At 51.5% G+C, this 115343-nt stretch carries 91 protein-coding genes and 7 tRNA genes (2 of these 98 cut by a window edge); 34 read left to right on the forward strand and 64 right to left on the reverse strand.

Translation table 11 applies throughout. The annotated features are described in order from the left end of the window. The 3 genes from xseA to GZ59_RS15540 form a co-directional block, all read left to right on the forward strand. Positions 1 to 1357, forward strand: the 3' portion of a protein-coding gene (gene xseA, locus GZ59_RS15530; protein WP_039292999.1) for an exodeoxyribonuclease VII large subunit. It extends 32 nt beyond the left edge of the window; only the last 1357 of its 1389 coding nucleotides appear in the window; its start codon lies beyond the left edge, outside the window; it ends in the stop codon at positions 1355 to 1357. A gap of 239 nt (positions 1358 to 1596) precedes the next feature. Continuing rightward, complete coding sequence (locus GZ59_RS15535) at positions 1597 to 2640, forward strand: M4 family metallopeptidase (RefSeq protein WP_039293002.1); 1044 nt, start codon at positions 1597 to 1599, stop codon at positions 2638 to 2640. Continuing rightward, positions 2637 to 2981 carry a protealysin inhibitor emfourin gene (locus GZ59_RS15540; RefSeq protein WP_039293004.1) on the forward strand — a complete coding sequence of 115 codons (345 nt, stop codon included), beginning with the start codon at positions 2637 to 2639 and terminating at the stop codon, positions 2979 to 2981. The genes GZ59_RS15535 and GZ59_RS15540 overlap by 4 nt, the downstream gene beginning before the upstream one ends. A gap of 164 nt (positions 2982 to 3145) precedes the next feature. On the opposite strand, the gene GZ59_RS15545 is transcribed toward GZ59_RS15540, so the two are convergent. Further along, a complete protein-coding gene (locus GZ59_RS15545) occupies positions 3146 to 4036 on the reverse strand; it encodes an AraC family transcriptional regulator (RefSeq protein ID WP_039293007.1) in 891 nt (296 codons plus the stop codon). A gap of 160 nt (positions 4037 to 4196) precedes the next feature. Here GZ59_RS15545 and GZ59_RS15550 point away from each other — a divergent pair, with 160 nt between their 5' ends. Beyond that, the gene (locus tag GZ59_RS15550) at positions 4197 to 4952 is read left to right on the forward strand and encodes an SDR family NAD(P)-dependent oxidoreductase (protein ID WP_011094735.1); all 756 of its coding nucleotides are present in this window, start codon (positions 4197 to 4199) and stop codon (positions 4950 to 4952) included. Between the two features lie 103 nt (positions 4953 to 5055). Here GZ59_RS15550 and GZ59_RS15555 read toward each other — a convergent pair whose 3' ends face one another. From GZ59_RS15555 to ndk, 10 genes are all read right to left on the reverse strand, one after another. Further along, complete coding sequence (locus tag GZ59_RS15555; protein ID WP_011094736.1) at positions 5056 to 6015, reverse strand: AEC family transporter; 960 nt, start codon at positions 6013 to 6015, stop codon at positions 5056 to 5058. A gap of 92 nt (positions 6016 to 6107) precedes the next feature. Then, positions 6108 to 7595 carry a ribosome biogenesis GTPase Der gene (der, locus tag GZ59_RS15560; protein WP_011094737.1) on the reverse strand — a complete coding sequence of 496 codons (1488 nt, stop codon included), beginning with the start codon at positions 7593 to 7595 and terminating at the stop codon, positions 6108 to 6110. A 144-nt stretch (positions 7596 to 7739) separates the two neighbouring features. After that, the gene (gene bamB, locus GZ59_RS15565; RefSeq protein WP_011094738.1) at positions 7740 to 8921 is read right to left on the reverse strand and encodes an outer membrane protein assembly factor BamB; all 1182 of its coding nucleotides are present in this window, start codon (positions 8919 to 8921) and stop codon (positions 7740 to 7742) included. Between the two features lie 10 nt (positions 8922 to 8931). Continuing rightward, positions 8932 to 9552: a YfgM family protein gene (locus GZ59_RS15570; RefSeq protein WP_039293012.1), complete on the reverse strand. Its 621-nt coding sequence runs from the start codon at positions 9550 to 9552 to the stop codon at positions 8932 to 8934. A 13-nt stretch (positions 9553 to 9565) separates the two neighbouring features. Further along, entirely contained in the window at positions 9566 to 10840 is a 1275-nt protein-coding gene (gene hisS, locus GZ59_RS15575; protein WP_039293015.1) for a histidine--tRNA ligase, read from the reverse strand. 137 nt (positions 10841 to 10977) lie between these two features. Beyond that, on the reverse strand, positions 10978 to 12099 hold the full coding sequence (gene ispG / locus GZ59_RS15580; RefSeq protein WP_011094741.1) for a flavodoxin-dependent (E)-4-hydroxy-3-methylbut-2-enyl-diphosphate synthase: 1122 nt from the start codon (positions 12097 to 12099) through the stop codon (positions 10978 to 10980). Between the two features lie 40 nt (positions 12100 to 12139). Further along, positions 12140 to 13138, reverse strand: coding sequence for a cytoskeleton protein RodZ (rodZ, locus tag GZ59_RS15585; RefSeq protein ID WP_039293020.1), 999 nt, complete (start codon positions 13136 to 13138; stop codon positions 12140 to 12142). Continuing rightward, positions 13128 to 13925, reverse strand: a complete 798-nt coding sequence (gene pilW / locus GZ59_RS15590; protein WP_181023438.1) for a type IV pilus biogenesis/stability protein PilW — start codon at positions 13923 to 13925, stop codon at positions 13128 to 13130. Before pilW ends, rodZ begins: the two co-directional genes overlap by 11 nt. Positions 13926 to 14116: 191 nt before the next feature. Further along, entirely contained in the window at positions 14117 to 15343 is a 1227-nt protein-coding gene (gene rlmN, locus GZ59_RS15595) for a dual-specificity RNA methyltransferase RlmN (RefSeq protein ID WP_039293023.1), read from the reverse strand. A gap of 274 nt (positions 15344 to 15617) precedes the next feature. Continuing rightward, entirely contained in the window at positions 15618 to 16046 is a 429-nt protein-coding gene (ndk, locus tag GZ59_RS15600; protein ID WP_039293026.1) for a nucleoside-diphosphate kinase, read from the reverse strand. A 358-nt stretch (positions 16047 to 16404) separates the two neighbouring features. Between ndk and GZ59_RS15605 the strand changes: the two genes are divergently transcribed. The 4 genes from GZ59_RS15605 to GZ59_RS15620 all read left to right on the forward strand — a co-directional run bounded on the left by GZ59_RS15605 (position 16405) and on the right by GZ59_RS15620 (position 21186). Continuing rightward, on the forward strand, positions 16405 to 17985 hold the full coding sequence (locus GZ59_RS15605; protein ID WP_039293028.1) for a PTS transporter subunit EIIC: 1581 nt from the start codon (positions 16405 to 16407) through the stop codon (positions 17983 to 17985). 13 nt (positions 17986 to 17998) lie between these two features. Beyond that, positions 17999 to 19360: a 6-phospho-alpha-glucosidase gene (locus GZ59_RS15610; protein WP_011094747.1), complete on the forward strand. Its 1362-nt coding sequence runs from the start codon at positions 17999 to 18001 to the stop codon at positions 19358 to 19360. 103 nt (positions 19361 to 19463) lie between these two features. Continuing rightward, on the forward strand, positions 19464 to 20333 hold the full coding sequence (gene sseA / locus GZ59_RS15615) for a 3-mercaptopyruvate sulfurtransferase (protein ID WP_039293033.1): 870 nt from the start codon (positions 19464 to 19466) through the stop codon (positions 20331 to 20333). A 67-nt stretch (positions 20334 to 20400) separates the two neighbouring features. After that, entirely contained in the window at positions 20401 to 21186 is a 786-nt protein-coding gene (locus tag GZ59_RS15620) for a MurR/RpiR family transcriptional regulator (RefSeq protein ID WP_039293036.1), read from the forward strand. 37 nt (positions 21187 to 21223) lie between these two features. Here the strand turns inward: GZ59_RS15620 and sseB are convergent, their stop codons facing one another. The 11 genes from sseB to trmJ all read right to left on the reverse strand — a co-directional run bounded on the left by sseB (position 21224) and on the right by trmJ (position 30420). Further along, positions 21224 to 22018 carry an enhanced serine sensitivity protein SseB gene (gene sseB, locus GZ59_RS15625; RefSeq protein ID WP_011094750.1) on the reverse strand — a complete coding sequence of 265 codons (795 nt, stop codon included), beginning with the start codon at positions 22016 to 22018 and terminating at the stop codon, positions 21224 to 21226. 93 nt (positions 22019 to 22111) lie between these two features. Further along, positions 22112 to 23422: an aminopeptidase PepB gene (gene pepB / locus GZ59_RS15630; RefSeq protein WP_011094751.1), complete on the reverse strand. Its 1311-nt coding sequence runs from the start codon at positions 23420 to 23422 to the stop codon at positions 22112 to 22114. Positions 23423 to 23694: 272 nt separating this feature from the next. Then, positions 23695 to 23895 carry a Fe-S cluster assembly protein IscX gene (iscX, locus tag GZ59_RS15635; RefSeq protein WP_011094752.1) on the reverse strand — a complete coding sequence of 67 codons (201 nt, stop codon included), beginning with the start codon at positions 23893 to 23895 and terminating at the stop codon, positions 23695 to 23697. 21 nt (positions 23896 to 23916) lie between these two features. Next, entirely contained in the window at positions 23917 to 24252 is a 336-nt protein-coding gene (fdx, locus tag GZ59_RS15640) for an ISC system 2Fe-2S type ferredoxin (protein WP_039293040.1), read from the reverse strand. Between the two features lies 1 nt (position 24253). Further along, positions 24254 to 26104 (reverse strand): Fe-S protein assembly chaperone HscA, encoded by a 1851-nt coding sequence (gene hscA, locus GZ59_RS15645; protein WP_039293043.1) that lies wholly within the window; start codon positions 26102 to 26104, stop codon positions 24254 to 24256. A gap of 74 nt (positions 26105 to 26178) precedes the next feature. Then, the gene (hscB, locus tag GZ59_RS15650) at positions 26179 to 26697 is read right to left on the reverse strand and encodes a co-chaperone HscB (protein WP_039293046.1); all 519 of its coding nucleotides are present in this window, start codon (positions 26695 to 26697) and stop codon (positions 26179 to 26181) included. A 71-nt stretch (positions 26698 to 26768) separates the two neighbouring features. Next, positions 26769 to 27092, reverse strand: a complete 324-nt coding sequence (gene iscA, locus GZ59_RS15655) for an iron-sulfur cluster assembly protein IscA (protein WP_010307854.1) — start codon at positions 27090 to 27092, stop codon at positions 26769 to 26771. Positions 27093 to 27173: 81 nt separating this feature from the next. Further along, on the reverse strand, positions 27174 to 27560 hold the full coding sequence (iscU, locus tag GZ59_RS15660) for a Fe-S cluster assembly scaffold IscU (RefSeq protein WP_005970177.1): 387 nt from the start codon (positions 27558 to 27560) through the stop codon (positions 27174 to 27176). Positions 27561 to 27584: 24 nt separating this feature from the next. Continuing rightward, complete coding sequence (locus GZ59_RS15665; RefSeq protein WP_039293052.1) at positions 27585 to 28799, reverse strand: IscS subfamily cysteine desulfurase; 1215 nt, start codon at positions 28797 to 28799, stop codon at positions 27585 to 27587. A 281-nt stretch (positions 28800 to 29080) separates the two neighbouring features. Further along, on the reverse strand, positions 29081 to 29575 hold the full coding sequence (gene iscR / locus GZ59_RS15670; RefSeq protein WP_011094757.1) for a Fe-S cluster assembly transcriptional regulator IscR: 495 nt from the start codon (positions 29573 to 29575) through the stop codon (positions 29081 to 29083). Positions 29576 to 29694: 119 nt separating this feature from the next. Next, on the reverse strand, positions 29695 to 30420 hold the full coding sequence (gene trmJ / locus GZ59_RS15675; protein ID WP_011094758.1) for a tRNA (cytosine(32)/uridine(32)-2'-O)-methyltransferase TrmJ: 726 nt from the start codon (positions 30418 to 30420) through the stop codon (positions 29695 to 29697). Between the two features lie 136 nt (positions 30421 to 30556). On the opposite strand from trmJ, the gene suhB reads away from it, so the two are divergent. The 4 genes from suhB (at position 30557) to GZ59_RS15695 (ending at position 34537) form a co-directional block, all read left to right on the forward strand. After that, the gene (suhB, locus tag GZ59_RS15680) at positions 30557 to 31360 is read left to right on the forward strand and encodes an inositol-1-monophosphatase (RefSeq protein WP_011094759.1); all 804 of its coding nucleotides are present in this window, start codon (positions 30557 to 30559) and stop codon (positions 31358 to 31360) included. Between the two features lie 172 nt (positions 31361 to 31532). Then, a complete protein-coding gene (locus tag GZ59_RS15685) occupies positions 31533 to 32651 on the forward strand; it encodes an ABC transporter substrate-binding protein (RefSeq protein ID WP_039293054.1) in 1119 nt (372 codons plus the stop codon). A gap of 6 nt (positions 32652 to 32657) precedes the next feature. Then, positions 32658 to 33740, forward strand: a complete 1083-nt coding sequence (locus GZ59_RS15690; RefSeq protein ID WP_011094761.1) for a FecCD family ABC transporter permease — start codon at positions 32658 to 32660, stop codon at positions 33738 to 33740. Beyond that, positions 33737 to 34537, forward strand: a complete 801-nt coding sequence (locus tag GZ59_RS15695; RefSeq protein ID WP_011094762.1) for an ABC transporter ATP-binding protein — start codon at positions 33737 to 33739, stop codon at positions 34535 to 34537. Before GZ59_RS15690 ends, GZ59_RS15695 begins: the two co-directional genes overlap by 4 nt. A gap of 56 nt (positions 34538 to 34593) precedes the next feature. On the opposite strand, the gene GZ59_RS15700 is transcribed toward GZ59_RS15695, so the two are convergent. The 7 genes from GZ59_RS15700 to glyA all read right to left on the reverse strand — a co-directional run bounded on the left by GZ59_RS15700 (position 34594) and on the right by glyA (position 43026). Continuing rightward, positions 34594 to 34917 (reverse strand): hypothetical protein, encoded by a 324-nt coding sequence (locus tag GZ59_RS15700; RefSeq protein ID WP_011094763.1) that lies wholly within the window; start codon positions 34915 to 34917, stop codon positions 34594 to 34596. A gap of 84 nt (positions 34918 to 35001) precedes the next feature. Next, on the reverse strand, positions 35002 to 36669 hold the full coding sequence (locus GZ59_RS15705) for a methyl-accepting chemotaxis protein (protein ID WP_039293059.1): 1668 nt from the start codon (positions 36667 to 36669) through the stop codon (positions 35002 to 35004). A 455-nt stretch (positions 36670 to 37124) separates the two neighbouring features. Continuing rightward, a complete protein-coding gene (locus GZ59_RS15710) occupies positions 37125 to 38252 on the reverse strand; it encodes an ABC transporter substrate-binding protein (RefSeq protein ID WP_011094765.1) in 1128 nt (375 codons plus the stop codon). Positions 38253 to 38370: 118 nt separating this feature from the next. Continuing rightward, positions 38371 to 39459 carry a nickel/cobalt transporter gene (locus GZ59_RS15715; protein ID WP_039293063.1) on the reverse strand — a complete coding sequence of 363 codons (1089 nt, stop codon included), beginning with the start codon at positions 39457 to 39459 and terminating at the stop codon, positions 38371 to 38373. Beyond that, positions 39450 to 40109: a DUF1007 family protein gene (locus GZ59_RS15720; RefSeq protein ID WP_039293067.1), complete on the reverse strand. Its 660-nt coding sequence runs from the start codon at positions 40107 to 40109 to the stop codon at positions 39450 to 39452. Before GZ59_RS15720 ends, GZ59_RS15715 begins: the two co-directional genes overlap by 10 nt. Positions 40110 to 40153: 44 nt before the next feature. Continuing rightward, positions 40154 to 41314: a 3-phenylpropionate MFS transporter gene (locus GZ59_RS15725; RefSeq protein WP_039293069.1), complete on the reverse strand. Its 1161-nt coding sequence runs from the start codon at positions 41312 to 41314 to the stop codon at positions 40154 to 40156. Positions 41315 to 41772: 458 nt separating this feature from the next. Further along, positions 41773 to 43026, reverse strand: a complete 1254-nt coding sequence (glyA, locus tag GZ59_RS15730) for a serine hydroxymethyltransferase (protein WP_039293073.1) — start codon at positions 43024 to 43026, stop codon at positions 41773 to 41775. Positions 43027 to 43386: 360 nt separating this feature from the next. On the opposite strand from glyA, the gene hmpA reads away from it, so the two are divergent. The 3 genes from hmpA to pemA all read left to right on the forward strand — a co-directional run bounded on the left by hmpA (position 43387) and on the right by pemA (position 48044). Next, a complete protein-coding gene (gene hmpA, locus GZ59_RS15735; protein ID WP_039293075.1) occupies positions 43387 to 44577 on the forward strand; it encodes an NO-inducible flavohemoprotein in 1191 nt (396 codons plus the stop codon). A 599-nt stretch (positions 44578 to 45176) separates the two neighbouring features. Continuing rightward, entirely contained in the window at positions 45177 to 46835 is a 1659-nt protein-coding gene (gene paeY / locus GZ59_RS15740) for a pectin acetylesterase PaeY (protein ID WP_011094771.1), read from the forward strand. Between the two features lie 102 nt (positions 46836 to 46937). Next, positions 46938 to 48044, forward strand: a complete 1107-nt coding sequence (gene pemA, locus GZ59_RS15745) for a pectinesterase PemA (protein WP_011094772.1) — start codon at positions 46938 to 46940, stop codon at positions 48042 to 48044. 89 nt (positions 48045 to 48133) lie between these two features. Here the strand turns inward: pemA and glnB are convergent, their stop codons facing one another. The 5 genes from glnB to purL form a co-directional block, all read right to left on the reverse strand. Then, positions 48134 to 48472, reverse strand: coding sequence for a nitrogen regulatory protein P-II (glnB, locus tag GZ59_RS15750; protein ID WP_005970202.1), 339 nt, complete (start codon positions 48470 to 48472; stop codon positions 48134 to 48136). Between the two features lie 159 nt (positions 48473 to 48631). Further along, positions 48632 to 49969, reverse strand: coding sequence for a two-component system response regulator GlrR (glrR, locus tag GZ59_RS15755; RefSeq protein ID WP_039293079.1), 1338 nt, complete (start codon positions 49967 to 49969; stop codon positions 48632 to 48634). Further along, positions 49966 to 50802 carry a two-component system QseEF-associated lipoprotein QseG gene (qseG, locus tag GZ59_RS15760; protein WP_039293082.1) on the reverse strand — a complete coding sequence of 279 codons (837 nt, stop codon included), beginning with the start codon at positions 50800 to 50802 and terminating at the stop codon, positions 49966 to 49968. The genes glrR and qseG overlap by 4 nt, the downstream gene beginning before the upstream one ends. A 35-nt stretch (positions 50803 to 50837) precedes the next feature. Further along, positions 50838 to 52274, reverse strand: coding sequence for a sensor histidine kinase (locus GZ59_RS15765; RefSeq protein ID WP_039293087.1), 1437 nt, complete (start codon positions 52272 to 52274; stop codon positions 50838 to 50840). An 838-nt stretch (positions 52275 to 53112) separates the two neighbouring features. After that, complete coding sequence (purL, locus tag GZ59_RS15770; protein WP_011094776.1) at positions 53113 to 56997, reverse strand: phosphoribosylformylglycinamidine synthase; 3885 nt, start codon at positions 56995 to 56997, stop codon at positions 53113 to 53115. Between the two features lie 216 nt (positions 56998 to 57213). Between purL and mltF the strand changes: the two genes are divergently transcribed. Then, complete coding sequence (gene mltF, locus GZ59_RS15775) at positions 57214 to 58722, forward strand: membrane-bound lytic murein transglycosylase MltF (protein ID WP_039293091.1); 1509 nt, start codon at positions 57214 to 57216, stop codon at positions 58720 to 58722. Between the two features lie 147 nt (positions 58723 to 58869). On the opposite strand, the gene tadA is transcribed toward mltF, so the two are convergent. The 3 genes from tadA to murQ form a co-directional block, all read right to left on the reverse strand. Next, positions 58870 to 59364 carry a tRNA adenosine(34) deaminase TadA gene (gene tadA, locus GZ59_RS15780; protein WP_039293094.1) on the reverse strand — a complete coding sequence of 165 codons (495 nt, stop codon included), beginning with the start codon at positions 59362 to 59364 and terminating at the stop codon, positions 58870 to 58872. A gap of 149 nt (positions 59365 to 59513) precedes the next feature. Continuing rightward, complete coding sequence (gene yfhb / locus GZ59_RS15785) at positions 59514 to 60152, reverse strand: phosphatidylglycerophosphatase C (protein ID WP_039293097.1); 639 nt, start codon at positions 60150 to 60152, stop codon at positions 59514 to 59516. Positions 60153 to 60199: 47 nt separating this feature from the next. Beyond that, positions 60200 to 61126: an N-acetylmuramic acid 6-phosphate etherase gene (gene murQ / locus GZ59_RS15790; protein WP_039293099.1), complete on the reverse strand. Its 927-nt coding sequence runs from the start codon at positions 61124 to 61126 to the stop codon at positions 60200 to 60202. A gap of 277 nt (positions 61127 to 61403) precedes the next feature. Between murQ and lapG the strand changes: the two genes are divergently transcribed. Further along, entirely contained in the window at positions 61404 to 62093 is a 690-nt protein-coding gene (lapG, locus tag GZ59_RS15795) for a cysteine protease LapG (RefSeq protein WP_011094781.1), read from the forward strand. Positions 62094 to 62102: 9 nt separating this feature from the next. Beyond that, positions 62103 to 64055, forward strand: coding sequence for a cyclic di-GMP receptor LapD (gene lapD, locus GZ59_RS15800; RefSeq protein WP_011094782.1), 1953 nt, complete (start codon positions 62103 to 62105; stop codon positions 64053 to 64055). 121 nt (positions 64056 to 64176) lie between these two features. Here the strand turns inward: lapD and GZ59_RS15805 are convergent, their stop codons facing one another. Together GZ59_RS15805 and GZ59_RS15810 are read right to left on the reverse strand one after the other, a co-directional pair. Continuing rightward, positions 64177 to 64521 carry a hypothetical protein gene (locus GZ59_RS15805; protein WP_011094783.1) on the reverse strand — a complete coding sequence of 115 codons (345 nt, stop codon included), beginning with the start codon at positions 64519 to 64521 and terminating at the stop codon, positions 64177 to 64179. 65 nt (positions 64522 to 64586) lie between these two features. After that, the gene (locus GZ59_RS15810) at positions 64587 to 77639 is read right to left on the reverse strand and encodes an Ig-like domain-containing protein (RefSeq protein ID WP_039293104.1); all 13053 of its coding nucleotides are present in this window, start codon (positions 77637 to 77639) and stop codon (positions 64587 to 64589) included. 376 nt (positions 77640 to 78015) lie between these two features. On the opposite strand from GZ59_RS15810, the gene GZ59_RS15815 reads away from it, so the two are divergent. From GZ59_RS15815 to GZ59_RS15825, 3 genes are all read left to right on the forward strand, one after another. Further along, positions 78016 to 79368 (forward strand): TolC family outer membrane protein, encoded by a 1353-nt coding sequence (locus tag GZ59_RS15815; RefSeq protein ID WP_011094785.1) that lies wholly within the window; start codon positions 78016 to 78018, stop codon positions 79366 to 79368. 79 nt (positions 79369 to 79447) lie between these two features. After that, positions 79448 to 81664: a type I secretion system permease/ATPase gene (locus tag GZ59_RS15820; protein WP_039293109.1), complete on the forward strand. Its 2217-nt coding sequence runs from the start codon at positions 79448 to 79450 to the stop codon at positions 81662 to 81664. Further along, complete coding sequence (locus GZ59_RS15825; RefSeq protein ID WP_011094787.1) at positions 81651 to 83012, forward strand: HlyD family type I secretion periplasmic adaptor subunit; 1362 nt, start codon at positions 81651 to 81653, stop codon at positions 83010 to 83012. Before GZ59_RS15820 ends, GZ59_RS15825 begins: the two co-directional genes overlap by 14 nt. Positions 83013 to 83054: 42 nt before the next feature. Here GZ59_RS15825 and GZ59_RS15830 read toward each other — a convergent pair whose 3' ends face one another. After that, entirely contained in the window at positions 83055 to 84569 is a 1515-nt protein-coding gene (locus GZ59_RS15830; RefSeq protein ID WP_011094788.1) for a sensor domain-containing protein, read from the reverse strand. A gap of 787 nt (positions 84570 to 85356) precedes the next feature. After that, a complete protein-coding gene (gene pdeH, locus GZ59_RS15835; protein WP_011094789.1) occupies positions 85357 to 86148 on the reverse strand; it encodes a cyclic-guanylate-specific phosphodiesterase in 792 nt (263 codons plus the stop codon). 471 nt (positions 86149 to 86619) lie between these two features. Between pdeH and GZ59_RS15840 the strand changes: the two genes are divergently transcribed. Continuing rightward, positions 86620 to 86880 carry a YfhL family 4Fe-4S dicluster ferredoxin gene (locus GZ59_RS15840; protein ID WP_039293116.1) on the forward strand — a complete coding sequence of 87 codons (261 nt, stop codon included), beginning with the start codon at positions 86620 to 86622 and terminating at the stop codon, positions 86878 to 86880. A gap of 18 nt (positions 86881 to 86898) precedes the next feature. Here GZ59_RS15840 and acpS read toward each other — a convergent pair whose 3' ends face one another. The 7 genes from acpS to lepA form a co-directional block, all read right to left on the reverse strand. Then, entirely contained in the window at positions 86899 to 87279 is a 381-nt protein-coding gene (gene acpS / locus GZ59_RS15845) for a holo-ACP synthase (protein WP_011094792.1), read from the reverse strand. Beyond that, on the reverse strand, positions 87279 to 88010 hold the full coding sequence (gene pdxJ, locus GZ59_RS15850; RefSeq protein WP_039293121.1) for a pyridoxine 5'-phosphate synthase: 732 nt from the start codon (positions 88008 to 88010) through the stop codon (positions 87279 to 87281). Before pdxJ ends, acpS begins: the two co-directional genes overlap by 1 nt. 80 nt (positions 88011 to 88090) lie before the next feature. Next, positions 88091 to 88828 carry a DNA repair protein RecO gene (gene recO, locus GZ59_RS15855; RefSeq protein WP_011094794.1) on the reverse strand — a complete coding sequence of 246 codons (738 nt, stop codon included), beginning with the start codon at positions 88826 to 88828 and terminating at the stop codon, positions 88091 to 88093. An 11-nt stretch (positions 88829 to 88839) separates the two neighbouring features. Beyond that, positions 88840 to 89745: a GTPase Era gene (gene era / locus GZ59_RS15860; protein WP_011094795.1), complete on the reverse strand. Its 906-nt coding sequence runs from the start codon at positions 89743 to 89745 to the stop codon at positions 88840 to 88842. Beyond that, positions 89742 to 90422, reverse strand: a complete 681-nt coding sequence (gene rnc / locus GZ59_RS15865) for a ribonuclease III (protein WP_011094796.1) — start codon at positions 90420 to 90422, stop codon at positions 89742 to 89744. Before rnc ends, era begins: the two co-directional genes overlap by 4 nt. Before the next feature lie 292 nt (positions 90423 to 90714). Further along, positions 90715 to 91680, reverse strand: coding sequence for a signal peptidase I (gene lepB, locus GZ59_RS15870; protein WP_039293124.1), 966 nt, complete (start codon positions 91678 to 91680; stop codon positions 90715 to 90717). 16 nt (positions 91681 to 91696) lie between these two features. Beyond that, positions 91697 to 93496, reverse strand: a complete 1800-nt coding sequence (gene lepA, locus GZ59_RS15875) for a translation elongation factor 4 (RefSeq protein ID WP_039293127.1) — start codon at positions 93494 to 93496, stop codon at positions 91697 to 91699. Here lepA and GZ59_RS23590 point away from each other — a divergent pair. Further along, positions 93488 to 93700 (forward strand): hypothetical protein, encoded by a 213-nt coding sequence (locus GZ59_RS23590; protein WP_047710066.1) that lies wholly within the window; start codon positions 93488 to 93490, stop codon positions 93698 to 93700. The genes lepA and GZ59_RS23590 overlap by 9 nt on opposite strands. Before the next feature lie 92 nt (positions 93701 to 93792). On the opposite strand, the gene rseC is transcribed toward GZ59_RS23590, so the two are convergent. From rseC to rpoE, 4 genes are read right to left on the reverse strand one after another with little or no spacing between them, the layout of a single operon-like run. Next, positions 93793 to 94245 carry a SoxR-reducing system protein RseC gene (gene rseC / locus GZ59_RS15880; RefSeq protein WP_039293130.1) on the reverse strand — a complete coding sequence of 151 codons (453 nt, stop codon included), beginning with the start codon at positions 94243 to 94245 and terminating at the stop codon, positions 93793 to 93795. Further along, a complete protein-coding gene (rseB, locus tag GZ59_RS15885; protein ID WP_039293134.1) occupies positions 94242 to 95204 on the reverse strand; it encodes a sigma-E factor regulatory protein RseB in 963 nt (320 codons plus the stop codon). The genes rseC and rseB overlap by 4 nt, the downstream gene beginning before the upstream one ends. Beyond that, entirely contained in the window at positions 95204 to 95851 is a 648-nt protein-coding gene (rseA, locus tag GZ59_RS15890; RefSeq protein WP_011094801.1) for an anti-sigma-E factor RseA, read from the reverse strand. The genes rseB and rseA overlap by 1 nt, the downstream gene beginning before the upstream one ends. Before the next feature lie 59 nt (positions 95852 to 95910). Continuing rightward, a complete protein-coding gene (rpoE, locus tag GZ59_RS15895; protein ID WP_005973561.1) occupies positions 95911 to 96486 on the reverse strand; it encodes an RNA polymerase sigma factor RpoE in 576 nt (191 codons plus the stop codon). A 379-nt stretch (positions 96487 to 96865) separates the two neighbouring features. Between rpoE and nadB the strand changes: the two genes are divergently transcribed. Then, positions 96866 to 98467 (forward strand): L-aspartate oxidase, encoded by a 1602-nt coding sequence (gene nadB / locus GZ59_RS15900; RefSeq protein ID WP_011094802.1) that lies wholly within the window; start codon positions 96866 to 96868, stop codon positions 98465 to 98467. Positions 98468 to 98555: 88 nt separating this feature from the next. On the opposite strand, the gene trmN is transcribed toward nadB, so the two are convergent. Then, the gene (gene trmN, locus GZ59_RS15905; RefSeq protein ID WP_011094803.1) at positions 98556 to 99302 is read right to left on the reverse strand and encodes a tRNA(1)(Val) (adenine(37)-N(6))-methyltransferase TrmN; all 747 of its coding nucleotides are present in this window, start codon (positions 99300 to 99302) and stop codon (positions 98556 to 98558) included. Between the two features lie 134 nt (positions 99303 to 99436). Between trmN and srmB the strand changes: the two genes are divergently transcribed. Beyond that, on the forward strand, positions 99437 to 100762 hold the full coding sequence (srmB, locus tag GZ59_RS15910; protein ID WP_011094804.1) for an ATP-dependent RNA helicase SrmB: 1326 nt from the start codon (positions 99437 to 99439) through the stop codon (positions 100760 to 100762). Positions 100763 to 100831: 69 nt separating this feature from the next. Here the strand turns inward: srmB and grcA are convergent, their stop codons facing one another. Further along, a complete protein-coding gene (gene grcA, locus GZ59_RS15915) occupies positions 100832 to 101215 on the reverse strand; it encodes an autonomous glycyl radical cofactor GrcA (protein ID WP_011094805.1) in 384 nt (127 codons plus the stop codon). 409 nt (positions 101216 to 101624) lie between these two features. Here grcA and ung point away from each other — a divergent pair, with 409 nt between their 5' ends. After that, positions 101625 to 102311 carry a uracil-DNA glycosylase gene (gene ung / locus GZ59_RS15920; protein WP_011094806.1) on the forward strand — a complete coding sequence of 229 codons (687 nt, stop codon included), beginning with the start codon at positions 101625 to 101627 and terminating at the stop codon, positions 102309 to 102311. 148 nt (positions 102312 to 102459) lie between these two features. Here ung and GZ59_RS15925 read toward each other — a convergent pair. The 3 genes from GZ59_RS15925 to GZ59_RS15935 all read right to left on the reverse strand — a co-directional run bounded on the left by GZ59_RS15925 (position 102460) and on the right by GZ59_RS15935 (position 102781). Further along, positions 102460 to 102535 (reverse strand) — tRNA-Ala (locus GZ59_RS15925). Between the two features lie 47 nt (positions 102536 to 102582). Next, positions 102583 to 102658: transfer RNA gene (locus GZ59_RS15930), tRNA-Ala, on the reverse strand. Between the two features lie 47 nt (positions 102659 to 102705). Next, a tRNA-Ala gene (locus tag GZ59_RS15935) sits at positions 102706 to 102781 on the reverse strand. A gap of 265 nt (positions 102782 to 103046) precedes the next feature. Between GZ59_RS15935 and GZ59_RS15940 the strand changes: the two genes are divergently transcribed. Continuing rightward, positions 103047 to 103916: an alpha/beta hydrolase gene (locus GZ59_RS15940; protein WP_226302286.1), complete on the forward strand. Its 870-nt coding sequence runs from the start codon at positions 103047 to 103049 to the stop codon at positions 103914 to 103916. Positions 103917 to 103989: 73 nt separating this feature from the next. Here the strand turns inward: GZ59_RS15940 and gltX are convergent, their stop codons facing one another. After that, on the reverse strand, positions 103990 to 105405 hold the full coding sequence (gene gltX / locus GZ59_RS15945; RefSeq protein ID WP_039293140.1) for a glutamate--tRNA ligase: 1416 nt from the start codon (positions 105403 to 105405) through the stop codon (positions 103990 to 103992). Between the two features lie 291 nt (positions 105406 to 105696). Between gltX and GZ59_RS15950 the strand changes: the two genes are divergently transcribed. The 4 genes from GZ59_RS15950 (at position 105697) to GZ59_RS15965 (ending at position 106123) form a co-directional block, all read left to right on the forward strand. Further along, positions 105697 to 105772, forward strand: a tRNA-Val gene (locus GZ59_RS15950). A gap of 58 nt (positions 105773 to 105830) precedes the next feature. Beyond that, positions 105831 to 105906 (forward strand) — tRNA-Val (locus GZ59_RS15955). A gap of 58 nt (positions 105907 to 105964) precedes the next feature. After that, a tRNA-Val gene (locus GZ59_RS15960) sits at positions 105965 to 106040 on the forward strand. A 7-nt stretch (positions 106041 to 106047) separates the two neighbouring features. Beyond that, positions 106048 to 106123, forward strand: a tRNA-Lys gene (locus GZ59_RS15965). 152 nt (positions 106124 to 106275) lie between these two features. On the opposite strand, the gene GZ59_RS15970 is transcribed toward GZ59_RS15965, so the two are convergent. Continuing rightward, positions 106276 to 107382: an NADH:flavin oxidoreductase gene (locus GZ59_RS15970; protein ID WP_039293142.1), complete on the reverse strand. Its 1107-nt coding sequence runs from the start codon at positions 107380 to 107382 to the stop codon at positions 106276 to 106278. A gap of 175 nt (positions 107383 to 107557) precedes the next feature. On the opposite strand from GZ59_RS15970, the gene GZ59_RS15975 reads away from it, so the two are divergent. The 3 genes from GZ59_RS15975 (at position 107558) to GZ59_RS15985 (ending at position 109998) form a co-directional block, all read left to right on the forward strand. Beyond that, positions 107558 to 108607: an aldo/keto reductase gene (locus tag GZ59_RS15975; protein WP_039293145.1), complete on the forward strand. Its 1050-nt coding sequence runs from the start codon at positions 107558 to 107560 to the stop codon at positions 108605 to 108607. A gap of 84 nt (positions 108608 to 108691) precedes the next feature. Continuing rightward, on the forward strand, positions 108692 to 109273 hold the full coding sequence (locus GZ59_RS15980; protein WP_011094811.1) for a TetR/AcrR family transcriptional regulator: 582 nt from the start codon (positions 108692 to 108694) through the stop codon (positions 109271 to 109273). 290 nt (positions 109274 to 109563) lie between these two features. Continuing rightward, positions 109564 to 109998 carry a DoxX family protein gene (locus tag GZ59_RS15985; RefSeq protein WP_011094812.1) on the forward strand — a complete coding sequence of 145 codons (435 nt, stop codon included), beginning with the start codon at positions 109564 to 109566 and terminating at the stop codon, positions 109996 to 109998. Between the two features lie 80 nt (positions 109999 to 110078). Here the strand turns inward: GZ59_RS15985 and GZ59_RS15990 are convergent, their stop codons facing one another. The 5 genes from GZ59_RS15990 to GZ59_RS16010 form a co-directional block, all read right to left on the reverse strand. After that, positions 110079 to 111071, reverse strand: a complete 993-nt coding sequence (locus GZ59_RS15990; protein ID WP_039293148.1) for a sulfate/molybdate ABC transporter ATP-binding protein — start codon at positions 111069 to 111071, stop codon at positions 110079 to 110081. Beyond that, positions 111061 to 111942, reverse strand: coding sequence for a sulfate ABC transporter permease subunit CysW (gene cysW, locus GZ59_RS15995; protein ID WP_039293151.1), 882 nt, complete (start codon positions 111940 to 111942; stop codon positions 111061 to 111063). The genes GZ59_RS15990 and cysW overlap by 11 nt, the downstream gene beginning before the upstream one ends. A gap of 12 nt (positions 111943 to 111954) precedes the next feature. Then, positions 111955 to 112767 (reverse strand): sulfate ABC transporter permease subunit CysT, encoded by an 813-nt coding sequence (gene cysT, locus GZ59_RS16000; RefSeq protein ID WP_011094815.1) that lies wholly within the window; start codon positions 112765 to 112767, stop codon positions 111955 to 111957. A gap of 156 nt (positions 112768 to 112923) precedes the next feature. Continuing rightward, complete coding sequence (locus GZ59_RS16005; protein WP_373365838.1) at positions 112924 to 113928, reverse strand: sulfate ABC transporter substrate-binding protein; 1005 nt, start codon at positions 113926 to 113928, stop codon at positions 112924 to 112926. A 328-nt stretch (positions 113929 to 114256) separates the two neighbouring features. Next, positions 114257 to 115343, reverse strand: the 3' portion of a protein-coding gene (locus tag GZ59_RS16010; RefSeq protein ID WP_011094817.1) for a CdaR family transcriptional regulator. 71 nt of this gene lie beyond the right edge of the window; only the last 1087 of its 1158 coding nucleotides appear in the window; its start codon lies off the right edge, out of view — the gene reads right to left on this strand; its stop codon occupies positions 114257 to 114259.

Consider the following 115343-nt stretch of genomic DNA (forward strand, 5'->3'; position numbering starts at 1 on the left):
CGTTAGCCGCCTGAATCAGACGGTTAGACAACTGTTGGAAATGGAAATGGGCCAAATTTGGCTCTCCGGCGAAATTTCCAACCTTTCTCAGCCCTCATCCGGCCATTGGTATTTCACGCTGAAAGACGAGCGTGCGCAGGTGCGCTGCGCGATGTTCCGCACCAGTAACCGCAGAGTGACGTTCCGCCCGCAAAACGGCCAGCAGATCATTATTCGCGCAACCATCACACTGTATGAACCCCGTGGCGACTATCAGTTGCTGGCGGAAAGCATGCAGCCCGCTGGCGACGGCCTGTTACAGCAACAGTTTGAACAGCTCAAGCAGCGTCTCGCCGCCGAAGGGCTATTCGACCAGCAGTTTAAGCAAGTGCTCCCCTCTCCCGCCAAACAGGTCGGTGTGATTACGTCAGTCAGCGGTGCTGCCCTGCACGATATCTTGCAGGTGTTACAGCGCCGCGATCCGTCACTGCCGGTTATCGTGTATCCCACATCGGTGCAAGGGGCGGAAGCGCCGCTACAGATTGTTCGCGCCATCGAACTGGCTAACCAGAGAGATGAGTGTGATGTGTTAATTGTCGGGCGCGGTGGCGGTTCGCTGGAAGATCTCTGGAGTTTTAACGATGAACGCGTAGCCCGCGCTATCTTCGCCAGCCGCATTCCTATCGTCAGCGCCGTCGGCCATGAAACCGATGTCACTATCGCTGATTTCGTGGGTGACCTGCGCGCGCCCACGCCGTCGGCCGCTGCCGAGTTAGTAAGTCGTAACCAACTTGAGCTGTTGCGCCAGATCCAGTCCCAGCGCCAGCGTCTGGAAATGGCGATGGACTACTACCTTGCCCAGCGCAATCGAGAATTTACTCGTCTGCACCATCGCTTACAGCAGCAGCATCCGCAACTGCGGCTGGCACGTCAGCAGGCCCAGTTGGTCAAACTGCGCCAGCGGCTGGATGATGCCATGCAGCAGCAGCTTCGGCAGACTTCGCGCCGAAGTGAACGCTTACAACAGCGCTTGATGCAACAGCAGCCGCAGACTCGTATACATCGTGCACAACAGCGTTTACAGCAACTTAGCTATCAGATGCAGAGCGCAGTGGATCGTCAGTTAAATCAAAATAAGCAGAAGCTGGGCGTCGCCTGTTCGCGACTGGAAGGCGTTAGCCCGCTGGCAACGCTGGCACGCGGCTATAACGTCACCACGGCACCGGACGGTAAGGTGCTGAAAAATGTCGCGCAAATCACCCCCGGTGAAACACTGAAAACCCGCTTGCAGGACGGCTGGGTGGAAAGTCAGGTCACAACGCTGGCTCCAAACCCAAGTTCCGTGAAAAAGCGGCGAAAATCCTCATCTCAGTCATAAAAATCGCGCGATCATCACAAAAACTCATGGGATGGGGATTTATCCTAAAACGACGGCGATCCCCCATTCTTGCCCCTGATATCTGAACTATACTCATTTCCAGCTCACTAAAACTTGTATTCATCGTTTTCACCGCACAGGTTCCAGCCTCTGCACGGTGAAGCGGATCGGATAACAATACAGTGAGCTTTATTGATCGTCTGTGTTACCCCTGATGAACGTTTTCAAGGAGATGAGGTATGAAGTCCAGACCGATTTGTAGCGTGATACCCCCTTATATTTTGCATCGTATTATCACAAACGGCACCGACGAGCAGCGCCACTGCGCGCAACAAACACTGATGCACGTTCAGTCATTAATGGTCAGCCACAATCCGCGCCCAGAACCTCATGAGAAATTGCCCGCTGGGCAGGCAAATCGCAGTATCCATGATGCAGAACAGTTGCAACAGTTACCCGGCAAGCTGGTACGCGCTGAAGGCCAATCCAGCAACGGTGATGTCGCCGTAGATGAGGCCTACGACTATCTAGGCGTAACCTATGACTTCTTCTGGAAGGTTTTCCAACGTAATTCGCTGGACGCTGAAGGGCTGACGCTGGCTGGCACAGTGCATTACGGTCAGGATTACCAGAATGCCTTCTGGACCGGGCAGCAGATGGTATTCGGGGATGGCGACGGCAAAATATTCAATCGTTTCACGATTGCACTTGATGTGATTGCACATGAACTCGCTCACGGCATCACCGAACATGAAGCGGGGCTGATTTATTTCCGACAGTCCGGCGCACTCAATGAATCACTGTCCGACGTCTTTGGTTCCATGGTCAAACAGTATCATTTAGGGCAAACCGCTGAGCAGGCCGACTGGTTTATCGGCGCTGAACTTCTGGCAGACGGCATCCATGGTATGGGGCTACGTTCTATGTCCCATCCGGGTACTGCGTATGATGATGAGCTATTGGGTATCGATCCCCAGCCTTCTCACATGAATGAATACGTCAACACGCGTGAAGACAACGGCGGCGTACATTTGAATTCGGGCATTCCCAACCGAGCGTTCTATTTGACGGCCATCGCGCTAGGAGGCCACTCTTGGGAAAGAGCGGGCCGAATCTGGTACGACACGCTGTGTGATAAAACGCTACCGCAAAATGCGGATTTCGAGATTTTCGCGCGCCACACCCTTCAACACGCCGCTAAGCGTTTTAACCATGCCGTTGCCGACATCGTTCAGCAATCGTGGGAAACCGTGGGCGTGGAGGTACGGAAGGAGTTCTTATGAAAACGTTGCCGGATCTCAACGACGACGCCACTATTGAGCTGGCACGTGAAGGAGGATTCGCCTGGATTCCCAAGCTGGCGGGGACGCGACGTTTCGCGCTCGCCAGTGTGCCGTCATCCGAACGGGAGCGCATTTGTAGTGCGATCCGCAATGCCTTCCCTCAGGCTCGCGAGCCCGACAAACCAGATGGTCCGGGCAGTGGCGACCAATTTTATTACCGTATCAGTATTAGCTACAGCCACCCGCAGCAGAATCAGTATGCCGATATCATATTGCTGATCCCGGAAGACAGCGCGCCACCGGAGCTGGCTGAGCTGTGGCGCAACGGCCTACCTCAGTGACAACGGATGAGCAGTACGACGAATTTAATCGGCACGCGTGTAGTTAATCGGTGAGCATATAGTTAATTGGTAAATATGGAGTGTGACGCTCAGTGGAGCGAAAACTCGCGTTAACACCATCAATTTATTGCTCTAACTGATAATTTACAGGGTAATGCTCTCTTTCATTCCTGAGAGGCACTCGATCTGATCAGACGAATATCACGTCCTGGTGGAATATTAAACATTCGGGCATATTCACGGGTGAACTGCGATACACTGGCGTAGCCGACAGCAGAAGCCGCATGAGTAATACCCACTCCATTTGTCAACATCAGATTTCTGGCATTAATCAGACGGAGCTGCTTCTGAAACTGCAAGGGGGTGAGTGTGGTGAGTGACCGGAAATATTGATGAAATACCGACACACTCATACCAGCCGCACTGGCAAGTTCTTGGATTCTAATCGAGCGCATAAAATCTTTACGCAGTATGGCTATTGCGCGGCTGACTCGTCCGGCATGACTGTCAACAGCGCCAAGGGCCCGGATTGCTGATCCATGCTTACTTCTGAGCAGCCAGTAATGTAGCTCGCGTATTAGTCCCTTACCGAGGATATTGAGCGCTTCATGCTGTCCGAACAACTTTACCAGACGGTATGCGGTGTCTGCCAAGTCGTCACAAATCGATTCGATATGAATATTGCCCGAAGCATTACTTATTTTAGTCGGCATAACCACCTGGAGTTCACGGAGGATCTCAATATCCAACTCAAGTACAAGTGAATAATAGGGGGCACCTTTACTGGCCTGAGTTATCTGACTGACTGTCGGGATGTCGGCGGATATAACCATCGCTTCTCCGGGACCATACTCAAAGCTGTCAGGGCCTGTTGTAACGCGTTTTCGGCCCTGTAACAGCATGGCTATCAGCGGCTTTGACACTGCAGCCTGTAACTCTCCAGGATGAAGGGAACGTACGATAGTCAGCCCCGGAACCGGAGTGACAGTAACGCCGTTATGGTCAGCACAGGCATCGGCATAGCGGCGGCAAAGATTCAGCAGAGTGTCATTCATCGAACGTTTTCAGACAAGAATAAGTGTTTATATTATGCTGGCAACCAGCACAAACAACTCAATAAAAATATTATTAGGCAAAAAATAACAAAGATCAGGCAATGCAACCCAGATGAATTGTCATATTGTAGATGCACCAACAGAACAGTAAGGACATATCATGAGCAAAATTACTCTCGTAACGGGGGCTAATAGGGGCCTAGGTCGTAACACCGCACTCTCCATCGCAGAGCGTGGAGGTGATGTCATTGTTACCTACAGAGGAAACACTGAGCAGGCAAAAGAGGTCGTAGATGAAATCCAGTCTCTGGGACGCAAGGCTGTGGCGGTTCAGCTTGACGTGGGTAATAGCGCTAGCTTCCCGACATTTACCAAATCCCTACGTCCTCTACTTTCTGAAATCTGGGACCGTGACACATTCGACCATCTGGTCAATAACGCGGGCCATGGAGAATTCTCCATGATAACAGACACAACTGAAGCGCAGTTTGACGGGCTATTTGATGTTCATGTTAAAGGAATGTTTTTCCTCGTGCAGACACTTCTGCCTTTGCTGGCTGATGGCGGACGTATCATCAACTTTTCGTCTGGCCTGACCCGCGTATCATATCCAGGTTTTTCGGCCTATTCTGCGGCAAAGGCCGCTGTTGAAATGCTCAGTGTCTACATGGCCCGTGAACTGGGCCCACGTGGTATCACCGTAAATACCGTTGCACCCGGTGCGATCGAAACCGATTTCGGTGGCGGGCTTGTTCGGGACAATGCTGATGTTAACGCACAATTTGCAACGATGACTGCTCTCGGACGAGTCGGTGTTCCCGATGATATAGGCCCGATGATTGCCAGTCTGTTACGCGAAGATAATCGCTGGGTTACCGCACAGCGAATCGAAGTGTCAGGCGGGCAGACAATCTAATACTGGCGAATATGCTTCCATAAAAAAGGAATACACCATTCCATAGTGGCGTATTCCTATTAACAGTAAGGAATATCGATAGCTAACTAACGGTTATCAGACACTAAATAACACTGAGCGAACGCAGCACATATAGCCCAATGGCGATCATGAAAAACGCCCCCACCGTCGTCAGCCCAATAATATTCGCCGCCAGCGTAGCGTTCCCCCCCATCGCACGCGTCATCACGTAGCTTCCCGATGCTGTCGGCGTTGAGGAAAACAGGAAGATAATACCCAGTTCAACGCCTCGGAAACCAGCCAGCCATCCCCCAAACGTCAACAGTCCCGGAACGACCAATAGCTTAGCTACGGAAGAGAGCATGGCGACGTTGGACGAACGAAACATACTGCGCCATTCCAGACTCGCTCCGGCACAGAGTAACGCCAGCGGTAGCGCCATTGAGGAAATAAAGCTGCCAGTTTGCTTAATCACGGCAGGTATCGGTAAATGGCTCTGCGCATATGCGGCACCACAGAGTAAACCGATAATCAGCGGGTTGGTGAAAATACCGCGCAGCAGCGTACGCACCGGAATACGCTGCTCGGGAGACTGCCGCTGCAAACTGCGCGTTAACGTGATAACGGATAGCGCATTGAACATAATCACCGTCACCATCAGATACATGGATCCGACAGCCACGCCCTCTTCACCATAAGCACTCATCGCAAACGCCATGCCCATAATGCCCGTGTTGGAACGGAAACCACCCTGAACGAAGATACCCCTCTCCGTGGGTTCCTTGACCAGACGAATCGCCACTATCTCCAATAGCAGGAAAGTTGCCAACGTCCCCACGGTGCCATACACCACCAGCGGCCACTGCTCTGAGAATGCCTGATGAGTGGTCGCGACACTGAAAAACAACAGGCAAGGCAGAGAAAGGTTGAACACTAACCGCATCGCGGTATCGCAAAAAGCATCGTTCAACAAATTCAGCTTACGCAATGCCACACCGATTAATAGCATAAGTAGATTAGGCATCGTGACGTTGAACGCAAAACTCCAGGTTTCCCAGGACATGACTTTCCTTGAGTATTATTTGTTTTGTTAACTACAGTTCGTTTCGTCTCTGACAAAACGGGGCGAATATTGCTATTCGCCCCGTTAATAAATCACTTACTTTTTTTAAGATGCGACATCAACCGTTTGCGCTTGCGTAGCTGAGTTGGCGTCAGCTTGTTGCGCTTCTCTGCAAAGGGGTTTTCCCCTTCTTTAAACTGAATACGAATCGGCGTGCCCATCACTTCCAGCGAACGGCGATAGTAATTCATCAGGTAGCGCTTGTAGGAATCCGGCAGGTCTTTCACCTGATTACCGTGGATCACCACAATCGGTGGGTTATAACCCCCAGCGTGTGCATATTTCAGCTTCACACGACGACCGCGCACCAGCGGCGGTTGGTGATCGTCTGACGCCATTTGCATAATACGAGTCAACATCGCCGTACTCACACGACGCGTTGCACAAGAATAGGCTTCGGTAACCGACTCAAACAGGTTACCGACACCGCTACCGTGTAGCGCAGAAATGAAGTGAATGCGGGCAAAATCGATAAAGCCGAGACGCAGATCCAGCGTATCTTTCACCTGATCGCGCACTTCCTGCGACAGGCCATCCCACTTATTCATCACAATTACCAGTGAGCGCCCACTATTGAGGATAAAGCCCAGCAGCGAGAGATCCTGATCGGAAATGCCTTCACGCGCATCGATAACCAACAGTACCACATTGGCATCTTCAATCGCCTGCAACGTCTTGATGACGGAGAATTTTTCTACCGTTTCCGTGACTTTGCCGCGCTTACGCACCCCAGCGGTATCAATCAGAATATATTCACGTTCGTCACGCACCATCGGGATATAGATACTGTCACGCGTCGTGCCTGGCATGTCGTACACTACCACACGCTCTTCACCCAGAATTCGGTTAGTCAGCGTGGATTTACCGACATTCGGACGCCCTACGATAGCCAGCTTGATCGGCAAATCTTCAGGATTGAAATCGTCTTCCGCTTCTTCTTCGCTGGCCTGCTCTTCTGCTTCTAACGCAGCCCAGTAAGCCGCGTTCTCTTCTTCTTCGGTTAACTCGACCGGCTCTTCTATTTCATCTTGTACAAACGGCAGCAGAACGGTTTCCAGCAGCGACGTCACACCACGGCCATGAGATGCCGCGATCGCGTAGACTTCTCCCATACCGAGCGAGTAAAAATCTGCCGTGACCATATCTGGGTCAAGGCCATCGGTTTTGTTAGCGACCAGCACCGTCATCTTTTCGCGGCTACGCAAATGCTTGGCAATGCCTTCATCCGCAGGCATCAACCCCGCGCGAGCATCCACCATGAACAGCACGATGTCCGCCTCTTCAATCGCCACCAGCGATTGACCCGCCATGCGCGTTTCCACACCGTCTTCCGTGCCATCGATACCACCGGTATCGATGATAATAAATTCATGCCCTTCCACTTCTGCACGACCATACTTGCGGTCACGAGTCAGCCCAGGGAAATCCGCCACCAATGCATCACGAGTGCGCGTTAAGCGGTTAAATAGCGTGGATTTCCCCACATTCGGGCGCCCGACCAGCGCGACGACAGGTATCATTGTTACAACCTCATTACTTATATTTCAATACGTTACAGCGAAACACTCGCTGACGATAAAAAGACGAAACGGCCCCTGATAGTGTCAGGAGCCGTTATGGGAACGCATCCAAAAACGCTGCGATCCAAATCAATACGGTGTTACCTAGCGGGTGAACGCGTAGATGTCACCATTTTTCGCCTGAATCAGCAGCTTATCGCTGGCAACTACAGGCTTGCTCAGGAAACCAGAGCTATCTACTTTTTGTTGTGCGACAAAGCGGCCATCTGCTGTATTCAGCCAGTGCAGGTACCCTTCGGTATCGCCCACAACCAGATAGCCGTTATACAGCGCCGGAGCCGTTAGGTTACGGTGCAACAGATCGCTTTGGCGCCACAGGCTCACGCCGCCATTGGTGTTCAACGCAACAACGCGATCGTCCTGATCGACCAGATAGATCCGGTCACCGTCAATGATGAAATCATGCACTGAACCCAGCTCGCGCTTCCACAGAACCTGACCAGAACGCAGATCCAGCGCGGTCATGTTGCCATTGTACCCTAGCGCATAAACTACTTCGCCCGCGACAACCGGTGTCGTGTCGACATCGTTCAGCCGATCGATTTCGGTTGCGCCACTCGGCTGTGAAATACGCTGTTGCCAGATGAGCTGACCCTGATTGATCATCACAGCGTTCACACGACCATTGTCACCGCCGACAATCGCCGCACCAAATGCGGTTGTCGGTGCAGATTCACCGCGCAGAGACAGCGTCGGCATATCCAAGTTAACGCTCCACTTGATTGCGCCATCCGCTTCATTCAAGGCCTGCAACATACCGTTGCTGGTGTGAATCAGCACGACGCCATCGCTGACGACAGGACGAGATAGCGCTTCACCTGCTACTTTCGTTTGCCATACTGGCGTACCATCTTCGGCATTCAGCGCATAGACCTGCGCCCTTTCGCTGCCGACATAGACATGGTTGCCAGAAACCGTTACCCCGCCAGACAGCAGCGCCGGATTATTACGGGAGAAGAAATTGGTCTTCTCTGACAGGTCGGCACGCCAAATCTCTTTGCCGTCACTCAGATCCATCGCTTTCACGGTGCCACGACGATCGGCGGCAAAAACGTGGTTATCCTGCCATGCTGGGTGAAGGTTGGAATAAAACTCACCAATCCCACTCCCAACCGAGCTGTTCCATACCTTGGTTGGTGTGAACTGGTTTTCCACCTGCGGCAGTGGAGACATAGTGACAACATCTTCTTCGCTGTTAAACAGCGAGCATCCGCTCAGCAGGGCAATAGAAACCAGTCCTACCAAAAGTGTTTTACGCAATTGCATGGAATTCCTCTTAGCTGGACAGGTTATTCAGTTTCATACGCAGTAACGCTTGCTGTGCCTGCGATGGGTTGGAAGACAACCCTTTGTTGTAGGCATCACGCGCAGCCTGATTATCCCCTTTGCTAGCCAGGATATCACCACGAACTTCAGCAGCCTGTGACGCCCAACCTTCCAGTTTGATGGCATCCAACGTTTTCAGCGCGTCATCCGCTTTATTTTCCTGTAGCTGAACCCGCGCCAAACGCAGATTCACGACGGCTAGCAGGTCAGCGTCTTTAGTTTGTGACTGCGCTTGCACCAGCTGTTGTACTGCTTTAGCAAAATTTTTCTGATCAACGTAATGACGAGCCAGTTCCAGAGAAGCCAGCGCACCATAGGTATTCTTATTCTCGGCCGTAAATTTCTCTGTTGAAGCAATCGCTTCAGCTTTACCTTCGGCCAATTGCTCCGTCACCTGCTGATAAGACGCAGATGCAGCCTGCACGCTATCATTTTGATGGCTTTGCCAGAAACGCCAGCCAACCAATGCGCCAACGCCCAACACAACACCGACAACTAACGCCTTTCCGTTCTCCGCGAGGAAACGACGTAGTACATCAACCTGTTCATTCTCTGTGGTATAGACTTCCACGGTGTCTCTCTCCTCAATCCAGTAACGTTGCCAGCCGCGATGCGACGTCGGCCTGTGCCAATGTATCCTGCTCGCCGTTGCTCAGATTTTTAACCACAACCTGACCGGCCGCCACTTCATTTTCGCCTAATACCAATGCGACGCGTGCGCCCCATTTATCAGCACGAGCGAATTGTTTCTTAAAGTTGCCACCGCCGTAATTGGTCATCAATTTCAACTGCGGCAACGCATCACGTAATTTCTCCGCCAGTTGCATTGCGGCAATCTGCGTTCCTGCACCGGAAGAAATAAGATAAGCATCTACGCCTGGCTGTGCTTTGAAATCCGGATTCACAGACTGCACCAGCAGAACCAGACGTTCCAGACCAATCGCAAAACCGACCGCTGGCGTCGCGTGTCCACCTAGTTGCTCCACCATACCATCATAACGCCCACCGGCACAGACCGTGCCCTGAGCGCCCAGACTGGTGGTCACCCACTCAAATACGGTGCGGTTATAGTAATCCAAACCACGGACCAGACGCGGATTAACGGTATATGGGATACCGGACTGCGTTAAAAGTTCACCCAGTGTTTCAAAGTGTGCTCGCGATTCATCATCCAGATAGTCCGTCAGCACCGGCGCATCATTCAGCAGAACTTGAATCTGTGGATTTTTCGTATCCAGAACGCGCAACGGGTTGGTGTACATCCGGCGCAGGCAGTCTTCATCCAGTTGATCTTTATGCTGTTCGAGAAACGCCACCAGCGCTTCACGATAGCGGGCACGTGCGTCTAACGAACCAATCGAGTTCAGTTCCAGCTTCACATGATCGGCGATGCCCAGTATCCGCCACCAGCGGGCCGTCATCAGGATCAGTTCGGCATCAATATCCGGCCCTTGCAGACCAAAAACTTCACAACCCAACTGATGGAACTGGCGATAGCGCCCTTTCTGCGGACGCTCGTAGCGGAACATCGGGCCGACATACCACAGCCGCTGTTCCTGATTGTAGAGAATACCGTGCTCAATACCGGCGCGGACGCAGCCTGCCGTCCCTTCCGGACGTAGAGTCAAACTATCGCCATTGCGATCGTCAAAGGTATACATCTCTTTTTCGACGACATCGGTCACTTCCCCGATAGCGCGCTTAAACAGCGGCGTTTGCTCGACAATCGGCAAACGAATTTCATTATAGCCGTAGCCGCTGAGCACCTGTTTCAGGCTGTTTTCAATACGCTGCCACAATGCCGTTTCGGCTGGCAGGTAATCGTTCATGCCGCGAATGGCTTGAATATTTTTTGCCACGTCAGTTCTCTATGCGTTTTTCAAAAAATAAACCCGATTATAGAGGGATTGTCGTCGCATCTTCAATGCGGAGCATCCCCATCGGGTTAAGGAATCGTGAATTATGCGGGTGACGGCATACCGTCACGCCGTCAGGGTTACTTATCCACCAGATTGACGGTAATACGCTGACTTTCGTCCATCATGGAGGCTTTCGCGCGAATTTTGGCTTCTAACTGATCGATCATCTGTTCGTTATCGAATCGCTCTCTCTGCCGCACGCCGTCTTCATAAAAGCCGCTCTTGTTGTGTCCACCCGTTACGCCAATAGTAGACACCAGCGCTTCACCGGGGCCATTAACCACGCAACCGATAATCGAGACGTCCATCGGCGTGATGAGATCCTCCAGTCGTTGTTCCAATGCGTTCACCGTACCGATCACATCAAATTCCTGGCGAGAGCAAGTCGGGCAAGCAATAAAGTTGATTCCGCGTGCGCGAATGCGTAGTGATTTCAAGATATCGAAGCCGACTTTAACTTCTTCAACCGGATCGGCTGCCAATGAGATACGCAGCGTGTCACCAATACCTTCAGACAGCAGCAGGCCGAGGCCAATAGCCGATTTCACCGCACCACTACGTGCGCCACCGGCTTCGGTGATACCAAGATGCAGAGGCTGATCGATACGTGCTGCCAGCAGGCGATAAGATTGCACCGCAAGGAAAACATCCGAGGCTTTAACGCTGACTTTAAACTGATCGAAGTTCAGACGATCAAGAATATCAACATGGCGCATCGCCGATTCCAGCAATGCTTCCGGCGTGGGTTCACCGTATTTTTCCTGTATATCCTTTTCCAGCGAACCGCCGTTAACACCAATGCGGATCGGGATATTGTAGTAACGTGCACAGTCGACAACCGAGCGAATGCGCTCTTCGTTACCAATATTACCGGGATTGATGCGCAGACAGTCTACGCCATATTCCGCGACTTTAAGCGCGATGCGGTAGTCAAAGTGAATGTCGGCGACGAGCGGGACATTCACCTGCTGTTTGATAAGCTTAAAGGCTTCCGCCGCATCCATTGTCGGCACGGAAACGCGGACGATATCGACGCCAACACGCTCCAGCGCTTTGATTTGATTGACGGTTGCTTCAACGTCGGTGGTTCGGGTGTTGGTCATGGATTGCACCGCAATCGGCGCACCATCACCAACAGGCACCTTGCCGACGTAAATCCGTGTTGATTTTCGACGGGTTATGGGTGCAGCGTTATGCATTACTTCATCTCCAGCATTGCAGTCTTACCTAAACAACACGTTATTCTGCGGTCAACGTCAGGCGTGCAACCTGACTGCTGCGCACGAATCGACTTAAATCAACCAGCTTACCTTGAAATTTAATCTGTACCGCAGCAGGTGCACCAATTTTAAGTTGATAGGGTGACTGACCATCCAGATTCAACGTGCTGCCATTACGCTGCATGCCGCTGAACAGTTTCTTACCGCTGACATCCGTGACTTCCAACCAGCAATCGGCCGTAAAGGTCATCACCAATGCATGAGCTGCAGAGACCGGATTGCTATCCGCTACCGTAGCCGCAGGTGCGACTGCCCCAGCGCCTAACAATGCGTTACCCGCAGCCTGCGACTGTGTGGCATTCGCCTGTGAAGGTGATTGGCTGGACGGTACAGCAGATGATGAGGTTGTGGAAGAAGGAGGCGTTGACGGTGTCGCCGCGATAGTGGCGGAGAGATCGACTGGCGTTGAAGGCGGTGTCGCTGCAGAACCCGCCGTCAACGTTTCCTGCGGAGCACTGTTATCCATCAGCGGAACGGACTGCCCCTCCGTTTGCGACTGCATAGAACTGGCGTGATCGACCATGCTGTTGATCTCTGCCTGCTGAGCCTGATGGTTTTGCCACCACCACGCGCCCGTCAGCCCCAGAACAACCAGCACGACTAGCCAGGTGATTATCATCAGCCAGCCATCACGCTTTTTGCGGCTTTTTTTCAGCGAAAAACTCTGCATCGGTGAGACCGAGATCGCTTTAGGCACGGCCTGTTTATCCATTATGGGAAGCAGGTTATCTTCAGGTAAATGAACCAACTTGGCATAAGAACGGATATAGCCGCGCAAAAAGGTCGGCGCTAAATCGGCAGGGGTTGTACCGTCTTCAATATCTCGAACGGTGGTGATTTTAAGGCACAAACGCTCGGCAATAGTTTGCTGAGTCAGCCCAAGGCGTTCACGCGCCTCACGCAGACGTTCGCCAGGTAGTTTTGCTTCTGTTGTATCTTGGGTGGTTTCAGTATTCATTAGCTAAGAAATGCTGGTACTGTTTAGATTGTGGAAAACTTCGCGCCAGCACGTTGCCATAACGTTCTTTATCGCCATCATGGCCCGCTAACGCGGCGAAACGAATCTGTAACCATAAGCTTTCGGCACTGGCCGGAAGAATATGCTGATAAACATCAAGCAGCAGCCGCGTTTGCTCATTTTTCCCGGCAGAAAACTGTTTGTTTGCTTCTGCCAGCAAAGCACTGCCTTTCGTCGGGTCATGTTTCAGCGCCCGACTTAATAAATTGCGCGCGTTTTCAGTCTGTCCAGCATTGAAAAAACAGTATCCTGCATTTTCCAACGCATCAGCAACCTGACTGTAATCAGGAAGTTGTGCAGCCGCACTAAACTGTCGCTGTGCCGCTACATACTGCCCTAAACTACACAGAAACGCACCGTAATTATTCATGACGCTGCCATTTTCCGGCGCCCTGTTCAACACATGCTGATAACGCTGTTCAGCCAGACGGTTTTCACCTATTCGCTGCTCGTAAAGCGCCATCCCCAATTGCGTTCGATAATCCTGCGGAGCAATCGCTACCGCCTTCTCAAGATTTTGCCGAGCCGAATCCAGATTATTGTGCGCGAGGTACGCCAACCCAAGCTGCAAACGGGTTTGGGCGACCGCTGGATTTGTCGTCTGCTGAGGCGAAGGTACACACCCTACCAGCAGCAACATCGCAAACAGGCTACTCAGCCAATACATTCCCTGTGATAACGCTATTCCATGTAATAAAGACAGTCCCTGTGCTAGAGGCTTCGTCATCCCTGTTCTCCCTCGCTTGTCGTCCTTGGCAAAGAGGTTACCTGAATATGAACAGAGTGGCAGTCGTACCTGACAACAACGCGGCGCACTTCGCAGTTTGCCCGCTTTTGCCCTGCAAATTACGTTGGTAAAAGGACATCGGCGGCAAGACGTCGGGTTAGCGCTTTCGCGTTAACCCGCGCCATTCGTTATCAGACCGCTTTCACTGCGATAGGTTCACCCGCCATTTTCTTCTTCAGCGTACGCTTGGTTCTATCCACGACTTCACCGGCCAACTGACCGCAGGCAGCATCGATGTCATCCCCACGGGTTTTACGTACGATCGTCGTGAAACCATACTCCATTAGCACTTTGGAGAAACGGTCAACGCGGCTGTTTGAGCTGCGGCCATACGGCGCGCCGGGGAACGGGTTCCACGGAATCAGGTTAATCTTGCACGGCGTATCTTTCAGGCATTCAGCCAACTGATGCGCATGTTCAGTGCCGTCATTGATATGATCCAGCATCACATACTCAACGGTCACACGGCCCTGATTCGCATTGGATTTTTCCAGATAGCGACGCACCGCACTCAGGAACATTTCGATGTTGTACTTTTTGTTGATCGGCATGATTTCGTTGCGAATGTCGTCGGTCGGCGCATGCAGTGAAATCGCCAGCGCAACATCGATCATATCGCCCAGTTTATCCAATGCAGGCACGACGCCTGACGTGGACAGCGTCACGCGACGCTTGGACAAACCAAAGCCGAAATCATCCAGCATGATTTCCATCGCTGGCACCACGTTAGTCAGGTTCAGCAGCGGTTCGCCCATTCCCATCATCACTACGTTGGTGATCGGGCGCTGACCGGTAACTTTAAAAGCACCGATGATCTTCGCTGCACGCCACACCTGACCAATGATTTCCGATACGCGCAGGTTACGGTTAAAACCCTGCTGAGCCGTTGAACAGAATTTGCACTCCAGCGCACAGCCGACCTGAGACGATACGCACAGCGTGGCGCGCTCTTCTTCTGGAATATAAACCGTTTCGACCCGTTGGCCACCCACCAGAATCGCCCACTTGATAGTGCCATCGGAAGAACGCTGTTCGTCCACCACTTCGGGTGCGCGAATTTCAGCGATTTCCTGCAATTTAGTGCGGAAGACTTTATTGATATCCGTCATCTGGTTGAAGTCATCACAGCAGTAGTGATACATCCACTTCATGACCTGATCGGCACGGAACGGTTTCTCTCCCATCGACATGAAGAGGTCACGCATTTGCTGACGATTAAGATCCAGCAGGTTAATTTTCCCCACACTGGCTTTGACGGATTGAGAGGCATCAGCAGACGCCGGAGAGAATTCAGACACGGTTTGCTCAGATACGATAGTTTCAGACACGATGATTTCAGACGCGATTTGCTTAGACATTGTAGATCCTGGCCTCGTTGTTACACGTTATGGCGCTAAAAAAAGAGGGTTGAGTTCGATGGTAATGACCAAAGAAACGCCCCGGGCAAGTGCAGGCTCATCCGGGGCGCAGCATTGTACAAAGTTTAAAACAGGTAAGCTACCATCACCGCTTTTTTTTCTGTGTCATCGCTTCAGTGCCGCGCACTGGCTCGGTGAAAAAGGGCAACATCACAAGTGCTCATCTGTTATTACACACAAAACCAATCATGCGTAACATGACACACACGCAAAATTACGCGCGCGGGCAGATTTCGTCGTCGCTGAAGAAATAAGCGATTTCACGTTGAGCAGATTCGATAGAATCTGAACCGTGTACTGCGTTCGCCGTGAAGCTGTCCGCGTAATCAGCACGCAACGTTCCTGCCAGCGCGTTGGCTGGGTTCGTGGCACCCATGATGTCACGGTTACGTTGAACGGCGTTTTCACCTTCCAGCGCCTGTACCATGATCGGGCCAGACATCATAAATTCAATCAGGCCATCAAAGAACGGCTTGCCTTTATGCTCAGCGTAGAAACCTTCCGCTTGCTCACGGCTCAGGCGCAGCATTTTAGACGCAACAATGGTAAAACCTGCGCTTTCAAAACGTGCATAAATCGCACCGATAGCATTCTTGGCAACCGCATTAGGTTTTACGATGGAGAAGGTACGTTCTATCGTCATATTGACCTCATTAACTAAACTGTCAGATTGCAGCCGGATTATAATAATTGTTATCCGACCGGTGAAAGTGGCGCAAATTATAGGGGCAGAGACCTTTGTTGCCTACCAAGGAGATAACATTTTATTAAAAAAATATTACCTCTCATTTTCTCTTCATTAACGATTGCGCATCGCGCTTTTTCGTTCCCCACCGCACCTGTACTGAATGTAACAAATCATCGGCGATCACAGTTCTGAAGGTTACTTGTAACGTTATAGGTTATTTGTTTTTAAAACAATAAGATAACTGGAATCCTTTTGGCATTCACTGCTAGCCTTGCTGCTGTACCCACCATAATGGCCAGTAAGAGGGCTGATAATGAAAAGAGCGGTCAACGCATTGCAAAATTTCGGCAAGTCCCTGTATGGGCCGGTGCTGATACTTCCGATTGTCGGGCTATTCATCGCATTTGGGAACGTATTCGGTAACGGCAACTTAGCAGGCTATGTCCCTTTACTTAATCACCCCTTAATTCAGGATTTTGGTCAACTGGTTTCCAAATCTGCCGTGGCGATTCTGGCTAACCTCGCGTTAGTGTTCGCCGTTGGGATTCCTATCGGGTTGGCAAAGCGCGACAAGGGTTATGCCGCACTGATCGGTCTAGTGATGTTCATCATCTTCATTAATGCCATGAATATCACGCTGCAGTTACAGGGCAAGCTCGTGTCAGCCGCCGAGATGCGCCCCGCAGGGCAAGGTATGGTACTGGGCGTTCAGGTGCTGGAAATGGGCGTTTTCGCCGGTATTCTGATCGGAGGATTCGCTGGCTATTTGTATAACCGCTATTCCAGTAAACAGTTTAACGGCGTCATGGCGATCTATTCTGGCCACTGCTTCGTCGCCATTCTGGTTATTCCGTTAGCGATTGCGCTGGGCTTTGCAATGAGCACCCTGTGGCCATTTGCTCAGCACGGCATCACCTGGCTGGCCTTCGCCATCAAAGGTGCAGGCCCTGTTGGCATCGCAATTTATGGCTTTCTGGAACGCATTCTGATCCCCACCGGGCTGCATCATTTGGTCTATACCCCGTTCTTATACACCGAACTGGGTGGAACGGCCGAGGTATGCGGCAAGCTGTATCAGGGCGCACGCAACATCTACTTTGCTGAAATGGCCTGTCAGGACGTCAAACAGCTGAGCTCGACCGTGGTCTGGGATGCACGCGGCATCAGTAAAATGTTTGGTCTCACTGCCGCAGCGTTGGCGATGTACATCACGGCGAAGCCAGAAAAACGTCTGGCGGCGAAAGCCATTTTGATTCCGGCCGCTTTTACCTCTTTCTTACTGGGCGTCACCGAGCCGCTGGAGTTCTCCTTCCTGTTCGTCGCTCCTATGCTGTTTGCCGTCCACGCGGTGCTCACCGGCATAGGCATGATGCTGTTCTCCATCATGGGCGTGCATGCGATCGGTGCCAATGGCGTCATCGACTTCCTGCTCTATAACCTGCCGCTAGGCGTCGAGAAATCTAACTGGCCGATGTACATCGCGGTCGGGCTGACCATGTCAGTGATTTACTTCTTCGTCTTCCGCTTCCTTATTCTGTATTTCGACATGCCAACACCAGGGCGTGAAACCGATGAGGAAGAGACGCGTCTCTATTCTAAAAACGAATATCAGACCAAATCCGAGCATCAGGTAAAAGCGCAGGACGCCGTGAAAGGTGATGCCCAGCTTGTCGGGGCCACCATTATCGCGGGACTGGGCGGCAAACCCAATATCGAGGTGGTGGATAACTGCTACACCCGCCTGCGGGTCACGCTCATCGACCCAGCTTTGGTAGACGAACAACAGCTTAAGAACACCGGTGCGAAAGCCGTTATCCGACAGGGTAACAACGTACAGGTGGTTTACGGACTTCACGTCAAAACTATACGCGAAGCAGTTGAAAACGCGCTTTAACAGGAGACTGACCATGACGAAACCCCCATTTATTCTGACAATTGCCGGTGGCGGCAGCACCTATACCCCGGGCATCGTAAAAAGTCTGATGGTACGTCTTGCGGATTTCCCGCTGGCTGAGATTCGTTTGTATGACATCGACGGCCAGCGGCAGGACATCATCGCACCGGTGGTGGAAAAGGTGATTCGCGACCACAGTGACAGCATCGTCTTTACCGTCACGACCGATGCGGAAACCGCGTTTACCGGCGCTCACTTTGTTTTTGCACAGATGCGCGTCGGCCAGTACAAAATGCGCGAACAGGACGAGAAAATTCCACTACGCCACGGCGTCGTCGGGCAGGAAACCTGTGGCCCCGGCGGTCTGGCTTACGGCCTGCGCACGATTCTACCGATGGCCGAGCTGATCGATCTAGTGGAACGCTATGCACACAAAGACGCGTGGATCGTCAATTACTCTAACCCCGCCGCGATTGTTGCCGAAGGCGTTCGTCGCCTGCGACCTAACGCCCGCGTGCTGAATATTTGCGACATGCCCGTTGCCGCGATGCGTAACATCGCTGCCGTGCTGGGCGTCGATCGCCACGACATCACGGTGGACTATTTCGGGCTGAATCACTTTGGCTGGTTTACCCGTGTACTGGTCGACGGCGTCGATCGTATGCCAGAACTGCGCGAACACATCGCCCGCTACGGCCTGTTGACCGCCGATGCAGCCGACACCGATCCACAGCATGCCGATCCGTCATGGGTGAAAACATGGCGTAACATCAAACCGATCATGGATCATTTCCCAGAGTTCGTGCCGAATCCGTATTTGCAGTATTACCTGATGCCTAACCAGATCGTTGAACATCAGGATCCGGATTACACACGCGCCAACGAAGTGATGGACGGACGTGAGAAGAAACTATTTGCAGCCGCCGCCAGCTACAAGGAAACCGGTATTCTGCCGGATGCGTTCCACGTTGGCGTGCATGGTTCGTTCATTGTTGACGTCGCCTGCTCGCTGGCGTTCGATCTCCGTCAGCGTCATCTGGTCATCGTCGAAAATAAAGGCGCCATCGCCAATCTGCCTTACGACGCGATGGTGGAAGTCCCCGCTTATATCACCGCCCAAGGGCCGGAACCCGTGCGCATGGGGAATGTACCGCAGTTCCATCGTGCCTTGCTGGAACAGCAGTTGGCGTCCGAACAATTACTGGTGGAAGCCACGTTGGAAGGCAGCTACGAGAAGGCGTTGCAGGCATTTACCCTGAACCGTACAGTGCCGACCATGCAGCACGCTAAAGCGATTCTGGACGATATGATTGAGGCCAATCAGGATTACTGGCCGCAATTAAAACAAGCATATAGAGACGGTATCGCCCAATAATCTGCGACTTGTAGGATTACGGAAAATCGCTGACAATGAATCTATCATTGCACATCAATGATAGATTCGGGGCCGAATTCATCGGCCCCAACGTGGAGGATCTATGTCAGCATCGTCTTCTGATTTGCCCGTTTCTCATGAGCGGTTTGTCTCCGCTGATTGGCTTGCCAGCCACCTGAATGACAGCAGTATCACGCTCATTGACGCCCGAATGTTGCCACCGGGTAACGACACCCGTGATATTCATGCCGAATACCGCGCCGCTCATCTGCCCGGCGCGGTTTTTTTTGATATTGAAAACCTATCCGATCACAGCACCGATCTGCCGCATATGATGCCAACTTGCGAAAACTTCGCACGCGCGATGGGTGAACTGGGGATCGATAACCAGCAGCATCTGGTGATTTACGATGAAGGTAACCTCTTCTCCGCCCCCCGCGCATGGTGGATGCTGCACACCTTCGGCGCGGCATCCATTTCAATTCTGAGTGGTGGTCTGGCTGGCTGGAAAGCGCAGAATCTGCCGCTGGAACAGGGCGATGTGGCGAGTAAGCCCGTCACGTTTCACGCCACGTTGGATGAAAACGCCATTCGCTCACGCGACGACGTGCTCTCAATCAGTCGGAATAAATCAGAGCAGATTGTCGATGCCCGCCCCGCTCAACGCTTTAATGCCGAAGTAGACGAACCGCGTCCCGGCCTGCACCGTGGTCATATCCCCGGTAGCCTGAATGTACCGTGGACTGATTTGGTGAATAATGGTGCGCTGAAGCCTAATGCCGAACTGGCGACCATTCTGCATAAGCACGGCGTGGATTTCACTCGCCCTATCGTCGCCAGTTGTGGTTCCGGCGTAACGGCATCCGTCGTGGTGTTGGCACTGACGCAGTTAAATGTCCCCAATGTGACACTGTACGACGGATCGTGGAGCGACTGGGGTAGCCGCGATGATGTCCCGATTGCGCGCGATTAGCCCCGCACGGTATTTTGTTGTCAGTCTATTTATTCCTTGTCTATCAGGAATCGCTCAGGAGTAGCAGGTGGATAATCGGCTGGCATCGTTAATGCAGCACGGTCAGGCGCTGACGCGCGCGGAATATCGCGTGCTGGCTTTTATCGCCGAACATTCATCGCTGATCGGCAAGATAACAGTGCGGGAACTGGCGCAGAAAACCTATGTATCTACGGCGACTATCATGCGGCTGTGCCAGAAAATCGGCTTTAGTGGCTATAGTGAATTCATCTATCACTGTAAAACGTTGCTCACGGACAATCCGCGTCTCGCTCCCTCACCTGTCGTCACGCCCGATGATGCGTCGCTGCCTGATGCTTTCCAGCATTTTATCGACAATTATCAGCGCACATTTGCCTACATTAGCCATCAGGATAGAGCAGCCTTCGGCGCTATCCTGCGGCAGGAAAGTCACTTTTTTCTGTACGGCGCAGGGTTTTCCCATTTGTTTGCCGAATATTTGGCGAAGAAGCTTCAGGTGCTGGGGAAAGATGCGTTCTCTTCCGGGTTAGGCGACAGCAGAGGTATTTTTCTCAATAACGCGCCAAAGTATCAGGTGTTTATCGCGATCTCTCGCAGTGGGGAAACCGAGCAAGTGCTGGATAAGGCGCGTATCGCCAAAAACATTGGTATGAAGGTGATTGCCTTTACCCGCGCGTCGTTGAACTCATTAGGCGAGTTAGCCGATTTGCACTTCCGGCTCTACGATGATGCGGTTCACTATGCAGCGGAAGCGGGCGAGATTAGCTCATTTGAATCGAATCTGGTGATGCTGATCGATTTACTGTTGTTACAGGCAACAGCGGAAAAATAGTAATCCGCTGTCGCCGTCATTAGATCTACACTCGGTATTACGCGTTGCCGCTTCCCTTAAACTCCCTCAGGAAACTCCCCCACTTGCGCTCGTAGAACGGCGTGGTGTGTTTAATCATGTAATGACTGATGCCCGGCTCGCCTTCCTTCACCAGACACAGGTCGACAGGACGATCGTCCGGTAAGGTATCGCTAGCGACGCTGCCTGCTTCACGAATGATGGTTTCCTCATCCTGATCGACATCAATACCAATCAGCAGATGCGGCTGTTCTTCACCCGGTTCCTGAATCTGTGCCAGAAACGCCCGTTTTACATGGCGATGCTTGGTAAAAAGCTGTGTCAGAGAGTCAATCATCTGTGCTGGCATCTCAGCTGGCTGGCTCAGCATGACCTGCATATCGTCTTCAACAACGCGCTGTTGAACAAAGCCGTTACCTTCGCCAGACAGAATATGTTCAATTTCCTGCGGCAGAAATTCTTTGCCATACGGAAGCTTAGGATTGAGGAACAGCGTAACACCCTGCGTTATTTCAAACAGAGAGCGCACTGGCAGTGCCAGAAAAGACGCTTCTTCCGTAATCACGCTCTGTAACGCTTCCAGAGAAGAGAAGAAAGGAATGGCGGACGAACCATCGTCTTTTTCCCAGTGCTGAATGTTCACATTACTGCCCGCATGCAACACCGTCTCACCGGATTCATCCCCGTCATCAGTACTGCCCAGCACGAATACAGTGGCTTCCATCAGTTCGCTGAAAAACTCAGGGCGATGCGCGGGCTCCATTGCGGCCAGAATCAGCACTTCTTCCAGTTTATTACGTGGCGAAAACTCCATACTTTCCTCAACATGATTACGTTAAAAACCGGCGCGTTGAGGCCGGTTTTATTTCTCAACACATTCTGTAAATAGCAGACAAGCCTGAACCGACTACTTGGCGTTGCTCAGCAGGAGATTCGCCAGCGTGCGCACGCCGAGTCCCGTCGCGCCCGTCGCCCACTGATCAACCGCACCTTTGCGGTACGTTGCGGAACAGTCGATGTGCAGCCAGCCCTGCTGATAATTTTTCACAAAGTGCGACAGGAAAGCGGCTGCCGTGCTGGCACCGGCGGTGTGTGCACCACTGGCAATATTGTTCAGATCGGCAAAGCTGGACGGCAGATGGCTGCGGTGGAACTCTTCCAGCGGCAGGCGCCAGAACGGCTCATTTTCTTCTTTCGCACTTTCCTGCAATGCCGCAACCAGCTCATCATCAAAGCTGAACAGCGCGTGATAATCGTTGCCCAGCGCCATTTTCGCTGCGCCCGTCAACGTTGCACAGTCAATGATCCACTGCGGATTCTGCTCGGAAGCATCAATCAGACCATCCGCCAGTACCAGACGCCCTTCCGCGTCAGTGTTCATCACCTCAACCGTTTTACCGTTGCGATAGCGAATGATGTCGCCCAGTCGGAATGCATTGCCGCTCACCATGTTGTCTGCGCAGCACAGATACAGTTTCACTCGCTGTTGCAAACCGCGTGACGCTGCCAGCGCCAGTGCCCCCGTCAGAGTAGCCGCACCGCCCATATCTGACTTCATGGAATCCATTGATCCACTCGGCTTCAGGCTATAGCCGCCGGTATCAAACGTAATACCTTTGCCCACCAGACAGGCGAACACTGGCGCATCCGGGTTACCCGTCGGGTTATAGTCCAACGCCAGCAGCACCGGCTGACGTTCAGAACCGCGACCGACCGTGTACAGACCGGCATAATTCTGTTCACGCAGATCTTCACCTTTGGTGATGCGGTAGTTAACGGCATCACATGCCACGTCACACAGCAGATCGACCGCGCGGGTCGCCAGTTGTTCTGGCCCCAAATCTTCAGCAGGCAGGTTGATGGTGTCACGAACCCAGTCAACAATCTTCAAGCGGTCATTCAGCTCTTTCTTGTCGGCATCGTTCAGCTCCGCCCATTCAACCGTTCTTTGCCCTTTCGGCCCACGATAACCCTGCCAGAATGCCCAGCTGTTTGCCAGATCCCAGCCTTCACCCGCTAACGTAACGTGTTTGATCCCCTGCCCGTCGATTTTGCGGGCGGCACGCTGGATCGTTGCCAGTGCAGCTTTGCCATTCAGTGACGTCGTGCCAACATGAATGGTAAAACCCTGCTCATTCACACTCAGCGTTGCTTTTTCTCCCCAGCGCGCGTCAGCTGGTTGAGTCGAGAGTGAAATCAGCATGGTATTGTTCGTCATAGTGCTTCTCCGATAATGGATATTCCTGCCACTTTTCATGTTTGCAGGTGCTTTTCATGTTTGCAGATACATAAACCGTGCATCATGACATGAAAATGTTACGAATTTTGGCACGAAAATAAAATGGGCCACCAGCCTAATAATGGTCACGTAAGTCTCATACCAGGAGAAACACGGGATGAGGTTCCCGCAGGGATACCTCGCCCCGTGGTCACTCCATGTATCTCGGTTCTCAAACGCTCGGCATTAACCTAGTAGCCCCGTCATATTACTTAGTCGGCTTCATCTAACCAGACCAGTAAGATCGCTTCCAGAATTTTTTCGTTGGAGCCGTCCGGTCGATCGTCAAATTCATCCAGCTCGCAGACCCACTGGTGCATATCTGTGAAACGCACGGTTTTCGGATCGAGATCGGGAAACTGGTCGTAAAGTGCTTCGCCAATAGCCCGACTGTCTGTCCATTTTAATCCCATAACGGTTCCTCCCTATTCAGATCAATGCTCGCGCGCGTGGTTGATCGTATAGCGCGGGATCTCGACGATGAGATCGTCTTCGGCGACACGTGCCTGACAGCCCAGACGGCTTTCCGGTTCCAGCCCCCAGGCCTTATCCAGCATGTCGTCTTCTTCTTCTGTGCTTTCTGCAAGCGAGTCAAAGCCTTCACGCACGATGCAATGGCAGGTGGTGCAGGCACAGGATTTCTCGCAGGCATGCTCAACGTCAATACCGTTACGCAGGGCGACTTCCAGTATACTTTCACCGCGTTCCGCTTCCAAAACCGCGCCTTCAGGACACAAATCCTGATGCGGTAAAAAGACTATCTTAGGCATGTTACACCTCATCCACAGAATGGCCTGCCAGCGCACGACGGATAGAGGCATCCATACGACGGGCGGCGAATTCCTGGGTTTGTTGATCGACTGTTTTAATCGCGGCTTCAATTGCCACGGGATCGCTTCCCTGCATCATCGTATGCAGGTGTTCGGATGCCGCGACAATGATACCTTTTTCGTCATTACTCAATAACGCTGCGTCGGCCACCAGTGCGCTTTGCAAGCTTTCCAGCACGCGTGCCGCCTCCACTTTTTGCTCTGCCAGACGACGCGCCCCGACATCTTCCTTCGCATTCAACATCGAGTCGGTGATCATCGTGGCAATTTCCGTATCGCTTAAACCGTACGACGGTTTAACCTGAATAGAAGCCTCGACGCCCGTCGATTTCTCCATCGCTGTAACGCTCAGTAAACCATCTGCATCGACCTGAAAAGTCACGCGAATATGAGCCCCTCCCGCAGGTAACGACGGTAGGCCACGCAGTGAGAAGCGGGCAAGCGAACGGCAATCCGCCACCATTTCGCGCTCCCCCTGCAAGACGTGGATCATCATGCCGCTCTGGCCGTCTTTAAAGGTTGTGAATTCCTGTGCGCGGGCAACCGGGATCGTGGTATTGCGCGGAATGATTTTTTCCACCAGCCCGCCCATAGTCTCAAGCCCCAGCGACAAGGGGATCACGTCCAGCAGCAGCATTTCACTGTCCGGCTTGTTGCCGACCAGAATATCAGCCTGAATCGCCGCGCCGATCGCCACAACCTTGTCAGGATCGATAGACGTCAGCGGTGTACGACCAAAAAATGTCCCCACCTGCTCACGCACCAATGGAACACGCGTCGATCCGCCGACCATCACCACTTCCTGCACGTCTTCTGCCATCAGCCCCGCATCTTTCAGCGTACGACGACAGGACAGCAGCGTCCGTTTCACCAACGGAGCAATCAGTGCATCAAGCTGTTCACGGGTGATAGTCCCCAGCCAGCCAGCAACATTCACACCTATCGAATCAGCGCTGCTGAGCGCAATTTTGGCTTTCACCGCCGCGTCACGAAACGCATGCTCCAACTGGCGATCGTCACGATCGTGAACACCTGCCTGTTCGCGCAGCCACTCGGCCAGCAGATGATCGAAATCATCACCGCCCAGCGCAGAATCACCGCCAGTCGCCAGCACTTCAAAGACACCACGGCTTAAGCGCAGAACGGAAATATCAAAAGTACCGCCGCCCAGATCGTAAATGGCGATCACGCCTTCTTTACCGGAATCTAGCCCGTAGGCAATCGCCGCTGCGGTTGGCTCGTTGAGCAGACGTAATACGTGCAGCCCAGCCAGACGCGCCGCATCTTTGGTACCCTGACGCTGTGCGTCATCGAAATATGCGGGAACGGTAATTACTACACCATCCGGCACGCCGCCTAGCGCAGATTCCGCACGCGCAGCCAGCGCAGACAAAATATCCGCAGACACCTGCACGGGATTCAGGTTACCAGCCGACGTCTGAATCAGCGGCAAGCCGTTATCGCTGGCGTGAAAACGGTAGGGTAAATGAGGGTAACGCTGCTGAATGTCGGCCAGAGAACGCCCCATCAGGCGTTTGACTGAACTGACGGTGTTTTCCAGATCGTGGACAGCATTGTCGCGCGCGTGCCAGCCGACGCTGTAGCCATCGTGACGATAGTGGACAACCGACGGCAGCAGATCGCGCCCGTCGCTGTCCGTCAGCGTTTGAGCTTCGCCGCTGCGCACGGTGGCAACGAGAGAATGGGTGGTGCCTAAATCAATACCGACGGCCAGACGTCGCTGGTGCGGTGCCACACTGAGACCTGGCTCACTAATTTGTAATAAGGCCATATTGAGCTTCCATCAATTGGCTGGCGAAAGCCCTGTATGGCAATCACCATCGGGTTTCTCGCCGGATTAACGAGTTATCTGTCCAGCAATTGTTCTTCGAGTTCTTCAACCTGTTGCTGGAGTTTGTCTAAAAAGCGTAGCTTGCGCACGGTGTCCGCAGCGTCTGTCCACGTCTCATTATCCAGTTCATGACGCATATGAGAACGACGAGTGCCAATCATGACCTGCAACCGCTCGGCGAAGGTCGTCAGTGCCTCATCGGCATCCGATCGCTGAGAGATCGTATCCAACTCTTCGCGCAGTTCAAGCTGTTCCATCAGGAATGCCGTGTCCCGCATCGTGTGCTGCTCGTTGTTCACATCAAAACCGTGCAACGACAGCATGTACTCCGCGCGTTTCAGCGGGTGTTTTAGCGCCTGATAGGCGTTATTGATCGTCGCCGCCTGCTGTACAGCCAGCATACGCTCGCGCTCTGGGCTGGTAGCATAACGGTCAGGATGAAACTGACGCTGCAAATCCTGAAAACGGGATGCAAGCAGGCTACCATCCACATCATAGCGAATAGGCAGCCCGAATAACGTAAAGTAATCCATAGTGGTACTCTGGGAGTGTTGGGTAGCAGCGCGTGTCATTAATCGATAGTACGCTCACTACCCAAGAGGGGTCAGACGTTGAAACTTTCGCCGCAACCACATTCGCCGGAAATGTTAGGATTATTGAACTTAAAGCCTTCGTTCAGCCCTTCTTTAACGAAATCCAACTCCGTTCCGTCAAGATAGACCAAGCTTTTGCCGTCTACGATGACTTTGACGCCTTTGTCTTCAAAGACAGTGTCACCGTCGTTCAAATCATCAACAAACTCCAACACATACGCCATACCGGAACAGCCGGATGTCCGTACGCCAAGACGCAGCCCAAGGCCTTTGCCTCGGTTTGCGATGAAAGCGCTCACGCGTTGCGCCGCACTTTCGCTCAGAGAAATCGACATACTGTTACCTCGATCGTTCGCCAACTCGACGGAATCAGGCACCGATAACCACGGTGCACCCGACGAGCTCAGCCGCAGAGATTACTGCGCGTCGCGTTTACTTTTGTAATCCGCAATCGCTGCCTTGATAGCGTCTTCCGCCAGGATGGAACAGTGAATCTTCACTGGCGGTAGTTCAAGCTCTTCGGCAATCTGCGTGTTCTTAATCGCTTCAGCTTCATTCAGCGATTTTCCCTTTACCCACTCTGTGACCAGCGAGCTGGAGGCAATGGCAGAACCACAACCGTATGTCTTGAAGCGGGCATCTTCGATGATACCTTCGTTGTTGACCTTTATCTGCAACTTCATCACATCGCCGCACGCTGGCGCGCCGACCATGCCGCTACCGATAGAAGGATCGGCGTTGTCAAACGAACCCACGTTGCGTGGATTTTCATAGTGATCAATTACTTTTTCGCTGTAAGCCATGATAGTCGTCCCCGCTCTGGTGAATTAATGATGCGCCCATTCGATGCTGCTGATATCTACGCCCTGTTTGAACATTTCCCACAGCGGAGAAAGATCGCGCAGACGACCGATAGATTTACGCACCAGCTCGATGGTGTAGTCGATCTCTTCTTCGGTGGTAAAACGTCCCAGCGAGAAACGGATCGAGCTATGTGCCAGCTCATCATTCATGCCCAGCGCGCGTAACACGTAGGAGGGCTCCAGACTGGCCGACGTACAGGCAGAACCGGACGATACCGCCAGATCCTTGAGTGCCATAATCAACGATTCACCTTCAACATAGTTGAAACTGACGTTCAGGATATTGGGCACGCCCTGCTCAATATCACCATTCAGGTAGACTTCTTCAATATCATTAATACCGTTCCACAGACGATCGCGCAGCGTACTCAGGCGATCCATTTCTGCGGTCATCTCTTCTTTCGCGATGCGGTAGGCTTCGCCCATACCGACAATCTGGTGCACAGGCAGGGTGCCAGAACGCATGCCGCGCTCATGACCACCGCCGTGCATCTGCGCTTCGAGGCGGATACGGGGTTTACGACGAACATACAGTGCTCCGATCCCTTTCGGCCCATAGATTTTATGGCCGGAGAAAGACATCAGATCCACTTTTAACTGGCTGAGATCGATAGGCAGTTTGCCTACGCTCTGCGTGGCATCAACATGGAACACGATACCGCGACTGCGGCACATTTCGCCGATGGCTGCGATATCCTGCACTACGCCGATTTCATTATTGACGTGCATGATGGAAACCAGAATGGTGTCTTCGCGCATCGCAGCTTCAAGTTCAACCAGATCAATAATGCCGTTGCGCTGCGGTGCCAGATAAGTGACATCGAAGCCTTCACGTTCGAGTTGACGACAGGTATCCAGCACGGCTTTGTGCTCGGTCTTACTGGTGATGATGTGTTTGCCCTTCTTCTGGTAGAAGTTGGCAGCACCTTTAATCGCGAGGTTATCGGCTTCGGTCGCGCCTGACGTGAAGACAATCTCACGTGGGTCGGCACCGACCAGTTCAGCAATTTGGTTACGGGCGATATCAACCGCCTCTTCCGCCTGCCAGCCAAAACGGTGTGAACGGGAAGCCGGATTACCGAACGTACCGTCCAACGTCAAACACTGCATCATTTTCTCAGCGACGCGCGGGTCAACCGGCGTGGTAGCTGAATAATCGAGATAGATAGGTAACTTCATTGCTCATAAACTCCGTACATCACTTCAAAACGTACAATGCGTTTTGTTTTATTGACAGGTTGTTTATACCCGCAACCTTTCGGGCCAGTGCAAAGTTTTACTATTTTATAGTCGGAACAATTTATCGTCGGAATAATTTATAGCCAGATCAACACTGTGACAGTCGCCATAGCACCCGATCCACATTGGGCAACGTGGTCATTGATTAGGCGGCGATCAGAAAGGCAAAACGTGACGAGTAAAGGTACTCGTCACAAGGAACCTGTCACGTTGAAGGTGTATCAGGCGCGCAGGTTAACGTTGATCGTTTCCTGGATGCGCCCATTCGCGGTGCGACGCGTATCAGTATCCTGACGATCCGCAACGTTCAGTACTTCCTTATTATTCACCAGCTCATCCAGCGTGATGTTATTCAGGAAGTCAGTAATACGGTCGCTCAGATCGCGCCACAGCGTGTGCGTCAGGCAGCGATCGCCACCCTGACAGCTTTCGCGGCCTTGGCAACGCGTTGCGTCAACAGACTCATCGACAGCAGAAATAACCATACCAACAGCGATTTCATTCGCGTTTTTACCCAGCAGGTAACCGCCGCCTGGGCCACGAACGCTGGCAACCAGTCCGTTCTTACGCAAGCGCGAAAATAGCTGCTCCAGATAAGACAGTGAAATACCTTGGCGTTCGGAAATATCCGCCAATGGAACTGGTCCTTCCTGGGAATGCAGAGCCACATCGAGCATGGCGGTAACGGCGTAACGGCCTTTGGATGTCAGTCTCATGATAGTGGTACCTGTAGGTAAAACATGTATTATGAAAACATGTATTGGCAGAACATACCGCGAGTCTGACATTCCCGAGTGTTTTAGTCAACTATTTAACCGAGTAAAACACTCAAGTATTATTCGTCGTGTGTTTTTTGTACCGAGCTGAGTATTCCACGCAGGATGTTAAGTTCCTGAGCTTCAGGTCTGGCGCGGGTAAACAAGCGACGCAGCTTGTTCATCACCTGCCCTTGATGTGCTGGTCGGATAAATCCGGTTTGCAGTAACGTCTGTTCAAGATGCTGATAAAAGCGTTCCAGATCGTCGACCAGCGGGTACGGCGATTCTTCATGCTCCGGCTGCCCAGCCTGTAACCGATCCAAATGCGCGATACGGACTTCATAAGCAATAATCTGCACCGCCATCGCCAAATTTAGCGAGCTGTATTCTGGGTTAGCGGGAATCGCCACGTGGTAATGACATTTCTGAAGTTCATCATTCGTCAGTCCCACACGCTCACGCCCAAACACCAGCGCCACCGGCGCGTGCTCCGCTTCCTGCGCACTGCGAACGCCACACTCACGCGGTTCCAGCATCGGCCAAGGCAAAGTGCGGGAACGTGCACTAGTGCCGACCACCAGATTGCACCCTTCGAGCGCCTGATCGAGCGAATCAACAAGGGTGGCATTACCGATAACATCGCTGGCGCCTGCGGCCAACGCAATCGCCTGCGAATCAGGCTTAACCAATGGATTGACTAAATAAAGTTTGCTTAAGCCCATGGTTTTCATCGCCCTGGCCACTGATCCCATATTGCCAGTGTGCGACGTTTCAACCAGAACAATGCGAATATTGTCTAACATTATGTACTCTGTTGTGCGAAAGGAAGTCATGCGAAAAGGAAACCGCCATACCTTAACACAAACTTAGCTATTTTACTTTTCTACTGCTATACTCTGCGCCGCTTTCCGTTCTTTAACATTCCAGTGGACCGATACCATGCATCCGATGCTCAACATCGCTATACGCGCTGCGCGTAAAGCCGGCAATTTGATTGCCAAAAACTATGAAACGCCAGACGCCGTCGAAGCTAGCCAGAAAGGCAGCAACGATTTTGTGACCAACGTCGATCGGGATGCAGAACGTCTGATCATTGAAGTCATCCGCAAGTCTTACCCACAGCACACCATTATTGGTGAAGAATGTGGTGAGCTGGCAGGTGAAGATCCGGCAGTACAATGGGTTATCGATCCTCTGGATGGCACCACCAACTTCATCAAGCGTTTACCCCACTTCGCCGTTTCTATCGCGGTCCGCATTAAAGGCCGTACCGAAGTTGCCGTTGTTTATGATCCTATGCGTAATGAGCTGTTTAGTGCTACCCGCGGTCAGGGCGCACAGTTGAACGGTTATCGTCTGCGCAGCAGTACTGCCCGCGATCTTGAAGGCACCGTACTGGCAACAGGTTTCCCCTTCAAATTAAAACAACACAGCAAAAGTTATATCAACGTTGTTAGCGCACTGTTCACCCAATGTGCGGATTTCCGTCGCACGGGTTCTGCCGCACTGGATCTGGCCTATGTGGCCGCGGGTCGCGTTGATGGTTTCTTTGAGATCGGTCTGAAGCCGTGGGATTTTGCCGGTGGCGAACTGTTGGTACGTGAAGCTGGCGGGATCGTGACGGACTTCGTTGGCGGCCATAACTATCTGGCATCCGGCAATCTGGTTGCAGGCAACCCGCGTGTGGTGAAATCTATTCTGGGCACCATCCGTGAAGAACTGAGCGACGCGCTGAAACGCTAATCTCGACCCACTCCGACCCACTCTCATAAAAATGAACTCGGGTCGGAGTTGTTATTTTTCTTTACATATGAATCCTGTATACGCATTGTTTATCAATATACGATAATAATTATCAAACTCATTACACTGATAACTTCATCACATTGATAAATTGTGAATTAGGATCGCCACCATGTTAAGAAAATCAGCAAGATCGTTCTTCCTGACCGCATTACTCTCCGCCCCACTCTTCAGCTACGCTACCCAATATCCTCTCACCGTTACCGATTTCGACGGCAGAAGTGTCACCATTAAACAAGAGCCGCAGCGCATCATTCTGCAAGACGGCCGCGATATTATGACGATGGCATTACTTGACCGCGATAATCCCTTTCAGCGTCTTGTCGCCTGGAACAATCTGGCGAAAAAACAGGACACGGCAACCTGGGACATGCTGAAAGGAAAATGGCCTGAGTCCGTCGGCATTTTGGATATGGGTTTCAGTGATAAAGGCAACGTCGATTTGGAAAGCGTGCTGTCAAAACAGCCAGACCTGATGATTGCCCAGTTGCGTGCCAAGGCGGCGCTGAAGGAAAGTGGTGTGATTGACAAGCTCAGCGCACTGAATATTCCCGTACTGTTTGTCGATTATGAAGTGAATCCGGCTAAAGATACCGCCTCTAGTGTCGATCTGTTGGGTAAGGTTCTGAATCGTGAAGCCAACGCCAAAGCGTATACCGATTTCTACCGCAAACACCTCGATGCCATTCAGCAGAAAACCGCCGCGATAACCCCAAAACCCAGCGTCTTTATTGAACCGATTGCCGGAAATTCGGATTCCTGCTGCTTCACGCACAGCAACAGCGGCTGGGGCGGATTGATTGAAGCCGTCGGCGCGACAAATATTGGTTCGGGTTTGCTACCGGGTGCATCCGGCTTTGTCTCGCTGGAAAAAATCATCAGCATGGAGCCTGATGCCTACATCATGACGGGCTCTAAACGTGGTAACAGTCAGGTATTACCGTTAGGCTATGGCGCGACTGTCGAAGACGTTCGCACTCAGGCTAATGTGCTGCTAAGCCGCACCGGTATTAGCCAGATCCCAGCGGTTCAGGCTAAGCACGTCTATGGTATTTACCACCATTTCTACAACCATCCTTACAACATTGTTGGTATGGAATATCTGGCAAAAGATATTTATCCTCAAGCGTTTGCCAGCTTGAACCCTGATGACACGTATCACCATATCATTCAAAATTTCACCTCGCTGCCTGACAGCGACTTTATCTTTGCCTGGAAACAAGGTGAGTAATTTTTCATGAGTACAACCACTGAACCGGGTATCCACAATACTGCCGTGGATGCCAACACCATTATGGACAACTATCGCGCCATCATTCGACGCCGTGTGAGTGTTATGGCGATACTGCTGTTGATCATCATCGGCTCGTTGTTGCTGGATTTCACGATGGGACCTTCGGGACTCACGCTTGATGTGCTCTGGAACACGCTGACCGACCCGGCCAGCGCCGATGCAGGCACTCGCGTGATCGTCTGGGATATTCGTCTGCCTTATGCGTTGATGGCCATTATCGTCGGGCTAGCGCTCGGCCTGGCTGGCGCAGAGATGCAAACTATCCTGAACAACCCGCTGGCCAGCCCGTTTACGCTTGGCGTTTCCTCCGCCGCTGCATTCGGCGCTGCACTGGCGATCGTCCTTGGAATCGGCATCCCCGGCATTCCGGCTCAGTGGTTTATTTCTGCAAACGCCTTTATCTTTGCTCTGCTGGCAGCATTGCTGCTTGATGGCATTACGCGCTGGACGCAGGTCGCCACCTCCGGCGTCGTGCTGTTCGGTATCGCGCTGGTGTTCACCTTCAATGCGCTGGTTTCTATGCTCCAGTTCATCGCCAACGAAGACACGCTGCAAGGTCTGGTGTTCTGGACGATGGGCAGTCTGGCCCGTGCCTCGTGGGAAAAACTGGGCGTCCTGCTGCTGGTGCTGGTCATCGTTATGCCTATTTCACTGATGAGCTCATGGAAACTGACCGCACTGCGGTTGGGTGAAGATCGCGCCGTTAGTTTTGGCATTAACGTTCGCCGTCTGCGTCTGGCGACGCTGCTGCGCATCAGTATCTTGTCTGCCATTTCGGTCGCGTTTGTCGGCCCAATCGGCTTTATCGGTCTGGTTGCTCCGCATATCGCACGTATGATTTTCGGTGAAGATCACCGTTTCTATCTGCCTGCCAGTGCACTAACGGGTGCGCTGGTGCTATCGATGGCGTCTGTTGCCTCGAAAAATCTCATTCCCGGCGTCATTATCCCGGTGGGTATCGTCACCTCACTGGTTGGTGTGCCATTCTTCCTGAGTATCATCCTGCGCCACAGAGGGAACGTATGAGCCAGCAAACCGCTTCTGGATTACGACTTTCCCACTTTCGCGCAGGCTACCCTAAGCGTCAGGTGATCCGCGATCTGTCCGTGCCGCAGTTGCCGCGTGGAAAGATCACGGTGCTGCTCGGCCCCAACGGCAGTGGAAAATCAACCCTATTGCGCGCGATGGCGGGTCTGAACGCTTCCGAAGGTGAACTGTGGTTGGATGACACTAACCTGATGACACTCCCGTTCGCTCAGCGAGCGGAAAAAGTCGTTTATCTGCCGCAGTCGTTGCCCGCCGGCGTGCACTTGCACGTACTGGAATCCATTATCGTCGCACAGCGCGCGTCCGGCGGCATGCACAACGCCGAAAAGCAGGATGAAGTCATGACCCTGCTGCGTCAGTTAGGCATCGAGCATCTGGCGTTGAGCTATCTTGATCAGCTCTCAGGCGGACAGAAACAGCTGGTTGGGCTGGCGCAGTCGCTGATCCGTCAACCCTCGTTGCTTTTGCTGGACGAACCGCTCAGTGCGTTGGATCTGAATTATCAATTCCACGTGATGGATTTGGTACGAAAGGAAACGCGTAAGCGCAACATCATCACCGTTGTGGTGGTGCATGACATCAATATTGCCTTGCGTCATGGCGACCACGTACTGATGCTACAAAACGGTAATCTGATTGCAGATGGCGCGCCGGCCGAAGTCATTAGCCCAGAAAGCCTGTCAGCGGTCTATGGCGTACGTGGACGCATCGAACGCTGTTCACAGGGCGTACCGCAGGTGATTATTGACGGATTAGTCAGCGAACCTACCATCTAGGCAATTGGCCGCTCAAATAGCCTCCGGTAAGCAAGTGCCCCGGAGGCATAATACTGCTAGTGTAAACGCTCAGTTCCCAACATATCGCGCATGTTCGTCAGCATGTTCTCAAACAAGCGTAATGCCAACCCTACACTGTTTACGTTGTAGTACAGCGCCGCGTCATGATGCTTTAAATAATCCTCAAACTCTGGTTTACCGATCAATTTATAAATAGCTGTAAATCGCAAAATCAGATGGCTGCAATTATTGAGATACAGATCAAGCGTGCGGTAATCGCTGTTCATTAATTGAGTCAGTAGCGTAGTCATATGCTCGAACTCCGTCAGTAACGACGCATAATTCCCCAGATTTTCCGCACTATGTTCGGTCAATTCCATACCGTCATCTCCCTTGGTCTTCTCTTTTCTCCATCCGTCATCGACTCCTTTGGCCACGCGCCGTTTGGCACGTGGCTCTATAGATTAAAAACGCTGCCAGCCCGCTTCATCCTGAGCAAGCGCATTTTTGTTCTTCGCGGAGGCAAGACGAGGTGCAGATAGGCCGGACGGTACAGAAGCAAGAGCGGGGATCAGCGACGATGAAGCGATTTGTCCCACAATAAATTGCCCCACCAGTTGGCTCAATGTGCTCGCCTGTTCCTGTAACGACTGCGAGGCCGCAGAGGCCTCTTCGACCAATGAGGCGTTTTGCTGAGTCACATCATCCATCTGGTTAACGGCCTGATGTACCTGGCTGATACCCTGACTTTGTTCTTCCGTCGCCGCAGCGATTTCATTAACTAAATCCGTCACCTGCTGGATCGCATCTTTCATCGCCGACATGTTTTTCCCTACATCGCTGGCTTGTTCAACCCCCGAAGACACCAGCGAATTTGAAGCATCAATCAAGTCCTTGATTTCACGCGCCGCTGTAGACGAACGCTGCGCCAGCGTGCGCACTTCACCCGCTACCACCGCAAAACCGCGCCCCTGCTCACCCGCACGCGCAGCTTCCACCGCCGCATTCAGAGCAAGGATATTGGTTTGAAACGCAATCCCTTCGATAAGCGCAATGATGTCGGTGATCTTGCCTGAGCTATTGCGAATATGTTCCATCGTATTCAGCATGGTGCTGACTGAATCGGCGCTATCGATGGAAATTTTGCTGGCATTCCCTGCCAGCAGGCTGGCCTGTTGCGTGTTTTCTGCGTTCTGGCGCACCGTTTCACTAATTTCCGTCATACTGGCCGCAGTTTGTTCCAGCGAAGCCGCCTGTTCCTCAGTGCGGGATGACAAATCCTCATTACCTGCCGCAATCTGCGTTGCCGCACTGCTCACCGACTGCGATGAAGCACTCACCGAGGCCAGCGCTGAAGATACCCGTTGCATCAGGCTATTAAAGGCGCGGGCAGTATTCCCAACTTCATCCTTGCGTCGATCGTCAGCTTGAATCGTCAAATTGAGATGCGTGCTGACGTTTTCCATCGTTTGACTCATATTATTCAAACTTTTCCTGATGCCCAGAATAGTCCTCACAGCAAAAAAGCCAATTAGCAACACGATCAGTAACGCACCAGACAACAAACCAAACCACGTTTGATCATAGATTCGTTTATTAACCTGACGCAGATCGTCGCCCATTTTGACATTAAGATCGAATTGCTTACGATAATTGGCGATCAGATCACGAACGACCTTTCCCGGACCTTCCATTCCCTGAAGCAGGCCGAGAGCGATGTCATTCTGGTTCGCTCTTGACGCATTCAGAAAAACGGGCAAAGACGCCTGTAATTTCTTGGTCAATTCAATCGCCGTATTGGTCAGTTGGCGATCCCCCTCGCTGGAAGCATTATTTTTCAGGTAATACTCATTGAGTACCTTCATCTCTTCGATATTTTTAGTAATGTCTTGCTCAATTGCCGGTAACTTACTGTCGTCATCCGTGGTCTGATGACGATACAAAAAAAGCACCAGTGAATTGCTTTTATCCACCAAATTATTTAGATCTTTGATACTTGGAATCGCATTATCCTGAACATATTCAAAACGAGACTGGAACCCTGATAATAATGATAAAGTAACAATAACCAATGAGATAAGTGCTAGCGACATTAACGAAAACGTCAACAGCAGGCGTTGCGTGATATTCATAACCGCTCCATTTTTGAGTTTTTATACCGCATCTTTCTTCCTGATTCCGGTATGTCAAAATAAACACCATCGTCCTCCAGACATGGCATTTTGAGTAAAAATCAGACATACCTTTACCACGCTCAATTATCGACACAGAAGCGAACAGCTTGATAGTAATGATCGCTTAAACCATTCAATAATCTCAAATAAATAGCCAAAAACTATCAAATAAAGATAATCGATCGTCAGAAACATCCATTCATCGGTAATGAAATAAAGTGAAAGAAAAACGTTTGCGTTGCTACCTCGGTGGGCGAACGATCTGATGGCACAGAACACCAGTTATGTTGTGATGAGCGGCTGATATCTCTTTGCGTCGAGCATGAAGCGGAACGATCGATAAAATGCATAAAAAAAGCACTGACCAATGAGGTTCAGTGCTTTTTTATTATCTGATTGACTGTCTGGCGGCGTTATTTCTTCGCAGGCAGCGTAACCCAATAACCTGGCTGATACGGCAACGGCAGGAACTTCTCATGGAAGGTACGGAATGTGGCATCAGGATCGAGATCTTTAAACAGTTCAGGATGCATCCATTTCGCTAATACCTGAATCGCCACAAACTGATACGGGCTGTCATAGAACTGATGCCAAATAGCATGGGCATTGCCATCGGTTGCTACCGGTAGCGTTTTGAATGCTGAGCGTTCCATCAGTTTTTGCAGGCGTTGCAGCGCTTCTTTCTGATCGGCTCCCGGTCCAACGCCAACCCAGCCATTCGCCGTGTTGTAGTTTTTCCAGTTAGCGCCAGTCACCACCACCACATCTGGGCGAGAGCTGATAATCTGCTCAGGGTTCAGCGTACCAAACGTACCAGGGATGATGTTCTTGGCAATGTTGTCACCGCCAGCAGCCTCAACCATGCGGCCAAAGTTCTCATCACCGAATGACATGCAGCACTCTTCATCATAGCCACCCGCGCGATCGATCATCACTTTCGGGCGCGGCCCTTGATAGTTTTTCAACCGATCGGTGACAATTTCAATCTGCTCACGGCGGAATTTAATAAGCGCTTCTGCACGCTCTGGTTTGCCCACCAGTTGCCCCATGATGTGAATACTTTTCTCTGCATTCTCAAACGGCTTCTCGCGGAAATCGATAAACACGACAGGAATACCCAGCGAACTGAGTTTTTCAATCAATTTTCCTTCGTCCGTCGCGGCCTTGGACTCCAGATTCATCAACACTAAATCGGGTTTCAGCGTCAACGCCTGCTCGACGTTAAACGTGCCGTCTTTCGCACCACCAAAGGTCGGCAGTTTTTTGATTTCTGGGTATTTCTTTTCATAGGCCATATAGCCGTCGTAATCGGCTTTTGGCAAATCGTCACGCCAGCCAACCACGCGCTGGAACGGTGCTTCGGTATCAAAGGCAGCCAGCAGATAAATCTGTCGACCTTCCCCTAAAATAATCCGCTTCACTTCGGATTTGATTTCTACCTTCCTGCCACTGACGTCTTCAATAACAATCGGGTTAGCGCTGACAGCAACGCTCGCACTCAACCCCAACAGAACAACGACTGAGAACAGCCATTTTTTCATTATTATTCCCTTCTGCGATTATGGTTATAGATGATAATAGTTATCATTATTGAAATGATATCCCGCCGTGATTATCGGAGGCAACGGGTTTTTAACGTGAGGTTAATAAAAAGTGAAATCAGCCAGAGAATGGTCGAATACCGCCCATCATTGCGGGCTGTGCGCTGAGGTAAAGCAGAATGCCGGAGCCAACCAAAATCATCCCGCCAGCAAAAGACAGAAGAGAAAAAGTAGCACGCTGCCACACGGGTGATGCGCGATTTGCACCTAACCGTTCAATGACGCGACGGCAGTAAAAGACCAGCACGGCCAGTGCCGAGATAGTAATCGCGGTTCCGGCAGCCATCACCAGCGCAGAAGCTACGCCCCACAGATAGACGCCGATCACTTTAGAGAAAAGCAACACCATGATGGCACCTGAGCACGGGCGCATCCCCATCGCCAAGACAATCATCAGGCGTGTGCGCCAACTGCTACCACGTTCAAGTTCTTCATTGCTAGGGAGATGGCGGTGCCCGCAACCGCAGTCGGCATCATGCTGATGAAGGGAGTGAGACGGCGCATAAATCGGGCTAAGCGTCATACGTCCATGAGCTGCCACGTTAAGCGGGGTTACAGGCAAAGGAATAACGCGCAAAATAGTCGCGGGCTTGGGTTGTCGAACTAGCACGATATACAGCTGTTTTAGCGCACGGAAACAGAGCAGCAGCCCCAGCCCCGCCACCAGCACAAAGCTTCCTTTCTCCATCCAGAAACTGCTGTTATGCAGCGTTCGACTCGACAGTTGCAAGATCCCGAGAACGACTGTCACCAGCGCTATCGCCATCAGCCCCTGAACTAACGAGGCAGCAAGCGTTAACTTCAGGCTGCTTTTCAGCTTCGACGGATGCGTCGCCAAATAGGTCATGATGACGACTTTGCCGTGCCCCGGCCCGACAGCATGGAGCACACCATAGACCAGACTGAACATCATCAAACTCAGCCCAGCCTGATGCGGCTGCTGTTCTACCATCTGCAACAAATTCGACATTTGCTGGTGTAGTGACTTCTGCCAGATCGCGCTTTGCAGCACGATTTGCGGCCAGTATCTCACGATGTAATGCAGCGCCGAGGCAAGCAGCGCCAAAAATATCCACAGCGGCCATAGATCGCGCAGTCGGCTCAACAACGAACGTTGACGCGGCAACGATCCAAGATTTACTGACATTGCAACGTCACCCGCTGTGCAAACTGTTTCCCCAGATCCATGTCTTCATCCGGCGCATCATTCTTATCTAGCGACAGCGCATAAGATTGCAATTCAGTGTTAGGTTTCGGCGTGACGAGCGTGGTTTTACAACGTGACGTTAGCGCGGGTGCCAGCTTAACAGCCTTGTCGCTCTGATAGGACATATCGACAAAGTAGGTAGGATCGTAAGTAGAAATTAGCAACGGCTTTCCGGCCAGCGGCTGTGGATGTGCCAGCGGCAGCACAAACTCCAGTATCGCCTGATTGCCTTTGCGGGAAAGATGATATTCGGTTGGCATCGGCGCATATTTCACGGGCTGACTATCACGATAAATATCGGTGAAATAGTGCTGTCCTAACACATTAGCCATGACTTCTGCCGCCAGCTTTTTCCAGACTTCAGAATCCTTTTTCGCCTTTCCAGCGTCATACAGCAGGTCGGCAGACGTGATGGGATCCATCGTCCACTGCATACGTAAACCGGTGATATTGTCGTTCTGGCTCTCAACTGTGGTCTGCATATCAATAAAACTGTGTGGGTGGGCGAACACGGGCTGACAAAGTGCCAGACCTAACACCAGCAACGTTATCCGACCGTACTCTCGCTTCAAAGCGTTATAATGTAACATTATTTTTACCACGATACGTTATATTGACAGTACATACCATTTGCTTACGCTTTTTCGACAGCAGTATGGTGGCTGACAGAGGGCCGGATAAACAGTGCCGGAACCGCCAACAGCGCCATCACCCAAAACGTGCCGCCCTGCAAATGCTCAAACAGGAAGCCGGACACCATTGTCATCACCGCAATACTCCCGCCCATCGCTAACGCGGAATACACCGCCTGTAGCCGCAGTACGTCACCGCCGCTACGTGCCGCAATAAAGCGCATTGCAGCCAGATGGCAAACGGTGAACGTACCGCAGTGCAATATCTGTATCACAATCAGCCACGGCAGAGCCACCGTCGCGCCCATTAAGCTCCAGCGCACCACGCCGCATACGGCAGAGAGCAATAAAAGCTGTCTGGCGCTCCAGCGTCGGAACAGACGCTGGCTGAAGGTAAAGATGACGATCTCCGCAACGACGCCCAACGACCAGAGATAGCCGATAATCGAGGCGGAATAGCCTGAATCCTGCCAATAAATCACGCTGAAACCATAGTAAGCCGCGTGCGCGCCCTGCAACAGAGATACGCAAAGCAGGAAACGCCATACAGCCGGCTCACTCAGCAATCTTTTCCACGGCGTGACGCTGGCCGACTGCGCTGTCGAGGCTGCCGCCTGCGGCATCACGCTAGGTCGGAGCAACATGCCTAACAGCATGACAGCCAGTCCCACGTTGAAGATCGCCAGAATCGCGGGATGCCCCCAGATAGCAACCAGTTCGCCCGTCGCCGCAGAGGCGATAACAAACGCTATCGATCCCCAAACCCGCACCTTGCCATAATCCATCACCACCTGCCGCTGCCAGGTCGCGGCCAACGCATCGGTCAGCGGCACCAGCGGCGCAAAAAACAGGTTAAACCCGATCATCACTATCATCAGCCACAGCCAGGCATTACCCAGCCAAAAACCGACGACCAACGCCAATGACAACAATGCCAGCCCACGTAACACCGCAATCAATTTGGATGGATCTTTCACACTGGGCGTAATGACCAGACTGCCGACGAAGCGCGCCACCAGCCCCGCTCCCAGCAGCATACCAATCGACTCTGCCGAGAGCCCTTCTCCTTTCAGCCATCCGCCCCAAAACGGCAGGAAAACGCCATAACAAAAAAAGTATGTGAAATAGCTCAGCGCCAGCCAGCGCGTCGATTGCAAAACCATGATTTCTCCCTTTCGACGGCGAACACGCCCGTTCACCACCCAACGAACCGTCGCAAACACGACGTTTATAATTTTCCGCTGAAAATGCGCCAACGCTTTTTACTGGCGATTCTTTTTGCCAGTGATTTTTTTGCTGGTTACTTTTTTTTGCTGGTTACTGTGTCAGAGTGCATGCGGCGGCGCAACGCGTTATTCGTCATTAAACGCGAACGAAGGTATCAGCTTGATCAACTGACATAAAAAATTTCCGGGAGAAATTTTTAACGTTGCGTCAGCAACGGCCCGTAAGGGTGGCGGCTAGGGGTGGCATGCCATAAAAAAACGTGGGGAACGTTTTTCAACGTCGCTTGCGACGGCCCGCAGGGTGGCGGCCAAGGATGGCGCGCCATAAAAAACGCCAGCACACAGGCTGGCGTTTGAGACATGTTCCGACAGTGATGTCAGAGAAAAATGCCGAATTATGCGTAAACCGGGAAGCGGGCGCAGATATCCAGAACTTTTTGCTTCACGCGTTCAATGGTCGCTTCGTCGCTGATGTTATCTAACACATCACAGATCCAGCCAGCCAGTTCACGTACTTCCGCTTCTTTAAAGCCACGACGCGTTGCCGCTGGCGTACCGATACGGATACCGGAAGTCACGAACGGGCTCTTCGGATCGTTAGGCACGCTGTTTTTGTTCACGGTAATGTTCGCACGACCCAGTGCTGCATCGGCTTCTTTACCCGTCAGGTTTTTGCTGACCAGATCCAGCAGGAACAGATGGTTGCTGGTCGCACCAGAAACCACGTTGAAGCCACGTGACAGGAAGACTTCTACCATTGCTTTGGCGTTTTTCGCAACCTGCTGCTGATAGACTTTGAACTCAGGTTCCATCGCTTCTTTCAGTGCAACCGCTTTACCCGCGATAACGTGCATCAACGGGCCACCCTGACCGCCAGGGAAAACAGCGGAGTTCAGCTTTTTATACAGATCTTCGTCGCCGCCTTTCGCCAGAATCAGGCCACCGCGTGGGCCAGCAAGCGTTTTGTGCGTAGTCGTGGTCACGATATGAGCATGAGGAACCGGGTTAGGGTAAACATCTGCGGCAATCAGACCCGCAACGTGCGCCATATCGACAAACAGATAAGCACCGATGCTGTCAGCGATTTCACGCATTTTCGCCCAGTCAACCACGCCAGAGTAGGCAGAGAAACCGCCGACAATCATTTTTGGCTGGTGCGTACGCGCCAGTTCAGCCATTTCGTCGTAGTCGATTTTACCGCTTTCGTCGATGCCGTAAGGGATGACTTTATACAGTTTACCGGACAGGTTAACCGGAGAACCATGCGTCAGGTGACCACCGTGTGCCAGGTTCATACCCAGAATGGTGTCGCCCGGCTGCAGCAGCGCGGTGTAAACAGCGAAGTTAGCCTGAGAGCCGGAGTGCGGCTGCACGTTGGCGTAATCTGCACCGAACAGCGCTTTCGCACGATCGATCGCCAGTTGCTCAACGATGTCAACATACTCACAGCCGCCGTAGTAACGTTTGCCCGGATAGCCTTCAGCATACTTGTTCGTCAGCTGAGAACCTTGAGCCTGCATCACGCGTGGGCTGGTATAGTTTTCTGACGCAATCAGTTCAATATGCTCTTCCTGACGCACCACTTCTTGCTCCATTGCTTGCCACAGGTCGGCATCATAATCGGCAATGTTCATTTCACGCTTTAACATCCGGATCTCCTGACTCAGCTAACATAAATATACTGGGAATTAATGGCCCATTTGGGAATTGGGCTACCCTTTTGGGGAATAGCGTATAGTGTAAACCGTTTCTCCCTAATGAAGATAGGTCTTGACAGAGGTTTTTACGCAAACGATTAGCTATAGGCAGCGCAAGGCTTCAGCAAATATAAACCGCGTGGCGGCAAGCAGATTTTTCTTCATTCTCAACCTGCTATTTCTTCATGTTATTCCCTCAGGCTCACTCTACAAACCCCCACCACCAAAAAGGTAATTTACAGCGACGGACAAACCCAATAAGATGCATATAAAATACAACTTATAAAATATGCCAATAAATAAGGAGTCACCATGCTGGATAACCACACTATCGCCATCGTTAAATCGACCATTCCTCTGCTGGCGGAAACCGGCCCGAAACTAACCGCACATTTTTACGATCGCATGTTTACACATAACCCTGAGCTCAAAGATATCTTTAACATGAGCAACCAGCGCAATGGCGATCAGCGGGAAGCACTGTTCAATGCCATTTGTGCTTATGCGACGAATATTGAAAACCTGGCTGCGCTGCTGCCTGCGGTTGAGCGCATAGCCCAGAAACATACCAGTTTTAACATTCAGGCAGATCAGTATCAGATCGTGGGTAATCACTTATTGGCCACGCTGGACGAAATGTTTAGCCCAGGGCAAGAAGTGCTGGATGCCTGGGGTAAAGCCTATGGCGTGCTGGCGAACGTTTTCATCCAGCGCGAGGACGATATCTATCGCAGCACCGAAACGAAAAACGGCGGCTGGAGTGGCGTGCGGCCTTTCCGTATTGTGAACAAGCAGCTACAAAGTTCCGTGATTACCAGCTTCACTCTGGAACCCACCGATGGCCAACCTATTGCAGATTTTCAGCCGGGCCAGTATCTGGCGATTTATATCAAGCATGACAGTTTTGCCAATCAGGAAATTCGCCAATACTCGCTGACTCATGCGCCGAATGGGAAATCCTACCGGATTGCGGTTAAACGTGAAGCACAAGGCACCGTTTCCGGCTATCTGCATGATACCGCTCGCGAAGGCGATATTGTTCATCTGGCGGCTCCGCACGGCGACTTCTTCCTTGATATTCCAACCGACACACCGGTTGCCTTGATTTCAGGCGGCGTGGGGCAGACCCCCATGCTCGGCATGCTGCATACGCTAAAACAACAGGCTCATCAGGCGAAGGTGCTATGGCTGCACGCGGCAGAAAACGGCACAGCACACGCGTTTGCTGATGAAATTGAACAAACGGGGCAGGCGCTGCGGCATTTCGATCACCACATCTGGTATCGGGAACCGCAACAAGCCGACCGTCTGGGTGAAGATTATCATCACAGCGGACTGATGCAGTTGGCCTCGCTAAAAGGCGAATTAACCACGCCCGATATGCACTATTACCTGTGTGGCCCCGTGGTTTTCATGCAGTTTGTCGCACAGCAACTGCTGGCAATGGGCATTCCCGCAGAGCAGCTACATTACGAATGTTTTGGTCCACATAAAGTCGTCTAACCCTCATTGGTGACGGATGAAACCCAAAGGTCGCTTATGCGGCCTTTTTTCATCTTTCAGAAAACCACCAACATATACCCTAAATAATTCAAGTTGCGTGACAAAACGTTAGCGTTTTGAACAACGCTCTGCGTTGACCCTTTAGGGCAAGGCCCATTTATGGCCTTGTAACGCGGCAACTGCGCTGGCCCGAAGGGTGAGTCTCATTTATGAGGCTCATTAATCCCCAGGAGCTTACTCAGGTAAGTGACTGGGGTGAGTAAAGGCAGCCAACGCACAAGCAGCTTGAAATATGACGGGTATAAAACACCTTATTGATCACAAATCTATATGCCAATACGGCAGTGCTCCGCTAAAAAAGAGCTGGGTCACAAAAAATCACGCATTATTAAAATAACATTTCACTTTTAATGAATTGTCATTTCACCACAAGAACCTGCGTTTAGGCATCGCCCTTGAATCGGCTTGGGTGCACAATGAAAGCCCCAGACGTTTTCTCTAAAGGTCGTGACAAGAACGATAAAAAACAGCGATCTTCCTTTGATAACGCTTGGGTTCATTAACCGTTTTCGATTAACCAACAAGGGATATGTCTAACCATGGCAAAACGTTTTTCAGAAAGTGTAGCTTTAGCTCTGATACTTTCCGCCCCTTTCACACTGGTACACGCTAAAACTCCCGCCGCTGCGCACCAGACCGCCGCGCCAGAGAGCGTTAAATTACTGTCAGGTACAACGCTAGGTGAGAAAACCGGGTTATCCGGTAGTGTCACCGCACGGGATATTCATCTGCCCGCCACCATCATTATTAGAGATCAACAGGGCCAGAAACGGCAGACACAGACCGATGAGCAAGGAAAGTATCATCTTGATATCTCTGGCCTCACGCCACCGTTACGTCTTTTAGCCATCGAATCCGGTGGTAATAACTGCCTGCTGAATAATATTTCTCGGGCAATTTGTCTGTCCGCTGTCGCTCCTTCACTGCATGACGGCAAAGAAAATATCGCTAATATCAATCCGCTGACCGACCGCATTACTTCAGATATCGCGGTGGCATCAGGCTACATTGGTCCACAGCAGTTAACGGACGACACAACATCACCAAAACTGAACACCACAGCATGGAAAAAAGCCTACGCTGATTTTCATGCTGGCTTTAATGGCGCGTTGAAGCAGGTAGGCATCAACGCCCCCACGCGCTTCGACCCTCTGACCTACCCCGCCACTCAGCAGGAAGCTGTCACCAAAATCGTCAGCGTTATTAACCATAACCGCAATTATCACAACAATACGGGCTACTCCGGCCACGCGGTGCTGACTGATAGCGCATTTCACCCGATTGTTGGCCTGAACGATAAAGGCGACTATGAACCATTGGATTATCGGTCTGCCCGCCAGAATCTGGATGCGATTCAGAAAGCGCAAACCCGCATTTTCATCGTCGGCGACTCAACCGCAGCCACCTATGAAAAGGGGCGCTTCCCACGCATGGGATGGGGACAGGTTTTTGAACAACAGTTCAGTAAAAACAGCGGCGTAAAAGTCGTCAATGGCGCACGTTCAGGCCGTAGCTCACGCGACTACTTTTACGAAGGCTGGTTCCGCCAGATGCAGCCCCTGATGAAAGAAGGTGACTTCCTGTTTATTCAGATGGGACACAACGATCAAAACTGCAACGGGGCGAAAGCGGTACGCGGCCCTGCTGATGTCGCTAACCTCTGCACTTATCCAAACGATGCCGCAGGGAAAAAACAGGCACCGCAGGGGAAAGCCGATATGTCATTCCAGACATCGCTGGAACGCTATGTCGCCTTTGCCCGTCAGCACAAACTCACGCCGGTTCTGCTGACCCCAACCACCCGAGTCAAAACGGCTGAAGGCAAAGAGGGTACACCGGCCGTACATAGCCACTTCACCAAGCAAAATTCAGAAAAGGGTTATGCCTTCATCGGTGATTACAGCCAGACGATCAAAAACACAGCAACGGATAACAAGGTGATTTTACTGGACGTTGAGCCTGCCACTATCGCGCTGGCGAATCAGGGCAACAGCGATCATTGGAAACAATACTGGCTGGCGATCGATCCCAAACAATACCCTTTTTATCACGATCAACTAGGTAGCCTGAGCAAGCCGGATACCACTCATTTTCAGAAAAAAGGCGCGATTGCCGTGGCCGGAATTGTCGCTGACGCCATTCGGCAGGAACCCGCTTTAGCGTCGCTGGCGGAAAAAACGGCCAGCAAGCACAAGTAGTCATCTGTCAGGCAAAAACAATAAGACAGAACCACGCGCGGCGTAACGTAGCCGCGCGTTATAGACCTTCCTCTTTCCCTTACCGATTACAGGACTCTGGACATGATAAATGCTTCACATCTCGGCAAGACGCTGACCTTAGCCATGTTAATTTCCTCACCCTGGGCGTTAGCGCAGGCAGCCGACTACAATGCGCTGGTTTCCGCTAATGTAACGGACGCCAAAGCCTACAAAACCATTACTGAAGCTATCGCCAGTGCCCCGGCAGACAGTTCTCCGTTTGTTATCTATGTGAAAAATGGCGTATACCACGAACGTCTCACCGTTACGCGTCCCAACATTCATCTCCAGGGCGAAAGCCGTGACGGCACCGTGATCACCGCAACCACCGCCGCTGGGATGCTCAAACCAGATGGCAGCAAATGGGGAACCTATGGCAGCAACACGGTGAAAGTCGATGCCCCCGATTTCAGCGCCCGTTCACTGACCATTAGCAACGATTTCGATTACCCGGCCAATCAGGCAAAAGCTGATGAGGATCCAACCAAATTAAAAGACTCGCAGGCCGTTGCATTATTAGTTGCCGAAAATAGCGATCGTGCGTGGTTCCATGATGTCAGCCTGACAGGCTATCAGGATACGTTATATGTGAAAGGTGGACGCAGCTTCTTCTCAAAATGCCGTATCAGCGGCACCGTTGATTTCATCTTTGGCAACGGTACTGCGCTGTTTGACGATTGCGATATCGTCGCGCGTAACCGTACCGATGTGAAAGATCAGCCGCTTGGCTATCTCACCGCCCCCAGCACCGACATTAAACAAAAATATGGTTTGGTCATTATCAATAGCAGGGTGATTAAAGAGAAAGACGTTCCGGCGAAAAGCTACGGCCTGGGCCGCCCTTGGCACCCAACGACCACCTTTGAAGATGGTCGCTATGCCGATCCTAATGCTATCGGCCAGACTGTCTTCCTGAACACCAGCATGGATGACCACATCTATGGCTGGGACAAAATGTCAGGCAAAGATAAACAAGGTGAGAAAATCTGGTTCCATCCGCAGGACTCGCGCTTTTTCGAGTATAAATCCAGTGGCACAGGCACAGAGAAAAACGATCAGCGCCGTCAGTTGAGCGAGGCGGAAGCGGCTGAATATACCGCAGATAAGGTATTGGCGGGTTGGGTTCCGACAGCGCCTAAAGGGAAGTAAATGTATAGAAGCCAGCCTGATGAGGGCTGGCTTCCTGAAACTCGAATTATTTAGAGTATGCAGCGGTATTGACAGAGTGGGCGAAACGATTAAATCGCTTCCTCGTCCTCTTCACCGGTACGAATACGGACAACGCGTGCCACATCAAAGACAAAGATTTTGCCGTCGCCGATTTTACCCGTCTGCGCGGTCTGCGTGATGGTTTCAACACAGGTATCGACGATATCATCTGATACAACAATTTCGATTTTTACTTTCGGCAGAAAATCGACCATGTATTCTGCGCCACGATACAGCTCTGTGTGGCCTTTCTGACGACCAAAGCCTTTCACTTCCGTTACCGTCATCCCTGTGATGCCCACTTCAGCTAACGCTTCACGCACATCGTCCAGTTTGAACGGCTTAATAATCGCATCAATTTTCTTCATGGAGGAACCTTTGTGTTATCTATGTTGCGGCCAAAGCCGAGCATCAGCGAGTAAACAGCATGTCAGAACTCAGGCAGACAATCTATATCCGTCATACTTTACGCTGTTTGTGAGTTGAGCTCTTACCCACCTCGCATCACACTGCCTGTTCTCTCAGCGCTAGTCTTTAAAATCGTTGGCATCCAACTCGTGGCGGCCCAGCAGTTTATAAAACTCCGTTCGATTACGCCCAGCCATTCGTGCAGCCTGCGTCACGTTACCTTTTGCGATCTGTAATAATTTTCGCAAATAGTTAAGCTCAAACTGATGACGCGCTTCAACAAACGTCGGCAACGCGGTATTTTCACCTTCTAGCGCCTGTTCAACTAACGCGCCACTGATCACTGGTGCGCTGGTCAGCGCCACACATTGTTCGATGACATTCACCAGTTGGCGCACGTTACCCGGCCAGCTCGCCGTCATCAAACGCTTCATCGCATCGGTTGAAAAGGTGCGCACAAAAGGCTTGTGACGATTGGCTGATTCGCGCAGCAGATGGTTTGCCAGCATCGGGATATCTTCAGCGCGTTCATGCAGCGCTGGCAGCTTCATATTCACCACGTTGAGCCGATAATACAAATCCTCGCGGAATTCGTTTTTTTCCATCGCCTTCGGTAAATCACGGTGCGTGGCGGAAATAATCCGCACATCAATGTCCAGATCGCGGTTACTCCCCAGCGGACGGACTTTTCGCTCCTGCAAAACGCGCAACAGCTTAACCTGCAAAGACAGCGGCATATCGCCGATTTCATCTAAAAACAGCGTACCGCCTTCCGCTGCTTGAAAAAGCCCTTCACGGCTGCTGACAGCACCAGTAAAAGCCCCTTTCGCATGACCGAACAGCTCCGACTCCAACAGTGGCTCTGGCAGCGCACCGCAGTTAATCGCGATAAAGGCTTTTTTCGCTCGCGGGCTTGCCGCATGAATAGCCTGAGCCAGCACCTCTTTCCCGGTTCCGCTCTGGCCATTAATCAGCACGCTGACGTCAGACTGTGCGACCATTCGGGCCTGCTCCAGCAGACGCAGCATAATTGGGCTGCGCGTTACGATAGTTTCACGCCAGCTTTCATCACCTGCCGGCGCAGACAGCGCCATCGCTTCATCTATCGCTTTGTAGAGCGCATCACGGTCAACAGGCTTCGTGAGGAAGCTGAATACCCCTTGCTGCGTAGCCGCAACCGCATCGGGAATAGAACCGTGAGCGGTTAGAATGATCACCGGCATCCCCGGCTGATAACGCTGAATTTCAGAAAACAGCGCCATGCCATCCATTTCGTCCATACGAAGATCGCTGATCACCAGATCGAATGTCTCACGCGTTAACAGACGCAGTGCCTCTTGGCCGCTCTCCGCTGTCATCACGCTGAATCCCTCGCTGGTCAGACGCATTCCCAACAGTTTTAGCAGGCTAGGGTCATCATCCACGAGCAACAAACTCGCCGTTTTTCTGGCTGTCATTGTCTTGTTGACTCCTTCTTCGTCGTCGGTTTGTCCGTATGTGATTCCATCGGCGGCGTATAGGTGTCATCCGCATTTACGGGTTCATTTCTGGATTTCGTTGCCGAATTACGTGAGCCGTCTCTATTCGCACCAGCACCGCTGCGACGCTCGGCGTCGTTATCTGGCATATCTCCCGATAGTTGCTTACGGGACGACAGTTGACGCTCAATATCCGTCAGATTTTCCAGTTTCTGCGTGGTGGTTTCTAACTGGTATTGCAGGTGGCTTTGTTGCACTCGTAGAGTGTCTAGCTGTTTGTCGCTGGATTCCTGTAAACGCTTATAGCGCAGGCGTTCATCCGATAGCGCCAGAAACAGCGTTTGTCTGTCACGCCAGGTTTGCATCAGCGGACGCAGCGCCGCAGGGAAAGCCAGGCGATATAAATTGATCTGTGCCAACACCTGACGCCGTTCAGCCTGAGTGATACCGGCGTTATCCAACAAAATGCCCTGCTTAAACACGCTATCCCAGCCATCACCCGCAACCTGTCCAGCTTCCTCACGGGCCTGAAATTGCGTCAAACGCCCAGCACAGTCCATCGCCCGTAACCAGTACAGCGCGTTGTTCATGGATTCACGATCGTCTATCTGCCAGAGATGCTCGCATTGTGCGATACGGAAATCGGCAACCTGCTCTTTAGGCGGCGTCACTTCTGTCTCCAGCAACGCGGTACCGCTGTTCACATGACTATTACACGCAGCCAAAACGAGCGGCGACGACACAGCCACCGTTTTCAACAGACGGGAAAATACGCTATTCGTAAGCCATCCCTTCATAAGCCCTACATTCATTATCTATTCATTCTCGGAATTTAGTTATTCTCGGACTATTCGTTATCGGACAATAAGGGCAGCTCGATGCGGAAACACACATCAGCATAGTCCACGGTAATTAGGCTAAGCTCACCACGCATACGACGAATGCAATCACGCGCAATGCTCAACCCCAACCCACTTCCTTTTACTGCACCACGGCGCTGATGGCTTCCCTGATAAAAGGGCTCGAAAATCATGCTCCGCTCAGCATCAGGAATAGGCGTACCGCTGTTGGCGACATCAATCTGAACGCGATTGCCAATCTGACGGCTATAAATCCAAATGTTACCGGATTCCTTACCGTAGTGCACCGCATTGGAATAGAGATTCTCAATCACTCGCATCAACAACGTTGTCTCCGCCCAACAGTGTTCAACGGCCAGCGTCACATCGGTGTGAATCATTTTGGCGCGAGCAGGCAGACTGTGGGACGACACAACAATATCGACAATCTCTTCGATTTCAACGCGTTCCAGCTCGGTCGGCGTATCCGCAAGCTTGCGATTATAGTCGAGCAGTTGATCGATCAATTGCAGCAGGTGGCGGCTGCTGCTATCGAGGATATCAACGACCTCTTTCTGATCGGCAGTCAGCGGGCCGACGACCTCATCCGCCAACAGTTCGGTCCCTTCCCGCAGGCTAGCCAGCGGTGTCTTGAGTTCGTGGGAAATATGGCGCAAGAATTCATGCCGCTGCGACTCCAGCCACGACAGGCGCTCGCTCAGCCAAATAATGCGCTGCGCCAGCGTCCGAATCTCACGCGGCCCTTTGAAGGTACTGGTGTTGCCCAACGAGCGCCCTTCCCCAAGGCGATTAATCATCCTCTCTACGCCATTAACTGGGCCGATAATCATCCGCGTAAAGAGAACCACCAGCAGTACGCTGACTAGGAATAGCAATAGCGCCTGCCAGCCAAAGAACTGGCCGCGTTCAGAAATGGCCTGCTGGAGTTGTTGCCCGCGGGAGAAAACGACATCACGTGTCACCTGTACCATCTGTCCGTTAGCGCGGGAGAACCCTTCTAGCAGGCTGGATGCTGTTTGTTCCGGACCACTGTTATGGCAGCGTATTTCGCCGAGTTGAGTAAGGAGTTGACGTAGCGTCTGGTAATAACGGGGATCGGGTAGTACCTGCGCGTGAGAGTCCAGCATTTGCGAATACTGTTTACGCTGGTTCTGATAGAGCGTCGCCAGCGTCTGATCGTCCAATACGCAGTATTGCCGATAACTGCGTTCCATCGCCAACGCGACGCTGGTCATTGCCTCACTGCGGCGAGCATCCGTCAGCGTTGTCCGGTTAATATCTGCAGCCTGTTCGCTCAGCATGTTCAGGCTTTGATAAGCCTGATAGGCCAGCACCAACAGCGGCAGCAACACCAGCAAGAACGCCATAATTACTAATTGCCGCAAGGAACGCGGGAATAAACGCCATCGTTTCAAAGAAATCATCTCGTTACCTATCGAATCCGCTTTGATGCTAACTGAGTCTTATAAAAGTTCAACGTTTTCCCTTACGGCATGCGCAATACGGCATGAATACCGATGTAACACTGTAGAAAGTAACGCTGTAGAAAGTAACGCCGTAAAAAGCAATCAGGGGGATTCACTGGAGGAGATGTGACGGGTAAGAAAGCATCACGCGGCCAGAAGAATCGCTCCCTCTGGCCGCGTAACTGAATAGGCGGTGCCTCACTCAACGTGTCGTCCGATGCTTGATAAAGTTCGTTTTCACGCCCTGTTATCGGTCTGGTGGACGATAGGCACCCTTTCTTTTGGCATCATTCCAGATGTTATGAGCGAAAATATTTGCCAGTTAGCAACGCAATCATAACCAGTTGAATGAGCAACACTGATTAAAATGCACGTATCATGCCAACATCAAAAAATAAAAAATAACACACTAATTAATAATGATTTTTACTTTAAAAATCACCAGAAAACACATTAACCAGAATCCAAATAACGAAAATACGCGTAAAAGAGACGATTTATGTCGCTAAAAACAGACAGCTTTATGACATCATTACGCTATCTATATAAATCAATCATTTAAATGTCACTAATTAGAGACAGCGAAAAACCAGTCCGTCGCAAAAAAACGACAAACCGAGAAAACAGACGTAAAAAAGGGGCCGAAGCCCCTAATGCCGATCGTTTAAAAACCGAGATACACGGAGCGACCACGGGGCGAGGTGTCCCTACGGGAACCTCATCCCCGTGTTTCTCCTAAAATGAGGCTTAAGTGATCAGTATTAGGCCGAAGCCCCTTTCCCTAACTGACGTTAGCTCAGCCCAGCTGTCTGCGTGCGTTGCGGAACATACGCATCCACGGGCCATCCTCGCCCCATTCTTCTGGATGCCAGGAGTTACTGACGGTGCGGAACACGCGCTCAGGATGCGGCATCATAACGGTTGCACGGCCGCTGGTGCTAGTTACCGCCGTAATACCGTTTGACGAGCCATTTGGGTTAGCCGGATAGTTTTCGGTTACCTGTCCGTAGTGGTTGATATAACGCAACGCGACCAGACCGTGCTCTTCAATCGCCGCTAAATGCGCATCGTCGCGAACTTCAACTTGCCCTTCGCCGTGTGAAACAGCAATCGGCATACGTGACCCTGCCATGTCGTTCATGAACAGCGACGGGCTTTTATCCACTTCGACCAGACTGAAGCGCGCTTCAAAGCGATCGGATTTATTGCGGACAAAACGCGGCCAGAGATCGGCTCCCGGAATCAGCTCACGCAAGTTAGACATCATCTGGCAGCCGTTACATACGCCCAGCGCCAGCGTCTGCGGACGCAGGAAGAATTCAGCAAATTCATCACGCACGCGAGCGTTGAACAGAATAGATTTAGCCCAGCCCTCACCCGCGCCCAGCACGTCACCATAAGAGAAACCGCCACAGGCAACCAGCGCTTGGAAATCCTGCAAGTTACGGCGATTTGCCAGCAGGTCGCTCATATGGATGTCGATGGCATCAAAGCCTGCACGGTGGAACGCCGCCGCCATTTCTACGTGGGAGTTCACACCCTGCTCACGCAGGACAGCCACTTTAGGCCGGACGTTCTTAGCAATGTAAGGTGCGGCAATATCTTCCTTCGGATCGAAGGTCAGCGATACATTCAGACCGGGATCGTTATCATCCTGTCTGGCGATGTGTTCCTGATCGGCACACTGTGGATTATCGCGCAGGCGCTGCATCTGCCAGCTGGTTTCAGCCCACCAGCGGCGCAACGTCGAACGGCTTTCCTGATAAACCGCTTCTGCACCCTGATTGATGGTGAAACGCGTTCCTTCCTCAGCCTGACCGAGATAATGCACACAATCTGCCAAGCCATGCAGCGCCAGAATAGCGTCCACTTCGGCACGACGCGCGGCCGGAATCTGAATAACGGCACCCAACTCTTCGTTAAACAGCGTCGCCAGCGTATCCTCGCCCTGAGACGCGATATCAACAGTGACACCGCAGTGGCCAGCAAATGCCATCTCCGCCAGCGTCACAATCAAGCCACCGTCTGAACGATCGTGGTAGGCCAAGAGCGCCTTAGCTGCGACCAATTCTTGGATAGCATTAAAGAAACCTGCCAACTGCTCTGGACTATGAACATCTGCCGTTTTACGACCTAATTGGCGATAAACCTGCGCCAGCGCCGTCGCGCCCAGCGCTTTATTGCCTGCGCCCAGATCGATCAGCAGCAGCGCATTATCCTGCCCGGTGCGCAGCTGTGGCGTTACCGTGTTACGCACGTCTTCCACACGAGCAAACGCAGAAATCACCAGCGACATCGGCGAGGTGACCGCGCGATCTTCGCCTTCTTCCTGCCAGCGGGTTTTCATCGACATGGAGTCTTTACCCACCGGGATCGTCAGACCCAACGCCGGACAAAGCTCCTCACCCACGGCTTTAACCGCATCGTACAGTCCAGCATCTTCGCCGGGATGCCCTGCTGCGGCCATCCAGTTCGCAGACAGCTTCACGCGGGTCAGCGGGCCAATGTGCGTAGCAGCAATGTTAGTCAGCGCTTCACCCACGGCCAAACGCGCGGAGGCTGCGAAGTTACGCAGCGCGACAGGCGCACGTTCGCCGATAGACATCGCTTCGCCGTAATAACTGTCGAGGCTGGCGGTGGTCACAGCACAGTCAGCCACCGGCACCTGCCATGGCCCGACCATCTGATCGCGCGCCACCATACCGGTGACAGAACGGTCACCAATAGTGATCAGGAAGGTTTTTTCCGCAACGACTGGCAAGTGCAACACGCGCTCGACCGCTTCAGCCAGATAGATGTCGTCACGCTGTAGCGGCGTACCCTCTACCTGTTTGCGCTCAACGTCACGCAGCATCTTCGGCGTTTTACCCAGCAGCACATCCAGCGGTAAATCGATAGGTTGGTTGTTGAAGTGACGATCGTTCATCGTCAGATGCAGCTCTTCCGTCGCTTCACCAATCACCGCATAAGGTGCGCGCTCACGGCGGCAAATCTCATCAAACTGTGCCAGTTGTTCAGGGGCAACCGCCAGAACGTAGCGTTCCTGCGATTCGTTACACCAGACTTCCAGCGGACTCATGCCCGGTTCGTCGTTCAGAATATCGCGCAGTTCAAAACGACCACCGCGACCACCGTCACTCACCAGTTCCGGCATAGCATTAGACAAACCGCCCGCCCCGACATCGTGGATGAACAGGATCGGGTTAGCTTCGCCTAATTGCCAGCAGCGGTCGATCACTTCCTGACAGCGACGCTCCATTTCTGGGTTATCGCGCTGCACAGAAGCAAAATCCAGATCCGCATCGGACTGACCCGATGCCATGGAAGAGGCCGCGCCGCCGCCCAGACCGATATTCATGGACGGTCCGCCCAGCACAATCAGTTTGGCTCCGACGATAATTTCGCCTTTTTTGACATGATCGCCACGGATGTTACCAATGCCGCCTGCCAGCATGATCGGTTTATGATAACCGCGCAGCTCTTCGCCATTGTGGCTATCGACACGCTCTTCATAAGTACGGAAATAGCCAGTCAGTGCAGGACGGCCGAATTCGTTGTTGAATGCCGCGCCGCCCAATGGGCCTTCGGTCATGATATCCAGCGCGCTGACAATGCGATCTGGCTTGCCGAACTCTTCTTCCCACGGTTGAATAAAGCCAGGAATACGCAGGTTCGATACGGAAAATCCCACCAGACCCGCTTTCGGTTTGGAGCCACGGCCTGTCGCGCCTTCGTCACGGATTTCACCGCCAGACCCTGTTGCTGCGCCCGGCCACGGTGAAATCGCGGTTGGGTGGTTATGCGTTTCAACCTTCATCAGGATATGTGCGTCTTCCTGATGGTAATCATATTGTCCGTTGGCATCGGTATAGAAACGGCCGACGGCGGAGCCTTCCATAACGGCGGCGTTGTCTTTATAGGCAGAGAGAACGTGATCGGGTGTGTGTTCAAAGGTATTTTTGATCATTTTGAACAGTGATTTCGGCTGAGTTACGCCGTCGATCACCCAATCTGCGTTAAAAATCTTGTGGCGGCAGTGCTCAGAGTTCGCCTGTGCGAACATATACAGTTCGATATCGGTTGGGTTACGGCCCAGATTGTTGAAGGCTTCCAGCAGATAATCGATTTCATCTTCCGCCAATGCCAGCCCCAGACGGACGTTCGCTTCTTCCAATGCCTGACGCCCTTGCAGCAGAATTTCGATGCGCTTGAAAGGTGCTGGCTGATGATGAGAGAACAGGGCCGCAGCCTGTTTCAGGTCGCTAAATACGCTTTCCATCATCCGGTCATGCAGCAGTGCCCCCAGTTGCTGCCACTGCTCATCGTTCAGCGTTGGCGCATGAATATAGAAAGCCAGACCGCGCTCCAGACGCAGTACTTTGCTTAATCCACAGTTATGGGCGATATCCGTCGCTTTGGAAGACCACGGTGAAATGGTGCCGGGACGTGGCGTCACCAGTAACAGATGACCTTGCGGCTCGTGCTCCGCGAGAGAAGGACCATACTTCAGCAAACGTGTCAGTTTGGCCTGTTCATCATTGTTCAGCGGAGTGCTGACATCGGCGAAATGTACGTATTCAGCATAGATATCGCTGACCGGCAAAAGGTGCTCTTTGCAGCGGACCAGCAATTTATTAATACGAAAAGCCGATAAAGCAGGTGAACCACGCAGTATTTCCATAATCTAAAGTTCTCTCGTCTTCGATGCACTGGCTGCAATACAGCCATTGGGCACAACAGGGGGGAAACGCGCATATTATAGAGAATCCTTCCCTCGGACGAAACCGTTTGCGTGGCGATAATTTCACTTCGCATCCACCGAATGATTAATCGGTGACCAAATCAATAAAAGTTGCACACTGGCGGTTTGTTAAGCAAAATGCCCCCACTCTGGGAAATGACGTATAAAAAAACTGCCGTTACAGACAGCCTGGCCACACGGCCGCCGAGAGATAACTATTTGAAGCCTTTAAAATTAAATTATTTTTTCATCGGGATTATCACGTTACTTCTGGCATTAGCGCTATGGCCTAGTATTCCCTGGCGCAGTAGTCAGGATGTGCAGCTCAGGCAGATCCTCTCACGCGGTGAGTTGCGTATCAGCACCGTTAACTCACCGCTGACTTATGCAATGAGCAACGGATCCCCGACAGGTCTGGACTATGAACTGGCAAAACGTTTCGCTGATTACCTCGGCGTCAAGCTGGTGGTCTCGTCACGTAAGAATCTTGACGAACTGTTCGACGATCTGGACGGTGACGATGCCGACCTGCTGGCTGCCGGGCTGATTTACAATCACGAGCGTTTGGAACGTTTCCGTGCTGGCCCGACCTACTACTCCATTTCACAACAGATGGTCTATCGCCTCGGATCGCCCCGCCCAAAAACATTGGATAAGCTGCAAGGCCGTCTTGTTGTTACGTCGGGCTCCGCCCATGCGGCTACTTTGCGCGATTTAAAAGCAGAGAAGTACCCGCAATTGAACTGGGAATCTGCCTCGGATCAGAGCACGCAGGAATTATTGAAACAGGTTGCCGACGGCAAACTGGACTATACGCTGGGTGATTCGGTCACCATCGGCTTGATGCAGCGTATTCATCCGCAGCTCGCCGTCGCCTTCGATCTCAGCGACGAAGAGCCTGTCATCTGGTATATGCGCCGTTCGCACGATGACAGCCTGTCCGCTGCACTGTTGGATTTCTTCAGCCAGCTTGTCGAAGACGGTACGCTCGCGCGTCTGGAGGAGAAATATCTCGGCCACGTTGGTGAATTCGATTATGTCGATACCACAACATTCCTGAGTGCGATTGATGAAACGCTGCCGGATCTGCGCCCGCTGTTTGAAAAATACGCCACCGATATCGACTGGAAGCTGCTGGCGGCTATCTCCTATCAGGAATCACACTGGAACCCGCTGGCAACCTCCCCTACTGGCGTGCGCGGGCTAATGATGCTCACGCGTAATACCGCAGAAAGCCTGAACGTGACTGACCGAGTCGACCCTGAGCAAAGTATTCGCGGCGGTGCACAATATATGTCGCATATGATGCAGAAAATGCCGGATACCATCCCGGAAGATGAAAAAATCTGGTTTGCGCTGGCGTCCTACAACATGGGATACGCCCACCTGCTTGATGCGCGTAAATTGACTGAAAAACAGAAAGGTAACCCCGACAGCTGGGTCGATGTAAAAATGCGCCTGCCGATGCTGAGCCAAAAGCGCTATTACACCCAAACCACCTACGGCTACGCACGTGGACATGAAGCCTATAACTACGTAGAAAACATTCGGCGATATATGGTGAGTCTGGAAGGCTATCTGATAGAGAAAGAAGCTAAAGTGCAGCAGCAGACACAGATTGCACTGGGCTATCCAGCCGTTCCTCTCACCAAAGTGCCGGAATAAAAAATACTAGAATGGACCTATACCCTAAATAATTCGAGTTGCGTGAAGGCGGCAACTGAACGAATCCCCAGGAGCTTACACAAGTAAGTGACTGGGGTGAGTAAGGGCAGCCAACGCACAAGCAGCTTGAAGTACGACGGGTATACGCTACTCCTGCGCGGCGTTTTTCTCGGCTGCACGACGGGCTTTATGCTGCTCACGGCGCATACGGAAGAACGCGCTGAGCGTCGCTGAGCATTCATCAGCCAGAACACCGGATTCAATCACGATCTGATGATTCATGCCGGGATGGCGCAGAATGTCCACCAACGACCCCGCAGCCCCCGTTTTCTCATCTGACGCACCGTAAACCAGACGACCGATACGGCTGTGTATCATCGCACCCGCACACATAATGCACGGCTCCAGCGTGACATACAGCGTGGTCTCTAGCAGGCGATAGTTCTGCAACACCAGCCCTCCCTGCCGCAACGCCATAATCTCGGCGTGCGCGGTAGGATCATGATGTCCTATCGGCCGGTTCCACCCTTCGCCAATCGCTTCATTATCCAGCACCAGCACTGCGCCAACTGGCACTTCACCTTCATCCTGAGCACGCTGAGCCAGCGTCAATGCATAGCGCATCCAGTATTCATTATTCATTATTCATTATTCATTATTCATTATTCATTATTCATTATTCATTATTCATTATTCATTATTCATTATCACGCAGGCTACTCACGTTTCCTCTCTCAATCATTCACATTTTGGCGGCGCATTATACCTATATGGATGGCGTATTGAAGGCGTTACTCCAACTGTTGCAGACTACCTTCCGGCGTCACTCGCCAGCGGTGTTCGCAAAAATAGAGCAGCGGATTGTCCTGTTTGCTGTCGCTGTAACCGCTGTAAAGCTTGAGCGGTGCGCCAAGACGCTGCTCCATCTGCGTCACTTTTTCATGCCCGAGACAGCGCAGCGTTAATACCCAACCACCGTAGCGGCGTGTAATTTGGCTCCCCATCAGACGAACACCAGGCAGAAAAGGCGAATCGTGATAGACCCGCTCAACCAGCCGCTGTGGCGATCCGGTGACCAGCCAGACCTGCGCATCGCTGTCTTCAAGATAGGTTTTCAGCCGCTGCTGAACCTGAGGAAACGGTATAACATCGCGACGAAACACGCCGACGAACTGCTTTTCAAGCTGAATGAGGTCGTCTTCGTCACGCCCAAACGTAATCGCCCACAGCAGCCAGCTCATCGGCCAGCGAGCCGCACGACCACGAATCAATAATCCCAGTCCAATAACGGGCAATAGCGGAATAACTAGGACGAGGTTTAACGGCAATCGACGAAGCAAAAAACGCAAAAAGCTGCCAAACATGTCCTGCTGATGCAACGTGCCATCCAGATCAAAAAAAACAATGCGTTGCTCTCGCTTATCACTCAAAACGTTTCCCCCGATTTACCTCAAGATAGACCGACACCAAAATAGTCTTATCCGCCAATTAACGCCTCACGCAGATAGCCGTTGTGCTGCTTCAAACGTTCACGCGCCGCTTCAACGTCAATATTAGCCAGAAGCATCAGAATCGCAGGCTTAACGTCGTTATCCGATTGCTCCAGCGCCTGTCGGGCCCTGTCCAGATCGGCCCCCGTCGCTTCCACCACGATGCGACAAGCCCGATCCAACAGCTTCACGTTGGTTGCCTTCACATCAACCATCAAATTCTGGTACACCTTGCCCAGCTTAACCATTACGCCGGTAGAAATCATATTCAGGACTAATTTTTGCGCTGTACCCGACTTCAGCCGCGTCGAGCCCGTTAATGCTTCCGGACCGACGACCGGAGATATCGCGACGTGTGCTTCCTGTGCAATAGGCGAATGCGGGTTACAGGAAATCGCCGCCGTCCGGCAGCCAACGTCACGCGCATAGCGCAATGCGCCAATCACATACGGCGTTCGGCCTGATGCCGCAAGGCCGATCACCATATCGGTAGCCGTTAAACTCAGTGCTTTCAAATCAGCTTCACCGAGCGCAGGATCGTCTTCTGCACCTTCTACTGCTTTGAGTAACGCTCCTGGCCCGCCAGCAATCAGGCCGATAACCAGCCCGTGCGGCACGCCAAACGTCGGCGGACACTCAGAGGCATCCAATACGCCCAAACGGCCGCTGGTTCCCGCACCCAGATAGATCAAACGTCCACCCGCCTGCAAAGACGCCGTTGCCAGATCGACAACCTCAGCAATCGCGGGTAAAACCTGCGCAATCGCTTCGGGCACTTTCCGGTCTTCCTGGTTAAACACCTGCATCATCTCCAGCGTAGAGAGCTGATCCAGCGTCATCGTTGCCGGGTTCCGGGTTTCAGAAACCAGCGTCCCTAAATTAAGGTTCTCTCCATTCACTACCCCTGAACTCATTCTGATACCTCATGCTTTATGTCAGCGTTCTTCACACGCCTATGACAAACCACTATTTTCACCACTATACCCCAAATAGTTCGAGTTGCAGGAAGGCGGCAAGAGAAGGAATCCCGATGAGCTTACTCAGGTAAGTGATTCGGGTGAGTGAACGTAGCCAACGCACATGCAGCTTGAAGTATTACAGGTATATACTGCTTTTGAGACCTATGAAAGTACGCTATTCTGCATCGAATTCACTCTCCACATTCATCTCGCAAGGTAAGCAGAAACCTCAGTGCGACTCTCCGGGTTCAGAATCTCCAGTTACACGCTCTTCTTTATTAGCTGTCTGCTGTTTCTGCTGGCGGGTTCCCTGCGTGCGGACTGGGATTTTATTACCATTAATCAGCGGACCGAGCAGCTTTATGGCCCAGCAACGCCCGATGCTCGCCGCCGGATAGATGAATGGCAGACGCTGTTGGTGAATTCCCGTAATAAAGAGGAAAAGGCTCTACTGAGTAGCGTGAACCAATTTTTCAATGACCGAATGCTGTTTCGCGATGATATTGTCATCTGGAATCAGGAAGATTACTGGGCAACCCCGATTGAAGCACTGCGTAAAGGCGCCGGGGACTGCGAAGATTATGCGCTTGCCAAGTATTTTACGCTGCGTCATTTAGGCGTCTCTGCGGACAAATTACGCATCACCTATGTTAAAGCCCTGCGTCTGAATAAAGCGCATATGGTCGTGACCTATTATCCCACACCGACCTCGATTCCGCTGGTGCTGGATAATCTGACCGACAAGATCCAACCTGCAACAGAGCGCAACGATTTACTTCCGGTGTACGCCTTTAATGGCGATGGTCTCTGGCTACCGGGAGCCAGTGGCAGCAACAAACGTGTCGGTGACAGTAAACGACTTTCACGCTGGCAGGATGTCTTAACCAAAATGCGTGCCGAAGGGTTTTCAATTGAGGAGTAAGGGTAGGCTATGTCTCTATACAAACAACTACTGATAGCCATCTGCCTGTTTGTGCTAATTATTTTCAGCGGAAGTTTTTTCGTCAGCCTGGAAAATTCGCGTGAACAGTACAATAACCAGCTTCACTCTCACGCACAGGATGCCGCTACCGCACTCGGGCTTTCCCTGACGCCAAATATTGATGACCCGGCGATGGTGGAGCTGATGGTCAGCTCAATTTTCGACAGCGGCTATTTTTCCAGTATTCGCGTGCGAGATTTAAAAACCGGTAACGTCACGTTGGAACGCACCGCATCGCCGGATATCCCTGACGTGCCGCTCTGGTTTGTCCAGTTAGTAGATCTTCAGCCCGGCGCTGGCGAAGCCATCGTCATGCGCGGTTGGGAACAGGCAGCCAAAGTCGAAGTGGTCAGCCACCCAATGTTCGCAGTAACCCGACTGTGGCGCAGCAGTACAGCGACCTTCCTGTGGCTGCTTGGCTGCGGCACGTTGGGCGTACTCATCGGCGCGTTGTTCCTACGTCGCCAGCTACGCCCGCTCGACTATATCGTCGACCAATCGCTGGCGATTACCCGTCGTGAATTTCTTAGCCAACCGGATTTACCCAATACGCCCGAGTTCCGCCGCGTCGCGCAGGCGATGAACCTGATGGTCAGCAAACTCAAGACGCTGTTTGAAGAGGAGGCGGAGCGGAGCGAGCGCTTACGTCAGGAAGCCTATCAGGATCCACAAACCGGATTGAATAACCGCCGTGCGTTTGACATGCAGTTCAACGACAAACTGGCCGATGAAGAAACCGCCCCCGGCTTTCTTATCATGATTCGCGTGCAGGATTTGGCCGGGATGAACCAGCGGCTGGGTGGTCAGCGTACCGATGCACTGTTAGCCTCCGTCGGGCATATCCTGCGCAAAACGCAAAAGCAGCACACGAATACGGAGAGTCTTCTGGCACGTATCCGCGGAGGGGAATTTGCGCTGTTCTGCCCGGGCCTGGTCGATAAAGAAGTCTATGCGCTGATTGGCGAACTGACGCGTAACATTGAAACCTTACATCTGACAGGCGAAACCGACGTTTCGCCTGTCGCCCAATTCGGCATGGTACCTTTCCGACCCGGCGACACCGCGCAATCCTTATTTATTCAGGGCGATCAGGCGCTCACGCGGGCCGAAAGCGATACCGATACCACTGCCCCTTACGAGATTCCTTTGGCCGGTGCCGAACAGGTCGAAACCGATCGCCACATGTGGTTTAACCTGCTCGATCCTATCCTTGAACAGGAGCGTTTACAGCTTTTCCTGCAACCCGTCGTAGCGTGTGACGACCCCAGTCAGGTCCTGCACCACAAAGTACTGGCTCGCATTCAGGATGAGCAAGGGAACAGCATCGCAGCAGGTCGATTCCTGCCGTGGATTCAACGCTTTGGCTGGGATACCCGTCTGGATCAGACCATGCTGCGCGAAGTATTGGATTATCTCCGCCAGCACGACGGCAACCTCGCGCTAAGTTTGTCCGGCACCACAGTTCTAAATCTTCATCTGCTCGCCGATCTGCTCGCCCCATTGAAGCATCAGCCAGAGGTCGCCAGACGACTCATTCTGGAACTGGATGAGAATCAACTGCCAGACAGTGCCCAATTGGAAACCTTAATCAAGCTGTTGAATGAACATGGCTGTGCACTGGGGTTACAGCATTTTGGTGGGCGGTTTAATATGATTGGCAATCTGTCCCAGTGGGGGCTGGCTTACCTGAAAGTCGATGGCAGCTACATCCGCAATATAGACCAAGAAGGCGATAAGCAAATGTTTATCGAAGCGCTGTATCGCGCCACCAACAGTATTGCCCTGCCGCTTATCGCCGAACGTGTTGAAACCGCAGGTGAGTTGAAAGTGCTTCAGGAAATGGGATTACAGGGCGCAATGGGACGGCTGCTGGGTGAACCGATGCCCGCGGTCAGGGCCTGACACAACATCGTTTGAGTTAACTGTGTTTAACGACCCCAGCTTCTCCCTACTCATTGAGAAGCTGGGATCGACGTTAAAATATCATCTATTTACAACATCATGTCTTCAAAAGATTATCGCTTCAGAACATCGTTTCTTCATCGTCGCCAATCAGCTTGTTCAATCCGCCATTCAGCGCTTCACGCGCCTGCGCACGGTTGATCAGCTTCAACTGCGCTGCCTGAGGGAAATCGGTAATGCTGACCACGCCTTTCTGAATCAAAACCTGAATTAAATCCTCCAGCACGCGCACCATTTCCAGATCGCTTTGCCGGAGTTGCTGCAAGCTGGACATCGCCGCCTGATGGCTACGGAACCAAGCCTGCGCCTCGCGTGAATCATCGGATAACTCGCCATTCATTTCAGGAAAAGGACTCTCTTCTACCTTCATCAGGTGGCCATCACTATCGCGCTGGATATAAAACATTTTCGGAGCCCCTTTAATTTTTTGATAAAGAAAGGAGCCAAATAGGCTCCTTTTTCCCTTTTCTATCAGCTAGATGGTTCAGGTTTGCTGACCAGACTCTCCAGCGACGGTAATGCACCGTTATAATGTTCCAACGTAATCGACACCGCAACCGTTCCGCCTTTATCCGCCGTAAAGTTCCCCGCAGTGCTAACTTCAATCGTCGGCGAGCCATGACTATCCGTGATGCGAATATAGCGGCTGATATCAGTTCCTTGTTCCAGTTCGCCAACCAGATCGCTTAAATCAATCCGGTCACCCTCTTTGGCATTAAAGTCTTTGATCACATCATTGCCGATATCACCAGCCTGCCACTTAAAGGTATCCGCGCCGGCCCCGCCGATGAGCGTATCGCTCCCTGCGCCGCCAATCAGGATGTCGTCTCCGCTACCGCCGTAGAGCAGGTCATTCCCCGCACCACCGTAGAGGGTATCATTTCCACCCTGGCCGAAAAGGATGTCATCCCCATCGCCGCCGTTGAGGATGTCATTTCCCCCTTTGGCTGACGAGAGATCAAACTCAGCACTATGCGACTCGATATAGTTATGCATGTCCTTCGTGGTCGGTACGCCCGTTTGCATAGCTAGCTGCTTACCGATGTAGTTTTGTAAGGCAGCGATGCCGCTACCATCGGTATTAGGGAACGACACGACATCGCCGAACAGAACATCATCGTTATACGTGCCGGATATAGTGTCATTACCCGCCGCACCGACACTCAATCCATACTGCTCAGCGCCTTCCGTCGAATAACCTGTTGCCGTATCGTGGTTGCCTATTTCTGTCGATGTTGCCTGCGCCACGACATTCAATTTACCCGCATCGGCTGGCACCTCAAGCGTAATCTTCCCGGCCAGCGTCTGAGCATTGTGCGCATTTTGAATCAGATACGAACCATCGGCGCCGACGGTATACTTCACATTGTTGATCTGGTCAGTCAGCACCGTTCCCGTCGGGATCCCCGTCAACCTAATCCCCGACAGCGTTTCGCTACCGTCACGGTCGGTCAGTGCGGCTGAAACATCGAGCGTATAGGTCTGTTTTCCCGCCTGACCGGGTACTTTTTCCACCGTCGCGCTATTGGTTCCGGGGGTATACGTCGAACCATCGCTGTAAATCACGCCTTCAATATTGTTGCTAACCTGATTCGTAAACGAGCCTGATTTACCACTGCTATCGGTATAATTAACCTTCAACCCATCCAGAGTGTTGACCGACGTGTTCGCATTGTTGTTCGTACTGTTGGTCGCGTTATAGGTGTAGCCCGTTTCCTTGATGACGAAAATGTAGTCAGAATGCGCGTTGCTGCCGTTACTGGTCCGGTTGCCGTTGAATGAATCCAAATCGCGGTGATCCTTGCGATCGGCCGCCCAGTCGCTCTGCCGATAAAAATAGCCGCTGTTAGAGTGCACAACGAAGATATCGCTGTAACTACCGTCGCCGCTGGTATTGCCCTGACTGTAATACGCCACCTTTCCGGTGCCGACCACGGTAGGCGCCGAATCCCCTTCGGTCAGCCAGACGCGGACACCGTTGCCGACCGCGACGATTTTTCCGTTCTGCACGTCAAAACCACCGTTAGCGCTTCCCCCATTCACCTTAATAACTTCCGCAGAGGCTGGCGTCGTGGTACCGCTACTGGTGTTCAGGCTCACGACTGGCGCATCGGCAACTGGCGTAATACCAATATGCAACGCGGCTTTATCGCCCGTATTCCCTGCACTATCGACAGGTCTGTAAGCAATGTCACCCAGCGATGCACCAGAGACATTACTCACTGGCGTAAAGCGTAGATCGGTGTTACCCGCCGTAAAGGTTTGGCCTGCGGCGACCGCTTTCCAACTCCCACTATCGTTAAAATAGAGCGTACCAACGCTGGCTGGCGGCAGAGACGAAATCACGATGCTTGTGGTATCACTCGATACGCCCAGATCGCTCCAACCAATATGTAGCGGTGTATCTTCCGCACCCGACACCGTATTGTTATGTGCAACTGGCGGCGTAATATCCATGATCGCTTGGCTGTTATCATGGGCTTGATTACCTGCCGCATCGGTCGCCGTTGCCCCTGCGGTAATCTTGCCTTCCGCTAACGTGCTTAGATCGACATTCGTCTGCCACTTGCCGTTTGTCACTGACACGTCATGCAGCGTAACCGACTTACCATTCACATCAGTAAAGACCAGATCAACCGTATTCTCGTTGCTGGTGCCACTGACTAGGGTATTTTTCGACTCACTCTGGCTGACATATCCATCGTTACCGGCAAAATTCGTAATATCAATTTCTGGAGCGATGGTATCCACAGCGTATGCATGATGGGTGTTCGCCGTGGTAGCGTTCCCCGCTGCATCGCGCGTGGTCACGCTGGCGCTAATATCACTATTACTCACCAGCACAGAACCCGGAACATTCACGCTCCAGGTTTTTCCGTCAGTATTGACGGTGGTCTGGTAAGTCTCGGTGCCAACGGTGACCGTCACCGCATCACCGGCTTTGACCTCGTTGCCGACCTTTCCAGTAACAGGGATCGTCTGTTTGGATTCGTTCGCGTTAATGACGTTATCGCTGGTCACATTATCGATAGAGATCGACGCCACTGGCGCCACAGTATCCACACCGTAAGCATGGTGCGAGTTAGCGGTCGTGACGTTGCCTGCGGTATCACGGGTGGTGACCGTCGCACTGACATCACTGTTCGCAGCCAGAACCGAACCTGGAACGTTGACGCTCCAGGTTTTGCCATCCGTATTCACCGTCGTCTGGTAGGTCTCGGTCCCCACGGTAACCGTCACCGCATCACCGGCTTTGACGTCGTTATCGACCTTACCGGTCACGGCGATGGTTTGCCCTGACTCGCTGGCGTTGATCACGTTGTCGCTGGTCACATTATCAATAACGATAGAAGCCACCGGAGCAACCGTATCCACACCGTAAGTGTGAGTAGCGTTTGCTGTAGTGACATTACCTGCGGTATCACGGGTCGTGATCGTTGCAATGACATCACCATTGGCGGCCAGCACCGTTCCCGGCACATTCACACTCCAGGTTTTACCATCCGTATTCACCGTGGTCTGGTAGGTCTCGGTGCCCACAGTGACCGTCACCGCATCGCCCGCTTTCACGTCGTTATCGACCTTACCGGTCACCGCAATCGTCTGGCCGGATTCAGCAGCGTTAATCACATTGTCGCTGGTGACATTATCGATAGAGATCGCCGCCGTTGGTGCCACGGTATCGACGCCGTAGGCATGACTGGTATTGGCGGTGGTCACGTTGCCGGCAGTATCGCGCGTGGTAACGGTCGCACTCACATCACTGTTCGTTGCCAGCACCGATCCCGGCACATTCACACTCCAGGTTTTGCCATCCACATTCACCGTGGTCTGGTAGGTCTCGGTACCGACTTTTACGGTGACCGCATCGCCCGCTTTAACGTCGTTATCGACTTTACCGGTCACCGCGATGGTCTGGCCGGATTCGGCTGCGTTAATCACGTTATCGGACGTGACGTTATCAATAGTAATGGACGCGGTTGGCGCAACGGTGTCGACGCCGTAAGCGTGATTGGTATTGGCGGTCGTGACATTGCCAGCAGGATCGCGCGTGGTGACAGTGGCACTCACATCACTATTCGCTGCCAGAACAGCTCCCGGAACATTGACGCTCCAGGTCTTGCCGTCGGTATTCACCGTTGTCTGGTAGGTCTCGGTACCGACTTTCACCATCACCGCATCGCCCGCTTTGACGTCGTTATCAACCTTACCGGTCACCGCAATGGTCTGGCCGGATTCACTGGCGTTAATCACATTATCTGACGTCACATCGTCGATAGAGATGGACGCCGTTGGCGCAACCGTATCGACGCCATAAGCGTGGCTGGTATTGGCGGTGGTCACGTTACCCGCAGGATCGCGGGTGGTGACCGTCGCAGAAACATCACCATTGGCGGCCAGCACTGAACCGGGAACATTGACGCTCCAGGTCTTGCCATCAGGATTGACGGTGGTCTGATAGGTCTCGGTTCCGACTTTTACGGTGACTGCATCGCCCGCTTTAACGTCGTTATCGACGTTACCCGTCACCGCGATGGTCTGGCCGGATTCACTGGCATTAATCACGTTATCGGAGGTGACGTTGTCGATAGAGATTGACGCCGTTGGCGCAACCGTATCCACAGAGTAAGTGTGATTCGTGTTGGCGGTGGTCACGTTGCCTGCCGTATCGCGGGTGGTAACCGTCGCGCTCACATCACTGTTCGCAGCCAGCACCGAGCCCGGAACATTCACGCTCCAGGTTTTACCATCCACATTCACCGTGGTCTGGTAGGTCTCGGTACCGACTTTCACCGTCACCGCATCACCGGCTTTGACGTCGTTATCGACCTTCCCCGTCACCGCAATCGTCTGACCGGACTCTGTCGCGTTAATGACGTTATCGCTGGTCACATTATCGATTGAGATTGACGCCGTTGGCGCCACCGTATCTACGCCGTAAGCGTGAGTAGAATTGGCGGTGGTGACATTGCCTGCGGTATCACGGGTCGTGACCGTGGCACTGACATCGCCATTGGCGGCCAGCACCGAACCCGGCACATTCACACTCCAGGTTTTGCCATCCACATTCACCGTGGTCTGGTAGCTCTCAGTACCGACGGTAACCGTCACCGCATCACCGGCTTTGACGTCGTGATCAACCTTACCGGTAACGGCGATGGTCTGACCGGATTCACTGGCATTAATCACGTTATCCGACGTGACGTTATCAATAGTAATCGACGCGGTGGGTGCCACCGTATCGACGCCGTAAGCGTGAGTAGCGTTTGCTGTGGTGACATTGCCTGCGGTATCGCGCGTGGTGACCGTCGCACTCACATCACCGTTCGCCGCCAGCACCGCACCCGGCACATTCACGCTCCAGGTTTTACCGTCGGTATTCACCGTAGTCTGGTAGGTCTCGGTACCGACAGTAACAGTGATCGCATCGCCGGCTTTGACGTCGTTGTCAACGTTACCGGTCACCGCAATCGTCCGGCCCGATTCGCTGGCGTTAATCACGTTATCCGACGTCACATTATCAATGGTAATCGACGCCGTTGGCGCAACGGTATCGACACCGTAAGCGTGAGTGGTGTTCGCCGTGGTGGCGTTGCCTGCCGCATCGCGGGTCGTCACGGTCGCACTCACATCACCATTGGCGGCCAGCACCGATCCCGGTACGTTGACGCTCCAGGTCTTGCCGTCGGTATTCACTGTCGTCTGGTAGGTCTCGGTACCGACTTTTACCGTAATTGCATCACCGGCTTTGACGTCGTTATCAACCTTACCGGTCACCGCGATGGTCTGACCCGACTCGCTGGCATTAATGACGTTGTCGGACGTCACATCGTCGATAGAGATCGACGCCACTGGCGCCACCGTATCGACGCCGTAAGCGTGACTGGTATTCGCCGTGGTCACGTTGCCCGCAGGATCGCGCGTGGTGACCGTGGCACTGACATCACCATTCGCTGCCAGCACCGAACCCGGTACATTGACGCTCCAGGTCTTGCCATCGGTATTCACCGTGGTCTGGTAGGTCTCGGTGCCGACGGTAACCGTCACCGCATCACCGGCTTTCACATCGTTATCGACCTTACCGGTGACTGCGATGGTTTGCCCCGATTCACTGGCATTGATCACGTTATCCGACGTGACGTTATCAATAGTAATCGACGCGGTGGGTGCAACAGTATCGACGCCGTAAGCGTGAGTAGCGTTTGCCGTGGTGACATTGCCTGCGGTATCACGGGTCGTCACCGTGGCAGAGATATCGCCATTGGCCGCTAATACCGAACCCGGCACATTCACACTCCAGGTTTTACCATCGGTATTCACCGTGGTCTGGTAGGTCTCGGTACCGACTTTCACGGTGACTGCATCGCCCGCGTTGACATCGTTATCGACATTCCCCGTCACCGCGATGGTCTGACCCGACTCGCTGGCATTAATCACGTTATCCGACGTGACATTATCGATAGTAATGGATGCCGTTGGCGCCACGGTATCCACGCCGTACGCATGGTTGGTATTGGCGGTAGTGATATTGCCCGCCGCATCGCGGGTCGTCACCGTGGCACTGACATCACTATTGGTAGCCAACACCGAGCCCGGAACATTCACGCTCCAGGTTTTACCATCCGTATTGACGGTGGTCTGGTAGGTCTCGGTACCGACTTTCACGGTGATCGCATCACCGGCTTTAACGTCATTGCCGACGTTACCGGTCACCGCAATGGTCTGACCCGATTCGCTGGCATTAATCACGTTATCGGAGGTGACATCGTCGATAGAGATCGCCGCTACTGGCGCAACGGTATCCACAGAGTAAGTGTGATTCGTGTTGGCGGTGGTGACGTTGCCTGCGGTATCGCGTGTAGTAACCGTGGCCGAGATATCGCCATTGGCCGCTAATACCGATCCAGGCACATTGACGCTCCAGGTCTTGCCGTCCACATTCACCGTCGTCTGGTACGTCTCGGTGCCGACGGTGACCGTCACCGCATCACCCGCTTTCACGTCATTGTCAACGTTACCGGTGACCGCAATCGTCTGACCAGACTCGCTGGCGTTAATCACGTTATCGGACGTGACATTGTCGATAGTAATCGACGCAGTGGGTGCCACCGTATCCACACCGTAAGCATGAGTAGAATTGGCCGTGGTGACATTGCCCGCCGCATCGCGCGTGGTGACCGTCGCACTGACATCACCATTGGCGGCCAGCACCGTTCCCGGTACATTCACACTCCAGGTCTTGCCATCGGTATTCACCGTGGTCTGATAGGTCTCGGTGCCGACTTTTACCGTCACCGCATCGCCGGCTTTCACTTCATTACCGACGTTACCGGTCACCGCAATCGTCTGACCCGACTCGCTGGCGTTAATCACATTATCGGAGGTGACGTTGTCGATAGAAATGGACGCCGTTGGCGCAACCGTATCGACACCGTAAGCGTGATTCGTGTTTGCCGTGGTGACATTGCCTGCGGTATCGCGTGTGGTGACAGTGGCACTCACATCACCATTCGCGGCCAGCACCGAACCCGGCACGTTGACGATCCAGGTCTTGCCATCGGTATTGACGGTGGTCTGGTAGGTCTCGGTGCCGACAGTGACCGTCACCGCATCGCCCGCTTTCACGTCGTTATCGACATTACCCGTCACCGCGATGGTCTGACCGGATTCACTGGCGTTAATCACGTTATCGGAGGTGACGTTATCAATAGTAATCGACGCGGTGGGTGCCACGGTATCGACGCCGTAAGCATGACTGGTATTGGCAGTAGTGATATTGCCTGCGGTATCGCGGGTCGTCACGGTCGCACTCACATCGCTGTTCGCAGCCAGCACCGATCCCGGCACATTCACGCTCCAGGTTTTACCGTCGGTATTCACCGTGGTCTGGTAGGTCTCGGTGCCGACAGTAACGGTCACCGCATCACCGGCTTTCACATCGTTATCGACCTTACCGGTGACCGCAATCGTCTGACCCGACTCGCTGGCGTTAATCACGTTATCCGACGTGACATTGTCGATAGTAATAGAAGCTGTTGGCGCCACCGTATCGACGCCGTACGTGTGGCTGGCATTGGCGGTGGTGACATTGCCCGCAGGATCGCGGGTGGTCACGGTCGCAGAAACATCACTGTTCGCCGCTAATACCGTTCCCGGAACGTTGACGCTCCAGGTCTTGCCATCCACATTCACCGTGGTCTGGTACGTCTCGGTGCCGACGGTGACCGTCACCGCATCGCCCGCTTTGACCTCGTTGCCGACATTACCCGTCACCTCGATGGTCTGACCGGATTCAGCAGCGTTAATCACGTTATCCGAGGTGACATTATCGATAGAGATAGAGGCAACTGGCGCAACCGTATCGACGCCGTAAGCATGACTGGTATTGGCAGTAGTGATATTGCCTGCGGTATCGCGGGTCGTCACGGTCGCACTCACATCGCTGTTCGCAGCCAGCACCGATCCCGGCACATTCACGCTCCAGGTTTTACCGTCGGTATTCACCGTGGTCTGGTAGATCTCGGTGCCGACAGTAACGGTCACCGCATCACCGGCTTTCACTTCATTGCCGACGTTACCCGTCACCGCAATCGTCTGCCCGGACTCACTGGCGTTAATCACGTTATCCGAGGTGACATCATCGATAGCAATCGACGCGGTGGGCGCCACCGTATCGACACCGTAAGCGTGAGTGGTGTTCGCCGTGGTGGCGTTGCCTGCCGCATCGCGGGTCGTCACGGTCGCACTCACATCGCTGTTCGCAGCCAGCACCGATCCCGGTACGTTGACGCTCCAGGTTTTACCGTCGGTATTCACGATGGTCTGGTAGGTCTCGGTGCCCACGGTGACCGTCACCGCATCACCGGCTTTCACGTCGTTATCGACGTTACCCGTCACCGCAATCGTCTGACCCGATTCGCTGGCATTAATCACGTTATCGGACGTGACGTTATCGATAGTAATCGACGCGGTGGGCGCCACCGTATCGACGCCGTAAGCGTGATTCGTGTTGGCGGTGGTGACGTTGCCTGCGGTATCGCGTGTAGTGACCGTGGCCGAGATATCGCCATTGGCCGCTAATACCGATCCCGGCACATTGACGCTCCAGGTCTTGCCGTCCGCATTCACCGTCGTCTGGTAGGTTTCCATGCCGACGGTAACCGTCACCGCATCGCCCGCTTTAACTTCATTGCCGACGTTACCGGTCACCGCGATGGTCTGGCCGGATTCACTGGCATTAATCACGTTATCGGAGGTGACGTTGTCGATAGAGATTGACGCCGTTGGCGCAACGGTGTCGACACCGTAAGCGTGATTGGTATTGGCCGTAGTCACGTTGCCCGCAGGATCGCGGGTGGTGACTGTCGCACTCACATCGCTGTTCGCGGCCAGCACCGTTCCCGGTACACTCACACTCCAGGTCTTACCGTCGGTGTTCACCGTGGTCTGGTAGGTCTCGGTGCCGACGGTGACCGTCACCGCATCACCCGCTTTCACGTCGTTATCGACCTTACCGGTGACGGCAATGGTCTGGCCCGACTCGCTGGCATTGATCACGTTATCGGAGGTGACGTTGTCGATAGAAATGGACGCCGTTGGCGCAACCGTATCCACACCGTAAGCGTGATTCGTGTTTGCCGTGGTGACATTGCCTGCGGTATCGCGTGTGGTGACGGTCGCAGAGATATCACCGTTCGCCGCCAGTACCGCCCCCGGAACATTCACGCTCCAGGTCTTGCCATCGGTATTTACCGTGGTCTGATAGGCCTCGGTACCGACTGTCACGGTGATTGCATCGCCCGCTTTCACTTCATTGCCGACGTTACCCGTCACCGCAATGGTCTGACCGGATTCAACAGTGTTAATCACGTTATCAGACGTGACATTATCGATAGAGATCGAGGCCGTTGGCGCCACCGTATCCACACCGTAAGCGTGGGTGGTGTTCACTGTGGTCACATTACCTGCAGTATCGCGGGTAGTGACGGTCGCAGAGATATCACCGTTCGCTGCCAGCACCGAACCCGGCACATTGACGCTCCAGGTCTTGCCGTCGGTATTCACCGTCGTCTGATAGGTCTCGGTACCGACAGTAACGGTGATCGCATCACCGGCTTTCACATCGTTATCGACGTTACCGGTGACCGCAATCGTCTGACCCAATTCGCTGGCATTAATCACGTTATCGGACGTGACGTTATCAATAGTAATCGACGCAGTGGGTGCCACCGTATCCACACCGTAAGCGTGGCTGGTATTGGCGGTGGTCACGTTACCTGCGGTATCGCGGGTAGTCACCGTGGCAGAGATATCGCTATTGGTTGCCAGCACTGAACCGGGAACATTGACGCTCCAGGTCTTGCCATCCACATTCACCGTCGTCTGGTAGGTCTCGGTACCGACTTTCACCGTCACCGCATCACCGGCTTTGACGTCGTTATCGACGTTACCCGTCACCGCAATGGTCTGGCCGGATTCAGTCGCGTTAATGACGTTATCGCTGGTCACATTATCGATAGAGATCGACGCCACTGGCGCAACGGTATCCACACCGTAAGCGTGAGTAGAATTGGCGGTGGTGACGTTGCCCGCAGGATCGCGGGTGGTGACTGTCGCACTCACATCGCTGTTCGCCGCTAATACCGATCCCGGCACATTGACGCTCCAGGTTTTGCCGTCGGTATTCACCGTGGTCTGGTAGGTCTCGGTGCCGACGGTAACCGTCACCGCATCACCGGCTTTGACCTCGTTGCCGACGTTACCGGTGACCGCGATGGTCTGACCGGATTCGGCTGCATTAATCACGTTATCGCTGGTAACATTATCGATAGAGATTGAGGCAGTTGGTGCCACCGTATCCACGCCGTAGGCGTGAGTAGCGTTTGCTGTGGTGATATTGCCTGCGGTATCGCGGGTCGTCACCGTCGCACTCACATCACCATTGACGGCCAGCACCGTTCCCGGCACATTCACGCTCCAGGTCTTGCCGTCGGTATTCACCGTGGTCTGGTAGGTCTCGGTACCGACGGTGACCGTCACCGCATCACCGGCTTTGACGTCGTTATCGACCTTACCCGTCACCGCAATCGTCTGACCAGACTCGCTGGCGTTAATGACGTTGTCTGATGTCACATCATCAATAGAGATCGACGCCGTTGGCGCCACCGTATCCACAGAGTAAGTGTGATTCGTGTTGGCGGTGGTGACGTTGCCCGCAGGATCGCGCGTGGTGACCGTCGCAGAGATATCGCTATTGGTTGCCAGCACTGAACCGGGAACATTCACGCTCCAGGTCTTGCCGTCAGTATTCACCGTCGTCTGGTACGTTTCCGTGCCGACTTTAACGGTAATACTGTCGCCTGCTTTCACTTCATTGCCGACGTTACCGGTCACCGCGATGGTCTGACCCGACTCGCTGGCATTAATGACGTTGTCTGATGTCACATCATCAATAGAGATCGACGCCGTTGGCACAACCGTATCCACACCATAAGCGTGATTCGTGTTTGCCGTGGTGACGTTGCCTGCCGTATCGCGGGTGGTAACAGTCGCGCTCACATCACCATTCGCGGCCAGCACCGAACCCGGAACATTCACGTTCCAGGTTTTACCGTCGGTATTCACTGTCGTCTGGTACGTCTCGGGGCCCACGGTGACCGTCACCGCATCGCCCGCTTTCACGTCGTTATCGACGTTACCGCTGACCGCGATGGTCTGCCCGGATTCAGCAGCGTTAATCACGTTATCGCTGGTGACATTGTCGATAGAGATAGAGGCAACTGGCGCAACGGTATCCACGCCGTAAGCATGACTGGTATTAGCGGTGGTGACATTACCCGCCGCATCACGCGTGGTGACCGTCGCAGAAACATCACCGTTCGCCGCTAATACGGAGCCTGGAACGTTGACGCTCCAGGTCTTGCCGTCAGTATTCACCGTCGTCTGGTAGGTCTCGGTACCGACTTTCACCGTCACCGCATCGCCCGCTTTCACGTCGTTATCGACGTTACCCGTCACCGCAATCGTCTGACCGGATTCACTGGCATTGATCACGTTATCCGACGTGACATTATCGATAGAGATAGAAGCTGTTGGCGCCACCGTATCAACACCGTAAGCGTGAGTAGAATTGGCGGTGGTGACATTACCCGCCGCATCACGGGTGGTGACCGTGGCCGAGATATCACCATTGGCGGCCAGCACCGAACCCGGCACATTCACGATCCAGGTCTTGCCGTCAGCATTGACCGTGGTCTGGTAGGTCTCGGTACCGACTTTAACGGTCACCGCATCGCCAGCCTTCACGTCATTGCCGATGTTACCGGTCACGGCAATCGTCTGACCCGATTCAGTCGCGTTAATGACGTTATCCGACGTGACGTTATCGATTGATATTGACGCCGTTGGTGCCACGGTATCGACGCCGTATGCGTGAGTAGCGTTTGCTATGGTGACATTACCTGCGGCATCGCGCGTGGTGACCGTCGCACTGACATCACCGTTCGTCGCCAATACTGATCCCGGCACGTTCACACTCCAGGTTTTGCCATCCGTATTGACGGTGGTCTGGTAGGTCTCGGTACCCACGGTGACCGTCACCGCATCACCGGCCTTCACGTCGTTATCGACCTTACCGGTCACCGCAATGGTCTGACCCGACTCGCTGGCGTTAATCACGTTATCCGACGTGACATTATCGATAGAAATTGAGGCAACGGGGGGCAAGGTATCAACTGTTACCGCTTCACTTCCCCCTGTGCCAGGAATGCCCGCAGCATCGGTGTAACTGCCGTCAGGGATGCTGACACGGACTTCTCCCTCAAAATTGGCGGCTGGCGTCAATGTCGCCGTCCAGCGGGTAGAATCGTTAGGATCTTGTACCAGATTCGTTATGGAGCCATTTGTTACAGTGACATCACTGAGGTCAAAACCGACGGGGGGTCTTGTGAAAACAAAACTGATTGTGCCGTCACTATTGATGGTAATGGTGACAGAAGGCGGTGTGGTATCGGTAGTATCCGTTGCGGCAGTAAGCAACGTAGATGAACCTGCGCCATCCAGAACAGATGAAGCTCTGTCAGTAAACGATATGCCTGCCGTATCATAACCAATCGGGGCCGTCACGACATCACCCGTTAAGCCCAGTACCACCGTTGAATTGAAATGCCCGCCACCACCGTCACCTGCTTCGCCAGTGTTATCATTACCAGCGGCAGTCGCCTCTAGCACTTGCGTTGGGTCGGCCCCCTGAGCGATAGCATCTTGTATAGCAGCGACATCATTGGTGACATCCGCATTTTTCTGAGAAGACGCACTGCTTACATCGCTCCAGCGACTATCACGCCCCAGATCCAGTGTCTTGCCATCCGGCAATGTGATTGAAACCGCGCCGTTAGCACCGGTCACCACTTCTTCACCGCTGTAAACCCGATCGCCAGCAACCAGCAGTCTCTGGCTCCCATCAAGCGCGACGATAAAAACCTGTCCAATAACGAATTTAATGACGCCAATCACACTATTCAAAATTCTTTCCCCTTGATATCTATAATTATTTTTGTGATATTGAGATATTGCAGCTATAGATTTTGGCTATCATCCTGATAAAGTTGATTTGCTGTGTGTCGTCCTGACATTTAAAAAAACGCTACGATAGTGTTGCTGTTATGCGTCAAACGCTTGACTCAATGAGCGATATAATAAAAAATTCAGAATATTCTTTCCAGAACTTTACTCATTTAGAGTAACCTTTATTTCCCTTATATTGGGCCGTCAGAAATGACGAAATAACTCATTGATATAAAAGAAATAAAAAAAATTAAATTCGTTAGTCGTTTATATAACACTCAAACACTTTAATAGGAATAATCACAAATAAAGTTTTTGTGAAGGAAAACCGCTGATGATGCATCGATACCGTTTTGCTTTATTACCTTTTGTTACCATTTTTTCCACAGCGACGTATGCCGATACGATCCAAGAAGCAATAAAAAGCACGCTCTACACACACCCCGAAGTGAGCGCATCTATTAATAGCCGTTTTTCGGCCGAACACGATTTGCGTGCAGCAAAAGGGGGATACCTTCCTTCCATCACGCTGAGTGCAGGTGTTGGTCGCGAAGAAACAGATAGTCCCTCAACACGCGCTAGCATCAATAAGCGCGTTGAGCTCAGCCGCCAAGAATCAAGTATCAATCTGAGCCAGACGGTATTTGATGGTTTTGCTACCTCCAGCGAAGTGGGCAGACAGCGTGCCACCGTCAATTCACGCGCCTATAAAGTATTAAATACCAGTGAGGCTACGGCGTTAGATGCTGTTCAAGTGTATCTCAATGTGCTGCAACGTCAGGAGTTCGTGCGTTTGGCAGAAGCCAACCTTGCAAGCCATGAACGCATTTACGATCAAATAAGGCTGCGCAGCGAGCAAGGCGTTGGGAGATTAGCCGATCTGGATCAGGCTGAAGCGCGTCTGGCACAAGCACGCAACAATACGCTGACAGAAAAAACCAATCTTGATGATGCCAAAATCAACTATATGAGCGTTGTGGGGAAAGTACCTGAGAGTTTGGTGATGCCCGACACGTCTGCGGTAAAACTCCCCGCCTCGTTGGAAGAAGCACAGCGCATCATGCTGGCGAACAGCCCAGCATTGAAATCCGCAGAATCGGATATTGAAGCGACTCAGCAGCAATATGAGACTTCAAAATCAACGTTTTATCCACGTCTCAACGTTGAACTCTCTCGCACAATGGATAGCAACGTTGACGGGACACGCGGCCAAAACAATGAGTGGCAGGCAATGCTGCGGATGCGCTACAACCTGTATGAAGGCGGTAGCAGCAAAGCAAACATGGAATCCAAAGCCTATCAGGTAAAAGAAGCACAGGATGTCCGAAATAATGCCCTTCGCCTGCTGAATGAAGAACTAAAGCTAGCCTGGTCAGCGTTAAACAACTCCCGTCAGCAGGTTCCGATTGCCGCTGAATACGCGGACCGCAGTATGAAAGTACGTACCGCCTATCAGAAGCAATTTGGTCTGGGGGAAAGGACGCTGTTGGACTTGCTAGATAGTGAAAACGAGCTGTTCACCGCACAACGCCGTCTGGTCGAGGTTCGCTTCATCGCCTTGTATACCGAATACCGGATTACATCACGTATGGGAGAGCTATTAAACCGTTTAGCGATCCCAGCTCCTGATGCGGGTACCAGCTTGACAAACATGACAACCCACGCAGAGTTGCCAAGCCTCAATTAATATATTTCATTAGTCAGACGGCGATAAATTATGGTTTATATGCGAGTGAATTACGTTGCGTAAGGGAACGTTCAGTTAAATGAAGTTGCATTCAGTAGAAGAGACGAAGGGTTCTGATGAATCGGTCGCCCATGAGTCTATCGTTCATGAACCCATCGTCCATGAAAATAGTGACCCTCGCAGCCGTCACGATGATCCCTTATTGGATAGTTTGCTGATCCTCTGTACCTTGCAGGGGAAATCCGTCAGCCGTACCACACTCACCGCTGGGCTACCATTAGCTAACCAGCGGTTGTCCGTAAAGTTACTCCCAAGAGCCGCTGCACGTGCTGGGTTACAAGGACGCGTTCTCAAGCGTTCTCTGAATAAAATTTCTGAGATGTCGCTCCCTGCAATGCTGCTATTACGGGAAGGAAGAGCGGCGATTCTGTTAGGTTGGAACCCTGACGGTAGTGCACGCCTGATGCCCAGTGAGACAGAAGGCGGAGAAATTTCCGTTGAGCACAATACGCTGCAACAGAATTACCTTGGTTTGGTGATGTTCGCACAGCCTCGCCATCAGTTCGATCTACAGAATCCATCTCTGATTCCTCGCACCAAATCCTGGTTCAAGGATACGCTTAAGCTTTCACGTTCGCTCTATCTCGATGCCATTCTCGCCAGTTTACTGGTGAACATTATCGCGCTTGCCACACCGCTGTTCGTGATGAATGTCTATGACAGGGTCGTGCCTAATCAGTCAACAGCAACATTGTGGGTGCTGGCTATCGGCGTTACCGGTGCTTTTGTTTTCGATTTGATACTCAAAACACTGCGCGGCATTTGTCTCGATATGGCGGGAAAAAAAACCGATCTGATCATTTCAGCTACGTTATTTGAACGTATTACCGGTATGTCGATGAAGGCTCGGCCAGCACGTGTCGGTAGCTTTGCACAAAATATCCATGAATTTCAGTCGCTCAGAGATTTTCTTTCTTCACTGACGCTGACGACGCTGATCGATTTTCCTTTTACGCTGCTTCTGCTGTTGGTTATCGGCATCATCGGCGGCCCACTGGTCTGGGTTTCCATACTGGCCTACCCGATTGCCCTCTTGGCGAGTTGGGCGATGCAAAAACCGCTGTCCGCTACGATCGAGAAAACGATGCACCTTGCCAGTGAACGGCAGGCTACGTTGATCGAAACGTTGAGCTGTCTGGATGCGATCAAGGTCAACAATGCGGAAAGCGAACGGCAGCACCAGTGGGAACAGACGATTGGCAGCCTAAGCAAGCTGGAAATGCGGGTGAAGGCGCTATCCTCACTGGCGGTGAACCTGACGCAGTGGTTCCAGCAATTTGCTGGCGTTGCCATGATTGTCGTCGGTGTCTATATGCTGATTAACGGCAAACTCAGCATGGGTGGACTTATTGCCTGTTACATGTTGAACGGCAGAGCGCTCATGCCTTTAGGCCAACTGTCTGGCTTGGTCAGCCGTTACCAGCAGGCACGTTTAACGATGCAAACGACTGAACAGATGATGCAGCTACCGCAAGAACGTAGCGATAACGAACGCCCACTAAAGCGCGAAAGCATCCGAGGTGGTATCGAGTTTCGCGATGTGACGTTCAATTATCCAGAACAAAAAACCAGTTCGCTGCAAAGCATCAGCCTGACTATCGCTCCCGGCGAGAAAGTGGGCGTCATTGGCCGCAGCGGCTCCGGTAAAAGTTCGCTACAAAAGCTGATCGTGAATCTCTATCAGCCGGATGCGGGCAATATTCTGATCGATGGTGTCGATGCCCGTCAGTTGGATGTCAGCGATTTGCGCCACAATATTGGCTATGTTCCTCAGGATATTCAGTTATTCAGCGGATCGCTGCGCAATAACCTCATTAGCGGCGCACGCTATGTCGAAGACGAAGCTATGTTGCGAGCCGCCGAAATTTCTGGGGTGAACGAGTTTGCACGTCTGCACCCCGATGGTTACAACCTTCAGGTTGGCGAACGCGGTCAACAACTCTCCGGCGGGCAGCGTCAGGCTGTCGCAATAGCCAGGGCGCTGTTGCTCGATCCGCCGATTCTGGTGCTCGATGAACCCACAAGTTCGATGGATAACACCAGCGAAGATCGACTAAAGCAGGCTCTGGCCCCCGTGATTGCGGAGAAAACGCTCTTGCTGGTCACCCATCGGGTTTCCATGCTGGCGCTGGTCGATCGTTTAGTGATTGTCGACAGAGGTAAAATTATTGCTGATGGGCCGAAAGCGATCGTGATGGACGCGTTGAAGAAGGGGCAGATCAATGCGTCTCGGTAAATATATCAAACGAATCAAACGATATTTTGTCGGCGGAGACGAAGAAAGCCTGCAAACGATGCCAGAAGTGAGCCGGGCAATGGCTGAGGATTCGCCACGCTCTATTCGCTTCACGCTATGGGCTATCGGTGCTTTTTTTCTATTTTTCATCCTGTGGGCCGGGCTTGCGAATATTGATGAAGTCACTCGGGGCGATGGGAAAGCGATCCCTTCTTCTCGGCTACAAAAAATCCAAAATCTGGAAGGTGGCATTGTCACAGAAGTGTTCATCCGTGAGGGTCAGGTGGTTAATGCAGGCGACCCTTTACTGCGCCTTGATGATACGCGTTTTGCTTCTAACGTCGGTGAAACCGAAGCCGATCGGCTTGCGCTACTGTCACGAATTGAGCGCCTGACTGCCGAAATCAGCGGTCAGGAGTTAGTGCTTTCAGAAGAAATTACGACGCAAGCACCTAAAGTTGCGGCAGGAGAAAAAGAGCTTTATAACAGCCGCCGTCAGCAGCTTCATAATGAGATATCCGGCTTGGAAGAGCAGTTGATTCAGCGCCGTCAGGAACTGAGGGATTTCTCTGCCAAAGAGATTCAGTTCCGCAATAGTCTAGGCCTGCTTCAGCAAGAAATTAAAATGTCAGAACCGCTGATCGCAGAAGGCGCCATTTCTAAAGTAGAAGTTTTACGCCTGCGCCGTGCTGAAGTCGAAACCCGTGGTCAGCTTGATTCTATCAAACTCTCCATACCACGGGCGGAGTCCGCGACTAAAGAGAGCGAGAATAAAATAGAGGAAACGCGCAGCCGCTATAGAAGCGAAGCGTTATCTCAGCTCAGCGAAGCACAAACTAACCTAAACAAAATTGAAGCCACGGGTAAAGCACTCGAAGATCGCGTAAACCGAACGCTGGTTGTGTCTCCTGTTCGCGGTATCGTGCAGCAGGTTTTGGTGAATACCATCGGTGGAGTGATTCAACCGGGTAGTGATCTGGTGGAAATTGTTCCGCTGGATGACAAATTGTTAGTCGAAGCTAAAATTCGCCCTCAGGATATTGCCTTTTTGCACCCAGGTCAGGATGCCATAATAAAATTGACAGCCTATGACTACACCATCTACGGCGGTTTAAAAGGTCAGTTGGAACAAATTAGCCCAGACACTGTAACGGATAAAGAAGGGAACAGTTTTTATATTATTCGGCTGCGGACTGATAAGAATTATTTAGGTTCAGCCGATAAACCCCTTCTTATCATTCCTGGTATGGTGGCCTCTGTTGATATAATAACGGGAAAGAAAACCATCCTCAGTTATTTGTTAAAGCCGATTATTCGCGCAAAAGCAGAAGCACTACGAGAAAGATAATAAAAAGGCGCTCAACTGAGCGCCCTTTTTCTATTCTATTTGTTAATGATCGTTCATGCTGTGATAAATCTGAGTTTGACTCCGCCCCATAGCTTTAGCCTGATACATGGCAGAATCGGCATTAATTGCCAACGTCAGAGAGTCGGAACCGTGCTCTGGGTACAGAGCAATACCGATACTGCATGATATATCAAGCATTTTACCATTGATCTCAAAAGGTTTATTCAACGCGTTATGAATTTTATCTGCGACATAAAGTGTATTATCAATTTCTTTAATGCCCTGAAGCAGAATAATGAATTCATCACCGCTACGGCGATATACCGTATCTGAATCCCTAACCGCACCACGCATACGTGCAGCGGCTTCTTTTAATAGCAAATCTCCGACAGCATGTCCGAATGAATCGTTTATCTGTTTAAATTTATCGAGATCCAAGAACATCAGCGCAATTTTCCTGCCTGTTTGTTTGGATAACAAAATCGCCTGTTCCATTTGCTCGGCGAACGTCAGGCCGTTAGCCAATGATGTTAATGAGTCATAGTGCGCCAGTTGCCGATAGTGTTCCTCGCTGCGCCGCAGCATATCGATGGCATGATAGCGCTCAATGGCGATCGCAATCAGCTGTGCCGATTTCTCTATAGAGAAAATTTCGTCTTCGGTCGGCACATACACTTTGCGGTGGTAAACACTTAAAACACCTAATATTTCTTTGTTCTGCCCGATGATAGGTTCAGACCAACAGGAACGCAGCCCGGCATATAATGCAAGCCCTTTGTACAGCGACCAATGCGGATGAACTGAGATATCATCAGCGACTACGCGTTTACCGGTATAAGCCGCGGTCCCAAAAGAAGCGACACCATCGGCAATTTTCACGTTGTGAATGGCATTTTTATAAAAACCCGGCAGGCTCGGCGCAGATCCAAGCGTCAGACATTTCTTGTCTTTATCGACTAGCAGTACAGAACAGACAATTCGGCCAGGATTTTTTTCCTCAACGCTGAAAATGATCGCATCCAGGATATCCTTCAGCGGCGCACCGCTTGATAACAGCTCTAGCGCACGATTGTATGAATTATCATGATGCTCCTGTGATTTTCGCTCCGTAATATCTAATTTAATGCCGACATACTGGGTCGTGTTACTCGCCTTATTATATATTTTAACGATATTGGCCTTTTCCCAATACAACTGCCCATCTTTACGTCGGTTAACGAACTCACCACTCCAAACATTACCTTTATTTATGGTAGCCCACAGATCTTCATAGACGCTGGCATTGGTCATGCCAGAGTTTAATATATTCGTTTTTTTACCAATAACCTCATCCGGCATATAGCCAGACATGGTAATAAACTGACGATTTACATAAATAATTTCACAATTTTCATCTGCGATCATAATTGAGGCAGGACTATATTCCATTGCAAAGAAAGTCATGTTGAGAAAATCTTGTTTTTTCTGCTCAGTTTTAAACTTTTGTTTAATTTTTCTATTTTTTACAGAAGAAAACAATAACAGTAGCAATAGTAGGGTTATTATAATTTCATACACAATAACACTCTCCTCAGGCCCGGGTGGTCCTGATCGTACAAATCACAACGCTGATGACGAAAAATCTCGGTAACAAACCCCCACCCCGTAGATTTTCAGGGTTGGTGCATTTCCGGAGAGCAGAAAGGATGAAAGAAAAAACGCTCCATGAAGCAGGAGTATTTAGAAACATAGCAACGTCAGCATAAAGCCCTCGCATATCACTGTGCGCAAATAAAAACAGCAAATTCAAAAGAGTATCTTAATTTAATAGTAGTAATTGTTCGGGTTATAAGCTTCTCTAATGGAATAAAAGAATATTCCTAAAGGTACATAGCAATATATTCTGAACGTCAATTTTTTGTAAGCAAATCAATTATACCAATAAGTATCATTGTTTTAATCAACAAAATCTATCACAAAATGATTTTTGATCGTTAACAGTAAACATTATATTTTTTTACCATTAAAAATCAAATAATTAAAAGAAAAAAATAAAATCATTAACGCAAACCTCCGATTATATATGTCATAATTTGATGCAAAATCCGCAGCCCTCCTTTCTTTAGCCTCTTTAAAATTAAACACCGTCATAACAAATAAAATAAGAATCAAATAACAAAAATAAAACAAAAAACAGCATTTTACTTTGTCACCTAGAGGAAAAATCAAAATACTTTAGTTGCGTTTTTTTTATACAAAAATGAAACGTTAGGGAATATAATGAATTGATATGGCGAAGGGCGAGCGGGGAACCGATAGCAGTACGTTAATAAGTAAAGTGATAGCCTAAACAACAGGTTATCACCTATAGTTCAGGCTTCAATGCTTCAAAATTCTCAAATGGCTGGGGACGCGAGAGGTAGTAACCTTGGGCGGCATAAGCATGTGATGCCTGAACAATCGCCCATTCCTCCTGTGTTTCAATTCCCTCAATCACCACATAATTGCAAAAGCGCGATAGTAAAGCGATCAGAGCAGGAAAAACGGTCCGACCCTCACTACTTTGTTGTAGGAGAATAAAAAGCTCACGCGCCACTTTGATACAGTCATACTGAGCCAGCATAAGTGATGAAAAATTCGCCATACCGCAGCCAAAATCATCCAGCCACAAGGTTTGTGCTTCAGGGAGCTTGGTTAATATTTCTTTCGGCAGCCCTCCCTGATTTTCGACCATTTCAAAACGAATCCAGGGCATCGCTGCGATCAGGCGCTTGGCTTCCAAATTATTCTGTAACGCCAGTAACGTCATGCCATCAATGTTGACAGAGGCAAAAAGATCGTCGCGAATAAATCGAAAATTCCACTGAGATAAAAGTTGCAGTTGTTCTACAATAATTAGAAGGCGGGTTTCAACATCAATATTTGCGAAGTATTTTTCAGGAGAGATAAATTTTTGCGGCAGGGTAGGAGAAAAAACGGAAGTCAGTAACTCAATAGCCATTAATTTACCTGATGTTCGGTAAATGGGCTGAAAAGTATACCGCCGTTGGCATTGGTGCCAGTAATCAGCGCCTAATGCTTCAGCGCTTCCCTGTTGGAAAAATCCTGCCCCAACCAGATTAAGATGACCTTCCTGCTGCACTATGAGTTCCGCCATTAAACTGACACTATTAGTTATAAAATTATATCATATGGACATGCACCGTCATTGACTCTCCAGATGCAAACGTCATCGGTAATACCAATTAAATCGATGTCCATCGATATTACAAAAATAAGTGGTTCAATATCACAACTAAATTTATTTAAATTGTAAATCAATAAATTAAAACCCAATAAACACAGTCGCACTGGCTGATTGATACAGTCTAAAGCATACGTATAAAACCAATTTAACGAACAGATGGTAATTTTACCCTGTAACCTCACTATTTATGCAGCCAATAGGTTGCATGCTGAAGATCTCCGAAAACACAAAAAACTCACAGTAAGATGCTTCGAAAGAGAGGTGCGTTGAAGACAACAGGGGGGCAGTCGACAATATATTATCGATCAATAACTGTTACGCGTGTCTAAACGGGCATCAGCGGGTATAATCTGCGCCCTGTTTGTAAGGTAGAAGAACATCATGGCGTTACTCATCACCCATAAATGCATCAACTGTGACATGTGCGAGCCTGAGTGCCCTAATCAGGCCATCTCCATGGGCATGGACATTTATGAAATAGATACCACTCTCTGTACTGAGTGCGTTGGCCACTACGATACGCCTACATGTCAGAAAGTTTGTCCCATCGACAATACGATCGTCAAAGATCCAAACCATGTTGAAGGGAATGAGCAGCTGTGGGAAAAATATGTGCTAATGCACCACGCCGACAGGATTTGAGAATCCATTGACGAACGGTCAGCTTTCGATAATCACCGTCGCACAGGCATAGCGTCTTTCATCAGCCAGTGTCACATGTACATGTCTGACACCCATCTGTTCAGCCAACTCTGCCGCTTTAGCAAAAAACCGCAGACAGGGTTTACCCAGTTCATCATTAAAGACTTCAAACTGGTTGAACGCGAGCCCGTTGCGAATCCCCGTACCGAACGCTTTTGCTGCCGCTTCTTTCACGGCAAAACGCTTGGCGAGGAAACGGACAGGCTGCTGGTGCTGCTGATAATGCGCCCATTCAGCATCCGTCAGAATACGGCGAGCCAATCGCTCGCCTGAACGTTCAATCACAACCTCGATACGGGCGATTTCGACAATATCCGTTCCTAGCCCAAGAATCGCCATCAGCGGCGTGCTTCCCGCATCAGACTCTTCATTTCGGCAACCGCATCCTTCAGCCCGCTTATCACCGCACGCCCGATTATCGCATGCCCGATGTTTAATTCGTGCATTTCCGGCAGCGCCGCAATAGGCAGGACATTATGGTACGTCAAACCGTGACCGGCATTAACTTTGAGCCCTTTCGCCGCTGCGTAAGTCGCAGCATCACGAATGCGCTCGAACTCATGCTGACGAGTTTCATCATCTGGCGCATCAGCATACGCCCCAGTATGGATTTCGATATAGGGCGCACCGCTGGCAACGGCGGCATCAATTTGCCGTTTATCCGCATCAATAAAGAGCGAAACCAGTATGTTAGCCTGGCTAAGTCTGGCTACTGCGTTACCAATTTTGTCCTGCTGCCCTGCCACATCTAACCCGCCTTCTGTTGTCACTTCCTGGCGTTTTTCCGGTACCAGACAGCAAAAATGCGGCTTCACTTCACAGGCGATGTTCAGCATTTCTTCCGTGACGGCCATTTCCAGATTCATACGGGTTTGGAGTGTCTCTCTCAGGATCCGCACATCACGATCCGTAATATGGCGACGATCTTCACGCAAATGCACAGTGATACCATCCGCTCCCGCCTGCTCGGCGACAAAAGCCGCCTGAACGGGGTCGGGATACGGTGTTCCACGTGCATTACGCAGTGTCGCAATGTGATCGATATTAACGCCAAGCAACAGTTCAGCCATGATAAATCCTCGGTAAAGTCATGCACGGTACGTGGCAGTTTACACCGATGTCACAGCGTCAGGGTACTGACGAAAGGGGATTATTTATCAGAAGAAGTGGGTTTGGACAAATTAGCAGCAGGAACGAACTGTCGGAACAGTTCACGACTTTTCAGCGGTTTTCCACCCAGATACGGCTTTAACGCGATGCGGGTGAAACGCTTTGCTGCCTTCAGTGTGCCAACATCAGGAAATTCACGCGACGCCAGTGAATGTAACTCATGCCCGGTAAAACTTTTATTATCGACAACCAAACTGGCAGTAAACCCTCTTTCCTCTCGATACTGATAGGTCATGGTATCTGCCACGGGTTCACCGCTGCCAGCACAATGCAAGAAATCAACGCCGTATCCCAAATAGCCCAATAACGCTAACTCAAAGCGCCTTAATGCCGGTTCTGGAGAAGCATCCTGTGCAGCAAGATGTTGTAAACAGTGGAGATAATCGAAGAAAAGAGCGGAATAATTGGTTTCATGTTCCAGCACGCGAGCCAGCAGTTCGTTAACGTATAAACCGCTATACAGCATCGAGCCAGTCAGTGGCAGCGCCAGCGAGACGGGCTCCGCACTGCGTAACGTTTTCACTTCACCCCGCCCGCTCCAACGCACCAGCAACGGAGTGAAAGGCTGTAAACAACCTTTCAGGCTAGAACGGCGAGCTCGTGCGCCTTTGGCAAGCACACGAACACGACCATCGCTTTCACTAAACAGATCCAGCAATAAACTAGTTTCACTATAAGGTCGCCCATGTAAGACAAATGCGCGTTGCCAGCCTTCCATCGGCGTGAACCTTACAAGTCTTCGCTATAACCCAAGCTACGCAGGGCACGTTCGTCATCTGCCCAGCCGGATTTCACTTTGACCCACAGCTCAAGGTGCACTTTGGCCTCGAACATCTCTTCCATATCCTGACGAGATTCGATACCAATAGTTTTAATCTTGGAACCTTTGTTGCCAATGACCATCTTCTTCTGGCCTTCACGTTCAACCAGAATCAGGCCATTGATGTCATAACCGCCGCGTTCGTTAGTCACAAAACGTTCGATTTCGACCGTTACGGAATATGGTAATTCTTCACCCAGAAAACGCATCAGCTTTTCACGGATAATTTCCGATGCCATAAAACGCTGTGAACGATCGGTGATGTAGTCTTCTGGGAAGTGATGCGTTGCTTGTGGTAAGTGCTTACGCACAATGCTGGCAATCGTATCAACATTCGAGCCCTTCTCCGCAGAGATCGGGACGACATCAAGGAAGTCCATCTGTTGGCTGAGGAACTGGATGTGCGGCAGTAACTTGGTTTTATCCGTGACGTTATCGACTTTATTGATCGCCAACAGCACAGGAAGTTTCTGATCGCGCAGTTTATTCAACACCATGTCATCGTCGTCGTTCCAGTGTGTACCTTCAACAACGAAAATGATCAGCTCAACGTCCCCCATCGAACTGCTAGCTGCACGATTCATCAGGCGGTTAATCGCCCGTTTTTCTTCAATATGCAGCCCCGGCGTATCCACATAGATAGCCTGATAAGGCCCTTCAGTGTGAATACCCATAATGCGGTGCCGCGTCGTCTGGGGCTTACGTGACGTAATAGAGATCTTCTGCCCCAGTAATTGATTCAATAACGTCGATTTTCCGACATTGGGTCGACCAACAATCGCGACAAAACCGCAGTGTGTCTGTACTTCGCTCATTCAAGCTCCAGTTTTTTCAACGCTTGTTCAGCCGCAGCCTGTTCGGCTTTACGACGACTCGATCCAGTGCCAATGACCGACTCACTAAAGCCGCTCACCTGACAGTGGATAGTAAATTCCTGATCGTGTGCTTCCCCACGAACCTGCACCACCAGATAGGTTGGCAAAGGTAAGTGGCGCCCTTGCAGAAATTCCTGCAACCGCGTTTTTGGATCTTTTTGCTTATCGCCAGGACTGATTTCATCCAGACGCGTTTGATACCAATTCAGGATCAAACGTTCGATATTCAGGATGTCACTGTCGAGGAAAATACCACCAATCAGCGCTTCGACCGTATCAGCCAAGATCGATTCACGACGGAAACCACCGCTTTTTAATTCGCCGGGACCGAGGCGCAAGCACTCTCCCAGTTCGAATTCACGCGCGATTTCGGCCAGGGTATTTCCCCGCACCAGCGTCGCCCGCATCCGGCTCATATCCCCTTCATCAACTTTGGGGAAACGGTCATACAGCGCATTGGCGATCACAAAACTCAGGATGGAGTCACCCAGGAATTCAAGCCTTTCATTATGTTTGCTGCTGGCGCTACGATGCGTCAACGCCTGTAACAAAAGCTCGTACTGCTGAAAAGTATAGCCCAGCTTTCTTTGTAAACGATTTATCAGGATGGGATTCATGTGTTACCAATAGATCAACGATGCGTCAAAAACAGCAGCATACGGAACAGCCCTGCTTACCAACTCGGTCAAAACTGTTTCGTTTGCATTGGCTCCCATAAGGGAGCCTGCCTTTCTGCCCGTCATACTTCGCGTTGCATGTTCGTTAGCGTGGTTCAAACGATAACGTTTTATCCTGCAATTTGTATTATTTAGGGCACGTTCTTTCAAAAAGAACATTTCAGAAAATATTCTACAACGGACAGCATCAGAATGCTGCCTGTATCTTATTTTGATCAATGCTTACTTTTGATTAATGAATACCACCGATGCGACTCAAACGTACACCGGTAGGCCATTCACCTTCCTGTTTCTCAAAACTCATCCAGATAGCGGTGGCTTTACCGACCAGATTTCTCTCCGGTACAAAGCCCCAATAGCGACTATCCAGACTGTTGTCTCGGTTATCACCCATCATGAAGTAGTGCCCTGCCGGGACAACCCATGTCGCAAGCTGCTGCTGCGATTGCTGATAATAACCACCAAGCTGATCCTGCTGGCCCGGTACTAACAAAATATTATGTGTGACATTGCCTAATGACTCTTTGCGCGCACCCATGCGAGTGCCATCTACACTGTTGTCATTGGCAGGCACCTGATAGAAACCGCCACGCGATTCCCCCCCAGGCTGATTGAAGGTCTGAACAAAGTCGCTAGGTTGCACATTACTATATGTGACCGCCAATGCCGTATCACATGCCTGCAGCCCCTGACAGGATGGACGAATCGTGACCTGCTTGGTAATCGGGTTATAGCTAACGCGATCGCCCGGTACACCAACCACGCGCTTGATAAAGTCCACTTTAGGATCGGACGGATATTTAAACACCACCACGTCTCCACGCTTCGGATGCCCCGTTTCGATCAGCGTCTTTTGCGTGAAGGGTTCTTTAATGCCATAGGCAAATTTTTCCACCAGAATAAAATCACCGATCAACAGCGTCGGCATCATCGAACCGGATGGAATTTGAAACGGCTCATAAATAAAAGAGCGCACAACCAATACCAGAGCAACGACAGGGAATACGGATGCTATCGTCTCAATCCAGCCTGGTTGTTCAATGGCTTTCGATGAAATCGCTCCATCGGCCAGATCGGCACCGCTCATAGCGGCAAATTTTTTCCGACGAGCGGGTTCCCAAACGAAGCGCTCTAAACACCAGACAATCCCCGTGACCAGCGTCACTAATGCCAGAATTACGGCAAACATATTGGCCATGCCAACTCCTCAGAATTTATTTACTGTCTTTGCCGACGTGCAGAATTGCCAGAAACGCTTCTTGCGGCAGCTCGACGTTACCGACCTGCTTCATACGCTTCTTACCGTCTTTCTGTTTCTGCAACAGTTTCTTCTTACGGCTGACGTCGCCACCATAACACTTGGCCAGTACGTTTTTACGCAATTGCTTAACCGTCGCACGCGCAATAATGTGGTTACCAATCGCAGCCTGAATCGCAATATCAAACTGCTGACGTGGAATGAGTTCTTTCATTTTTTCGACAAACTCACGGCCACGATATTGTGAGTTATCACGGTGAGTAATCAGGGTCAATGCATCGACGCGCTCGTTGTTGATTAATACATCAACGCGCACCATGTCCGATGTCTGGAAACGTTTGAAGCCGTAATCCAGCGATGCATAACCACGAGAGGTTGATTTCAGACGGTCAAAGAAATCGAGCACCACCTCGGCCATCGGGATCTCATAGGTCAATGCAACCTGATTACCGTGATACACCATATTCGTCTGCACGCCGCGCTTCTCAATACAGAGCGTAATCACGTTACCCAGATATTCCTGAGGCATCAGCATGTGACACTCGGCAATCGGTTCGCGCAGTTCCTGAATATTATTCAGCGGCGGCAGTTTAGACGGGCTATCGACATAAATGGTTTCTTTAGCCGTCGTTTCTACTTCATACACTACCGTCGGTGCCGTGGTGATCAGTTCCAGATCGTACTCACGCTCCAGACGTTCCTGAATGATCTCCATGTGCAGCAGACCTAGGAAACCACAGCGGAAACCAAAGCCCAGCGCGGTAGAACTTTCCGGTTCATAGAACAGAGAGGCATCATTAAGACTCAGCTTGCCTAACGCGTCACGGAATGCTTCATAATCGTCGGAACTGATCGGGAACAAACCGGCATAGACCTGAGGTTTGACTTTTTTGAAGCCTGGCAGCGCTTTTTCAGCTGGCTGACGTGCCAGTGTCAGGGTATCCCCGACTGGCGCACCCAAAATATCTTTGATGGCGCACACCAGCCAGCCTACTTCACCGCAATTCAATACATCGCGGTCAATCTGCTTCGGTGTAAAAATACCGAGACGGTCGGCGTTATACACCTGACCCGTACTCATCACCTTAATTTTGTCGCCTTTGCGCATCGTGCCGTTTTTGATACGAACCAGCGACACAACGCCAAGGTAGTTATCAAACCAGGAGTCGATAATCAGCGCTTGCAACGGCGCATCAGGGCTGCCTTCCGGCGGCGGAATATCACGCACCAAACGATCCAGAATATCTGGCACGCCAACCCCTGTTTTCGCGGAGCAGCGCACAGCATCAGTGGCATCGATACCAACGATATCTTCAATTTCTTGAGCAACACGATCCGGGTCAGCTGCAGGCAGGTCAATCTTGTTTAGGACCGGCACCACTTCCAGATTCATATCCAACGCGGTATAACAGTTAGCCAACGTTTGAGCTTCAACACCCTGCCCGGCATCAACAACAAGCAGCGCACCTTCACAGGCGGCAAGCGAGCGGGAAACCTCATAAGAGAAGTCTACGTGCCCAGGCGTATCAATGAAGTTTAACTGGTAGGTTTGGCCGTCCTGCGATTTATAATCCAGCGTCACGCTTTGCGCTTTAATCGTTATTCCGCGTTCACGTTCCAGATCCATGGAATCCAGAACCTGCGCAGCCATTTCACGTTCGGTTAATCCGCCGCAGATCTGGATAATACGGTCAGATAACGTCGATTTACCGTGGTCGATATGGGCAATAATGGAGAAATTTCGTATATGCTTCATTATAAAAATTTTTCTACCTTGATATTCCTGAAATTCTTGCCCATGGGCATGCGCATAGGTGAAAACAGCAGCGATGTTATTCCACCTGAATCGCAGCATTCTACATGCGAGAAGCGTGAAAACCTAGTCATGTCCGGTGCATTCCCCTTGATTATGACGGTTTTATTTGGAATAGCAGAACAACAAGAGGAAAGCAGGAAGTAAAGTGTCATTACGTGGCAAACATCATGTTGAAAGATAACAAAATAGCGAACAGTGTCTCCACATTGCGCGCCATTGATGCTCAGGCACACAGATCAATTTTGTAAGAGAGTGCCAGGCAACGCAATTTGCAGGATAACAGGCTCATAACGCTTATTCTTACCTAACCGCTTTGCCCACAGCTTCACGCCGATAAACGCTAATCCGCCGCCCAACAACGCACCAATAACAGCAGCCAAATCGGTACCGAATAGCGTTTGGAATATCGCAGCCCCAAACAGCAACCCAACCAGCGGAACGAAATAAACCAGAGCGGCAGAAAGCAATAGCCGCCCTTCGGAAATACCCAATTCCACCTTTTGTCCGATCTCTAAAGGTCGATCGTAAGGGACATACAGCGTATTTTCAGCGGAAAGCCCGAGCTGGCTTAACAAGCCCGTTCCACACGACGAGCGGGATTTACAACTGCCACATCCCGCACTCGGCTCACACCGCAGCTCTGCGATTCCATCCTGCCATGATACAACCGTTGCCCACTCTTTGATCATGGCTCAGCCTTCAAGACGATACTGTCAGCCACGCGCTTAGCGGTAGAGGGAGGAATATCACCGACAACGGTAATCTCGCGATTTCCCCGCATGACGGTATGAATAGAGCGTCGCCCCGTGAGCAGAGACTGTTCCTCACTCACATCAGAAGACGGGCTAATATTAATCGAGAAACTGAACAAACCGTCGCTGTACAGACGTGTTTCAATCGGAATAGACGAACCGGGCAATACTTTTTTATTGTACGAAAGTGCTTTCATCCCCGCAGGCAACCATTCTGGCTCCCAGGTAAAATCACCTTTTTCAGCGGCAGGCGTGGGTAACACGGGAGGCAGTTTGATCCCTTCCAGCGGACGCATCACGCTAACGACATCATCGTCAACAATCAGCGATGTCGTTAAGAATTGCTCCAACCGTTTGTCGCCATTACGATCCTGTAAATCAATGCGCAAGGGAAGTTTCGATTCCGCATCAATCCACACCATGTAACTGTAGCGCGTGCCATCACGAGAAATGACCCGAATCCCTGATGCCAGACGATCGGCAATGCGCACCCTTCCGTCGGCGGGAATAAAGTCATAATAAGGCGATAATTTCTGGAAATCAGCGAAAACCAGAGAAGGGAAAGAATCGACAATATGATCGCTGGCGAGAGTAAATGGCTCAAAACCGGGATCGAAATAGCTGACCTCATTACCACGCTGCACGATCTCGCGTCGCGGCCCGTCCATAAACAGCAGCTGCGCCAAGGAACGATTGTTGACTACGGCATGACGATACCGTACCGACTCAAATCCTTGCAGGGTGATGTTGATAAATGAAACTTCGTAATTCAGAGAACGAACTGCGCTATTCATCTGCTGCAGCAACGCGCCCGGCTCAACATTCTGAGCCGGGGCGAACGTAGAATAAAACAGACTGCCAATCAGAAAACAGGCGGCGGACCAAACACGCTTCATTACCGTGACTGTGTTCCTAATGATTGAGTGCCGGGAACCTGAATTGCCGCTTGCTGGTCGTCCTGCGGCAGAGCGTGTTCGGCATGTAGCCGACGCTGTAATTCGTAGTCCTGCAAAATGGCGTTAAGCCGGTTACGCTGAATATCAGATTTCTGTTGGCCGCTGTGAGGGGCAATATTTTCTGACGGCACGCCCAAGCTCACAGGAGAAGCGGTACCCATGGCAGGTAAGGTACTGAACACGCCGGATTCAACAACATGCTCAGGTGCATTACCCTGTTGGTAATTTTGTACGCCGACGATTACCGCTAAAGATACGCAGGCTGCGACACCGACTTGCGTCAGTTGGCTACCCCACGGACGGATTTTGTGCCAGAAAGGCATTTTCGTCCACTCGACAGGTTGTGGCTGAGATTCAGGCTGCGTTTGTGGAACCAGACGAACAGGTTCTTTTTCGATTGCAGCGGCAACACGAGAAGCGATGTCCAGGTGAATCACGTTTTCACTGATATCGCCACGCAACGTATCACGAATTAGATGATAACTTTGCCAACTTTGCTGCAACGCGTCATCACGTGACAATGCGCCTAACAGTTCGGAATCTACTGCTTCGCCATCCATTAAAGCGGAAAGTTTCTCTTTCTGCATACCGACACCCTTACCTTGTCAAATCCATCATTAGTCATGCGGATAGCTGGAAACGCTAGCTAGCGCTGAATAAGCGGTTGTACTTTATTATCAATAGCTTCCCGCGCTCGGAAAATACGAGAACGAACAGTGCCGACGGGACAATCCATAATCACGGCAATCTCTTCGTAGCTTAAACCGTCCAACTCACGCAGCGTAATCGCTAAACGTAAATCTTCCGGTAAAGACTCGATAGTTCGGAAAACTATGCTTCGTAATTCCTCTGACAACATTAAATTCTCAGGGTTCGATATTTCTTTCAGTGCGCCCGCATTTTCATAGTTTTCTGCGTCATTGGCATCAATGTCGCTGGAAGGCGGGCGGCGGCCCTGAGCTACCAGATAATTCTTGGCCGTATTCACTGCAATACGATACAGCCACGTATAGAACGCACTATCGCCACGGAATGATTCTAACGCGCGATACGCTTTAATAAACGATTCCTGTACCACATCCGGCACGTCCCCTTGTGGAACATACCGCGATACCAGGCTCGCTACCTTATGCTGATAACGAACGACCAACAAGTTAAACGATTTTTGATCGCCTTTTTGGACTCGCTCGACCAGAACCTGATCTGCCAGTTGCTCGCTCATCCGAGGTAATCTCTACTCAAACCGTTCTCCACACATGAAATAGTACTGCCAGCTATATAAGTCATATTTAGAGCAAGCTCCTCATTAGAACCAAGACATTCAATAAAGTTCCGAGTCATCATTTTTCTTTTACTTAGCGCCGTTACTCGTCTTTACGATGCATACCGTGACGCACCGTCTCATCACATATGGTCTTCATCTGAGGCTTCTACGCTCTTGCGAAGATGATACGATAAATCCGGGGTATTCGCACGATTCACCATGCTCCATCATCCGCTTATTCTTTATAGCGTAGATAAGGGGCTAAAAACCAATACGGCAATCAACCGTTGGGTGCTACCATCGGAATTCCTCTTCTTTTCGCACCCACGACACGACCATGCAAACGACTACTGAACACGTCTGTGATGTTTTAATCATTGGCAGCGGTGCTGCCGGGCTTTCACTAGCGCTGCGTCTGGCTTCACAGGCCAACGTGACAGTACTAAGCAAAGGCCCGCTCAATGAAGGCGCGACGTTTTATGCTCAAGGCGGCATCGCAGCCGTTTTCGATGAAACCGACACGATTGACTCCCATATCGACGATACCCTGATCGCCGGCGATGGCCTGTGTGAACGCGAAGCCGTTGAATTCATCGCCAGTAATGCCAAACACTGCGTGCAATGGCTGATCGAACAAGGCGTGCTATTCGATACCGAAACCAGCACCAGCGGCGAAGAACGCTATCATCTGACGCGCGAAGGTGGACATAGCCACCGTCGGATTCTGCACGCAGCGGATGCAACCGGAAAAGAAGTGGAAAATACGCTGGTACAGAAAGCGTTATCCCATCCGAATATTCGGATTATGGAACGCTGCAACGCCGTCGATTTAATTACCTCCAATAAGCTGGGTTTGCCCGGTACTCGCCGTATTATTGGTGCTTATATATGGAACCGTGAACAGGAACGCGTAGAGTCCTGCCGGGCGAAAACGGTAGTTTTAGCGACCGGTGGCGCATCCAAAGTTTATCAATACACCACGAACCCCGATATTTCGTCTGGCGACGGTATCGCGATGGCGTGGCGTGCGGGTTGTCGCGTAGCAAATCTGGAATTCAATCAATTTCACCCGACCTGCCTGTTCCATCCGCAGGCGCGAAACTTCCTGCTAACGGAAGCGCTACGCGGTGAAGGCGCGTACCTCAAACGCCCTGACGGCTCACGCTTTATGCCCGATTTCGATGCCAGAGGCGAACTGGCACCGCGCGATGTAGTCGCCAGAGCGATTGACCATGAGATGAAACGGCTTGGTGCAGACTGTATGTATCTGGATATCAGCCACAAGCCCGAAGCGTTCATCAAACAGCACTTCCCTACCATCCATGAAAAGCTACAGTCTCTCGGCATTGATCTGACGCGCGAAGCGATACCGATCGTCCCAGCAGCGCACTATACCTGTGGCGGCGTGATGGTCGACCAGCATGGGCGTACCGACCTTGACGGACTGTATGCGATTGGCGAAGTCAGCTATACCGGATTACATGGTGCAAACCGTATGGCGTCCAATTCACTGCTGGAATGTCTGGTTTACGGCTGGTCAGCCGCAGAAGATATTTTGCAGCGCTTACCGCAAATCAAAGCAGTGAAAAAGTTGCCGGATTGGGATGAAAGTCAGGTCGATAATTCCGACGAACAGGTGGTGATCCAGCATAACTGGCACGAACTACGTCTGTTTATGTGGGATTACGTTGGGATCGTGCGGACCACCAAGCGGCTGGAACGAGCGCAACGCCGTATCCATCTGCTTCAGCAGGAAATCGATGAGTACTACGCCCACTTCCGTATTTCCAACAACTTGCTAGAACTGCGTAATCTGGTGCAGGTCGCCGAGCTCATCGTCCGCTGTGCGCTAGAAAGAAAAGAAAGCCGTGGACTGCATTATAACTTGGATTATCCCGAACAATTCGAGGCACCGACACCAACTATTCTGGTGCCATAGTTCACAAAAATCATAATTCGCAAAAACCGCAGTTCACGAACAATAGTTCACTCAGGAAAGGCAGACGCGGCTACAAAGCGTCTGCCACCTACATGAAAAGATAAAAATCTTTTGTCAGTTGCTGAAAATCCGTCGAATAACATCTTTCTGCATCACGGATTGCCAATAAGAAATTCACACACTCCTTTTCTTGGCGAGACAGCGCCAGCAAAACGCGGTGCGCAGGTTTATCTTCCTGTTCAGATACGCGGAGCTGCTGCTGGACGTGCCAATTGTGTTGCTGCGCCAGAGGAATAAAGTGCTCAGCAACCTGAACGGGCAACACCACGCAAAAAAGTCCTTCAGGCATCAGCAACTGATGAGCACAACGCAATAGCACTTCATGGGTTAACAAGGTCGTGTAACGCGCCTGCTCACGCTGAGCTGAACCACACGCGATCCCAGGTGGGAAATAAGGCGGATTGCTTATAATTAGCGAATAATCGGCAGTTCGCATCGCGGAAAAACTCACGATATCCTCAGCATAAACCGTTATTCTGTCAGCCCATGGAGAGGCAGCACTGTTTTCTTTCGCCTGCTGACTGGCGGCGCTATCCAGCTCAACGGCATCAATCCGAACATGTGGCTCGGAACGCTGCGCTAGCATCAACGCGAGAAGGCCAGAACCACTGCCGATATCCAGAACCCGCGTGGCTGAAGACACCGGAGCCCAGGCTCCCAGAAGAATACCATCGGTTCCAACCTTCATTGCACAGCGATCGTGCGCCACAAAGAATTGCTTGAAGGTAAATCCATCCCGACGCAATGTCAGTTTATAATCAGCCTGATGACTCATGAAAATAAGATTCCAAACGCAAACCGCAGTAGCATAGGCGAAACATCAATGCAGGAAAAGTGCCGATGTCTGCTTAAACAGGTGAAGAAACCGGCCAATCCGTCTATAATCGGCGCCCCAAATAGAGGTAGACCATGACTGTAACCAATTTTTCCGAGCTCGATCTTGATGAAAGCCTGTTAGACGCCCTGCGTGATATGGGTTATGAACGTCCGACTGCGATTCAAGCCGAGGCAATCCCTCCGGCGATGGAAGGCCGTGACGTACTGGGCTCCGCGCCAACAGGAACAGGTAAAACCGCCGCTTATCTGCTGCCGGTTTTGCAGCATCTTATCGATTTTCCTCGTAAAAAATCAGGTCCACCTCGTGTTCTGATCCTCACGCCGACCCGTGAACTCGCCATGCAGGTGGCGGATCAAGCGCGAGCATTCGCGGCGCATACGCATCTGGATATCGCGACAATCACTGGCGGCGTGGCCTACATGAATCATGCGGAAGTGTTCAGTGAAAATCAGGATGTCGTCGTCGCGACGACGGGCCGTCTGATGCAATACATCAAAGAAGAAAACTTCGATTGCCGCGCGGTAGAAACGCTGATTCTGGACGAAGCGGACAGAATGCTGGATATGGGCTTCGCCCAGGATATTGAACACATCGCCGGAGAAACCCGCTGGCGCAAGCAAACGCTGCTGTTTTCTGCGACGTTGGAAGGAAACGCGATCAAGGATTTCGCCGAGCGTCTGCTCAACGAACCCGTTGAAATCGAGTCCGATCCATCACGTCGGGAACGTAAAAAAATTCTGCAATGGTATTACCGTGCCGACGATCTCAAACACAAAACGACCCTGCTCTGCCATCAGTTAAAACAGCCAGATGTTACGCGTTCTATCATCTTTGTGCGCAAGCGTGAGCGGGTGCATGAGCTCGTATCCTGGCTGCATGAAGCTGGCATTAACTCATGCTATCTCGAAGGCGAAATGGTGCAAGCCAAGCGCAACGAGGCAATCAAACGCATGAGCGACGGTCGGGTTAACGTGCTGGTGGCAACAGATATCGCCGCGCGTGGCATCGATATTGACGATGTCAGCCACGTATTTAACTTCGACTTGCCGCGCACAGCAGATACTTACCTTCACCGTATCGGCCGCACTGGCCGCGCGGGTCGTAAAGGCTGTGCCATCTCTTTCGTTGAAGCACACGATCACCTGCTGCTGGGAAAAATCAGCCGCTACTTGAATGAGCCGCTAAAACCGCGCGTCATTGAGGAACTTCGCCCAGAGACCAAAGCGCCAAGCGCCAAAACCACGGGCAAACCGTCGAAAAAAGTGCTCGCGAAGCGGAAAGAGAAAAAAGAGAAGGAAAAAGAAAAAGTTAAAGTGAAGGTTCGCGATCGCGACAGTAAAAATGTTGGTAAGCGTCGTCAAGCAACGCAGAAAACTGACGAACCGTCCGCTGAATAAAATTCCTTTAAAGCATAGATATAAAAAAGGGAGCTTCGGCTCCCTTTCTATTAAGGCTTAAGTAACAACTTACAGGCTTGCGGTAAAAGTACGAGCGATAACGTCGCGCTGTTGTTCCGGCGTCAGTGAGTTGAAACGAACAGCGTAGCCAGATACGCGGATAGTCAGCTGCGGATAGTTTTCCGGGTGCTTAACGGCATCTTCCAGCGTCTCACGGCGCAGAACGTTTACGTTCAGGTGTTGACCACCTTCCACACGCACTTCAGGTTTGATTTCCAGTGGGATTTCACGATACTCGATCTGACCCAGATCGCTCATCGGAACGATTTGATCTTCGCTATAACCAGATTTAGCACATACGCAACGCGCCTGTGATTTTTCTTCATCCAGCAACCAGAAGGAATTGATCAGCGCGCTGTCGTTAGCCTTGGTGATTTGAATACCAGTAACCATAATTGCCTCCGTAAACGGTGTGTTATCGTCTTAATTGAAAATTGACGTAGTTAAAAACTGATGTAGTTAAAAACTGATTTAGTTAAAATCGCTATCGGCAAAAAACTACCAAACGTCGTAACGATCGTATAAAACTCTGCGTCTCTACTCTCTTATATACCAGTCTGATAACCAGATATCTTTGACTTAAATCAATTTTAAACCCCCACAACTTAGCAGCGCTAGGGCAATATATTGTTTTATATCAATTTTACCAACACGCTAAATTGCAAATATTTTTGTAAATTTTCAATTTTTTTTCGAAAAAAAGCCTCTTTCATCCCGACAACAACGGTTACGGTTTTACCTCAACACGATAGATCGGTAAGCTACCCACAACACCATTCAACCTGTAAAAAAAGAGTGCATGATGGCGACCTCTCTCACCTGGCATGACGTACTGGCACAAGAAAAGCAGCAGTCTTACTTCATCAATACCCTTGAATTCGTTGGGAAGGAACGGTCTGCGGGTAAGACGATCTATCCTCCGCAGAAAGATGTTTTTAATGCGTTCCGCTTCACTGAGCTGCATCAGGTCAAAGTCGTCATTCTGGGGCAAGACCCTTATCACGGCCCGAATCAAGCACACGGGCTGTCATTTTCTGTACGTCCGGGCGTCCCCGCTCCGCCTTCTCTGGGCAATATTTATAAAGAACTGGCGAGCGACATCCCTGGATTTGAAATTCCACGACACGGTTTTCTGCAAAGCTGGGCGGAGCAAGGGGTTTTACTGCTAAACACGGTATTGACCGTTGAAGCCGGGCAAGCGCACTCGCATGCCAATCTGGGCTGGGAAACCTTTACTGACCGCGTTATTGCGGCATTGAATGAACAACGGGAAGGTCTAGTCTTTCTCTTGTGGGGATCGCATGCACAGAAAAAAGGCAACATCATTGACCCACAGCGTCACCATGTTCTGAAATCGCCGCACCCTTCCCCACTGTCTGCACATCGTGGTTTCTTGGGCTGCAAGCATTTTTCACAAGCTAACCAGCTTCTGGAACAGCAAGGTTTGTCGGCAATAGACTGGACGCCAAGGCTCCCAGAAGAGGCCTAAGCGGTAACGGTTTGGTTGCCTTCAAAGCGCGGGGCAGCCAACTATCGTTTATAGAAAATCGTTTACAAGAGTATTAAGCAAATGAACAAGGTTGATTGAATACGTATTCATCGAGAAAAAGAGATAACTAAGGAGTAGTGCGGTGATTTGGTGGAGCTAAGCGGGATCGAACCGCTGACCTCTTGCATGCCATGCAAGCGCTCTCCCAGCTGAGCTATAGCCCCACAACGTGTGGAATGTTCGTGATAATTAACCAAACAGAGGGAGTGTTTGGTGGAGCTAAGCGGGATCGAACCGCTGACCTCTTGCATGCCATGCAAGCGCTCTCCCAGCTGAGCTATAGCCCCACAACGTGTGGAATGTTCGTGATAATTAACCAAACAGAGGGAGTGTTTGGTGGAGCTAAGCGGGATCGAACCGCTGACCTCTTGCATGCCATGCAAGCGCTCTCCCAGCTGAGCTATAGCCCCGTATCTTACAGCATCACCGCGAAGGCAAGTACCGTACGAACGCGTCGCATAATATGAAACCCGATTAACAGTGTCAACGGCTAAATCCGGTTATCCGATCAACCGCTGAAAAAGACGCCAAAGGTAAGAAAAAACAGGCGGCAAATTTCGGTGTAATATCATCACAAGCACAAAAAAAGCTGCCAACGATAACGCGATTTATTATCATCGATTCACGTTACACTTCTGTCTTCTATTAAGCACCCAGCACATGCGCTATTTTCCTATGATTGTATTTTCTCTGATGATATCTGCCTCTGGCATGTTGCCCGTTCGGGCACAGCCAACCATTCCTGATATTACCGAACAAGCAAAAGCTCAATTTGAGATCAGGCACGTTGAGGTGCAAAGCGATGCAAAACATGCCTATCGGCTTTTCATCGCGCTTCCCCGCCAACCCGCACCAGAAGGCGGCTATCCGGTTCTGTATATGCTGGACGGCAATGCTCAGTTTCCTGTTGCCATAAACAGCTATAACGAGAAAAATGGCGCGGCTCCGCTGATTGTCGCTATCGGTTATCCGATCGATAAGCCATACGATGTTCCCGCCAGAACACGCGACTACACACCGCCAACAACGCTCACCGACCCAGATTTTGCCACAGGCGGTGAAGCCGAGACGTTTTATCAATTCCTGCAATCCACGGTAAAACCCTGGGTTGAAGCGAACTACGCCGTCAATAAACAAAAACAAACATTTGCCGGGCACTCTTTCGGCGGTCTGTTCACGCTCTATACGCTTTTTAACCACACCGAGTCTTTCCAGCGTTATGTTGCTGCAAGTCCGTCTATCTGGTGGGGAAATGGCGTTGTTATTCCGGCAAGAACACCGTTGCTCGCTACACCGCCGCTGTCCATTACCATCACAGTAGGGGCAAATGAAGATGAACCTGTCAAAACGCAGGCGGGTAAACCCGTTGATGAAAAACGGGCAGAAAGGCTCAGTCAAAGAAAAATGGTGGAAAGAGCAACAACTCTGGCCGCACAGCTCAATGAACAAGGTACAAAAGCGGACTTTATTCTGTTCCCAGGAAAGGGCCATGGTGACGTGATTCCCGATGCCATCGGTAAAGCCGTTGCCATCGCTGGTCAATAATGCTCATACCATATAATAAAAAACCCCGGCATTCCGGCCGGGGTTCGTTTTGTATACATTCACACGATAGCAATTACTGTTGGGTTTCACGCTCAGCAATGAACGCCAGCGCTTTATCAATCCGCGCCAACGAACGCTGTTGACCAATCGCGTGTACGGTAACGTCAACGCCCGGAGACTGGCCAGCGCCCGTTACTGCAACGCGTAGCGGCATACCAACCTTGCCCATACCCTGACCCAGCTCGTCCGCCGTACCCTGAATGGCGTGGTGGATGTTCTCTGCCGTCCAGCTAGTAATCGCTGCAAGTTTTTCACGTACCAGCTCAAGCGGCTGACGCGCAACCGGACGCAGATGTTTCTTCGCGGCATCCGCATCAAACTCAGCAAAATCTTCATAGAAATAACGGCAAGAGTCCGCCATTTCTTTCAGCGTCTTACAACGTTCGCCCAACAGGCCGACCAGTTCGCTCAATTGCGGGCCGGTGCGTGTATCAAGCCCAGCCTGCTCAATATGCCATGACAGATGCGTTGCCACGTATTCTGCTGGCAGATGGTTAATATAGTGATGGTTCAACCATTGCAGTTTCTCAGTATTGAAAGCGCTCGCGGATTTATTGACGGCATCCAGTGAGAACAGAGACTTCATCTCATCGATAGAGAAGATTTCCTGATCGCCAGATGACCAGCCTAAACGCACCAGATAGTTCAGCAGTGCTTCCGGCAGATAGCCATCATCGCGGTATTGCATCACACCGACAGCGCCGTGACGTTTGGACAATTTCTTACCGTCATCGCCCAGAATCATCGACACATGCGCATATTCCGGTACCGGTGCACCCAGCGCTTTCAGGATGTTGATCTGACGCGGCGTGTTGTTGATATGGTCTTCACCACGAATAACGTGCGTAATTTCCATATCCCAATCATCGATAACGACACAGAAGTTGTAGGTCGGTGAACCGTCAGTACGGCGGATGATCAGGTCGTCGAGTTCCTGATTGCTGAATTCGATTGGCCCGCGAATGCGGTCATTGAAGATGACAGAGCCTTCCTGCGGGTTAAGGAAACGGACAACGTGCGGTTCATTATCAGCATGATGCTCGTGAGAACCACGGCAATGCCCGTCGTAGCGGGGCTTATCACCATTTTCCATCTGCTGCTCGCGCAACGCTTCCAGACGTTCTTTCGAACAGTAGCACTTATATGCGGTACCATTTTCCAACATCTGATCGATGACGGCGTTGTAACGGTCAAAACGTTTAGTCTGGTAGTACGGGCCTTCATCCCAGTTCAGGCTCAGCCAGTTCATACCATCCATAATGGCATCAATCGCGTCCTGAGTTGAACGCTCCAGATCGGTATCTTCAATACGCAGCACGAACTCGCCATCCTGATGACGAGCAAACAGCCAAGAGTACAGTGCGGTACGAGCGCCGCCGACGTGAAGATAGCCAGTAGGACTAGGGGCGAAACGGGTTTTGATTTTCATTTGGGATTACAGCCTTATTACGCAACGGCTGTCGACATAGGCCGACATAAGCTCAGAGAACAAAAGTGGGTAACATTCTATCACTCTGCTTCGATTCCTCAACGCCGTAACATGACGCACGTGCTTTTATTCTGGCGGAAATGACAACGTAGCTGACTGAATTGTGCAAGGATAACGCGCCAACGACGATAAATACGACGCCTTGCCTAATTTTGCAACGAACAATCATTTTAGTTTTAAAAAGCGTTGACTCATATTCAAGGATCCCTATAATGCGACTCCACACAGCGGGGGTGATTAGCTCAGCTGGGAGAGCACCTCCCTTACAAGGAGGGGGTCGGCGGTTCGATCCCGTCATCACCCACCACTCTTTACTGATTTTAAGTAAGAGTATCTCGCTGTGTAGAGTAAGAAGATTTGAGATTGGGTGATTAGCTCAGCTGGGAGAGCACCTCCCTTACAAGGAGGGGGTCGGCGGTTCGATCCCGTCATCACCCACCACTCTTTACTGATTTTAAGTAAGAGTATCTCGCTGTGTAGAGTAAGAAGATTTGAGATTGGGTGATTAGCTCAGCTGGGAGAGCACCTCCCTTACAAGGAGGGGGTCGGCGGTTCGATCCCGTCATCACCCACCACTTCTGCGGGTCGTTAGCTCAGTCGGTAGAGCAGTTGACTTTTAATCAATTGGTCGCAGGTTCGAATCCTGCACGACCCACCACTTCCGCAAAGTGATTCCTATCTGAAGTAAATTCACCCCAAGTTATCTATTGCACGCATCGTGCGTGCAAAGACTTGCGCTAATCTTTCTGTATTAACCTTTCCAATACGCAATTGAAGTACCGCGACCTCATCGGCCACGGCACCCAAACGTCACGCCAGCACGGCTAAATCCGCTGCATCAAAACCGCGTAATTTATCAGTCTGTCCAGTACGCACTTTTTGCACCCATTGCGCATCAGAGAGCAATACTCGGCCGACAGCGATCAAATCAAACTCTTCCCGCTCCATCCGCGCATACAGATTGTCCAGCGCCGCCGTACCAGAACCTTCGCCACCAAACGCAGCAAAGAAATCCGAGGTCAACCCCACCGAGCCAACGCTGATTGTCGCCGCACCTGTTAGCTTCTTCGCCCAACCAGCGAAGTTCAGTCCTTCAGTCCCATCAATCTCAGGAAACTCCGGCTCCCAGAAACGGCGCTGGGAACAGTGGAGAATATCCACACCAGCCTCAACCAGCGGTGCCAGCCAGTCCGTCATCTCCTGTGGGGAGGTGGCAAGCCGTGCGCTGTAATCTTGCTGTTTCCACTGACTCACGCGCAGGATCAGCGGGAAATCTTCACCAACAGCGGCGCGGACCGCGCGGATAACCTCTGCGGCAAAGTGGGAACGCTCACGGATCGTTGCTCCACCGAAGGCATCTGAACGCTTATTCGTACCCGGCCAGAAGAATTGATCGATCAGGTAGCCATGTGCACCATGCAGCTCCAGCGTGTCAAAACCCAGCCGTTTGGCATCAGCTGCTGCACGGGCGAAAGCCGCCACAGTATCGGCAATATCTTCTTCCGTCATCACCACACCACGAGGCTCATCCGGCCCAACCAGCCCAGAAGGACTCTCAACAGGGGCATCAGGTTCCCAGCCGCGACCGTGCGTTGATCCCGTATGCCAAATTTGTGGGCCAATACGACCACCAGCGGCATGAACCGCTTTAGCCACCGCATCCCAACCTGCCAGCGCTGCCTCACCATGGAAAAATGGAATCCCTGGCATGTTGCGCGAAGCGGGACGATCGACCACCGTCCCCTCCGTTAGAATCAGTCCTACGCCCCCTTCAGCGCGGCGCCGGTAATATTCCGCATTCGCCGGGCCGGGAATCCCCTCTCCCGCCATACTCCGCGTCATGGGTGCCATAACGATGCGATTGGGAAGGGTTAACCCTTTCACCGTGAAGGGACTAAACAGAATATCGTCAGACATGGATATTTCCTTTTAAGGTTTAACGTTGAACATTGATTAAAAACGCAATTCATGCAGTTAAGCAACTGCTATTAGCATGACCTCTCGTAAAGAGAACGCCATCTGCTTGCACTTATAGATGATGTATGACATATATAATAAATGTCAATCAACATTTAAATGTAAGGTAAACGGTATGAAATACACAACTTTTGGACGTAATACGGGCTTACGCGTCTCTGAACTGGCTCTCGGAACAGGAAATTTTGGCACTGGTTGGGGCTACGGTTCTGAAAAAGAACAGGCTAAACAGGTATTTGATCGTTATGCCAATGCTGGCGGCAACTTTATCGATACGGCAGATGCTTATCAATTCGGCCAATCTGAGCAGATGGTCGGAGAATTCATTGCCGCAGACCGCGATCATTTTGTCGTAGCGACGAAATACACCTTAAGCGCCATGCCGGATGCCGGAATTTCACGAACCGGCAATAGCCGTAAAAATATGATCTCATCGGTAGAAAACAGCCTTAAGCGACTACAAACCGATCGTATTGATGTGCTGTGGGCGCACTTTGATGACCAATTAACCCCACTTGAAGAGGTTGTTCGCGCTTTTGACGATCTCATTCGAGCAGGGAAAATCCAGTACGCAGGCTTCTCTAATTTCCCAGCCTGGCGTATTGCCCGAGCGGACACCATGGCGGAACTGCGCGGCTGGTCGCGAATTGCCGGTATTCAGGTGGAATACAGTCTGGTGCAGCGCACCGCAGAACGAGAACTGCTGCCGATGGCAGAAGCAATGGGGTTAGCAGCAACGCTTTGGTCTCCGCTGGGTGGCGGCCTGCTAACGGGAAAATACCGTCAAAGTAAAGAAGGTCGTCTGATCGGTTTTGGCGGAAGATTAGTACACACCGAGCAAGACACGACCTTGCTGGATGAGGTATTTCGTGTTGCAAACGACGTGAACGTCATGCCAATACAGATTGCCATCGCTTGGTTAAGATATAAATCCGCCCGCTCCAGCACCAGCCTGATCCCCATTCTGGGTTCCCGCACTCTGGCGCAGTTGGACGATACGCTACTCGCATTAGATGTGACGTTAAGCGAAGATCAGGTCGCGCGACTGGATGAAGTCAGTGCTATTTCGCTGGGAACGCCGCACGATCAGATCACGGGGACATTGCCACGGGCTCAGGGAGGCGACAGCGCTCATATCATTACACCGTGGCCACCACGAGCCTGATCTGACTATTGATGAAAGGCATCATCTATTGAGTCTGGTTTTTTCATACTCTAAGATGATGCCTGACAGAGAAAGGAGAACAAAATGGCCCGTGTATCAAAACAGCAGATGGAGCGTAACCGAGAGGAAATTATCCAAGTTTCTTCACAGCTCTTTCGTGAACGAGGCCTGAACGGCGTCAGCGTGAACGACTTGATGGCGGCGGCTGGATTAACCCACGGTGGCTTTTATGGTCATTTTGCTTCTAAAGATGAACTTGCCGCTATCGCCAGCCGTAAAGCGTTTGAAGATTCGGGTTCCCGCTGGCAAGAAATAAGCCGTCAGCCAAATCATCATGACCTGCAAACGCTGGTAGAACATTATCTCTCCCCCAACCACCGTGATGGCGCCAAAGATGGCTGCGCGATCACCGCGTTAGCCAGCGACATCGCTAGGGAAAGTGAAGGCAAGCCAGTACGTGAGGTTTATCTCAGCGGCGTCAGAGCTATGCTCGACAGGCTGGAGTCCCTCTCAGCGATAGAAGATAAAGAACAGCGTAGGCTACATGCTCTGGCGCAATTCGCACTGCTGTCCGGCGCACTAACCTTAGCTCGTGCAACAGCTGGCGATCCCTTATCGGACGACTTTCTTAAGGCCGCTAAAAAAGCACTGCTTGGCGAAGCATAAACCGGTTATGAAAAGGGGCCTACCGCATCCGTGGTAAGCCCCAAACCGCGTTCCCTGACCTTCAGCCGTTCAGGTTGTAGACGCTTTTCATAACATATTGTTATTGCGTTATTCTCATCCATCATTAGACCGCCACAATTGCGGTGCTATGCTTATCCGCGTTGACACGCTTCACCTAATTTTTTGACAGAAAATATCAAATTTATTTGTTTTCTATTCAGGCGCTAAATCGACGACACTGCCGCCTTATATCCAATAGCACTTTTCGCTTACTCATGAGGTTGTTTAGTATGATTTCTCAGTTGAATCAGTGGTTCACGCGTTTAACCGATCACCCCGATGCAGGTAAACTTTTACTGCGTTTAACCGTGGGTATTCTGCTGCTGTTTCACGGCGTAGCAAAAGTTGAGCACGGCGTAGGCTGGATCGTACAGATGCTGCAAGGCGCAGGCCTGCCAAGTTTCATCGCTTATGGCGTTTATGTAGGTGAAGTGGTTGCGCCGATTCTGATTATTTTGGGCGTGTTTACCCGTATTTCTGGCCTGATCGCCGCGCTGACGCTGGTTGTCGCTACGCTAATGGTGGGCACCGGTAAATTCTTCACGCTGACCAATGTCGGCGCATGGGCACTGGAAGTCGAAGCACTCTATTTCTTTGCTGGCATTATCATCATGTTGGTTGGCAGCGGCCGTTACTCTGTTGCCTCTAACCCCGCTTATCGTTAATCCTCGCGATCCGGCAGGTATTGATGACAAAAGCAAAAACCCGCGAATTTCGCGGGTTTTTTATTTTGATGCTCTACCGATCAGATTTCCCAATCGTGATTATAGCGCTTGGGCTTGAACTGAATAACGTCACCTTTCTGCAACCCTTCCAGACTCACATCGTCTTTTGCAACTTCGGCTTCAATTAGCTCTGACTGCTCACCCAATTTCAACGACAGGCGCGTCAAAGCTCCTAGCGGGCGAATATCGCGAACCGTCACCGCCTGATAGCCATCCTGAGCCTGAACAGACAACGACACTTCATGCGGACGAAACAGAATGGTTTCTTCCGTTTGCGCTACTTTCAGCCGGTTACTGTCGCCAAGGAAATGATAAACAAATTCGCTGGCAGGATGGTTATACACTTCCGCAGGCGTACCAATTTGCTCAATCACGCCTTTATTCATCAGCACAATACGGTCGGCCACTTCCATCGCCTCTTCCTGATCGTGTGTCACAAATACCGATGTCAGATCGATATCTTCATGCAACTGAGATAACCAGCGACGCAGCTCTTTACGTACCTTGGCATCCAGTGCCCCAAAAGGTTCATCCAACAGCAGAATGCTCGGTTCAACAATCAACGCACGTGCCAGCGCAATACGCTGACGCTGGCCGCCGGAAAGCTGTTCAGGATAGCGATCCCCTAGCCAGTCCAATTGCACCAGATTCAGAAATTCATGCACTTTCTTTTCGATATCACTCTTTGACGGGCGGATATTTTTCGGCTTCATTCGCAACCCAAACGCGACGTTATCGAACACCGTCATGTGGCGGAACAGCGCATAGTGCTGGAATACAAATCCCACATTGCGTTTACGCACATCGTGGACGGACACATCCTGACCGTGAAAGATAATACTGCCGCTATCCGGCTGCTCCAGCCCGGCGATAATACGTAGCAACGTCGTCTTACCACAGCCCGATGGCCCCAGCAGCGCCACCAGCTCACCGCTGTGGATCGACAAATTAATCTCGTTCAGTGCCCGAAACTGGCCAAATTGTTTATTAATATTGCGAATCTCAATGCTCATTTTTGGCCAACTCCTGTTGTTTCTGTATTTGCTTCGTCAATCGATCTTCGCTCCACTGGCGCAATAACAGTACCACCAACGACATCATCAGCAGCAGAATCGCCACGCTGAAGGCAGCAACGATGTTGTACTCGTTATAAAGAATTTCGATATGCAGCGGCAGTGTGTTAGTCAGGCCGCGAATATGGCCGGAAATGACGGAAACTGCGCCAAATTCCCCCATCGCGCGCGCGGTACACAGCACCACGCCGTAAATCAGTGCCCACTTCACATTCGGCAGCGTAATGTGCCAGAACATTTGCCAGCCGTTCGCCCCCAGCAACCGTGCAGCTTCCTCTTCCTGCGAGCCCTGCTCTTCCATCAGCGGAATCAGCTCACGGGCGACGTAAGGCAATGTCACGAAAATCGTCGCCAGAACAATACCCGGCACGGCGTAAACAATTTGCAGATCGTGTTCGAGCAGGAAGGGATGAATTTTGCTTTGCGCCCCAAACAGCAGCACATACACCAGCCCCGCAACAACGGGTGATACTGAAAATGGCAAATCGATCAGCGCCAGCAGAAAACTCTTGCCACGAAATTCGAATTTCGTCACACACCACGCCGTCGCCAGTCCGAACACGACGTTTAACGGCACGGAAATGACAGTCGCGAGTAACGTCAGCTTAAGCGCAGAGATCGCATCCGGTTCGCTAATCGCGTCCCAAAATGCGCCAATGCCTTTATCCAGACCCTGAGTCACTACCATCATCAGCGGCAGCACCAGAATCAGGAAAAAGACGACCCACGCCAGTGAAACCAGAATGTAATAGGCTGCGGGCTGTTTTTTTCTTTTAGCCGCACTGGCCTGAGCGGAAATAACCTGTTCCATAACGACCAGCCCTTACAGTTTCGGTTGAATGCGACGCTGCAACACGTTAATCAGCAGCAGCATAATGAAAGAAACCAACAGCATAAACACGCCGATCCCGGTAGCCCCCTTGTAGTCATACTGATCGAGCTTGGAGACAATCAGCAGCGGCAGGATTTCCGTTTTAAAGGGGATATTTCCCGCGATAAACACCACAGAGCCGTATTCCCCTACGCCGCGGGCAAAGGCCAAAGCAAAACCAGTTAGCCATGCGGGTAACAGCGCGGGAAGTAATACATGTCGGAAAACCTGAAGCGGACGTGCGCCAAGGCAGGCGGCCGCCTCTTCCACTTCTTTGGGAATATCAGCTAACACTGGTTGCACCGTTCTGACCACGAAAGGCAGCGTGACGAAGATCAGCGCCAGCGTGATACCAATGCTGGTATAGGCAATTTTGAACGGAAATAGCGAACCAATCAGGCCATTCGGCGCATACAACGCTGTCAGAGCAATCCCCGCCACGGCGGTTGGCAGCGCAAAGGGCATGTCGATCATGGCGTCGATCACTTTACGGCCGGGGAAAGTATAACGAACGAGCACCCACGCCAGCAGCGTCCCGAGAATGCCGTTAATAAAAGCGGCTGCCAGTGCCGTACCAAACGAAAGCCGCAGAGAAAAAAGCACCTGGCGGCTGGTGATCAGATCCCAAAACTGGCCGAACGTTAATTGGCTTGCATACAAAAACATTCCTGCCAATGGAATGAGGACAACTAATCCTAAATAGCTCAGGCTAAACCCTAACGTTAGCCCAAAACCGGGAATCACTGAGGGAGAACGCTGTGACATACCGTGCCTTTAATTTTCATACTCACTATCCAGCCAACAACTGCTTGCCGACGCGCGCTACCTGACAGTACGTTTCAGGCGGCAGTTCCTCTGCCTTTTTAACCTGAAAAAAGCCGCTAGGGTAATAGCGGCCTTAATCCGTCAGACGTTATAAATTTACTTATTGATCTCTTTAAAGATTTTGTCGAACACGCCGCCATCGTTAAAGAATTTGTCCTGTGCCGCTTTCCAGCCGCCGAAATCCTTATCGATCGTAACTAGGTTCACCGGTGCAAACTGATCTTTAAACTCTTCGGCAATCTTAGCGTTACGTGGACGGTAGAAGTTTTTACCGATGATACGTTGTGCTTCATCGCTGTAGAGATATTGCAGATAAGCTTCAGCCTGTTTCTGCGTCCCTTTACGCTCGACCACTTTGTCGACAACAGCTACCGGCGGTTCGGCCAGAATCGACAAGGACGGCGTGACGATCTCAAGCTGATCGCCGCCCTGCTCTTTCAAAGACAGGTAAGCTTCGTTTTCCCATGCCAGCAGCACATCGCCCAACTGACGTTGTACAAAGCTGATGGTCGCGCCACGCGCACCGGTATCCAGTACTGGAGCGTGACGATACAATTCGGTGACAAATTTCAGTGCGGTTTCTTCATTGCCGCCCGGTTGCGCTTTGGCATAGGCCCATGCAGCGAGGAAGTTCCAACGTGCTCCACCGGACGTTTTCGGGTTTGGCGTGATAACTTCAACGCCCGGTTTCACCAGATCGTTCCAGTCTTTGATTTGCTTCGGATTACCTTTACGCACCAGAAAAACGATGGTGGAAGTGTAAGGGGTGCTGTTGTCAGGCAAACGCGCCTGCCACTTGGGATCGATCAGCGGTTGGTTCAGGTTTAATGCGTCAATGTCACCCGCCAGCGCCAGCGTAACCACATCAGCCTGCAAGCCATCAATGACCGAACGCGCCTGCTTTCCAGAACCACCGTGCGAGTTTTTGATAGTGATATCTTCACCCGTGGTCGCTTTCCAATGCTTAATAAACGCTGAATTGTATTGCTGATACAGCTCACGCGTCGGATCGTAAGACACGTTTAATAATTCGGTAGCCGCCGAGGCCACACCAGAGAACAACAGCGCTGCCGTAGCAACAGATAACCCCAGACGACGTATTGACATTCTTATCACTCCCTAACCTTAATGCTTGAAAGTATTTAGATGAAATAATGATGAATGCGATCGATTGACGCCGTTGATGCGGCTATCAGGCTGACAACATGGGAGTGACAATAGTGGATATAAGGAAGGGGCAAAAATATTGTTTCGCGATAATTTATGCTATCGCGTTATATTGTTAATGGTTATGTCATAGTTTTCAGTCTAAGTAATGTTGTTACGACTGAAGACTGAGAGGGATAGCCCTGATGCCAACCAGCATCAGGGGAACACGGTAGAAATTCAGATGGAGTAACGGTGGACGTAAAGCCGTTTTTCTTCTGCCCTACTCTTCTTCATCCAGCTGCAAGGCTACATACAGCAGCAGACGATCGTCAAAATTCCCCAAATCCAAGCCCGTCAGTTCAGAGATACGATTAAGGCGATACTCTAGCGTATTGCGGTGAATAAACAGCGCTTTTGCCGTCGCACCGGGTTGCACGTTATTACGGAACCAGGCACCTAGCGTCCGGCGCAACAGACCATTGCCATCCATTGCCTTGAGCTTCGAGAGCGGACGCACCAGTTCGTTTGCCTGCCATCCACCACGCAGGCTGTCCAACAGCACAGGCAACATCAGATCCTGATAGTAATAACAACGCTGTGCGGGCATTCGCTGCTTGCCTACGCTCATTGTCGTGCGCGCCGTACGATAAGAACGCGCGATACTGCCGGGGCCAGCAAAATAGTTCCCCAGCGCCAGTCGCACCCGCAGCCGACTGCTTTCCGCCATGCGCGACATCAGCGTATCCACGCGTCTGCGATGTTCTTCCGCATCCCAACGCCCATGGCTATTCAGCGCCGGTTTTAGTACCACCATTTCCGTCAGGGAAACGATAGCGATCAGGTTGTCACGCTCTGGCGTAGTCAGCAGCGTCTGCAACTGCTGTAGTTCTGCCATTGCCGAATCTACGCCAAGCTGCCCGCTGTCCACTTCGATCACCGCTGCAACACGGGGTTTATTCATATCGATACCTAAACGCTGCGCCCACTCCATGAGAGCAGGGGACAGATCGTCGGTACGGACCAGGTTCAACACGAGCTCTTCCCGCAGACGGCTGTCCTGTGCCAGCATATGCAACAGCCTCGCCTGCTCCAGCATCATTTCCGCCGTCATGCAGACAAGCTCGCCGTATTGGCGTAACTGGCTAGGGTTCCCCGTCAAACCGATAACACCGACGATTTCACCGTCGATGCGCAGGGGTAAATTGATACCCGGCCGCACGCCATGTAGGTGGCGCGCCACCGCGTCATCAATATCGACAACCCGCCCCTGCGAGAGTGCCAGCAGCGCCCCTTCGTGCAGTTCCCCCAATCGTTCCTGATCGCCACTGCCGATAATCTTACCGCGAGCATCCATCACGTTGATATTG

Origin of the sequence: Pectobacterium atrosepticum, assembly GCF_000740965.1 — a bacterium.
GTDB lineage: Bacteria > Pseudomonadota > Gammaproteobacteria > Enterobacterales > Enterobacteriaceae > Pectobacterium > Pectobacterium atrosepticum.

Excerpts from the sequence above, each read along its gene's own strand:
- GZ59_RS15535 (WP_039293002.1), top strand. The coding sequence starts at position 1,597 with ATGAAGTCCAGACCGATTTGTAGCGTGATACCCCCTTATATTTTGCAT.
- GZ59_RS15540 (WP_039293004.1), top strand. The coding sequence starts at position 2,637 with ATGAAAACGTTGCCGGATCTCAACGACGACGCCACTATTGAGCTGGCA.
- GZ59_RS15545 (WP_039293007.1), bottom strand. The coding sequence starts at position 4,036 with ATGAATGACACTCTGCTGAATCTTTGCCGCCGCTATGCCGATGCCTGT.
- GZ59_RS15550 (WP_011094735.1), top strand. The coding sequence starts at position 4,197 with ATGAGCAAAATTACTCTCGTAACGGGGGCTAATAGGGGCCTAGGTCGT.
- GZ59_RS15555 (WP_011094736.1), bottom strand. The coding sequence starts at position 6,015 with ATGTCCTGGGAAACCTGGAGTTTTGCGTTCAACGTCACGATGCCTAAT.
- der (WP_011094737.1), bottom strand. The coding sequence starts at position 7,595 with ATGATACCTGTCGTCGCGCTGGTCGGGCGCCCGAATGTGGGGAAATCC.
- bamB (WP_011094738.1), bottom strand. The coding sequence starts at position 8,921 with ATGCAATTGCGTAAAACACTTTTGGTAGGACTGGTTTCTATTGCCCTG.
- ispG (WP_011094741.1), bottom strand. The coding sequence starts at position 12,099 with ATGCATAACGCTGCACCCATAACCCGTCGAAAATCAACACGGATTTAC.
- rodZ (WP_039293020.1), bottom strand. The coding sequence starts at position 13,138 with ATGAATACTGAAACCACCCAAGATACAACAGAAGCAAAACTACCTGGC.
- pilW (WP_181023438.1), bottom strand. The coding sequence starts at position 13,925 with ATGACGAAGCCTCTAGCACAGGGACTGTCTTTATTACATGGAATAGCG.
- rlmN (WP_039293023.1), bottom strand. The coding sequence starts at position 15,343 with ATGTCTAAGCAAATCGCGTCTGAAATCATCGTGTCTGAAACTATCGTA.
- ndk (WP_039293026.1), bottom strand. The coding sequence starts at position 16,046 with ATGACGATAGAACGTACCTTCTCCATCGTAAAACCTAATGCGGTTGCC.
- GZ59_RS15605 (WP_039293028.1), top strand. The coding sequence starts at position 16,405 with ATGAAAAGAGCGGTCAACGCATTGCAAAATTTCGGCAAGTCCCTGTAT.
- GZ59_RS15610 (WP_011094747.1), top strand. The coding sequence starts at position 17,999 with ATGACGAAACCCCCATTTATTCTGACAATTGCCGGTGGCGGCAGCACC.
- sseA (WP_039293033.1), top strand. The coding sequence starts at position 19,464 with ATGTCAGCATCGTCTTCTGATTTGCCCGTTTCTCATGAGCGGTTTGTC.
- sseB (WP_011094750.1), bottom strand. The coding sequence starts at position 22,018 with ATGGAGTTTTCGCCACGTAATAAACTGGAAGAAGTGCTGATTCTGGCC.
- pepB (WP_011094751.1), bottom strand. The coding sequence starts at position 23,422 with ATGACGAACAATACCATGCTGATTTCACTCTCGACTCAACCAGCTGAC.
- iscX (WP_011094752.1), bottom strand. The coding sequence starts at position 23,895 with ATGGGATTAAAATGGACAGACAGTCGGGCTATTGGCGAAGCACTTTAC.
- fdx (WP_039293040.1), bottom strand. The coding sequence starts at position 24,252 with ATGCCTAAGATAGTCTTTTTACCGCATCAGGATTTGTGTCCTGAAGGC.
- hscA (WP_039293043.1), bottom strand. The coding sequence starts at position 26,104 with ATGGCCTTATTACAAATTAGTGAGCCAGGTCTCAGTGTGGCACCGCAC.
- hscB (WP_039293046.1), bottom strand. The coding sequence starts at position 26,697 with ATGGATTACTTTACGTTATTCGGGCTGCCTATTCGCTATGATGTGGAT.
- iscA (WP_010307854.1), bottom strand. The coding sequence starts at position 27,092 with ATGTCGATTTCTCTGAGCGAAAGTGCGGCGCAACGCGTGAGCGCTTTC.
- iscU (WP_005970177.1), bottom strand. The coding sequence starts at position 27,560 with ATGGCTTACAGCGAAAAAGTAATTGATCACTATGAAAATCCACGCAAC.
- GZ59_RS15665 (WP_039293052.1), bottom strand. The coding sequence starts at position 28,799 with ATGAAGTTACCTATCTATCTCGATTATTCAGCTACCACGCCGGTTGAC.
- iscR (WP_011094757.1), bottom strand. The coding sequence starts at position 29,575 with ATGAGACTGACATCCAAAGGCCGTTACGCCGTTACCGCCATGCTCGAT.
- trmJ (WP_011094758.1), bottom strand. The coding sequence starts at position 30,420 with ATGTTAGACAATATTCGCATTGTTCTGGTTGAAACGTCGCACACTGGC.
- suhB (WP_011094759.1), top strand. The coding sequence starts at position 30,557 with ATGCATCCGATGCTCAACATCGCTATACGCGCTGCGCGTAAAGCCGGC.
- GZ59_RS15685 (WP_039293054.1), top strand. The coding sequence starts at position 31,533 with ATGTTAAGAAAATCAGCAAGATCGTTCTTCCTGACCGCATTACTCTCC.
- GZ59_RS15690 (WP_011094761.1), top strand. The coding sequence starts at position 32,658 with ATGAGTACAACCACTGAACCGGGTATCCACAATACTGCCGTGGATGCC.
- GZ59_RS15695 (WP_011094762.1), top strand. The coding sequence starts at position 33,737 with ATGAGCCAGCAAACCGCTTCTGGATTACGACTTTCCCACTTTCGCGCA.
- GZ59_RS15700 (WP_011094763.1), bottom strand. The coding sequence starts at position 34,917 with ATGGAATTGACCGAACATAGTGCGGAAAATCTGGGGAATTATGCGTCG.
- GZ59_RS15705 (WP_039293059.1), bottom strand. The coding sequence starts at position 36,669 with ATGAATATCACGCAACGCCTGCTGTTGACGTTTTCGTTAATGTCGCTA.
- GZ59_RS15710 (WP_011094765.1), bottom strand. The coding sequence starts at position 38,252 with ATGAAAAAATGGCTGTTCTCAGTCGTTGTTCTGTTGGGGTTGAGTGCG.
- GZ59_RS15715 (WP_039293063.1), bottom strand. The coding sequence starts at position 39,459 with ATGTCAGTAAATCTTGGATCGTTGCCGCGTCAACGTTCGTTGTTGAGC.
- GZ59_RS15720 (WP_039293067.1), bottom strand. The coding sequence starts at position 40,109 with ATGTTACATTATAACGCTTTGAAGCGAGAGTACGGTCGGATAACGTTG.
- GZ59_RS15725 (WP_039293069.1), bottom strand. The coding sequence starts at position 41,314 with ATGGTTTTGCAATCGACGCGCTGGCTGGCGCTGAGCTATTTCACATAC.
- glyA (WP_039293073.1), bottom strand. The coding sequence starts at position 43,026 with ATGTTAAAGCGTGAAATGAACATTGCCGATTATGATGCCGACCTGTGG.
- hmpA (WP_039293075.1), top strand. The coding sequence starts at position 43,387 with ATGCTGGATAACCACACTATCGCCATCGTTAAATCGACCATTCCTCTG.
- paeY (WP_011094771.1), top strand. The coding sequence starts at position 45,177 with ATGGCAAAACGTTTTTCAGAAAGTGTAGCTTTAGCTCTGATACTTTCC.
- pemA (WP_011094772.1), top strand. The coding sequence starts at position 46,938 with ATGATAAATGCTTCACATCTCGGCAAGACGCTGACCTTAGCCATGTTA.
- glnB (WP_005970202.1), bottom strand. The coding sequence starts at position 48,472 with ATGAAGAAAATTGATGCGATTATTAAGCCGTTCAAACTGGACGATGTG.
- glrR (WP_039293079.1), bottom strand. The coding sequence starts at position 49,969 with ATGACAGCCAGAAAAACGGCGAGTTTGTTGCTCGTGGATGATGACCCT.
- qseG (WP_039293082.1), bottom strand. The coding sequence starts at position 50,802 with ATGAATGTAGGGCTTATGAAGGGATGGCTTACGAATAGCGTATTTTCC.
- GZ59_RS15765 (WP_039293087.1), bottom strand. The coding sequence starts at position 52,274 with ATGATTTCTTTGAAACGATGGCGTTTATTCCCGCGTTCCTTGCGGCAA.
- purL (WP_011094776.1), bottom strand. The coding sequence starts at position 56,997 with ATGGAAATACTGCGTGGTTCACCTGCTTTATCGGCTTTTCGTATTAAT.
- mltF (WP_039293091.1), top strand. The coding sequence starts at position 57,214 with ATGACGTATAAAAAAACTGCCGTTACAGACAGCCTGGCCACACGGCCG.
- tadA (WP_039293094.1), bottom strand. The coding sequence starts at position 59,364 with ATGAATAATGAATACTGGATGCGCTATGCATTGACGCTGGCTCAGCGT.
- murQ (WP_039293099.1), bottom strand. The coding sequence starts at position 61,126 with ATGAGTTCAGGGGTAGTGAATGGAGAGAACCTTAATTTAGGGACGCTG.
- lapD (WP_011094782.1), top strand. The coding sequence starts at position 62,103 with ATGTCTCTATACAAACAACTACTGATAGCCATCTGCCTGTTTGTGCTA.
- GZ59_RS15805 (WP_011094783.1), bottom strand. The coding sequence starts at position 64,521 with ATGTTTTATATCCAGCGCGATAGTGATGGCCACCTGATGAAGGTAGAA.
- GZ59_RS15815 (WP_011094785.1), top strand. The coding sequence starts at position 78,016 with ATGATGCATCGATACCGTTTTGCTTTATTACCTTTTGTTACCATTTTT.
- GZ59_RS15820 (WP_039293109.1), top strand. The coding sequence starts at position 79,448 with ATGAAGTTGCATTCAGTAGAAGAGACGAAGGGTTCTGATGAATCGGTC.
- GZ59_RS15825 (WP_011094787.1), top strand. The coding sequence starts at position 81,651 with ATGCGTCTCGGTAAATATATCAAACGAATCAAACGATATTTTGTCGGC.
- pdeH (WP_011094789.1), bottom strand. The coding sequence starts at position 86,148 with ATGGCGGAACTCATAGTGCAGCAGGAAGGTCATCTTAATCTGGTTGGG.
- GZ59_RS15840 (WP_039293116.1), top strand. The coding sequence starts at position 86,620 with ATGGCGTTACTCATCACCCATAAATGCATCAACTGTGACATGTGCGAG.
- acpS (WP_011094792.1), bottom strand. The coding sequence starts at position 87,279 with ATGGCGATTCTTGGGCTAGGAACGGATATTGTCGAAATCGCCCGTATC.
- pdxJ (WP_039293121.1), bottom strand. The coding sequence starts at position 88,010 with ATGGCTGAACTGTTGCTTGGCGTTAATATCGATCACATTGCGACACTG.
- recO (WP_011094794.1), bottom strand. The coding sequence starts at position 88,828 with ATGGAAGGCTGGCAACGCGCATTTGTCTTACATGGGCGACCTTATAGT.
- era (WP_011094795.1), bottom strand. The coding sequence starts at position 89,745 with ATGAGCGAAGTACAGACACACTGCGGTTTTGTCGCGATTGTTGGTCGA.
- rnc (WP_011094796.1), bottom strand. The coding sequence starts at position 90,422 with ATGAATCCCATCCTGATAAATCGTTTACAAAGAAAGCTGGGCTATACT.
- lepB (WP_039293124.1), bottom strand. The coding sequence starts at position 91,680 with ATGGCCAATATGTTTGCCGTAATTCTGGCATTAGTGACGCTGGTCACG.
- GZ59_RS23590 (WP_047710066.1), top strand. The coding sequence starts at position 93,488 with ATGCTTCATTATAAAAATTTTTCTACCTTGATATTCCTGAAATTCTTG.
- lepA (WP_039293127.1), bottom strand. The coding sequence starts at position 93,496 with ATGAAGCATATACGAAATTTCTCCATTATTGCCCATATCGACCACGGT.
- rseC (WP_039293130.1), bottom strand. The coding sequence starts at position 94,245 with ATGATCAAAGAGTGGGCAACGGTTGTATCATGGCAGGATGGAATCGCA.
- rseB (WP_039293134.1), bottom strand. The coding sequence starts at position 95,204 with ATGAAGCGTGTTTGGTCCGCCGCCTGTTTTCTGATTGGCAGTCTGTTT.
- rseA (WP_011094801.1), bottom strand. The coding sequence starts at position 95,851 with ATGCAGAAAGAGAAACTTTCCGCTTTAATGGATGGCGAAGCAGTAGAT.
- rpoE (WP_005973561.1), bottom strand. The coding sequence starts at position 96,486 with ATGAGCGAGCAACTGGCAGATCAGGTTCTGGTCGAGCGAGTCCAAAAA.
- nadB (WP_011094802.1), top strand. The coding sequence starts at position 96,866 with ATGCAAACGACTACTGAACACGTCTGTGATGTTTTAATCATTGGCAGC.
- trmN (WP_011094803.1), bottom strand. The coding sequence starts at position 99,302 with ATGAGTCATCAGGCTGATTATAAACTGACATTGCGTCGGGATGGATTT.
- srmB (WP_011094804.1), top strand. The coding sequence starts at position 99,437 with ATGACTGTAACCAATTTTTCCGAGCTCGATCTTGATGAAAGCCTGTTA.
- grcA (WP_011094805.1), bottom strand. The coding sequence starts at position 101,215 with ATGGTTACTGGTATTCAAATCACCAAGGCTAACGACAGCGCGCTGATC.
- ung (WP_011094806.1), top strand. The coding sequence starts at position 101,625 with ATGGCGACCTCTCTCACCTGGCATGACGTACTGGCACAAGAAAAGCAG.
- GZ59_RS15940 (WP_226302286.1), top strand. The coding sequence starts at position 103,047 with ATGATTGTATTTTCTCTGATGATATCTGCCTCTGGCATGTTGCCCGTT.
- gltX (WP_039293140.1), bottom strand. The coding sequence starts at position 105,405 with ATGAAAATCAAAACCCGTTTCGCCCCTAGTCCTACTGGCTATCTTCAC.
- GZ59_RS15970 (WP_039293142.1), bottom strand. The coding sequence starts at position 107,382 with ATGTCTGACGATATTCTGTTTAGTCCCTTCACGGTGAAAGGGTTAACC.
- GZ59_RS15975 (WP_039293145.1), top strand. The coding sequence starts at position 107,558 with ATGAAATACACAACTTTTGGACGTAATACGGGCTTACGCGTCTCTGAA.
- GZ59_RS15980 (WP_011094811.1), top strand. The coding sequence starts at position 108,692 with ATGGCCCGTGTATCAAAACAGCAGATGGAGCGTAACCGAGAGGAAATT.
- GZ59_RS15985 (WP_011094812.1), top strand. The coding sequence starts at position 109,564 with ATGATTTCTCAGTTGAATCAGTGGTTCACGCGTTTAACCGATCACCCC.
- GZ59_RS15990 (WP_039293148.1), bottom strand. The coding sequence starts at position 111,071 with ATGAGCATTGAGATTCGCAATATTAATAAACAATTTGGCCAGTTTCGG.
- cysW (WP_039293151.1), bottom strand. The coding sequence starts at position 111,942 with ATGGAACAGGTTATTTCCGCTCAGGCCAGTGCGGCTAAAAGAAAAAAA.
- cysT (WP_011094815.1), bottom strand. The coding sequence starts at position 112,767 with ATGTCACAGCGTTCTCCCTCAGTGATTCCCGGTTTTGGGCTAACGTTA.